Below are 115,092 nucleotides of genomic sequence, written 5' to 3'. Positions count from 1 at the left end.
CGGCGACCAGGACACTCGTGCCGGCCGTGAACAGGCCCGGCGGCGCCCAGACCGCGTCGGCCCCGGTGCGCCCGGCGAAGGCCGGACCGTCCGGACCGTCGGCACGCCAGGCGACCTTGCCGGTCCGCGCGTCGAGGGCGACCAGGGCGCCGTCGGTCCACCGGCTCACCACCGTCGTGCCGACCGCCACCAGGCCGCTCACCCGCGCCGGCCAGCGCCGGTACGACCACCGCGGCGTAGTCATCATGTCGGCGTCCACCGGGCCGTCGGCCTTCACGAGGCGCGTGCCGGCGTACACCCGGATCCGGTCGTCGACGATCAGCGGCGCCATCGTCAGCTTGCCCAGGATGCCCGCGGGCCGCACCGCCGCGGCCGGGTACGGCTCGGTGGCCGGCTTGATCACCTCGGCGGGCCCGAGCACCCGCCAGCCGATCAGGCCGGCAACGGCCAGCGCGACGATCGCGGCGAGGGCGGAGAGCGGCTTCCGGGTCACCCCCGGCACAGTAATTCAGGCCGCGGCGGCGAGATCGTCCAGGTCGCGGCGGAGAGCTCCCTCGACCGTACGGGCGGCCAGCCCGCCGAAGACGAGCGCCAGGAACCGCCCGGCCGGCGCCGTCGGGGTGCCGTCCTGGACGACGGTCACCATCGTGCCGCCGCGGTGCCGGCCCTCGATGACGGGCACGAACGAGTAGGTCATCCGGTAGTCGGCGCCGATGCCCGGCGAGGCGACCACGAACCGTTCCGGGACGGCGCACTCCTGCACCCGGAACTCCTCGGTGACCTCGCCACCGTCCGCCATCGTCCGGGTTTCGCGCCACGCCGTGCCGGCGTCGAACGGGCCGGAGCTGAGCATCTCGACGCGGATGACGGTGGACAGCCACTCGCAGCGGCGCTGCAGGTCGGTGAAGACCCGCCACACCTCGACGACCGGCGCCTCGACCAGCCGTGTCACCGCGACCGTGGACATAACCCTCACCGTACGGCGAGTGGCGCTTCAAGGACAGACGGTTCGGGGTGTCACTCGAATCCGCCGCTGATCAGGCCGAGGCGGACCAGCTCCGTCAGCGGCTCGAGCACGTTGACCGCCCCGAATCCGACCCACAACGGCCGGTCGTCCTCGCGCCGGGCGCGCGCGGGCTCGATGAGCGGCATCGGGTGGGTCGCCGCGAGGACCTCCGCCACCTCGGCCACCTCGCCGCCCTCGACCGCAAGCGCACACGCGACCAGCACGTTGAGGAAGCCGTGGTGGGTGAAGCCGGTCTCCGGGTCGGTGTGTCGCAGCGCGTGGCGCAGGCCGGCGGCGAGCTTGAACGACAGCTCACGGTCCCGGCAGGCGCAGATGACGGCGGCGAACTCCACCGGGGTCGGGAAGAGCTCGGCCGCCAGCCCGCCGACCCGGAACTTCGGGCGGATGGCCAGCCCCCCGGCCCGCGCCTCGGCGACCGTGTCCAGGGCGGCGAGCAGACCCCAGCTCAGCGGGATCTCGGCGTACACCTGGAGGTCCTGCTCCTCGGCGGCGAGGCGGCGCAGGGCGCCGAGGCCGGGCTGGGGATCCTCGCCGCGCCGGGACACCAGGGCCTCCACCTGGGTCACGATCGCGCCGGCAGCGCGCAGCTTCGCCACGGCGGCGGGCAGGGCCGAGATGGCGGCGTCGTTGACGACGCCGACGGTCAGCTCGCGGGGCGGCGAGTCGAGATGGACGAGCGACGAGGGTACGAGCAGAGCGCCGAGCAACGGGGCATACCAGGCGCTCCGGTGCTTGCGGTGGACGGCGACGGCCTCGCTGACACCGGCGACGCCGGGGGGCAGCACGGACGCATCGTCCACGAGCCCGGCGAAGAGCGGCGGCACCAGCGTTGACACGATTCTGAACCTAATGGACTCGGTGATGGCAGGAAAGAAGGCGGGGAGCCGATGGCTCCCCGCCTCCCCCGTTCGCGGAGCTCAGCTGATGTGGAAGGGCTCGCCGTACACGGCGAAGTCGAGCGGGGTGTTCAGGTCGAAGTTGCCGTTGCGGAGAAAGACGCGCTGGGCGGTGTCCACCCGGGAGGTGTCCGAGTGGGCCTCCTCCTTGTTCATCTCGATCACGCGCTCGTCGAGGAACGCGTTGAGCCAGGTCGTCTCGTTGCCGCCCTGCGCCGGCGGCTTCGCCTTGCGCAGAGCCCGGCTCCGGATGTCGCGCATGCCCTCGTAGCCGTGCATGACCGCCGCGTCGTAGTAGGCGAACTGGCCGAGGGCGCGTACGCCGTCGTTCTTGCCGTCGCGTACCGACGGGTTGAAGTAGACGCGGTCACGCTCCGCCTCCTGAGCGGCCCGGAACACCGAGTCGTTCGCGGCCGTACGCCAGTCGCGGGGGAAGTTGGGGTCGAGACCGGCGTGCGAGTCGGTGCCGTTGACGTTGCGCAGCGCCGGCAGGTACTTCGCCAGCACGTTGTTCGGCTTGGTGGCTGTGTACGCCTCGACCAGCTCGAGCATGTCGCCCGTACCGGAGCAGAAGCCGATGATGCCGGCGGTGTAGCCGCGGCCGTCGTCGATGTCCTCGATGTACGAGAACTGGGCCCGCCAGTCCAGCGACGAGTTCTCGGCGGCCGAGACGATCTGCATCGCCACGTCCTTCTTCGCCGGGTTGTCGAGGTTCACGCCGCTGCCGGGCGGCGCGGTGGTCGGCGTGGTCGGCGTGGGGGTGCCGCCGGGCAGGGTCCACTTCTGGTTGGCGCCCGTGTTGCAGGCCCAGATCTGCAGGCGGGTGCCGTTGGCCGTGCTCTGCCCGGGTACGTCCAGGCACTTGCTCGAGCCGGTGTTGACCAGGGTGCCGCCGGAGCCGGCGGTCCACTTCTGGGCGCCGGTGCCGTTGCATGAGTAGAGCTGGATCTTCGCGCCGCCGGCGGTCGATCCGTCCGTGACGTCCAGGCACTTGCCCAGCGCTCGGATCGACCCGTCGCTGTTGCCGACGGTCCAGGCCTGAGCATTGGTGCCGTTGCAGTCGTAGAGCTGGATCGCGGTGCCGTTGGCGGAGTTGGCGGCGGCGACGTCGACGCACTTGCCGCCGAGTCCCGTGATCGGCCCGGCGGTGGCTGCTTCCGCCGGCAGGAGCCCGTACACGACGGCGGTTGCGGGGACGAGCACGCCGCCGAGGGCATAGGCCAGCGTTCGTTTGCGGATCATGGCGCTCCTCGTGGGGGGATGGAGGGGTGGGCGCACAGGAGGGCCATCGACGACGGGCGCTGGGATACCCGTCATCGATGGCGATGACTGGTGACGCTAGGTCAGTAAAAGTGTTTTATCAATACCGAGTTTCCCGGCGTGCCGGTGATCGGGAAACCTCAGACCGATGGCACAGCGTGACAACCCTTGACTTCGGACCGGGGCGGTTCTACGGTCCAGCTAATTGTTAGCCAGATTGCCAATCACTTCGGAGGCCCGGTGACACGCCTGGCGGGTTCGTCCAAGCTGCTGCGCGCCATGAACGCGAGCGCGGCGCTCGCCCACCTGCTCGAGCGGGGCGGGCTCACCCGGGCCGACCTGCGCAAGCTCACCGAACTCTCGACGCCGACGATCTCCGAGGTGCTGCGCCGCCTCACCGATGCCGGACTCGTGACGATCGTCGGCTACGACAGCGGCCGTCCCGGACCCAACGCGGAGATCTACGCGGCCAACCCGGACGCAGCGTACGCCGCGGCGGTGTCGGTCCGCGACATAGGCGCCAGTCGAACTCCGTCGGTCGTCGCCGCCCTCTGCGACCTCACCGGCGCGGAACGGGCCCGCATCGAGCGGCAGATCGACTTCCTGCACGCCGACCCCAAAACCGCCTTGGTCGACGTGGTCGCCGACCTGCGGGAAGAGGCGGGCGTCGCGGCCGAGGCCGTGCACCACGTCCAGCTCGGCGTCGCGGGCTCGTACGACTCCCGAGCCGAGACCATCCGGCACGTCGACGTTCCCGGCTTCGCCCGCCCCGGCCTGGTGCCGGAGATCGCCGCGGCGCTCGGCACCCACGTCGGCGTCGACAACGACGTCAACCTCGCCGCGGTGGCCGAGCGCCGCCGCGGTGTGGGCCGCGCCGTCGACGGCTTCGCCCTGCTGTGGCTCGGCCAGGAGGGCCTCGGTCTCGCCATCGACATCGGCGGCACGCTGATGCGCGGCGCCCGCGGTGGCGCCGGCGAGATCGGCTACATGCCGCTGTACGCCCCCGACTCCACCCACCGCAAAGTGGACCTCCAGGACCTCGTCGGCGGCGCCGCGCTGCTGGCGCTCGGCCAGGACCACGGCGTGCCGGGGCGTACCCCGCTCGAGGTGGTCACCGCCGCCGCGAGCGATCCCGGCCGCTCCGGGGAGTTCTTCACCCAGCTCGCCGACCGGATCGCGGTCGGGCTCGCCGCGGTGATCGCCGTGCTCGACCCGTCGCTCGTCGTCCTCGCGGGCCCGGTCGCGCAGGCCGGCGGCGAGACCCTGCTCGCCGCGGTCACCGCCGCCTCCCGCCGGGCGGCCCCGCTGGAGAGCACCATCGCCGTCACCACGATCGACGACGACGCCGTGCTGCTCGGCGCCCTCGACGCCGGGCTCACCGCCGTCCGCGAGGCGCTGATCGCCGAGATCCGCGACAACCAGGCCTGATTTCCCGCACCTTTTTTTGCCGAGAGGACCCCTCGAGTGAACAAGCGGATACCCCCTGCCCAAAAATCCATCATCGCGGCCGCGGCCGCGCTGCTGCTGACCGCCGCCTGCACCCCCGCCCCCAAGGAACAGAAGATCGCCGACCCGGGTACGGAGGTGTCCGGCACGGTCGAGCTGTGGCACTTCTTCACCGAGCGGGAAGCCACCGCCATCGATACGGTGGTCAAGGAGTTCCAGGACAGCCACCCGAAGATCAAGGTGACCGTGAAGTCCGGTCAGGACGACGCGAAGATGACCCAGGCCATCGGCGCCGGCAACGGGCCGGACATCGGGCTGTCGTACTCCACGGACATCGTCGGCAAGTTCTGCTCGTCCGGTGCGTGGGTGGACCTGGCGCCATACGTCAAGCGCGACAACATCGACCTCGGCCAGCTGAACGCCACCACCCGGCAGTACACCGAGTTCGACGGCAAGCGCTGCGCGATGCCGTTCCTCGCGGACGCGTACGGGATGTTCTACAACAAGGACCTGTTCGCCAAGGCCGGCATCGCCGCGCCGCCGAAGACCCTGGACGAGCTGACCGAGGACGCCAAGAAGCTCACGGTCAAGAACGCCGACGGGTCGCTGAAGACCGTCGGGTTCCTCCCGCTCTTCGACTTCTACGAGAACGCGGCCGCCCACCTTGCCCCGGCCGTCGGCGCGAAGTGGCTGACCGACGACGGCAAGTCCGCCGTCGGCACCGACCCCGCCTGGAAGACCCTGATGACCTGGCAGAAGAACCTGGTCGACTGGTACGGCTACGAGAACCTGCAGAAGTTCCGGGCGGGCCTGGGCGACGAGTTCAGCGCGGACAACGCGTTCCAGAAGGGCCAGGTGGCGATCAACATCGACGCCGAGTACCGGCTCGCCTTCGTCAAGGACCAGGCACCCAAGCTGAAGTACGGCGTCGCACCCATCCCCGCCGGCGACCCGGCCCGGTACGGCGGCGGCTACGTCACCGGCAACATCGTCGGCATCTCCAAGAACGCCAAGAATCCCGAGGCGGCCTGGGAGCTCATCAAGTACCTGACCACGAACGACGCGACGATCGTCAAGCTGGCCAACTCGCTGAAGAACCTGCCGACGACCACCAAGGCGATCAGCGACCCGGGCCTGCAGGTGGAGCCCGAGTTCAAGACGTTCATGGACATCTTCGCCAGCCCGAACTCGTCCACCACGCCGCCGTCCGCGTCCGGGCCGGCGTACCAGGAGACGTTCGGGACGTTCGCGACGAACTGGCAGTCCGGCAAGGTCAAGGACCTCGATGCCGGCCTCGCCGACGCCGACAAGCAGATCAACAGCGTGATGACGCTGGGCGGCTGACCATGCGGCTGCGCCGGAACCTGACCACCCTGTCCTTCCTGGCCCCCGCGCTGGTCGGCATCCTGGTGTTCTTCGTCTACCCGCTGCTGTCCGCGATCTACTTCTCGTTCACCAAGTTCGACCTGCTGACCGTGCCGCAGTGGGTCGGGCTGGCGAACTACCGGCGGATGGCCGAGGACCCCTTCCTGCTCCAGTCGATCCGCAACACGCTGTGGATGGTCGTGGTCTTCGTCCCGGTACGCATCATCAGCGCGATCGGCCTGTCGATGCTGCTCACCCAGATCAAGCGGGGCGCCGGCTTCTTCCGGACGATCTTCTACCTGCCCGCGCTGGCGCCCCCGGTGGCCGCCACCATCGCCTTCGTCTACCTGCTCAAGCCCGGCACGGGCCCGGTCAACACGTTCCTGGGCCACCTGGGCATCGAGGGCCCGCTCTGGTTCAACTCGCCGGACTGGTCCAAGCCGTCGCTGGTGCTGCTCGGGCTCTGGGGCATCGGCGACCTGATGATCATCTTCCTGGCGGCGGTGCTGGGCGTCTCACCCAGCCTCTACGAGGCGGCGTCGCTCGACGGCGCCAACGCCTGGCACCGCTTCCGCTACATCACCGTGCCGACGATCCGCCCGGTGATCCTCTTCGCGGCGGTCACCGGCGTGATCTACACGCTGCAGTACTTCGACCAGGCCGCGGTCGCCGGCTCGATCGCCAGCGGGCAGGCGGCCACCGGCGCCGGCATCTCCTCGTCCTTCGGCTTCCCCGAGGGCTCCACCTTCACCTACCCGCTCTGGCTCTACACGGTCGGCTTCCGCTACAACGCGCTCGGCTACGCCAACGCCATGGCCGTCGCGCTGTTCGTGGTCGCGCTCGCGGTGACGGTGATCCTGCTCCGCCGCTCCAAGGCCTTCTCCGGGGAGGACCAATGACAACCCTGCTGGAACGGCCGCCGGTCACCGCCGCGGTCACCGATCGACAGGTACGCCGCCAGAACCGGCTCGCGTGGATCGCCCGGCACAGCATCGCGATCGTGCTGGCCATCATGTTCCTGACCCCGGTGGTCTACCTGCTCCTGATCTCCGTCATGACCAGCAACCAGGCGCTGACCAGCGACTACTGGCCCAACACCTGGCACTTCGAGAACTACGTACGCGTCTTCGAGGTCACCCCGCTGCCGCGCTACCTGCTCAACACGGTGATCTACGCCGTGCTGGCCACTCTGTTCATGCTGCTGTCCAGCGTGCCTGCCGCGTACGCCCTGGCCAAGCTGAGGTTCCGCGGCCGCAACGCGATGTTCCTCGGCGTGATCTGCGTGATGATGCTGCCCCCGCAGGTGGTGACCGTGCCGCTCTACCTCATGTGGGCCCGGTACGGCCTCACCGGCTCGCTCGCGCCGCTGGTCATCCCGATGCTCTTCGGCGACGCGTTCTGCATCTTCCTGTTGCGGCAGTTCCTGCTCACCATCCCGTCCGACTATCTGGACGCGGCCCGGGTCGACGGATGCGGCGAGTGGCGCACCCTCATCCGGGTCGTGCTCCCGATGGCCCGGCCGGGCATCGCGGCGGCCGGCCTGTTCCAGTTCTTCTATGCCTGGAACGACTACTACGGGCCGCTGCTCTACACGAGCGAGAACGAGAACTCCTGGACGCTGTCCCTGGGCCTCGCCTCGTTCCACGGTGTCCATCACGTCGACTGGAACCTGGTCACCGCCGCCACGGTGCTGGCCATGGCCCCGATCGTCGTCGTGTTCTTCTTCGCCCAGAAGGCATTCGTCCAGGGCGTCACACTCACGGGAGTCAAAGGGTGAAGATCGCTGTCGTCGGCGGCGGGTCCACGTACACGCCGGAGCTGGTGGACGGGTTCGCGCGGCTCGGGTCGATGGTGTCGGAGCTGGTCCTGATCGATCCCGCGGGGGACCGGCTCGACGTGGTCGGCGCCTTCTCCGCGCGGATCTTCCAGCACTACGGCCACCCCGGGAAGGTCACCTGGACCACCGACCTCGACGCCGGCGTCACCGACGCCGACGCCGCGGTGATCCAGCTCCGGGTCGGCGGGCAGGCCGCGCGGATCAGTGACGAGACCTTCCCGCTGGACTGCGGCTGTGTGGGCCAGGAGACCACCGGGGCGGGCGGGCTGGGCAAAGCTTTGCGTACGGTCCCGGTCGTGCTCGACGTCGCCGAGCGGATCCGGGCGCGCGCCAGACCCGGCGCGTGGATCGTCGACTTCACCAACCCGGTCGGCATCGTGACCCGGGCCCTGCTCGACGCGGGGCACCGGGCGGTGGGGCTCTGCAACGTGGCGATCGGCTTCCAGCGCCGCTTCGCCCGGATGCTCGGCGTCGACCCGGCGGCGGTGGTGCTGGACCACGTCGGCCTGAACCACCTCACCTGGGAGCGCGCGGCCTATGTGGACGGCGTCGACCGGCTGCCGTACCTGATCGAGAATCACCTCGCGGAGCTCGCCGAGGAGGTGGACCTCGATCCCGGGATCCTGACCACGCTCGGGAACGTGCCGTCCTACTACCTCAGCTACTTCTACGCGCACGACCGTCACGTCCGGGACGCCGCGGGCGCGCCCACGCGGGGACAGCGGGTGGCTGAGATCGAGGCGACCCTGCTGGAGATGTACCGCGATCCGGCGCTGGACGAAAAGCCCGCTCTGCTGGGCGAACGCGGCGGGGCGTACTACTCGGAGGCGGCGGTCGGCCTCATCGCGGCGCTCTACGGCCACGACCCGGACGGGGTCCACTCCGTCAACATCCGCAACGACGGCGTGCTGCCCTTCCTGCACGACCGGGCCGTCATCGAGGTGTCCGCCCACGCCGGCAAGGACGGCCCGGCACCGCTGCCGGTCACCCCCCTCGCGCCCGACCTGGCCGGACTGGTCGCGCACGTCTCCGGGTACGAGGAACTGGCGCTCGATGCCGCACTGCACGGCGGCCGGCAGCGGGTGTACCGGGCGTTGTTGGCCCACCCGCTGATCGGCCAGCACGACTACGCGGAGGCGCTCACCGACAAGCTGCTCGCCGCGGGTGCCCAGCACCTGGCCTGGGCCCGATGAGAGCGCTCTACCTGGCCGTGGACGGCGGCAACTCGAAGACCGACGTCCTCCTCGGCACGGCGGACGGCGAGGTGCTCGGCTTCGTCCGCGGGCCCACCACCTCCCCGCACACCATCGGGCTTCCCGGCACCCTCAAGGTCCTGGTTTCCCTGATCACCGCCGTACGCGAGGAAGCCGGCCTGGCCGCCGCCACCCCGATCGACCTGGCCGCGGTGTATCTCGCCGGGGCGGACCTGCCGATCGAGGTGGAACGGTTGCAGGCGGCGATCACGGCGCGCGGATGGAGCCGCGCCACCCTGGTGGACAACGACTGCTTCGCGCTGATGCGCGCGGGCACGTCGCTGCCGGACGCCGTCGCCGTGGTGTGCGGCGCGGGCAACAACTGCGTGGGCCGGGCGGCGGACGGCCGGACGGCCCGGTTCGTCGCCCTCGGCCCGATCTCCGGCGACTGGGGCGGCGGCCACGACCTCGCCGAGCACACCCTGCGCCTCGCCGCCAGGGGCGAGGACGGCCGCGGCGACGCCACCGTGCTGTCCGCGGCGGTCGCCGGCTACTTCGGCCGGGCCACAGTGGAGGACGTCAGCATCGGCCTGCACCTCGGCGAGATCGACCTGCTGAGGATCCGGGAGCTGACACCGCTGCTCTTCGCCGCGGCGACCGAGGGCGATGCCGTCGCGGCCGGGCTGGTCCGCCGGCAGGCCGAGGAGATTCTCGCCCAGCACCGGGTCGCGGCGGGGCGCCTCGGGCTGCTCGACGCCCGCCACGCGCTGGTGCTGGGCGGCGGCGTCCTCTACGCCCGGCACGCCGTCCTGCACGACCAGGTGGTGGCCGGCGCCCGGGCACAGGCACCCCTGGTGGAGATCAGCGTGCTCGATGCTCCGCCGGCGGTGGGGGCTGCCCTGCTGGCACTGGACGCGCTCGGGCACTCCCCGGCCGCGGAGCAACGCCTGCGCGCCGCGATGCGAAGCGCCTCGCCCACGACGGCGGTCCCGGCCGTGGCCATCGAGAACGCCGGGTGAGCCCGTTCAGGGGCGGTGGGTGAGGACGATCAGTTCCGCGGTGGCGGCCAGCACCATGGCCGCCACCAGGGGGACCAGGCCGCCGAGCACCGCGTACAGGACGAGGAGCAGGGGAGCCGGCGCGGTCGCGTACACCGCCGAGGTCAGCCTCGGCCCGAGCCGGCGAAGCACCGTGCCCAGCGACTCGGGGCGGACCTGACGGGCCAGCCATCCGGCGACCCCGGCCAGGATCGCCACGCCGATCACCGCCGCCCACATCCGGGCCACGCCCGGGCTGGCGAGGGTCATCACGGCGCTGAGCACCGCCGTGACGATCACGCCGTTGGCGCCCAGTAGGACGGCATGCCGGACGGCGTCCGCCATTGCCGCGGAACGATCGAGCACCGGTCCCGCCGGCCGGCTCACCTCGACTACCGGGGACGGGGGCGGCGGCGTCTCGACGGGGTCGGCCACCGGCGGCAACGTCGCCTCGTCCGCGAGGGCCTCCAGCGCGACGGCCCACCGGCGTCGCTCCAGCCGGACGACGCCGACGTCACGCTGGGCATCGCCGACTGCCGAGTCCAGGTCCAAGGCTTCGCCGTACCCGCGCTGCGCCAGGTCGAACAGGCGCAGCCGGGCAGCGACCACGGCCAGCACCAGGTGCGCCTCGGCCTCGCGCGGGGCCAGCCGTACGCCGTTCCAGGCGGCGTTCAGCGCCTCCTGCCCGTTGCGCGACTCGCTGAGCAGGCCGGCGCCCGTACGCTGCGCGAACGCGTCCTCCGGCCAGCGGGTCAGGATGTCGGTCGCGACCTGGGCCGCCTCGGTGAACCTGCGGTCGTCGATGAGGGCCATGGCCCGCACCACGAGGGGCTCGATCGTGCCGGGCGCGGACGCCACCGCCCGCTCGGCCGCCTCCAGCGCCGCCTCCGCCTGCCCGGCCGCCACGTGCAGCCGGGCGAGCGTGACCAGCAGTCCGGGATCGGCCGGCGCGGACGTCAGGCCCGCCGCGATCTCCCCGGCGGCCTCGTCGTAGCGGCCCAGATCGGCGAGCAGCATCGCGCGTCTGCGGTATTCCTCGGGAGTCGTCTCGGGCTCGGACTGGGAGGTGGGCTCGCTCGACACCCACCGAGCGTAGGTCGTCTACTGCGAGATCACCTTGTTCGGGGTGAGCCGGCAGACCACCCGGACCGTCCCGGGCAGATCGAACGTGTACGGCCGGTCGTCGTACTTGAGGCTCAGCTCGTTGATGAGCTCCGGGCCGCCCTCCTCGACGAGGGTCACGGTGCCGTCCACGGTGAAGTACGAGTACGGCTGCGCCGGGTCGTACGCGCAGATCGACACGCGCGGGTCGCGCTCCATGTTGCGGGTCTTCCGGCGCCCCCGGACGGTGGAGAACAGCACGTCGTCGCCGTCCCGCTTGACCCAGATGACGGTGGACTGCGGGCTGCCGTCCGGATTGATCGTGGAGACGACGGCGAAGGTCGTGCCGTCCAGGAGCCGGCGGACGTCGTCGGGGAGCGAAGTAGTCACGAAGCGATCATGCCCCCGCCGCGTGGATGAGGGCGGTGGCGATCGCCGCCAGGCCCTCCCCGCGTCCGGTAAGGCCGAGGCCGTCGGTGGTGGTTCCGGACACCGTGACCGGGGCGCCCACCGCGTCGGAGAGGACCTTCTGCGCCTCCTCGCGGCGCATGCCGATCTTCGGTTTGTTGCCGATGACCTGGATGGCCACGTTGCCGACCTCGTAGCCGTGGGCACGCACCCGGCGCACGGTCTCGCTCAGCAGCTCGACGCCGGGAGCGCCGGCCCATTGCGGCTCTGCGGTGCCGAAGTTGCTGCCGAGGTCGCCGAGGCCGGCGGCGCTCAGCAGGGCGTCGCAGGCGGCGTGCGCGGCGACGTCGGCGTCGGAGTGGCCGGCGAGGCCGGATTCGCCCGGCCACATCAGGCCGGCGACCCAGCACACCCGCGACGGGTCGAAGGCGTGCACGTCCGTACCGATGCCGATGCGCTGATCCACGGCGTCAGGCTACGCGGAGCAGGGCCTCGGCGATCACGAGGTCCAGCGGACGAGTGATCTTCAAAGCGAGGTCGGACCCGGGTACGCACAGCACCGGCGTGCCAGCCTTCTCGACCATCCCGGCGTCGTCGGTGTGCGCGTCGAGCCCGGCCCGGTGGGCGGCGGCGAGGACGTCGTGCCGGAAGCCCTGCGGCGTCTGCACGCTGCGCAGGACCGAGCGGTCGACGGTGCCCACGACGGTCTCGTCCGGGCCGACCTCCTTGACGGTGTCGACGATCGGGAGCACCGGGATCACCGCCGGGTGGCCGTCCCGCACGGCGGTCGCCACCGACTCCACCAGCTCGGGCGGGGTCAGGGCGCGGGCCGCGTCGTGCACCAGCACGATCTCGACGTCCGCCGGCACGGCAGCCAGCATGGCGGCGACCGAGTCCTGCCGCTCGGCCCCGCCCGCGAGGACCACGACGGGCGCGACCGGCTCGAGCAGCGCGCGGACGGCGGCCACCTCGGCGGCGGGCGCGGCCACCACGATCATGCGGACCGACGGGGCGGCGGCGACCCGGCGTACCGCGTGGACGAGCAGGGGTTCGCCGGCGAGGAGGCGAAGGGCCTTGGGCGCACCCGGGCCGAGGCGTACGCCCGAACCCGCCGCCGGAACGAGGACCGCGACGTCACCGCGAGCATTGAGCTGCGCGGTCACGTCGCGGTCCTTGCGTTCGACAGGTGGTGCAGAGAGGTGGTGGAAACGTCAGGCCTCGGTGAGCACCTTGTCGAGGAGGACTTCCGCCTCGTCCTTGGTGCTCTTCTCGGCGAGGGCCACCTCGCCGACGAGGATGTCGCGGGCCTTGGCGAGCATGCGCTTCTCCCCGGCCGAGAGACCACGCTCGCGCTCGCGACGCCAGAGGTCACGAACAACCTCGGCAACCTTGAGCGGGTTGCCGGAGGCGAGCTTCTCGAGATTGGCCTTGTAACGCCGCGACCAGTTGGTCGGCTCCTCGGTGTGCGGAGCGCGGAGGACGTCGAAGACCTTGCCCAGGCCTTCCTCGCCGACCACTTCGCGCACGCCGACGATCTCGGCGTTCTCAGCGGGCACGCGGACTGTCAGGTCACCCTGGGCGACCCGAAGGACGAGGTACTTCTTCTCCACGCCCTTGATCGTTCTAGTCTCGATTGCCTCGATGAGTGCGGCCCCGTGGTGGGGGTAAACAACGGTCTCGCCGACACTGAAAACCATAGGTTCGAAACCCCTTTCGCTGTGTCTAGGGTAACACGCTCCGGCAGCGATGTCCCACCCTGGCCGTGACTGTTAGTGCAGCTCAGGAGGCCTGTGAGCCGTCTTTCTCCCGCTTGACATGCGGGCGTAGAACTGCCTCAGTGACCCAGAGTGATGACATCGTGACGACAAGACTCAGCGAGTCGGACATTCCCGACCTGGTGTGTTTGTGAGGTCAAGCTTATCGCTAGCGACCCGGCGGCCCGACTACTGGCGGTCCGGCCCCCGGGTGGGGGAGGCTGGGTGCAGGGCCCCTGCGGCACATGAGACCCTGCGGCAGAGGGGAGGGTGGACCATGGGCAGTTTGAGCGACAACGGAGGTGGCCGGCCGGGTGACGGCGGCTCCCCCGACGGCCTGCCCGGGCTCCCCGCCGAATGGGGCGTCATCGTCGTCCCGGACGATCTCTCCGAGCTGTCCGACGAGGTCACGGCCATCCAGACCGAGCTGCGCCGGTCCCAGCAGCAGACCCGCTGGCAGCGGTTCGCCGACCGCACGGGCATGCGCGTCCTGCGCCGCCTCGGCTCGGCCAGCCTGCGCGCGCCGGTGCTCATCATCTCGATGGCGATCCTCGTGACGATCGCCAGCCTCTTCGCCTCCGCGTGGCCGCAGCCGGCCCGCTCGCCGGCGACCCAGCGCACCGCGAACACCACCGACGAGGGCCCCGGAACCCTGCCCGCCCTCGAGCTGATCGGCACGGACGGGCAGACCGTCCCGCTTCGCGGGCAGTTACCCGCCGTCATCCTGCTCACCGACGGTTGCGACTGCCGTCAGCTCGTCGCGGACACGACCGCGGCGGTGCGGCCCGACATCACGGTCGTGACGGTGGTCGCCAAGGCCCCCTCGACCGCGGCGATCCAGGTGCCGCCGACGAACATGACCCCTCAGGCCCAGGGCAAGACGGTCCGCGCACTGCGCGACCCGACCGGTGAGCTGCGGTCCGGCCTCGGCCTCGGGGCCGAGGACGGCACGGCGGCGGTGCTCCTGGTCAACCACGAGGGGGACATCGTCCGGAAAGTGCCGCGGACGGCCAGTATCGGGGACTTCCAACCCGACCTGGCCCGACTGTGACGCACCGTAACGTCCGAAATCTGACTTTGCGTGGATCCGCCGGCCCGTAGGACCGCACGCGGGTCGGCCGCCAGTGGATCCGCCGGCCGTCAGTAGGACCGCACGCGGGTCAGCCGCCACCGGAAGACCGTCGTCCCCTTGGTCTCGGCCGACACCGCCATGAAGAAGGCGTCCGCGAGAGCGACCGACACCTCGACCTTCTCGGGCGCCTCCGCCGCGCACGGCACCGCCCGGCCGGAATCCTCCGTCGTCGTGCTCAGCCGCACCCGGATCCGGCCTTCGCCCAGACAAGCCACCGCGAGCTCGTAAGAACCGCCCCGGACAGCGGTGCTGCGCTCCGCCTGATCGCCGGCGGCGAGCACCATCGTCTCCGCCTGCGCCTGCAGCGGGACCTCCGGGAGCAGAAGCTCGACCGTACGGCGGCGGGAAGCGATCTGCGGATCCTCGCCCGGCTCCGGGGCAGCCCGCAGGAACCACACTGCACCGGCCGCCGTGAGCAGGGCGGCGAGCGCGTACAGCGTCACGCCCTGCGCCCGGTCCCGCGTCACGCGCCCAGACTAGAGCTTGTCGAGAAGGACTCCGTACAGAGTGAGGCCGGGACCGAAGGCCAGCATGACCACACGTTCCGGCGGGGTGGGCCGGCGGCGGAGCTCCTCCAGCACCAGCAGGACCGTCGGCGACGAACAGTTCCCGTACGCCGACAGCACCGCACGCGACGCCGCGAGATCGTCGTCGGTGAGCCCGAGCCGGTCCTGCACCACGTCGAGAATCCTGGGGCCGCCGGGGTGCACCGCCCAGCCGTCCACCTCCGCGACCGCCAGCCCGTTGCGGCCCAGCAGCTCGTCGACCAGCGCCCGTACGTGCACCGACAGCACGTCCGGGACCTGCGGCGAGAGCCCCATGCGGAAGCCGAGGTCGGTGACGTCCCAGGTCATGTGCCCGGCCGTGGTCGTGTCCGTGAGGGCGGCGACGTCGCTCACCGCGTACCCGTGGGAGGCGCCCGGGGTGAGCACGACGGCGGCCGCGGCGTCCGAGAAGAGCGCGTGCGAGACGATCTGCTGGATGTCGGCGCGGGCGTCGGGCGGCTGCAGGTGCAGGCTGGTCAGCTCGGCGCAAAGCAGCAGCGCCGGACGGCCCCGGGCAGCCACGAAGTCCGCCGCCGTGCCGAGGCCGGGCAGGGCCGCGTAACAGCCCATGTGGCCCACGAACAGGCGCTGCAGCCGCGGGGACATGCCCATGTCGCGGGCGAGCAGGATGTCGAGGCCCGGCGTCGCGTAGCCGGTGCAGGAGCACACCGCGAAGAGGCCGAGCTCGTCGGCCGCCACCCCGGCATCGGTCAGAGCGCGCCCGACCGCCTCCTTGCCCAGCGGCACCGCCTCGACCTGGTAGCGGCGCATCCGGCGCTCGGTCGACCAGTCGGACACGTCCTCCAGCAGCGGGTTCACCGCCGCCTGCCGGCTGCGGACCCCCGAGTTCGCGAAGATCCGCTTGGCCAGGCCGCGCCGCCCGCCCGCCGCGTAGTGCCGGTCGAAGTAGCCCTCCCACAGCTCGTCCTGCACCGCCGAGGGCGGCAACGCCACCCCGAGCCCCGCGATCGCCGCACGACCGATTCCCACTGTGCCTCCCCAGGCCGACCCCCTTGATACCCGCGCAGGCCGATCACCAACGTGGGGCCGTGCCCTCCGAATCCGGGTCGCCACCGAGGGCCTCGACGCCGAGCCAGTCGGCGCAGACGTCCGAGGTCGCCGGCTGCAGCGAGCCCGCGCGCGCGTCCCGGTAGAGCCGCTCCAACGGGTGTCCGCGGCGCATCGCCGAGGTGCCGGCGGCCTCCAGCATCGATGCGGCGACCTCGGCCGCGGTCGTACCGGCCAGCAGCTTGGCGCGCCACACCCAGCGGTTGGTCTCGGTGTCGCCCGGCGCCTCGTCGACCCGGCGGGCCGCCTCCATGACGGCCAGGTGGGCGGCCGCCACCGCGGCGTCGGCCCGGCCGATGCGCGCGCGTACGGCGGGCAGGTGCCCCAGCTTGCGCGCGTTGACGTGCTCCACGGCGGCGTCCACGGCCGCGCGCGCCACACCCACGTAGACGGCCGCGTAACTGGCAACCATCCAGTGCGGAGCGAGCTGGGCGACGACAAGCGCGAGCCCCTCCACCCCGCCGAGCAGCGCGCCCTCCGCCACGGTCACGTCGACGTGCACGTCGTGGGAGCCGGTCGCCCGCATACCCAGCGCGTCCCAGGTCGGCTCGACCGTCAGCCCGTCCCCGGCCGGCACGAGGAACTGCGAGACCTGCGCCGGGTCGGCGGCGCTGCGGGCGGCCACCAGGTAGGCGTCCGCGTGCCCCGCGCCCGAGCAGAACGTCTTGGCGCCCTTGATGTGGAAGCCGTCGGGCGTCCGCTCGTAGGTGGTGGTCATCTCCGACAGCCGCGAGCCGGCGCCCCGCTCGCTCATGGCCACGGCGTACCAGCTGCCGTCCGCGGCGGCGCGCAGATAGCTGTCCCGGGCCTCGAGGGCCTCCGGCGGCAGGCCCAGCGCGTCGGCGAGCTCGTTGGTGACACCGCTCAGGGCGCCCGTGACAGAGGCGTGCATGTTGAACACGAGCGCCGTGGCGCCGTTGCCCCGGGCCAGCTCGTACGCGACCGCCGCATAGTCGGCGAACCCCGCGCCCTTCCCGCCGAGCCGCGCCGGGACCATCAGCCCGAACAGGCCCGAGCGGCGCAGATCCGCGAAGTCCTCCACCGGGAAGGACCCCGTACGGTCGCACTCGGCGGCCCGGGCCGCGAACCGCGGCGCCAGCCGCCGTGCCTCGTCGGCCGTCATGGCCGCGCCCCCTCACCCTGCTTGAGTCCCATGCCCTGGTAGAGCACCTGCGTGGAGCGGGTCGGCACCATCCGGCCCAGGCTGTACATCCGCGGGCCGGTCGGCAGGAACAGCCAGCGGACCAGCCCCGGGATGCTCGGCCGGATCCCGCGGACCCGCAGCCGTACGCCGTGCTTGGCGCAGTGGGCCGTCAGGTCGCCCGGATCGACGAACAGCTCCGGATCATGGATGCCCACCGGCGCGGCGCCGAACCGCTCGCCGAGCGTGACGGACACGAAGCGGCCGAGCCGGGTGTCGTTGATGGTGTCCAGCACCAGCAGGCCGCCCGGCCGCAGCACGCGGCAGAGCTCCGCCACGGTGGCCGGCAGGTCGGGGACGTGCTCGAGGATCTCCCCCGCCACGACCACGTCCGCGCATTCGTCGGCGAGGGGCAGCGCGGTCACGTCACCGGTGATCGCCGACACACCCCGCGCGGCGGACTGCTCGAGGCCCGAGCGGCGCAGGTCGACACCGACGTGCCGGTAACCCAGGCGCTCGACGTGCGGGGCGAGCAGCCCGCCGCCGCACCCCGCGTCCACCAGGACCGCCCCGGGACGCGCCGCGGCCGGCACCAGCGCGCCGCGCGCCTTCGCCAGCCAGTGCAGCAACTCGAACTCCCCGCCGGGGCGCCACCATTCGCCGGCCAGGTCATCGTACTGACGGGGATCATTGCGCGGCAGCGGCATGTGATCGAGCGTGGCACGACCGGGGCTCAACCACCACACTGCACTCATGCACGATCCCGTCGCCCTGCTCAAAGCCTCGCACGCCGAACCCGGTGCGGCCGTGACGCTCGCCATGACGCTGCTCGCCGTCGGGGTCGGGCATCGCGGGTGGGCGGTGGCCGGGGTGGCCGCGGCGATCGGCGCCACGCAGCTCTCCGTGGGCTGGGTCAACGACTGGCTGGACGCCGACCGGGACCGCGCCACGGGACGGACCGACAAACCCGTGGCTTCGGGGGCGGTCTCCCGGCGTACCGTCGGCATCGCTGGTCTGATCGCCTCGCTGGCAATCCCGCTGCTGGGGCTGCCCTTCGGCGCGGCGGCGACCGTCTGCATCACCATCGTGGGCATCTTCGCCCTGCTCTACGACTGGCCGCTCAAGTCCACGCCGCTGTCCATCGTGCCGTACCTGGTGGCGTTCGGCCTGATGCCGGCCTTCGTGGTGCTCGCCCTGCCCGGCCATCCGTGGCCGCCGGTCTGGCTCGTCGCGGCCGGCGCGCTGCTCGGCGGGGGCGCGCACTTCGCCAACGTGCTCCCGGACCTCGCCGACGACGCCGCGACCGGTGTGGTCGGCCTGCCGCACCGCCTCGGCGCCGCCTGGTCGCAGGTCGCGGCCGCGGCATTGTTGCTGGCCGCGACGCTGACGCTGGTCTTCGGACCGCCCGGACCGCCGTCGTGGCAGGGCGTCGCGGCCGCCACGGCCGCCGTGGTGGTTCTTCCGGCCGGTTGGTACGCGGGAAAGAAAGCGCTGAAACGGGGTACGCGTCAGGTGGCCATGTTCCGTTCGGTGATCGTGGTGGCGCTGATCGACGTCGCTCTGCTGGTGTTCACCGGCCGGGTCGTGTGAAAGGCCGGGTCGGCGTACGCCGCGGATCTCGGCCCTCTAGGCTGATCGGCGGAGGATTATCGAGCTTCTTGGAGGACTGTGATGCGCTCACTGGGAACCCGCCGCGCCTTCCTGGCCACGGGTGTCGCCACGGTGGCCGCGATCGCGCTCGCCGGATGCAGCGCCGGCCAGGTCGCCGAGACCTCGCTCAAGCGGCCCTCCAATCCGGGCGCCAACGTGGGGAACTCCAAAGGCAGCGTGGTCATCCGCAACCTGTCGGTGCAGTATCCGGGCATCGAGGGCTATGCCGCGGGCGAGAACGCGCCCCTGGAGCTCGGCATCTACAACCAGACCCGGCAGGCGATCACCGTGCTGGTGAGCAGCCAGCCCCTCGCCGGCGCGGGTGACAAGCAGGGCGTCGTCTCCGGGAAGCAGGTCGGCCTGGTCGGCGGTGCCGCCGCCACGCCGTCGGCGCCCGCCACGGCGATCCCGGAGCCGTCCGGCAGCCGCCCCTCCGGCAACCAGGACGATCAGAACGGCGAGCAGATCCCGGACCCGAGCGGCAACCCGAGCCCCGGCGAGACGCCGTCCGCCGCCCCCTCGGCGGCCGGCGGGGCGGTCCGCCCGGCCCGCATCGAGATCGGCCCGCTGAACTCGGTGACGTTCCTCCCCGGCGACCGGGAGCAGCTCGAGGTGATCGGGCTCACGGGCAAGCTCATGCCGGGCAACTCGGTGAACTTGGTCTTCGAGTTCAGCGACGGCGCCGACCCGCTGGTCGTGCAAGCCCCGGTCAGCGTGCCGGCCTCGCCGGCCTCACGCGCCCCGGGCGACCCGGCGGAGAACACGCAGGAGTAGTCCTCCCTTTGTCACACCCTCGGGCTAGCGTGGCCGTGTGACGACTTCCCGCACCCGTTCGGAACCGCGCCCGGCCTACCAGTGCGACGCGTGCGGGCACCAGCCGCCGAAGTGGCTCGGGCGCTGCCCGGAGTGCAACGAGTGGGGCTCGATCATCGAGTCCACGGTGACCGGCCCGGTGATCTCCGGCCGGGTGATCAGCTCGCGGCTGCCGTCCGAGCCGGCGCGTCCGATCGCGACGATCAGCGCGGCTCCCGCCAAGGCGGTGCCCAGCGGCGTCACGGAGCTCGACCGGGTCCTCGGCGGTGGCCTGGTGCCGGGTGCGGTCGTGCTGCTGGCCGGCGAGCCGGGCGTGGGCAAGTCCACCCTCCTCCTCGACGTCGCGCAGCAATGGGCGGCGGGAGCGGGCACGCCGTCCCTCGTGGTCAGCGGCGAGGAGTCGGTAAGCCAGGTCCGGCTGCGCGCCGAGCGGCTGGGCGCCCTGCACGACCGGCTCTACCTGGCCTCCGAGAGCGATCTGGGCGCGGTGATCGGCCACCTCGACGCGGTCAAGCCGGGCCTGCTCATCATCGACTCGGTGCAGACCATCTCGGCTCCCGGCACCGAGGGCGTGCCCGGCGGCGTGACCCAGGTGCGCGCCGTCACGGCCGCCCTCGTCAGCGTCGCCAAGGAACGCGGCGTCGCGACCGTCCTGGTCGGCCACGTCACCAAGGACGGCTCGGTGGCCGGCCCCCGCGTGCTCGAGCACCTCGTCGACGTCGTCCTGCACTTCGAGGGCGACAAGCACTCCTCGCTGCGGCTGGTGCGCGGCGTCAAGAACCGCTACGGCGCGGCGGACGAGGTGGGCTGCTTCGAGATGCACGAGAGTGGCATCGTCAGCCTGGCCGATCCCTCGGGGCTCTTCCTGACCCGCTACAACGAGCCGGTGCCGGGCACGTGCGTCACGGTGGCGATGGAGGGCCGGCGGGCGATGGTGACCGAGGTGCAGGCCCTGATCGGGGCGCAGGTGCAGGGGTCGCCTCGGCGTACTGTCTCGGGCCTCGACAGCGCCCGGCTGGCGATGGTGCTGGCCGTGCTCCAACGCCGGATGGAGAAGATCAAGCTGCACGACCGCGAGGTCTTCGCCGCGACGGTCGGCGGCATCCGGATCACCGAGCCGTCGGCCGACCTGGCCATGGCCCTCGCGGTGGCGTCCGGCGCGCTCAATCTCGCGATGGCACCGCACCTGGTGGCGATCGGCGAGGTCGGCCTCACCGGCGAGGTCCGGCGGGTCGGCGCGGCGGAGCGGCGGCTGGCGGAGGCGGCTCGGCTGGGCTTCCGGTTCGCGCTGGTGCCCCCCGGATGCGGTCCCGAGTCACCGCCCAAGGGCATGCGCGTCGTCGAGGTCGGCGACCTCCAGACGGCGGTGCAGTGGGCCGCGCGGGCGTCGGCGGAGTGACGGCGCCTGTGCCCCTGTTTCGGTTACTCGTCGTGAGCAACGATCACGCTATGGAGCATCGGCCGAACCGCGGCTCGTTGACCTGGATGACAGTCCGTAGAATGTCCAGGTGCCGCTCGACCGCGATGCCTCCACCAACCGTCCTGCCAACGGGGCTGCCCCGGGCATCAACGGATCGGCAGCCCGTCCGATGACCCCGACGACGCCCGGCCTGACCGGCGGCGGGGTCAGTGGTGACCCGCTGCGCGCCAACCTCGCCCTGATGGCCCCCGGCACCGCGCTGCGCGACGGCCTCGAGCGCATTCTGCGCGGCCGCACCGGCGCGCTGATCGTCCTCGGCCACGACGAGGTCGTGGAGCGCATCTGCACCGGCGGCTTCCCCCTCGACGTGGAGTTCTCGGCCACCCGCCTGCGCGAGCTGTGCAAGATGGACGGTGCGGTGGTCCTCTCCAGCGACGGCACCCGCATCGTGCGCGCGGCCGTGCACCTCATGCCCGACCCGGACATCCCGTCGGAGGAGTCCGGCACCCGGCACCGCACCGCCGAACGGGTCGCCAAGCAGTCCGGCTTCCCGGTCATCTCGGTGAGCCAGTCGATGCGCATCATCGGCCTCTACGTGAACGGCCAGCGCCACGTCCTCGACGACTCGGCCGCCATCCTCTCCCGCGCCAACCAGGCCCTCGCCACCCTCGAGCGCTACAAGCTGCGCCTCGACGAGGTCTCCGGCACCCTCTCGGCCCTTGAGATAGAAGACCTGGTGACCGTCCGTGACGCGGTGGCGGTCGTCCAGCGCCTCGAGATGGTCCGCCGCATCGCCGACGAGATCTCCGGCTACGTGGTGGAGCTCGGCACCGACGGCCGGCTCCTCGCGCTCCAGCTCGACGAGCTGATGGCCGGCGTCGACGCCGACCGCACCCTGGTCATCCGCGACTACCTGCCGACCGGCCGCAAGGCCCGCACCCTCGACGAGGCCCTGGTCGAGCTCGACCTGCTGACGGCCACCGAGATGATCGACCTGGTCGCGGTCGCCAAGGCGATCGGCTACGCGGGCGCGTCCGACGCCCTGGACGCGGCTGTCAGCCCGCGCGGCTTCCGGCTGCTGGCCAAGGTGCCCCGGCTGCCGGCCCAGATCGTCGAGCGGCTGGTGGACCACTTCGGCAGCCTGCAACGCCTGCTCGGCGCGACGGTCGAGGACCTGCAAGCCGTCGAGGGCGTGGGCGATGCCCGGGCCCGAGGGGTGCGGGAAGGACTGTCCCGGCTGGCCGAGGCCTCGATCCTCGAGCGCTACGTCTAGCGGTCAGGCGGTCAGGCGGTCAGGGTGAGCGTCACCGGGGCGCTCAGCTTCCCGCCCAGGCGGGCGCGGATCTGATACTGCCCCGCCAGCGGCGCCGTACCCGCCGCGAGACCGGCCGAGCACTTGTTCGACTGGCGCCCGTTCCACGTCACGTTGTACTCCCGCTCCCCGTTGGGCGGGATCTGGCGGACATCCGAGCCCTTGGCGTTGCTGCACGCGTCCGAGGACCAGATCTTCTGGACGCCCGACTCGATGTACAGCTCCTGCAGGTCGGCGCCCACGTCCCGGGAGCACATCCGCGCCGAGACGTTCTTGATCTTCAGCCGGATCTCGACCGGGACGCCGCGGCGGGCAGTCGTGGCCGCCGGGATGGGCGTCACCGAGATCTCCGCGTCGGTGCACGAGCCGTCGGCGGGAACCGTCACGTTGGTGTTGGTCCCGGCGTCCGTGCCGGTGTCCGTCCCCGCGTCCGTGCCGTCGCCGGGTTCGGTGACCGGCTGGCCGTCCGTGCCCGCGGACCGGATGTCCTCCGGGTCCGGCAGCGACGGGTTGCCCGCGCCTGCGGGCGGGTCGACGAAGGAGGGCTCGTCCTCCGGGGTCCTGGACGCCGGGGCGGGAATCGGGGCCTGCGACGATGCCCCCGAGCCGCGCTTGCTGTCGTCGTCACCGCCGGAGCAGGAGACGAACAGCACGATGACGCCGAGCAGGAGTGCGCCCAGCACCACAGCTCGACGCCGCCAGTACACGGCGGCGGGAAGGGGACCAACCGTCGTACGCATGATGGGTGCACCGTATCGCCGTGATGCCATCGAAGCCGCCGCGACGCGCCGGGGTACGCGACACCGGCTCGTTTACTGATCGTCAGAGATACACCTTGCGCTGATACACGGCGTGCGCACCGGCGACCCGGTCGAGGAACAGCTTGCCCGCGCAGTGGTCGATCTCGTGCTGCAGGGCGCGCGCCTCGAAGGCGTCGGTGGTCAGGCGCACGGCTTCCCCCGTAACCGGAAGAACGGCCTCGACCACGACGCGGCCGGCGCGTTTCACGTCGCCGGTGAGATCCGGCACGGACATGCAGCCCTCGCGACCGGGCCGCCACCGGCTGGCCTCCACCACGCGGGCGTTGCACAGCACGAACGTGCCGTGCGACGTCGCGGTCTTCGGATGCTCGGTGACGTCCACGACGAAGACCTGCGCACCGACCGCGACCTGCGGCGCGGCGAGGCCGACGCAGCCGGGCGAGACCCGCATGGTGGCGACCAGGTCGGCCGCGAGCTGGACGATCTCCGGGTCGGTCGGGTCGACCTCGGCGCCCACGCGGCCCAGGACCTCGGCGGGAGCGGTCACGACCGGGAGGACCCGGCCCTCGACACCCAGCACGTCGGGCTTCCAGTCGGCCAGCGCGTCACTCACAGGACGTCCGATTCCGCACGCCGCAGCGTCACGTCGACACCCAGCTCGTCGGCCGCCACGGCGAGGCGTACGGCCAGGTCGTCGGCCGCCCCCGCGGGCAGGTCCACCTCGGCGACGAGCACGTACAGCGGCCCCGTGAGCCGCGTGGTCAGGTCGGTGATGTTGCCGCCGGCCGCCGCCACCACCCGGGTGACCGCGGCGACGATGCCCAGCCGGTCCGCGCCGTGCACGCTCACCAGGTACGGCTCGCCGCCGCTGCCCGACTCCGCCTCGGGTTCCACCGCCCGTACGGTGGCCAGCAGCCCGCTGAGCGGCTCCAGCGCCTTCTCGACGTCCGCGGCGGACGGGCCGGTGCAGATCAGCGTCATCGCGAAATGCCCGCGCAGCCGGGTCATCGTCGAGTCGGAGAGGTTGGCACCGACGCCGGCGAGCGCCTCGGAGACGTCCGCGATGATGCCGGTGCGGTCCGGGCCTATGACGGTGATGGCGAGCTCGTTCATCCGGGCATCTTAAGCTTGCCCGGTTATGACGCTCGCCGAATCAGCCATCCGTTGGTACGACCGGAACGCCCGCGACCTGCCCTGGCGGGTCCCCGGCACCAGCGCCTGGGCGGTACTGGTCAGCGAGGTGATGCTCCAGCAGACCCCCGTCGTACGCGTGGAGCCCGCCTGGCACGCCTGGATGAACCGCTGGCCCACCCCCGCCGACCTGGCCCAGGATCCCCCGTCCGAGGCGATCCGGATGTGGGGCCGGCTGGGCTACCCGCGCCGGGCGATGCGCCTGCACGCGTGCGCCGTGGCGCTGGTCGAGCGGCACGGCGGCCAGGTGCCGGACGACCTCGACCAGCTGCTCGCGCTGCCGGGTGTGGGGACGTACACCGCCCGGGCGGTGGCGACCTTCGCGTACGGGCAGCGTCACCCGGTCGTGGACACCAACGTGCGCCGCGTCGTCTCCCGGGCGGTGGCCGGCGACCCGGACGCCGGCCCGACCACCACGACCGCGGACCTGACCGCCATGGCGGAGCTGCTGCCCGAGGAGCCTTCCGTGGCCGCCCGCGCGAGCATCGCGTTCATGGAGCTCGGCGCCATCGTGTGCACCGCCCGCTCGCCGCGCTGCACCGAATGCCCCTTCGAGGCGGTGTGCGCCTGGCGGCTGAGCGGCGCCCCAGCCCCGGCGGGCCCGACGCGCCGGCCCCAGCGGTACGCGGGCACCGACCGCCAGGTCCGCGGCCTCCTCCTCGAGGTCCTGCGGCACGCCGCGGGACCGGTCCCCCGGCAACGCCTCGACGCGGTGTGGGCCGACGACGTGCAGCGCGCCCGCGCCCTGGCCGGCCTGGTCACCGACGGACTCGTGGAGCCGCTGGACTCGGACGCGGACCGCTTCGTCCTCGCCGGCGACCACCCTCCGCGCTACCCGGCGCTGCCGTAGGAGCCCGGGTACGGCCGCTCGTCCGGCAGCTTCGCCGGGTCTCGGTTCGCCGCGATCTCCCTGACCATCGGGGTCACGTCCATGATCGCCACCGTCCACTCTTCGACGTACCGTTCGACGGCCTCTCCGCTCAGGCCGAGCTGCAGCGACCGGTACGGCAGGGGCTTGAGCTGCAGGGACCGCTCCGGATCCCACTGCACCCGGACGGGGCTGGTCCGCAACCGCCGCGACCACTCCTCCCGGCTCTCCCCGCCGGCCGGATCGTGGTGGCTCAGGCAGGCCCGGGCGAGCGCCCAGTCGAACCCCTCACGGGTGATCTCGATGGCCAGTACGCGTTCCTGGCCGGGCTTGGTGGCCCAGCCGCAGCGGTACATCATCCAAAGGAACGACGGCTTGATCCAGGTCATCCGCTCGCGCTTGAACGGATCCACGAACCGTCCCGCGCGTACGGCCGGCCCTGCGATCGCCTCCGGGTACGCCTGGTAGACCGTGATCGTGCGTTCGGTGTAGACGGCGCGGATCTGCCGCTGCGGAACTTCCATCCGTCGATGATCAACCACGAGGGCGCTAGCGGGGAACCGCAATACGAGCGGTTATCGCGGCCCGTAGGGCGTCCGGTGCCGGCCCCGGTTCCTTCCACCGCGCCGGCGGATACAGCCACACCGGCATCCGCCTGAGCCCGGCCGGCTCCCATTCGTACCGCGGCCAGATGTGCGCGTGCAGATACGGGTCCGTGTTGCCGAGGATCTCGAGGTTGATCCGGAGGAAGGCCGGATCGTGCTCGGCGCAGGCCTGTTCGACCGCCGCACCGAGTCGTTCCATGCTTTCGAGGAACGCCAGCCGCCGCACCCGGGGCAGGTCACTGAGCCGCGTGACGCGGACGTCGTCGGTCAGCAGGACGCAATAGCCGGGCAGCCACTGCACGTCGCCGATGACGGCGAAGCTCTCCGGGAGCCGCGCCAGCACAGTGGGATTCTGCCCTCGATGCGCCGCGCCGATGCGATCCGTACGCCAGTCATCCACAGCCCATGCCTACCGCATACGCACAACGGCCCGGCGCTTGCGCACCGGGCCGCTGTCATTTCCGCCTATTCGTCGGCCGCGGCCGCACCCAGGTCGGCCGGGACCGCGTCGGGGACCACGGATCCCCGGTCGGCACCCTTGAAGGTCAGCTTGGACTTCTCGATGTTCTCGGGGTCGCCCTCGCAGTCCACCACCACGATCTGGCCGGGGCGCAGCTCGTTGAAGAGGATCTGCTCGCTGAGGGTGTCCTCGAGCTCCCGCTGGATCGTCCGGCGCAGCGGCCGGGCGCCCAGGACCGGGTCGAAGCCCTTCTTCGCCAAGAACTTCTTCGCGTTGTCGGTCAGCTCGAGGCCCATGTCCTTGTTCCTGAGCTGGGTCTCGATCCGGGCGGCGAAGATGTCGACGATCTCGAGGATCTCGTTCTGGCGCAGCTGGTGGAAGACGATCGTGTCGTCGATGCGGTTGAGGAACTCCGGGCGGAAGTGCTGCTTCAGCTCGTCGTTGACCTTGACCTTCATCCGCTCGTAGTTGGACTCCTCGGCCTCCGAGGCCTGGAAGCCCAGCGACACCGCCTTGGCCACGTCGCGCGTGCCCAGGTTGGTCGTCAGGATGATCACCGTGTTCTTGAAGTCCACGATGCGGCCCTGACCGTCGGTGAGGCGGCCGTCCTCCAGGATCTGCAGGAGGGTGTTGAAGACGTCCGGGTGGGCCTTCTCGATCTCATCGAAGAGGACCACGGAGAACGGCTTACGGCGGACCTTCTCGGTCAGCTGGCCACCCTCGTCGTAGCCGACGTATCCGGGGGGCGCACCGACGAGGCGGGACACCGTGTAGCGGTCGTGGAACTCGGACATGTCGAGCTGGATCAGCGCGTCCTCGGAGCCGAAGAGGAACTCCGCGAGCGCCTTGGAGAGCTCGGTCTTACCGACGCCCGAGGGGCCGGCGAAGATGAACGAGCCCGAGGGGCGCTTCGGGTCCTTCAGGCCGGCGCGGGTACGCCGGATGGCCTTCGAGACCGCCTTGACCGCGTCCTCCTGGCCGATGACGCGCTTGTGGAGCTCGTCCTCCATGCGCAGCAGCCGGGAGGTCTCCTCCTCGGTGAGCTTGTAGACCGGGATGCCGGTCCAGTTGCCCAGGACCTCGGCGATCTGCTCGTCGTCGACCTCGGACACGACGTCGAGGTCGCCGGCCTTCCACTCCTTCTCCCGCTGCGCCTTCTGGCCCAGCAGCTGCTTCTCCTTGTCGCGCAGCTGCGCGGCCCGCTCGAAGTCCTGCGCGTCGATCGCGGACTCCTTGTCGCGGCGGACCTGGGCGATGCGCTCGTCGAAGTCGCGGAGGTCCGGCGGCGCGGTCATCCGGCGGATGCGCATCCGCGCGCCGGCCTCGTCGATGAGGTCGATCGCCTTGTCCGGCAGGAAGCGGTCCGAGATGTACCGGTCGGCCAGCGTCGCCGCCGCCACCAGGGCGGCGTCGGTGATGCTGATCCGGTGGTGCGCCTCGTAGCGGTCGCGCAGGCCCTTGAGGATCTCGATGGTGTGCGCCAGCGACGGCTCACCGACCTGGATCGGCTGGAAGCGGCGCTCGAGCGCGGCGTCCTTCTCGAGGTGCTTGCGGTACTCGTCGAGGGTCGTCGCACCGATCGTCTGGAGCTCACCACGCGCGAGCATGGGCTTCAGGATGGAGGCGGCGTCGATCGCGCCCTCGGCGGCACCGGCGCCGACCAGGGTGTGGATCTCGTCGATGAACAGGATGATGTCGCCCCGGGTGCGAATCTCCTTGAGCACCTTCTTGAGGCGCTCCTCGAAGTCACCGCGGTAGCGGGAACCGGCGACCAGCGCGCCCAGGTCGAGCGTGTAGAGCTGCTTGTCCTTCAGCGTCTCGGGCACCTCGCCCTTGACGATGGACTGCGACAGCCCCTCGACGACCGCGGTCTTGCCGACGCCCGGCTCGCCGATCAGCACGGGGTTGTTCTTGGTACGGCGGGAGAGCACCTGCATGACCCGCTCGATTTCCTTCTCCCGGCCGATGACCGGGTCGAGCTTGCCCTCGCGGGCGGCCTGGGTCAGGTTGCGACCGAACTGGTCGAGCACCAGCGACGTCGAAGGCGCGGCCTCGCCCGCCGCGGCGCCGGCGGCGGCCGGCTCCTTGCCCTGGTAGCCCGAGAGCAGCTGGATGACCTGCTGGCGGACCCGGTTGAGGTCGGCACCGAGCTTGACCAGCACCTGGGCGGCGACGCCCTCGCCCTCACGGATCAGCCCGAGCAGGATGTGCTCCGTGCCGATGTAGTTGTGGCCGAGCTGCAGAGCCTCGCGCAGCGAGAGCTCCAGCACCTTCTTGGCCCGCGGCGTGAACGGGATGTGCCCGCTCGGCGCCTGCTGACCCTGGCCGATGATCTCTTCAACCTGCTGCCGGACCCCCTCGAGGGAGATGCCGAGGCTCTCCAGAGCCTTAGCGGCAACACCTTCGCCCTCGTGGATCAGGCCGAGCAGGATGTGCTCTGTCCCGATGTAGTTGTGGTTGAGCATCCGGGCCTCTTCTTGGGCCAGGACGACAACCCGTCGCGCTCGGTCGGTGAACCGCTCGAACATGCCCTCGTGCTCCTCACGTGCCGTGCGCCAATGGTCTGGCGGGGCCAGCGCACGGGCATCGGTGATACCCGTGCTGTAACTCTATCGCCGCCGGGTGACTCTGCTGGGCCCTCGAGCCCTCTCGGGACGTCCTGCGCCGATGATTTCCCCAACTTCGCACGCTCAACGGCTGTTCCCCACCCCTGCGGAGTACGCGGACAGCGAAATCCCCGGCGCAACCCCGGCCCGCCGCGGACCCGTCCACAGCCTGTGGACAACGCCGTCCACCCCTGTGGATAACTTACGCAAGCAGAGCGGCGAACGAGCCAAAAAGCAGCAGGGTCCGCAGCGCCTGAGCGCTGCGGACCCTGTGGAAAAGCTGTTCGGCTCGGCGGCCGGCCGCCCGAAGGAGGGAATCGGCCGGGCCGCCCCCGCCGGGAGACCTCAGCGGCCGGGCCCCTTGGCGTGGAACTCGTCCACGATCTCCTGCGGGATGCGACCCCGGTCGGAGATGTCCTTGCCGTTCTTCTTGGCCCACTCCCGGATGGCCTTGTTCTGCTCCCGGTCGGCGGTCGCACCGCCCCGGCCCCGAGCGGCCCGGCCTCCCACGACCACCCCGCCGCGGGCGACCTTCGATCCGGCGGCGACGTACTGCGCGAAGACGTCACGCAATTTCGCCGCGTTCTTGTCGGACAGGTCGATCTCATACTGAATGCCGTCGAGGGCGAACTTGACGGTCTCGTCGGCATCACCACCGTCGAGGTCGTCGACCAGCTTGTGAATGATCTGCTTGGCCACGCGCCGTTATCCTCCCGAACACAGGTTCTCTCAGACAATGCCCTGCGGAGAACAATAACGCTTTGCCCGCGGGATCCGTCAATGCGGGCCATGATATCGACTTCGGCACGCACCAACGCTTCCGCACGGACCAACGCTTCTGCACGCACCAACCCTTCTGCACGCCCTTGGCCGAACGGCGGCGTTTCGCCGAATGCCCGGTGCGCGCCGAGCCCATGACCGGCCGATTCCATTCAGGCCGGGGCGCACCGCACGGCGGCCGTTCGGAAACGTCGTGAGCTCGTGCGGGTCGCCCACCCGCACCGGCGTCGAAGCGTGTCGATCTGAAGAAGTCACCGTGCGTACACCGAAAAGGCGCAACCTTTCCCGGCCCGACAGCGGGCGGCGATCCGCTCGGCCAGGACGCATCCCCACCCCCGGGAGACCCGGCGAATCGCGTCCCGGATCGAGGCCGGAGACTGCGCGCAAGCCCCGGAATCCGAAGCCGCATTGTGATGATCGACCGGGCGGGTCGCGATGCCACGCCGACGCCCGGCACCGAAAAGTCGTCGATATAGATCTGTGCCGGACACGTTGCTGTCCGTCACAAACGGCACCGAGGAGGCCCCGGATTGCGGTTATCGCCGGTAATAATTGCGTCGGCCGGGGCAGCGGCCCCGCCGATCCGGACGTTGCACCTTATCGCAGGCCAACCGGCGGTCAGCCGACATTCCGCTCATAGACCATACGAAGCCCGATCAGGGTGATCATCGGCTCGTGCGCGGTGATGGTCCGGCACTCGTCCTTCACCAGCCAGGCCAGCCCGCCGGTGGCGATGACCGAACGCACCTCACCCAATTCGGCGGTCATCAACTCCACGATGCGGTCGACCTGCCCGGCGACGCCGTAATAAAGCCCGGACTGCAGGCACTCGACCGTGTTCTTGCCGATGACCGACCGCGGCCGGGCCGGTTCCACCTTCCGCAGCTGAGCCGCCCGCGCGGCCAGGGCGTCGAACGAGATCTCGATCCCGGGTGCGAAAGCCCCGCCGAGAAACTCCCCCTTGGCGCTGATCACGTCGAAATTGGTGGTGGTGCCGAAGTCCACGACGATCGACGGCCCCCCGTACAGGGCATGCGCGGCCAGGGTGTTGACCACCCGGTCGGCGCCGACCTCCTTGGGATTGTCGATGGCCAGCTGCACCCCGGTCTTCACCCCGGGTTCCACGATCACATTCGGCAGATCCCCGTAATACCGCGCCAGCATCGTCCGCAACGACCGCAAAGCGGCAGGCACGGTCGAACAGGCAGCCACCCCACTGATCTCCACGGCGTCGCCGGCGAGCAGCCCCCGGAACATGAGCCCCAGCTCATCGGCGGTCGACCGGGCGTCGGTCTTGATCCGCCAGCTGTGCACGAGCTTGTCGCCGTCGAACGTCGCGAGGACGGTGTTGGTGTTGCCGATGTCGATGCAGAGAAGCACGATCAAAACCTTAAACCGTCGGGGGTACGGGCGTTCACGCCCACAACCGCAACACCACCTCCGACCCGCACACCGGAACCCCCGCGCCGCGCGTCCCGGCCCCTGCCGGGCCCCAGCTCCGTGCCACCAAGCCCCACCCAGTCGGATCGGCTGCGACTGACGGCTACGACCGGCGGATGGCGGCTACGACCGGCCGCCTGGCGGTGGCGGGTGGCGGTTGGCGGTTGGCGGTTGGCGGTTGGCGGTTGGCGGCTACGACCGGCCGCCTGGCGGTGGCGGCTAGCGGCTAGCGGCCGCGCCCCTGGCGGCCAGCGGCTGCCCCGGCCGATGGCGGCTCGGCGAGGACTCGGCGGGCGGCCTCGCCTTCATCCCCGGAGCGACTTCGTCCCCGGAGCGACCAGCCGCACCGGCCGGCCGAGGGAAACCGGAGCGACCACCGGCGCGGACCAGCCGAGCGCAAACCGGAGCGACCAGACGGCATGGGCCGGCTGATGGCCCGGCGTGCCTGAGCCAGCCCAACCCGACGCTCGGCCCGCTGCCCACCGCCGCGGTCACCCTGATCCCCGACGCGGCCACGGGCTGTCACTCAGGCGGCACGCAGGTCCAGGGCGATGTCGAGGATCGGCGAGGAGTGGGTCAGACCACCCACCGACAGGTAGTCCACCCCCGTGGCGGCGTACGCGCTCGCCGTGTCGAGGGTCAAGTTGCCGGTCGCCTCCAGCTCGGCGCGGTCGCCGACGCGGTGCACGACCGAGCGGAGCAGCTCGGGTGACATGTTGTCGCACAGCAGGAAGTCGGCGCCCGCCTCGACCGCCTCCTCCGCCTCGGCCACCGTTGTCACCTCGACCTGCACCGGTACGTCCGGGAACCGCTCGCGGACCAGCCGGTAGGCCGCCGTGATGCTGCCGGCGGCGAGCTTGTGATTGTCCTTGATCATGGCGACGTCGTAGAGCCCCCTGCGCTTGTTGGTGCCACCGCCGACCCGCACCGCGTACTTCTCCAGCGCCCGCAGACCCGGGGTGGTCTTGCGGGTGTCGAGCACGGTCGCCTTGGTGCCGGCAAGCTCGTCGGCCCACTTGCGCGTATGAGTGGCCACGCCGGACATGCGGCACAGCAGATTCAGGGCTGTGCGTTCGGCGGTCAGCAACGCCCGCGTCGGCCCGGTGAGCACGGCCAGCACGTCACCGCGCACCACCCGGGCACCCTCCTCGACCCGCTGCTCGAACGTCGCGGTGCCGCCCGACGTCGCCGCGAAGACCTGAGCCGCCACCGGCAGCCCCGCCACGACCCCTGCGGCGCGGGCGACCAGTTCGGCGGTGTCTACCTGGTCGGCGCGAATGGTCGCCTCGCTCGTCACGTCCCGCGGCGGATCGCCGAGATCCTCTGCCAGCGCCGTGTAGACGACCCGCTCGACCTCGGCCAGGTCCAGTCCTTCGCTCATGCTGCGCCTTCCCTCGACATACGCATCCGGCGGCCACGGAAGCAGCCATCCGAACCCCGACGGTCTCCCCGGCGCCCGACCCGATCGCCCCGGGCACCGCCGTGGTCGGGGCGCCACCCAGCCGACCGGAGCCAACCCCGCCGACCGGAGCCAACCATGGACGACGGCCCCGGGGCGGCATCCGCGGGGATGGTCACGCCATTTCCTCGAACGTCTGAGTCAGTGTGCCGCGGCGGTCGATCGAGTTCAGCAGGTGGCCGCGCCATTCGTCGGCTGCGTTGGGGTGGTCCTCTCGCCAGTGGCAGCCTCGGGTCTCGCGGCGTTCGTAGGCCGATGCCACCAGGGCGGTCGCCACGGTCAGCAGGTTGGTGGCTTCCCAGGCCGAGTTGCGTGGGGTGTCGCGCTGCTCGCCGAGGCGGGTGAGTTCCTTGGCGGTGGCCGTCAGCGAGTCCGCCGAGCGCAAGACGCCCGCGCCGCGGGTCATGGCGCGCTGGAGCTCGCTGCGGATCGCGGGGGTCGTCACCCAGCCCGGGTCGCCGGTCGGCGGGGCCGGGTCGGCCTGGGGCGGCAGGTCGCGGGCGATGTCGTCGGCGATGCGGCGGGAGAAGACGAGGCCTTCGAGCAGCGAGTTGCTGGCCAGGCGGTTGGCGCCGTGGACGCCGGTGCAGGCCACCTCACCGCAGGCGTACAGGCCCGGGATGGAGGTGCGGCCGTGCAGGTCGGTGCGGACGCCGCCGGAGGCGTAGTGGGCGGCCGGGGCCACCGGGATCAGCTCGGTCGCCGGGTCGACGCCCGCCGCCCGGGTCGACGCGACGATGGTCGGGAAGCGCTGCTCGAGGAATTCCTTGCCGAGGTGGCGCGCGTCCAGGTAGACGTGGTCGGCGCCGGTGGCGCGCAGGACCCGGTGGATGCCCTTGGCGACGACGTCGCGGGGTGCCAGCTCGGCCAGCTCGTGCTGCCCCACCATGAAGCGCTTGCCGGCCTCGTCGACCAGGTGGGCGCCCTCGCCGCGCAGGGCTTCGGAGATCAGCGGGCGCTGCACCGAGGTCACGCTCGCGGTGACGAAGGAGGTGGGGTGGAACTGGACGAACTCCACGTCGGTGACGGTCGCGCCGGCGCGCAGGGCGAGGGCGACGCCGTCGCCGGTGGAGACGGCCGGGTTGGTGGTGGACGCGAAGATCTGGCCCATGCCGCCGGTGGCGAGCACCACGGCGCGGGCCAGGATCGCGCCGACGCCGTCCTCGGTGCCCTCGCCCAGGACGTGCAGGGTGATGCCGCAGGCCCGGCCGTCGGCCGCGCGCAGCAGGTCGAGGACGAGCGCGTGCTCGACGAGGCGGATCCAGGGGTCGCGGCGCACGGCCTCGTGCAGGGCACGCTGCACCTCGGCACCGGTGGCGTCGCCGCCCGCGTGCACGATGCGGTCGGCGCGGTGACCGCCCTCGCGGGTCAGCATCAGCGACCCGTCGGCGTTGCGGTCGAACTCGGCGCCGATCCGCATGAGCTCCTTGATCCGGGCCGGACCCTCCTCGACCAGCACGCGCACGGCGGCGGGATCGCAGAGGCCCACGCCGGCGATCTCGGTGTCGAAGGCGTGCGCCTCGGGGGTGTCGAGCGGATCCAGCACCGCCGCGATGCCGCCCTGGGCCCAGCGGGTCGACCCGTCGTCGATGTTGACCTTGGTGACCACGGTGACGTGCAGGCCCTGCTCGCGCAGGTGCAGCGCGGCGGTGAGGCCGGCAACGCCCGAGCCGACCACCAGCACGTCGGTGGACTCGGTCCAGCCCGGCTCCGAGGCGGCCAGGCGACGGGGAAGCGCCGGAAGGTCGGCGAGATGCGGCATGGGCTCAGTCAACCTCGCCGGTACGACGAAATCACGGCCGGGGCACCCAGAAGTGCCCGGCGTTACTGGTACTGGACGGGGAGGGCCTTGGCGCCCTTGCCCTTCAGCGAGGACTTCAGGCTGCTGGTGTCCACCCAGAGGTAGCAGCGGACAACCCGGTCGCCCATGGCCCACACGTCCTCACCACCGGGCAGCGAGATCACCCCGGCGCGGAACTGGAGGTCCTCGTCGTCGGGCACACCGACGTACGAGGCGATCAGACCGCGGCAGCCCGCATGGAACTCGTCCCACTGGTCGGACGTCTCGGGGTACGCCCGGTCCCCGGCGTCCCACAAGCCGACGAACTCGGCGTTGTGCGTGGCGGCGCAGGGCGCGGCGGGCATCGTGCCGATCTTGCCGTTCTTGTCGAGCTTGACGGAGTAGCAGGTGAGCAGCTGCTGCGGCGACGGCTGCTTGAGAGCGTCCCGGAGGCTCCCCAGGCGCTGCACAAGGCCGCCGTCGTCCTCCACGGAGCTGCTCTCCACCACCTCGCACCGATACCAGCGGGCGCCTCCGGTCCAGGCGGCCGCGGTCGGCTGGGTCACCCCGATCCACAGCCGGGCCGTACGCCACGGGCCGCCCACGTAAGCGGTGGTCTTGTCGTCGCAGACCTTGTACGCCGCACGCGCCCCCGCGGAGCCCGCTGCGGGCGGCTCGGACGCCTGGGCGGCGGGGCTGGCGAAGGTGCCGACGTACACGGTCTCGGTGCGGTGCTTGGTCTGGCAGTCGACCTCCTCGTACGCCGACCGCGAGCCGGACGTCGAGAAGTTGGCGAGGTGGCAGGTCTCCGCAACCGGGGTGAAGCCGGTCGGCGCCCCGATCGCGGCCCAGCCGTTCATCAGGTCCCCGTCGACCCCGCCCGGATTGCCGCACCCGGACAGCAGGGCGGCGCCCAGTACGCCCACGGCCGCGGCGACGCCCCACCGGCTCCGCCGCGGGGAGAAGTGACGCATGAACCGAGCCCTCCGACCGCCGCGTGGTGTCCGATTTGTCGATCATATGGCAGTCGGCGCGGTCACCAGGCGCCCTTCGGGAGACCCGGAACACCCGGACCATGCGAGAGGGAACGCAGCAGCCGCGGCTCTGCAGCGGAAACGGGACGGCGAGAAGGCGCAGGCAGACAGGATCAGGAGGCGGGTACGGCCCGGGAGGCGGACAAGGTCAGGAGGCGGAGAGCGTCAGGTCACCCCGTACCAGATCATCGGCCATGCCCTCGACGGCGGCCGCCGGGTCCGCGCCGAGCTCGATGATGCTGTTCTCGGCGTCCACGTGGACGATCCGCGGCTGATAGGAGCGTGCCTCCGCCGAGTCCATCTGTCCGTACGAGATCAGGATGACCAGGTCACCCGGGTGCACCAGGTGGGCCGCCGCGCCGTTGATGCCGATCACGCCGGTGCCGCGCTCGCCCGGGATCACGTACGTCTCGAGGCGGGCGCCGTTGGTGACGTCCACGATCGCGACCTGCTCGCCGGGCAGGAGGTCCGCCGCCTCCATCAGGTCGACGTCCACGGTCACCGATCCCACGTAGTGCAGGTCGGCCTGCGTCACCGTGGCGCGGTGGATCTTGGACTTGAGCATGGTGCGCAGCATCAGGCGGCCTCTCCGAGGAACAGCGGTACGTTGTCGATCAGGCGGGTGGTGCCGACCTTCGCCGCGACGAGCAGCCGGGCCGGGCCGCTCGCCGGCGCGGGGCCGAGCAGGGGGTCGGTCAAGGCCAGGTAGTCGACCTGCACGCCCGGCTCGTCGCCGAGGATCTTGCCCGCCGCCTCCAGGACGCGCGTGCCGTCGTTCTGCAGCGCGCCCTCGCGGAGGGCGTGGGACAGGGCGAGCGCCGCCTGCCGCTGCTCGGCCGAGAGGTAGCGGTTGCGGCTGGACAGGGCGAGACCGTCGCCCTCGCGGACCGTGGGCACCCCGACGATCCGGGAGCCGATCTCCAGGTCGGTGACCATGCGCTTGATCAGGGCGAGCTGCTGGTAGTCCTTCTCGCCGAAGAACGCCACGTCGGCGCGGGTGAGCTGGAGCAGCTTGGCGACGACCGTGAGCATGCCCGAGAAGTGGCCGGGGCGGCTCGCACCCTCGAGGATCTCGCCCATCGGGCCGGCCGCGAGCGTCACCGACGGCGTGCCGCCCGGGTACATCTCGTCGCGGTCCGGGGCGAACACCAGGTCGGCCCGCTCGGCCGTGCACGCCTCGACGTCGGCGGCCAGCGTGCGCGGGTACTTGTCGAAGTCCTCGTTCGGGCCGAACTGCAGCGGGTTCACGAACACCGTGACGATCACGTAGTCCGCCTGCTCGCGGGCCTCGCGCACGAGCTGCCGGTGCCCCTCGTGCAGCGCACCCATGGTCATCACGACGGCGACGCGGCCCGGTGCGGCCGCGCGGGCGGCGGCCAGCTCGGCGCGGGTGTGGACGAGAACGGTCATGACGGGCTCCCAACAGTCGCGTGAGCGGAGGCCAGAACATCCAGAAGCAGCGCCGCGTCCTGCGGGCGCAGGCGCCCCGCGGCGATCGCCCGGTCGGCGGTCCGCCGGGCAAGAGCGAGGTAGGCCGGCGCCGACTCCGGCGACAGGCGGTCGAGATGCTTGCGTACGGTGCCCGCATCGCCCCGCGACACCGGACCGGTCAGGGCCGCGTCCCCCAGCGCCAGCGCGTTGTCGAGGGCGGCGTGCAGCAGCGGGGAGAGCACCACGTCCGGGTGCTCGACGCCGGCGGCCCGCAGCAGGTCGGCGGCCTCGTTGACGAGCGTGACGAGGTGGTTGGCGCCGTGCGCGAGGGCCGCGTGGTAGAGCGGCCGGGAGTCCTCGGCGACCCACTCCGGGATACCGCCCAGGTCGGTGACCAGGCGAGCGGCGAACACGCGGTCGCGGGCGGTGATGCCCCAGGCGATGCCGGGCAGCCGGTCCAGGTCGCCCGCGGCGCCGGTGAAGGTCATCGCCGGGTGCAGCGCGATGCCGTCGACATCGCCCAGGATCGCGAGGCCGTGCGCTCCGGAGGTGTGGGCCACCACGGTACGGGCGGACAGCGAACCGGTCGCGGCGAGCCCGGCCACGACGGCGCCGAGCGCGTCATCCGGAACGGCGAGCAGAAGAAGATCGGTGGCGGCCCGGGCGACCTCGTCGGCCGGAAGGATCGCGGCCTGCGGCAGAAGACGCCGAGCGCGGTCGAGGGATGCGGCGGAGACCGCCGCGGCAGCTACGACGTCGTGCCCGGCAGCGGCGAGGGCGGCACCGAGGACGGCACCCACCCGGCCCGCGCCCACCACGCCGACAACCAGCGGGTACGCATGCGGCACTGCGCTCATTCGTAGATCCAGTCCTCGCGAAAGGGGTACCGGTCGAGGAAAAGTATGCGCCCGCGTAACAGGCTCGTGACAAGGGCGTGTGAACAACTGCACCGCCGCGCTGCGCCTAGATTGGCTTCTGTGACGAGGCTGGGCTGGCGGGTCGCCATGCAACACGCGCTGTACGGGCCGCAGGGGTTCTTCGCCGGCGCCACGAGCGGCCCTGCGGACCACTTCCGGACCAGCGTGCACGCCTCCCCGCTCTTCGCCGGCGCCATGCTGCGCCTGATCGAGGAGGTGGACGCCCGGCTCGGCCACCCGCGCGCGCTCCAGGTCGTCGACGTGGGGGCGGGACGCGGCGAACTCCTGGCCGCCCTGGCCGCTTCGGCCACGGGTACGCCGCTCGCGAGCCGGCTGCACCTCACCGGGGTCGAGGTCGCGCCCCGGCCCGCCGGGCTGCCCGCGACGATCGGCTGGCGGCGGGACGTTCCCGAGGGCGTGGTGGGCGTACTGGTGGCCACCGAATGGCTCGACAACGTGCCCCTGGACGTGGCCGAGATCGACCCCGCGGGCCGGGCCCGGCTGGTGCTGGTCGACCCGGCGACCGGCATGGAGTCACTGGGCGGGGACGTGGACGCCGCCGACCGGTTCTGGCTCGCCCGCTGGTGGCCGGACGCCGGGCTGGGCGACCGCGTCGAGATCGGCTGGCCGCGCGACGTGGCGTGGGCGGATGCGGTCGCCTCGGTACGCCGGGGCTGCGCGTTGACGGTCGACTACGGGCACCTGCGCGGCGAGCGTCCGGGCCTGGGCACGCTCACCGGCTATCGCGGCGGGCGCCAGGTGCTGCCCGTACCGGATGGAAGTTGTGATGTGACCGCGCACGTCGCCCTGGACGCGGTGGCGGCTGCCGGCGGTATTCCGTACCGAATAATCACGCAGCGGTCGGCCCTGCGAGCGCTCGGGGTCGACGGCGGCCGGCCACCCTTGGATCTTGCCCGCACGGACCCGGCGGCCTACCTCCGCGCGTTGGGTGCGGCGGGCGCGGCGGCGGAGCTGACCGACCCGGCCGGGCTCGGTGGCCACTGGTGGCTGCTGCACGAGGTGGGTATCGAGCTTCGTGGGACGATCTGAGCCATGAGCGATCTGCGGGAGATGACCGTCGGGACCGGCGCCGGGCTCGACACCGCCGACATGGTGCTCAACATCGGGCCGCAGCACCCGTCGACGCACGGCGTCCTCCGGCTCAAGCTGACCCTGGACGGCGAGCGGGTCGTCGCCTGCGAGCCGATCGTCGGCTACATGCACCGCGGCGCCGAGAAGCTCTTCGAGGTGCGCGATTACCGGCAGATCATCGTGCTCGCCAACCGGCACGACTGGCTCTCCGCGTTCTCCAACGAGCTCGGCGTCGTGCTGGCCGTCGAACGGCTCATGGGCATGGAGGTTCCGGAGCGGGCGACCTGGCTGCGGATGGCGCTCGCCGAGCTCAACCGGGTGCTCAACCACCTGATGTTCCTCGGCTCGTACCCGCTGGAGATCGGCGCGATCACGCCCATGTTCTACGCCTTCCGCGAGCGCGAAACCCTCCAGGCGGTCATGGAGGAGGTGTCCGGTGGCCGCATCCACTACATGTTCAACCGCGTCGGCGGCCTCAAGGAGGAGGTGCCGGCCGGCTGGACCCGCCGGGCCCGCGAGGCGATCGCGCTGGTCCGCAGCCGGATGCCGGACATCGACAAGCTGATCCACAAGAACGACATCTTTCTTGCCCGTACGGTCGGAGTCGGCGTCCTCACCCCCGAGCAGGCAGCGGCGTACGGCGCGTCCGGGCCGGTAGCCCGAGCCAGCGGCCTCGACATGGATTTGCGGCGCGACGAGCCCTACCTCGCGTACGACCAGCTCGACGTGCCTGTGGTGACACGTACGGCCGGGGACTGCCACGCGCGGTTCGAGGTGCTGCTGGAGCAGGCGTACGTGTCGCTGGATTTGGCCGAGGAGTGCCTGGACCGGGTGGACCGGATCGGCGGGCCGGTCAACGTGCGGCTGCCGAAGGTGGTCAAGGCGCCGGAGGGTCACACGTACGCGTGGACCGAGAACCCGCTCGGCATCAACGGGTACTACCTGGTGTCCCGGGGCGAGAAGACACCGTGGCGCCTCAAGCTGCGGACGGCGTCGTACGCGAACGTCCAGGCGCTGGCAACGCTGATCCCGGGGTGCCTGGTGCCGGACCTGATCGCGATTCTGGGCTCGATGTTCTTCGTGGTCGGCGACATCGACAAGTAGCCCGGCCGGCAGTCACCAGCGCCGGTGGCCGGCTCGGGTGCGGTCCGGCACTGCGAGCGGGTCGGGTCCGTATGACTCGCCGCCCCGGCGGTAGTGGTCATCGCCGAACTCGTGCTCGGGTGCGGTGATGGGGCCGGTGCTGAGGCCGTAGCCGCGGCTCGGCTCCGGCTCCGTCCAGCCGGGTTCGCGGTGGTACCAGCTCTGGTCCGGATCGGACCAATGCGCGCCGTTCCGCTCGGCGTGCGACCAGTTCAACGGCCGGCTCGGCTCTGCGTCCGACCAGGTCGGTGCTTGGTCGAAGCCGCCCGGTTCGGGGTCGGACCAGCCCGGTGCCAGGGGATCCGGCTCGGGACGCGACCAGGCGACGTCCGGATCCGGGTCCGACCAGTCGAGCTCCGCTTCGGGGGCCGGTGCCGGGCCGAGCCGGTCCGGGAAGGGGGAAGACCAGCTCACGTCGCCGCTCGCTTCGCTGCCGACGCCGGCGATGTCTGTGCTGGTGTCCGGTGCGGCGTGCCTGCGGGACGGACGGCCTTCGGCCATCGCGGGCTGCCGGTTGCCGCGATAGGACGTGGAAGGGACCGATGCGGCTCCGCGCTGGCGGGGAGCGGTGGGTGCGGGTGGCGGAACGGAAGCCGAGGCAGCCGCCGGCCGAACAGACGCCGAGGCCGCTACGGGCGGAACGGGGCTCGAGGCCGCCGACCGCGGAATGGGCCGAAACGAAGCCGGGGCCGGGGCCGAAGCCGGGGCCGAGGCCGGCGGAACTGAGGCCGAAGCCACCGCCGGGCGGACGGAAGCCGAAGCCGCCGAAGGCGGGACGGAGGCCGGCCGGACGGAAGCCGACGCGGTCGCCGGTCGAGCGGCGCCCACCGTTGCGCGGCCGCCCCCGGCTCGGCCGGGCGCAGGGGCGGGCGAGGCGGCCGTCTGCAGGTGGGTCATCTCGTCCTGCAGAACCTGGACCCGGTGACCGGTGGCGCGGGCCGCGGCGGCGATCTCCTCCCGCAGCTCGCCGCGCAGCGAGTCGACCTCGGCGGCGACGCGGTCCTCGACGTCCATCTTGAGCAGGACGGGGTCGTTCCGGATCAGCAGGGACGCGCCGAGCAGCACGACACAGACGGCGATCAGCAGCACCGCGAACCGGATCGAGCCGGTGCCGTCGCCCACCAGCACGGAGATCGCCGCGACCGGGGCCAGGCCCACGCCGCCCCAGATCAGCGCCCGGAGGAGGCGGGCGCTGTGCTGCTCGTCGGGGTGCCGCTCAGACATGGTCGCAGATGCTACCGAGAGTGGTGGCCGTCACGAAACGGGCAGATATCAGCGCTGCCCGGACCCTGTGCGGGGCCGGGCACGTATCCGCAGCTGAGGACCGTGACCCGCGCCGCGGCGCCAAGGAAAATCCGCTCGCGGCCCGGAAGCCGTCGGCCTCGCCGAAGGCCGACACCCACCCATCCGAGCGAGTGCCGGCCGGGCGGCGGACTTGACCGTGGATCAGCCGGCCGCCAGTGCGCCGTCCGAGCTGAACACCAGGCCGACGCTGATCGTGCCCTGCTTCAGGCCCGTCTTGGTCAGCGGACCTCCCGCGTCCAGCGAGCTGAACTTTCCGGCCTGGAACTTGTACGTCTCCACCAGACCCTGCTGGCACTTCGGCCGCTGCGGGCATTCCGGCGGACCACCGAGGACGGTCGCCGCGCCCGAGCACTTGGCGGCAAGGTCGGACAGGGACTTCACGCCGTACTTGGTGGCGAAGGCCTCGGTGGTGGCGAAGGCGTTCTGGTCCTGGGCCGTGGAAGGAGTGCCGAACACGAGGCCGAACTTCTCGCCGAGGGCCTTGAGGTTGGTCATCGTCGTGTCGAGCTGCGGGGAGGACGGGTCCTTCGCGTCCTTGCCCTCCACCTTGCCGGACAGGAACGTGGCGAGGGTCGCCGCGTACTCCGGGACGACGTCGATCTCGCCCTTCTCGAGGGCGGGCTCGTACAGCTCGCGGTTGCCGATCTGCTGGACCTTCACCTGGTAGCCGGCGGCGGTCAGCACGATGTTGTAGAGCTCGCCGAGGGTCGCGTTCTCGGCGAAGTTGGCGGCGCCGACGGTGATGGCGCCGCCCGGGCCCTTCTGGAGGCCCGCGGTGAGGTTGTTGGCCGTGGCGAAGTCCTGGGCCGCGGCCTTGGAGGACTTGCGGTCGATGTCGACGGCCTTGTTCAGCTCGATGAGCTTGGCGGTGTCGAGGGCCGCGGAGACCTTGTCGAGCGCCGCGATGAGCTGCGGCGACGAGGACTTCTTGGTGACCGCCGGCACGATGTTGTCGGTGTTCTGCAGGTTCTTGTCGTCGGTGAGCACGACGAGCGTGTCGCCCGCGACCGGGGCGCAGCCGGCGCCGGAGGCGGAGCTGGGCGGGGCCGCGGTGCCCGACGAGCCGGACTCGCCGCAGCCGGTGAGGATGACGGCGGCGGCCATGAGGGTGCCGGCCGTCAGGAGCAGGTTTCGACGCATACTGCCGCCTTCTGTGTCCCGGCACGGCCGGACGGCCGCGCCGCGTGTCCGACGGGCAGTCGAAGATTCCGATGCCCGCTTTGTTCGGTTGTCGGTGCTGCCAGGAAAAAGGCCGCACCCATGTTGATAACCGGGGGGTACGACAACCTATGCCGTCAGGGGTTCTACGTTGCCCATTCGTTATCAGCGTGTGGGAGATCAGCCCGCCGGAGCCGCGGCGGTGGGACGGCGTCGCCGCTGCCCGCGAAGCGCCGGCGGAGTCACCAACCGTTGCACGCCGGCCAGCAGAGCCTCCACCAGGAGCGCCAGCAGGGCGACCACGATGCCGCCGGCCACGATCTGGCCGCCGCCGCCGTTGCTCATCCCGATGCCGAACCCCGCCGAGATGATCTCGCCCAGCCCGCCGCCGTTGACGAACGCCGCCAGCGCCGCCGTCGCTACGACCTGCACCGCCGCCGTACGCAAGCCGGCCGCGAGGTAGGGCACCGACAGCGGCAACTCGACCTGCCGCAGCAGCTGGCCGCCGGACAGGCCCATCCCCTTGGCCGCGTCGCGCGTCTCGGGGTCGATCTGCCGCAGCCCCGTGTACGCGTTCGCCAACAGCGGCGGCACGGCGAACACCGCGAGCGCCACCACCACCGGCGCCTTGCCGAAGCCCAACGGGGTCAGCGGCAGGATCGTCAGCAGCGCCAGCGTCGGGATGGCCAGGGTCAGGTTGGCGAAGGTGATGACCGCTCCCCCGCCGCGGCCGCGGTGCCCGAGCCAGATGCCGAGCGGCCAGCCGATCGCGCAGCCCAGCAGCACCGCCCAGAAACTGATGAGCAGGTGTTCCTCCAGCCGGTCCAGCAGGCCGCCGGAATTGGTCCAGTTCAGCGGGTCGTTGAGCCAGACGAAGCCGTCACGGAAGTAGTTCACAGGCGTCGCTCCCGGGCCCAGGGCGTCAACAGTCGGCCCAGCCCGGCCAGCGCCAGGTCCAGGACCAGGGCCAGGCCGACGCAGAGGATCGTGCCGGTCATGATCTCGGCCTTGTAGAAGTTGTTGCGGAAGCCGCCGAGGATCATGTCGCCCAGTCCGCCCTTGCCGATCCACGAGCCGACTGTCACCAGCGCCACCGTCGACACCGTGGCAAGCCGTAGCCCGGTGAGGATCCCCGGCAGCGCCAGCGGCAGTTCGATGCGCAGCAGGCGCCCGGCGCGGCCGTACCCCATGCCCGCCGCCGCGTCGCGGACCTCGTCCGGCACCTGGGTGAGGCCGGCGAGTGCGTTGCGGACCAGGACGAGCAGCGCGTACAGGACCAAGGCGATCAAGACCGACGTGTCACTCGTGGTGCCCACCGCCGGGGCGACGAGGGCGAGAAGTGCCAGCGACGGAATCGTGTAGAGGACGCCGGAGAGTGCGAGAATCGGCCCGGTCAGCGGTCGCCACCAGTAGGCGACGACCGCGAGCGGCAGGGCGACGACCAACGCGATGCTCACCGCGCGGGCGGTGAGACCCGCGTGGAACTGCAGTGCCGAGAGGATCTCGTCCGCGTTGTCGTGGACATAGCGCCAGGAGAACCACGGATTTCCCGGCCCGTCAGCGGGGGCGGCCAGGGGCCACGCAGGCGCGGCGGCCCTCGACAGGAAGGACATACGTGGACGCTACCGCGATCGAGGACTCCGGCGCTGGCCGGACCGCGGCGTCTATCACGCTCGAGAACGTCGGCAAGGTCTATCCCGACGGCACCGTGGCCGTCGGCGACATCAGCCTCGAGGTCGGCGCCGGCGAGCTGGCCGTGCTCATCGGCCCGTCCGGATGCGGCAAATCGACCGTTCTGCGCATGCTCAACCGGCTCATCGAGCCGTCGAAGGGCCGGATCCTGATCGACGGTCAGGACGTCTCCCGGCAGGACCCGGTCGAGCTGCGCCGGCACATCGGATACGTGATCCAGAATGTGGGACTGTTCCCGCATCAGACGATCGGCACCAACGTCGGCACGGTGCCGCGGCTGCTCGGCTGGAACCGGAAGAAGACCCGCGCTCGCGCCGAGGAGCTGCTCGACCTCGTCGGCCTCGACCCGAAGCGCTATGCCGGCCGCTACCCGCACGAGCTCTCCGGCGGTCAGCGGCAGCGGGTGGGCGTGGCCCGCGCGCTGGCCGCGGATCCGCTGGTGCTGCTGATGGACGAGCCGTTCTCCGCGGTCGACCCGATCGTGCGGGGGCGGCTGCAGGAGGAGTTCCTCCGCCTCCAGGCCACGGTCCGCAAGACCATCGTGCTGGTCACCCATGACATCGATGAAGCGGTACGGCTGGGCGACCGGATCGCGGTGCTCGGCGAGGGCGGCCGGCTGCTGCAGTACGCCGCCCCGGCCGAGCTGCTCAGCGAGCCGGCGTCGGAGGAGGTCAGCCGGTTCGTCGGCAACGACCGGGGCATCCGGCGGCTGGCGGTCACCAAGGTGCGCGACGCGATGCGCCCGATCGGCCAGATCGAGGAGATCGAACGGCTCCCGACCGTCGACGCGGACGGCACTCTCTACGACGCCCTCTCGACAATGCTCACCAGCGATGCGCTGAACGTGGTGGCGGTCGAGGACGGAACTCCCGTGGGGACGGTGTCACGCTCCGTGCTTTTCGACGTACCGAACAAGGAAGCGCCGGCACGGGCGTGACACCGACCTCCTAGCGGGTTCCTCGGCGACCCCCGAGGGTGGCGAGGCCGATGATCCAGCCGACGAACAGGCCGTAGGTGGCGCCGTCGCCGGCCGAGCGGAACGCTCCGAGCAGCGACGGGTTCGCCAGGAACAGCGTGGTGAGCAGGGCGGCGAAACCACCGGCGAAGATGTACGACGCCCAGCCCGCGAAGAACTGGCTGATGGTGCCGCGCGCCCGGGCCAGCTGGGAGCCGGGCAGCAGGTAGAGGAAGAGCAGGGTCAGCACCACGACCAGGATCGCCTTGAGGTCGGTGATGATGATCGAGCGCAGGGAGTCGTCCGAGTCGAAGCGCCAGTGCGGCCACGCGAGCAGACGCAGCCACCAGCCACCGGCGGTGTTCGGATCGGTGTTGTCCGCGGCCCAGTCGGCATACCAGGGGCTGCCGAAGACCAGGACCAGGATGAGTGCGGCGAGCGTGCCCGCACCCGGCGCGGTCTTGTAGCGATTGGTGAGAGCCATGGCCCGCTAGTTCCCAGCGAGCGATCGTTTTCAAACGACGGGCATGGATGAGCTAGTGCTTCTGCAGGTAGTCGATGAAGGCGGCCCGAAGCAACGGCTCCTGCTCCCCGTACCCATGTCCGGTCAATTCACGCCACAACGCCACCGCTTCGTCGATGGTGGGGCCGACCGTGTTCGGGGCGCCGTCGAGGGAGGCGGCCTCGTCCGAGTCGGGCAGGTGCTTGAACACCGACCAGAAGAAGCCGAGGTCACGGTGTTCCCGGGCCCTGGCGAACGCGCGCTCGCGCAGCTGCTCGGTGGTCAGGGCGTCCAGCTCGGCGAAGGTCGCGTCGGTCATGACGCCAGCATAGGGCGACGGTCCGGGCCGTCGCCGGTCACCGCCGGTCCGCGGGTACGGCCTCAGCGGCCGCTGCCCCAGGGCCCGAGGTCCCACTGATCGGAGGAACGGCTCGCCGAACTGGCCGACGGGGTCCACGTCTCCGGCAGGTCGCCACCCTGCGAGGCGCCGGTCCACTCCTCGTCGAAGCCGGCGGGCGCCAGCGGGCGGCCGTACGTCTCCACCAGCCGGGTCACCAGCAGCCCGGCGCCGATCGTGGCGCCCGCGATCGCGAACAGGGCGATGTCGAAGGTGCGCCGGTCGGCGTAGTCCAGGAACAGCGTGATGCCGGCTACCGAGAGCAGGGTGCCGAAGATGCCGCCGCGGCGCCCGTACGCGCTGGTGCCCGCCAGCAGGACCGCGCCGAACGCGATGCCGGTCCACTCGAGCCCGGTGCCGGGCGCGATCGGAACGGTCGACTTGGCGGCCATCAGGATGCCGGCGCCGGCCGCGAAGACCGACGACAGCACCAGCGCGGCGAGCACCGGGAACACCGCGCCCGCTCCGGGCCGGGCAGCCGGGTCGCCCACCGGGCGCATCCGACCGACCGACCGGCGGATCGACGGGACCGTGCCCAGCGCGCCGCCGATGACGGCCAGCAGCGCGAACCCGCCGAAGAGGTAGAACGCCTGGTCGGCGGGGTCGTAGGTGCCCTGGATGGCGACCGGGGCGGTGCGCAGCTGGTCGTACACGATGACGCCCATCGCGGCGCCCAGCGAGGCGACCCAACCCGGCACGTGCAGCATCAGCACGAGGACCGCGGCCACCAGACCGCCCGCGGCGGCGATCGCGAGCGCCGGCACGGCGCCGCGGACCAGGCCCTGGTCGCCGTTCTCGGCGAAGTGCAGCGACGCGGCCAGGGCGATCGGGCCGACCGCGAGATTCGGTACGCCGGCCCGCAGGGTCAGCCCGGCCCCGAGCGCGAGCAGCCCGAGCGCGGCACCCGAGATGAGCAGCGTGTCCAGCGCGGGACGGCGCAGGGAGGCGGGGTCGAGGCGATAGAGCAGGTAGGCGATGGCCGCTACGGCCAGCAGCAGCACGATCTCCCAGCCGATGTGCACGCCGAGCCGGTCCCGCCCGTCGTCACCGCCGCGGCGGGACACCTCCGGCACCGGCTCGGTGATCCGTACGCCGGTGTCGTCCCGGTCCAGGTCACGCCGCCTGCTGCGGAAGTCGGTGGAAGCCGAGCCGGTCCGGTACGCCGCCGGGTCGGCCGGTGTCTGCTCGTCGCCGGCGTTGCGACGGTATGCGGTCTCGTCATAGGCCATCTCGTCCACCTCCTCCGCCGCGGCACAGCATACGGAAGCGAGGGGGTCTCGGTTCAAGACCGAAACGGGTGCAGGATCAGGGACGACCGGCGCGTCTGCCCGAGTCGTCACCGTCCTTCTGGTCCGGCTGCTTCGGGACCCGGCACGCCCGCTCGAGCCACAGGGCCGCGCCGGCGAGCGCGAGCGACGCCACGACCCCGCCGATCGCCGCCGGCACGTCGTCGGTGGCCGCCTTGGTGGGCTCCAGCGCCAGCCAGGCCAGCAGGCCGGCCGAGAACCCGGCGAAGATCGCGCCGGCCAGCGAGGACGCCTTGGCGAGCACGGCGAAGCGGGCGACCGCGAGCGGGTCGACGCGGGGTGCACCAGGTTTGTGCTGGATCCGCGCGCTGGTGTTCTGCGCCAGGATCGCCTCGGTGACGGCCAGCGCAGCGAGCACGATGATCGGCAGCCAGGGCAGCCGCGGCATCTGCGCGTAGAAGGAACTGAGGAGGAGCCATCCGGCCGCGGCCGCCGCGAGCGCGGCGACCACCAGAGCCGAGAGGCTGGTAGGCCGCATCGACGGGTCGGGGGCGGCACCGCCGGGGTTGCTGCTCACCCGTCAGACTCTAACGTCAGGTCGGGCCGCGGCGTGATCGCCTGCGCGTCGGCGGCGAGCTGCGGCAGGTTGAGCAGATCGGTCACCCACCCGTGGCCGGGAAGCTGCGCGTACGGCTGGATGTCGAGCCACGGCTTGAGCACGAACGCCCGCTCGTGCGCCCGCGGGTGCGGCAGGATCAGCTCCGGATCGTCGCTGAGCACCGGCTCGCCGTCGTCCGCCCAGACCGCGATCACGTCGACGTCGAGCGTACGCGGGCCGAACCGGCGTTCCGGGTCACGCTTGCGCCCGGCGGCCGACTCGAGCGACCGGGCCCGTTCCAGCCAGGCCCGGGGATCCGCCCCCGGGTCGACCGCCAGCACGACCGCATTCAGGTACGGCGGCTGCTCGGTATCACCCCAGGGCGGAGTCTCGTACGCGCCGGAGACCAGCACGACTCTCTCGCCGAGCCCGTCGACGGCGCCTCGCAGGTTCGCGTACCTGTCGTCCAGGTTGCTGCCGATCGACAGGACGGCGCGGGTCATCGGGTGCGCCGAAGGGTGACCGCCACATCGGCGAACTCATGCGGGATGGGTGCCTGCGGCTTGTGGACGGTGACCGTGGCGGCGCCGACCCGGTCGTCCTCGAGGCACACCGCGACGAGCCGGTCGGCCAGGGTCTCGATGAGGTTGACGGGCTCGCCCGCGATCACCTCGGCGAGGCGGCCGGCCAGCTCGCCGTAGTGGACGGTGTCGTTGACGTGGTCGCTGGCCGCCGCCTTGGCGAGGTCGAGCTCGAGGTCCACGTCGACGACGAAGTCCTGGCCGTCGCGGCGCTCGAAGTCGAAGACGCCGTGGTTGCCGCGTACCCGAAGGCCGTGCAGCGATATCCGGTCACTCATGGGTGTGCCTTTCGAGACGGGGACTTCCGGTGGCCCGCCAGACCGCGAGGGCGTCGGCGGTGGCCCGGACGTCGTGGACCCGGACGCCCCAGGCGCCGGCGGCCACGGCCAGGACGGACGTCGCGATCGTGGCGGCCTCGCGGTCGTCGACGGGGCGGGGTTCGCCCTTCGCGTCAACGAGCAACCGGCCCAGATAGCTCTTCCGCGACGCGGCGAACAGCACCGGGCGGCCCAGGGCGATCAGCTCGCCGAGGCGGGCGCTGAGGGCCCAGTTGTGCTCCCCGCGCTTGGCGAATCCCAGACCCGGGTCGAGGACGATCCGTGCGGGATCGACCCCGGCGGCCACCGCGTCGTCCACCCGCTGCCGCAGCTCGTCGCAAACCTCGGCGACGACGTCCCGGTAGTCGGCGAGCTCCTGCATCCGGCGCGAGTGGCCGCGCCAGTGCATGAGGATCCAGGGGCAGCCCGCGTCGGCCACCACCGCGGCCATGCCGGGATCGGCCAGCCCGCCGGACACGTCATTGACCACGGCGGCGCCGGCCTCGATCGCGGCGGCGGCCACCGCGGCGCGGGTGGTGTCGATGCTGAGCGGCACGCCGGCGGCGGCCAGCTCGCGGATGACCGGGACGACCCGGGAGATCTCGGTCGGGGCGTCGACGCGGTCGGCGCCCGGACGGGTGGATTCCCCGCCGATATCGACGACGTCGGCACCATCGCGATGCAGGGCGACGCCGTGGGCGACGGCCGCCTCGAGCCCGGCGTACCTACCGCCGTCGGAAAAGGAGTCGGGCGTGACGTTCAGCACCCCCATCACGACCGGGTGATCTTGATGAAGCAGCAGGTCGCCCGCGCCCTGCCGGGTCGTTGCGCTACCGGTCGACTCACTCACGGGACGACCGTACCGGGCCCGGGTCGTTCGTACACGTGTACGATCGGGAATGACTCATGTTCAGTCACGCCTTTACCTTGGGTAACGAATCAGGCAGCTTGTAGGTAAGAAGTACGGCCCGTACGCTTCGGAGCTAGGCATCATTAATGAACCGAAGAGAGCAGACGGGCGTGGGTAGGACAGCAGAGCCCTTCAGGATCGTGACCGCGCACTCGACGCGGTGAGCGGGAAGTAGCACCATATGGGCGTTGCCGTCAGGCTTCACAACTGCAGCGTGTCCGGCGCCCCTACGCCGGGCACCCGGGAGGTTTACCAATGATCGCCACAGAGCTCGCCGCGCAGGTCGCGACGGCAATGCAGCATGGCGCCACCCTTGCCGCCCCCGCGCCCAAGGGAATCAACACCGAAGGCGTCGTCACCTTCTTCGCCAGCAACATCGCCCCGATCCTGCTGGCCGTGCTCGGCATCATCTTCATCGGCCGCGCCAGCCGCGGCGAGATCTCCAAGGTGCTGACCAGCAGCGCGATCGCCATCGTCGGCCTCGCGTTCATCGCCGGAGCCGCGACGCTGTTCTTCGTCGGCGACTACCTCATCGACCTCATCTTCAGCTAGGCCCGAACTCCCATGCGGCTGCGCACCGACGACGACATCTACCGGGCCCGCCTGGTCTATCTGGGCCCGCCCGGATACACCCTGCCCATGCACCTTCCGTACGCGCAGTACGGGATGTTCGTCGTCCTCGTCCCGGTCTTCGTCTTCCTGCACTACCTCATCACCTGGGACTTCGACGCGTTCCCCGCGTGGGAGATCGCCCTGGCCATGGTGACGACGTCCTACGTCTTCCGGCACGTCGACCCAGACCGGCCGGCCCGCATGGTCATCCGCACCGCCCTCACGGACTGGAAGCGCACCCGCGAACCGGCCGTCGAGCAGCGGGACCCGCGACTTGTCGCCACTCGCATCCGGGTCCGGGAGGAGTTGGTATGACCAGTTTCGCCGCTCTCGCTGCATGCCCGAACGGGGCCGTCGCATGACCGCTTCCCCACCGCCCGGGCAGTCCCGCGCGGAGTCGACCCCTCCGGGCAGGCAGAGTAACGGTGCGCGACCGACTGACTACTCTCCGGAGGACTTCCCGGAGCAGGTCGCGGGCCCGGGACACGGCGCGGTAGCCGTGTTCCAGGCCCCCCAACCGGTACGCCCCCGCACCAACGGCACCCCGCCGCCGGTCGACCCGATGGACATCGACTCGCCGTTCCTGGACCTGTTCAGCGGCACCGCGCCGCGACAGACGCCGGCCTCCGAGCCGCCGCCGGACGACCCGGACGCGGACTTCGACTTCGGGTTCGACTTCGACGGTGAGGACGCCCGCCGGGCCGCCCCTCCGACTTCCCCGGCTGCCGCCTCAGCCCCCGCGGCTCCCGCGCCGGCGGGCCCGGTCGCCGCACCGGCGGGCCCGGTCGCCGCAGGACCCGCCGGGCCTGAGGCGCCGCCGGCGGTCACCCCGCCGCCGGTCGCCCCGCCCCCGACGGCGATCCCGCTTCCTGCCTCACCGCAGGGCACGCCCTCGGCCGCCGCGTCACCGGCCGATGCCCCGTCGGCTTTCGCACCGCCTGCCTCCTCGCCCGAGCCGGGTCCGGCCGCTTCCTCGCCGAACCCCTTGCCGCCGCGGGACCCTTCGCCCGACGACTCGGGTGCCGCAGCGCCGGCTTCGGCCATCCCGCTTCCGGGCCCTTCGGCCCCGGCCGCCTCGGGTCCGGTCATCGACGCGGAGATCCTTCCGCCCGCGGCCGACGACTCCCCGGCCGGTGCGGCTCACACACCGCCGGGGCAGCGTCCGGAGTCTGCGGATTCCTCGGCTCTCACCAGCCTGGAACCGACCCACACCCGGTCGCTCGTCACGCCGCCGCCCGCGGTGCCGCCCACCGCGGTCCTGCTCCCGGGCGATCCCGCCCACCGGCCCGGCGCCCGCCCGGCCGACGCGCCGGTGTCGCCGTTCACGCGGGCTCCCGTCGGACCCGAGGCCGACTTCTACGACGAGGCTCTCAGCCTCGACGACTGGCCTGACGACGTGCGGCCGAGCGGATTCGGTGCGTCCCACTCCACACCGCCCCTGTGGCAGCGGTCTGCCACGACATCGCCGGCTCCCGGAGTGCACGAAGTCCCGCCGGCTGACGTGCTGCCCGGCGTCACCCATGGCGGCAGTCCGCTTCCGATCCCTGCACCCGGCCTCCCGCAAACCGGCGATCCGATTCCGGTCCCTGCACCCGGCCTCTCGCAAACCGGCGGTCCACTTTCCGCTGGTGCGCCCGGCGTCACCCGGGCCGGCGGTCAATCTCCGGCCACTATGCACAGCGCCCTGCAGGCCGGCGGTCCGCTCCCGGCCACCGCGCCGGGCGTTGTTGAGGCCGGCGGGGCGCATCCGGCCACTGCTCCTGGGGTGTTCCCGGTCGGGGCGCTCTCGGCGTACCCATCGGAATCGGAGCCGGACCACCATGCCGAGCTGGCGCCGATGCCGGAGAAGGCGCCCGCCAGGAAGTGGGGCCGGAAGAAGAAGGACGAGCCGGCCAACCTGCCGGCCGTCCGGGAGAAGAAGGACCTCAAGCCGGCTCAGCTGCGTCCGCACAAGCTGAAGTTCAGCGACCGCGACCCGGCCATCGAGCTGGAGATCAGCGAGATCGCGGGACATCTCACCTTCACCCAGAGCACCGTCACGGCCTGGTACTCCCTGCCCGAGGTGCGCTGGGCGTTCCGGCCCGACGCCGAGCGGGAGGCGCTGCTCTCGGCGATCTCCGAGCAGTACGCCGGCCTCGCGGGCTTCCGCCTGCACCTGCGGCGCACCAACCGGCCGTTCCCCGCGGACGAGTGGGCCCGTACGGTCGACTCCCTCACCGCCAAGCCGCTGCCCGATGTCTCCGGCAGTACGTCCTGGTCGGACCATCTTGTCGCCGCCCAGCGGCACCTGCTCTCGGTCAACCACGCCGAGGGGCAGACCTACCTGGGCGTGACGTTCGCGCGGCGCTCGCTCGGTGACACGTTCTCCGAGCGCATCCTGCGGATCTTCGGCAAGGGCACCTCGGACAGCGAGCGGCGCAAGCTCGGTCGTACCGTCGAGCAGTTCGACGAGGTGCTCAACGCGTTCGGCATGCGAGGGCGGCGGGTCACCCCGCAGGAGCTCGAGTGGCTGCTGTTCCGCTCGGTCGCGCTCTGCATGGCCCCGCCCGGCCCGCTTTCGCCGGTCTCCAACGGGCATTGGGAACGCGGCGACCTGCTGGCGTTGACCGAGCAGGTGGAGCGCTACCGCACGCCGTACGGGTCCACGGTCAAGCTGGTCAACCGCATGACCGGCGAGGAGCGGCACGTCGCGGTCCTCTCGGTCGGGCGCATGGAGCCGCTCGAGATTCCCGAGAAGCACGAGCCATGGATGCACTTCCACGAGCGGCTGCCGTGGCCGATGGAGCTGTCCTCGCGGATCGACATCCTCGGCCCCAACAGCTCGTTCAAGAACCTCGAGCACCGGCTCCGGATGATCCGCTCGCAGCAGCTGGACTACGCCGAGCACGGCATCGACGCCCCGCCCGAGCTGGAGCGCCTCGCCAAGCGCGCCCTGGTCATCGGCGACGAGATGACCACCGGGCTGCCCGTCGAGTCGGCCCGCGCGCACGGCTGGCACCGGATCGCCGTCGGCGGCCGCACCCGCGAGGAGTGCCTGGAACGGGCCCGCCGGCTCATCCAGCTCTACTCCCGCGAGCTGCGGATCTCGCTGCAGCATCCCAAGAACCAGGACCAGCTCGCCCGCGAATTCATCCCGGGCGAACCGATCGCCAACACCGGCTACGTGCGGCGCATGCCGGTCAAACTGCTGGCAGCTGCCCTGCCGCAGGCCGCGTCGACGGTCGGTGACCGCCGGGGAGACCTCATCGGGCGTACGGCGGGAACCTGCCGCCGGCCGGTCTTCCTCGACCTGCACTTCCCCATGGAGGTCCGCGAACGCTCGGGTCTCGGCGTGTTCGTGGCGGAACCCGGCGGCGGCAAGTCGACCCTGATGGGTGCGCTCGGCTACCTCAACGCTCGCCGTGGCGTGCAGGTCACCCTGCTCGACCCGTCCGGCCCCCTCGCCCGGCTCTGCCAGATGCCGGAGCTGCGGCCGTACAGCAGGGTCCTGAACTTGACCGGCTCCGAGCAGGGGACGCTGGCGCCGTACGCGCTGATCCCGACCCCCGTCCGCACCGAGTTCGCGACCGGCCCGAGCGGCGACCGCGAGTACGAGATCGCCGTCTCCAACGCCCGCGCCGAACGCCGCATGCTGGTCCAGGACATCTGCTCCATGCTGGTCCCGCCGCAGGTGGCCAAGGAGGCCTCGACCGCGACGCTGCTGCGCCACGCGGTGCGCCAGGTCCCCGCCGAGGAGACGTCCACCCTCGACGACGTGGTGGCGACCCTCCAGGGCCTGGACGACGAGGGCAAGGAGCTGGCCAACCTCCTGCTGGACACGGCGGAGATGCCGCTCGCCCTGCTCTTCTTCGGCCGGCCGCCGGCCCACCTGCTCGGCGCCGACTCGGCCCTGACGGTCATCACGATGGCGGGCCTGCGCCTGCCCGACCTGAAGATCGAACGCGAGTACTGGTCGGCGGAGGAATCCCTCGCCCTCCCGATGCTGCACACGGCCCACCGCCTGGCGGTCCGCCGCTGCTACGGCGGCTCGATGTCATCGAGAAAAATGGTCGGCCTGGACGAGGCCCACTTCATGGAAGGCTGGCGCTCCGGCCGCTCCTTCCTGGTCCGCCTCGCCCGAGACTCCCGCAAATGGAACCTCGCCGCGCTGGTCGCCTCCCAGAACCCCCGCGACATCTTGGGCCTCGACGTCCAGAACCTGGTGTCGACGGTCTTCGTGGGCCGCATCGCGGAGGACCAGGAGATCGCGTCGGAAGCCCTGCGCCTGCTGAGAGTCCCGGTCCACGACGGCTACGAGGCGACCCTGGCGTCGCTCTCCCAGGCGGACATCTCGTCCTCCGCCCGCCTCGGCTTCCGCGAGTTCGTGATGCGGGACGTGGACGGGCGGGTGCAGAAGGTCAGGGTCGACGTCTCGTACGTCGAAGGCCTCCTCGACCACCTGGACACGACCCCGGCCGCGGCGAAGGCAGCACCGACGGCCATCCCGTCCCTGTCCGACCTGGAGGTCTGATCATGCTCCGCCGGGTCTGCGCACTGGTCATGACAATGGCGGTGGCCATCGTGGCGAGCATCGCGTGGGCAGTGGCGGCGCCGTCACCGGCGGCCGCGGGACCGCTGCGGGCACCGGGCGGAGCATGCAGCACCGAAGAGTGGCAGCAGGACTTCAAAGCCTGCGTCTCCCGCCTGGCAGACGTGACGGGCGACCGCGTCGAGTGTCTGAACCCCCCGACTCCGAGCACCCCGGACTCGGGCCTGGCCGGGTGGTTCGCCGAGCGCCCGGAGTCGTCGAAACTGAACGGCCCGCAGGGCATCTACAGCCAGTACGGCTACGCCGGGTACGCGTACACGACGTATGACCTGGAAGGCGGCTGCGCCTCCACACTGACCGCGCCGGATTCCAAGTTCGAGACGACGGTCGCGAACGGCGAATTCATGATCGCAACGGCGGTCATCGGCGCTTCGAACGCGTTGCGTGAGCGCGCCTGGGACCCGCAGTCGCTGTGGGGCTGGGCCGATCCGCTCGTCGAGCAGGCCACCAAGGCGGTCTACGAGAAGGTCTTCAGCGTCTTCGGCGTCATCACCCTCGCGGTCGTGGGCCTCTATCTGATCTGGCGGTCGCGACAGGCCGACATGGGCGCGGCGACCACGACCGCCGGGTGGGCCATCCTCATCATGGTCGCCGTGACGGCCATCGCGGCGTGGCCGGTGAAGTCCGCCAACATCGCCGACCAGAGCCTCATCACCACACTCGGCGTAGTCCATGACGCCGTGGGACCCCGGGCGCAGGACACCCCTGCTGGGAAGTGCGACGACCCCACTCCCGGCGCTTGTGAGGACAATCGGCCGCCCGCGGTCCGGGCCAGCGACACCGCGACCGACACGATGCTCTATCGGAACTGGCTGCGGGGTCTACTCGGATCGGCCGACAGCGTCACCGCCCAGATGTACGGCCGGGCGCTGTACGACGCGCGCTCCTTCACCTGGGACGAAGCGCAGAAGATGCGGGACAACCCGGACACGCGTCAGGCGACCATCGAGGGCAAGAACGAGCAGTGGAAGAAGGTTGCCGAGCAGATCCGGAAAGACGACCCGGAGGCGTACGAGTACCTGCAGGGCGTCAACGGGATGGATCGGATCGGTGCCGGTTTCATCGCGGTGCTCGCCGCCCTGATGTTCGCGATGTTCGACCTGACCGCTTCGCTTCTGGTGCTGCTCGGGTTCCTGGTCTTCCGATGGGCTGTCATCGCGGCCCCGATTCTGGGAACCGTCGGTATGCTCAGGCCCGCCAGTTCCGGGATTCGGCGGCTGGGCAACGCCGTGGTGGCGGCGGTCTTCAACATCGCGATCTTCGGTACGGGCGCAGCGATCTATCTGTTCGCAGTTGACCTGATCATGAATACAGCGAGCCTGCCCGGTTGGCTGCAGGTCGTACTGGTGTGGCTCTGCGGTGTTGTCGGGTGGCTGCTGCTGCGGCCGTACCGGCGGATCACTCAGCTCGGAGGCAAGGACGGCACGGCGGCGATCACGTCGGCCGGCTCCTGGCATCGGCGGTTCTTCCGGGACATGCGAGAGGCCGCGAAGCTGGACGTCGCCGATGCGGGCGGCACGAACGAGCCGCGGATGGGCAAGGGGCGGACCGTCTACGTCGACCAGGGCAACCTGCGCCCCGAGGCGCGGCTCGAAGACCCGGCGCACGCCGCCACGGCTCGTGCCGAGCTGACCTCGGCACCCGCTCAGGCCGGCGGCGGCACGGCACCGGCCGTGCGACCCGACGGCAAGGAGTCGACGCGGGACGACCAGCCGGCCACCGACCGGCGGCCCGTGCCGCTTCCGACCGGCTCGGCGGTGTCGGCCGCGCGGCAGCGACGGACCTCGACGTGGACCGAGCCCGACGTCGCTGAGTCGCCCTCCTCGTACGCGATCTATCGCCCCGAGACCGGGAGCACCACCCGCGAGCCGGCCTCGCCCCGGACCCGTACCGAGGCCCGGTGATCGACCATGCCGAGAATCCTCGAACGCGGCCTCACCGGGCTCTTCCGGTCGCGGTGGGGCGTCGCCCTGGTGATTGCGGTACTGGTGCTGGCGGTGGTCGGCATCGGCAGGCTGTTCGCCGACGGCTCGGGCGACGGGAAGCAACTGCTTGACCCGGTGTCGCCCGCTCCCACCGTGAGCGTGGACCCGAGCCACGACGACGACGGCGTCATCGTAGACGACGAGCCGCCGCCGTCCCCTACCGCGAAGCCCGGGACCGCGACGCCCGAGGCTGTCGCGTACGCGTTCTCCTCGGCGTGGGTCGACCACAAGAACGTGTCCTCGAAGGCCTGGCACGACGGGATCCTGCCCAACTCGACGAAGAACCTCTCCGAGGAACTGAACGGCGTGGACCCCGCCGACGTGCCCGCGGATCAGGTCGTCGGGCGGCCGACGATCGTGCCCGTCGGCGACGGGCTGGTCAATGCGGTGGTGACGGTGAACTCCGGCAAGCTGACGTTGCAGATGGTGGCCCCGGACGGCAAATGGCTGGTCGACGGCGTCGACTGGGAGGCGGCGTGACGGCGCTGCGGCGGCCCCGGCGGGCCGCCCTCCTGGTGGCCCTCGTGGCGACCCTGGCCCTGCTCTGCTGCGGCGGCAGCGTGACCGCGATCCTCTTCAACAGCCTGAACGACGACGGCGACGACCTCAGCCTGCTCAGCTCGGGCTGCGGAACCGGCGGCCCCGTCGACCCGAACGGGAAGCTGCCGCGCGTACGGCCGTACGGTCCGGCGCAGATCAGGAACGCGGCGATCATCATCAGCGTCGGCGCCGAGCTCAAGATGCCGCCGCGGGCGTGGGTGATCGCGGTAGCGACCTCGATGCAGGAGTCCCGGCTGACCAACCTCGGAAACCTGGGCGCGCGCAACGACCACGATTCGCTCGGCCTGTTCCAGCAGCGGCCCAGCAGCGGCTGGGGCACACCGGCTGAGGTCACCGACCCCAAGTACGCGGCGACGAAGTTCTACGAGAAGCTCAAGACGGTGGACGGCTGGGAGTCGATGTCGCTGACCCAGGCCGCGCAGCGGGTGCAGATCAGCGCCTATCCGGACGCCTACGCCAAGCACGAGCCGATCGCCACGCAGATCGTCAACCTCCTCGCCGACGGCGCGGCCAACGCGATCGGCAACTCCCTGTCGATGGTCTGCGCGTCGGCGGCCGACATCACCGCCTCCGGATGGACCAACCCGCTGGCCGTCAAGGCGCCGCGGGGACAGCAGTGGAACGTCGGTTCGGGCTTCCGCACGGCGAGCCGCCCGAGCCACCAAGGCGTCGATCTCATCGTGGACCTCAGGACGCCGGTGCGCTCCGTTGCCAGCGGGGTCGTCTCGCGGATCAAGTGCGACGAGACCTTCAGCGGCAAGAAGGACTGCGACCGGCCGGGCTACCCGGGCAAGGGCGGCTGCGGCTGGATGCTCGAGCTCCGGCACGCCGGCAACATCATGACCCGCTACTGTCACCTGGTGCAACGGCCCAGTCTCAAGGTCGGCCAGCGGGTCGCCGCCGGCCAGGTGGTCGCTCTCAGCGGTACGAGCGGAAACTCGTCCGGCCCCCACCTGCACTTCGAGGTGCACCTGAACAACGACCGCTCGAGCTCGAGCGCGGTCGACCCGGTGCAGTTCATGGCTCAGCGCGGCTCCCCGCTCGGCGGTTCGCAGTGATGGGCGGAGGCATGCCGGACCCGTTCGCGGGCCGGTCCGACTGGGCACCCGAGCCGCCCCGCCCGATCGTCCCCACCCCGGCCGTCATGGGCGGCCAACTCCGCGGAAGACGTGTCGTGATCGGCCTGCCGGGCCACGGCTGGCGCGCCGACCTGCGCGCGGACGAGAAGGTGGTCCAGGGCAGCCGCACCTACGTGCCGGTCATCCCGGAGGCCGAGTGGTACCGCGCCGAGGCCGAACAGACCGAAGTCTTCGCGCCGCTGGTGCCGGTCGAGCGGGTATGGGTCGAGGAACTGGGCATGGCCGGCACGGCCGCCAGACCAGCCGATGTGATGTCCCGCCTGGTGTCCATGGATGAACCACCACGCCGCAACCCGGTCGCGGCGCTCGATGCCGATGCACTCGCCGGCCGCCGCGTCGTCCACCTGCTCGAAGACGGCGGCGAACGAAGAGACCTACGCGCCGTGACCGAACTCCACACCAGCGAAGAGGGCGACATCTGCGCACGGGTCACCACGGAGCTCGACTGGTACCGCTGGGCTTGGAGCGGCAAGGCCCCCAAGACCCTAGCGATTCCAGTGCATCTGCTTTGGATCGAATAAGGCCACTAGGAGACTTTGCCAGCCGAACAAACTCGCCAACCGTCTTCGTTCTTCAGGGCGAAGCGCCAGGTTTCCGACCGGCGGCTGATCGAGTTGCCATTCGAAGAACCGGCAATCACCAGATCCGTGGTGACTGACCGGCTGTCCTCCCCTGCGCCTGACACTGCGAGAGTGCTCCAGCTCACATTCACATTGACGTCGAAGCTCTTCTCCCGGCTCACCGCTTCGTCACGAAGGGCGGCCACCGCGGCCAGATCAGCACCCGACTTGCAGATGAACAAGGCCGCTTGCTGATCGTTGCGGTTGACCAGGTAGGCACGCAGGAAACCGTCCACCACCGCGTCCGGGGCTGTTCGCTTGATTTCGGTGGCTTCGTCGTAGAGGGAGATGAAGACGCCGATTCCGCCCAGGCACAGCAGCGCCATGATGCCCGCCGCCATCGCCACTATCAGCCGTACCCGACGGTTCCGGAACTTCCCCGGCGCGGCGGGTACGGCCGGAGGCGGGACCGCCGGCACGGCGGGTGGGTTCGTCGGCTGCACCCTTATCAGGTTAGAGGGTTCCGCTGTGGACCGGTCGATACAGTGCGCAAAGGCCCGGCCGCCCGGAGCGGCGGGCCCGCCCATCACCCCGTTCACGCCCGGCTGGGAAGATTGACCATCGGCTGCGCAGAGCGGATGGCCGGCCGTTCGCAGGGTACGGTTTGAGCGCACACACGGAGGTGAGGCGGTGGATTCCACGGGGCGGACCGCTCAGGCCGCTGCCCTGCACCGCCAGGCGGAGGCCACCGTGGCGGCGGCCGCTGCCGCGCTGGAGGGGCAGGCTCCGCCCGCTGCGGATTCGTTGGAGCAGCATCGGCTGGCCGAGGAGTTGCGGGCCGCGGCCGGGGAGTTGGCTCCCGGGTGGCTCGGGTCGCCGTTGGATGCGCTCTCCGTCACTGCTCCGCTCGGGGGTGCGTACCCTCCGCAGTTTGTTCGGTTGGGTGTCGCGCAGCCGCTGGACGACGCGCGGTTTCCTGCCATCGTTCCGCTGCTCGGCAGCGGGCATCTGACCGTTGATGCCGACGCCCGGGATCCGCGGGTGGCCGGGTTGCTGCGCTGCCTTCTGCTGCGCCTGCTGGCTGCCGCGCCGGCGGGTTCTCTCTTGGTCCGAGCGGTTGACGGTACGGGTGGAGGCACCGTTTTCGCCCCCTTCGCCGCCCTGGCTGATGCGGGGCTCCTGTCGCCGCCCGCCACCGATCGGGCCGGCTTGCGGGATGTGCTCTCCGAGGCGGAGAAGTGGCTACGGCCCGTGCGGGCGCAACCCCATCGCCGCAGTCGGCGGGATCGGATGATGCTGGTGGTCATCGCGAGCCTGCCCGAGCTGACCGAGGGCGGGGATCTGGTGCGGATCGCCGCGCTGGCTCAGCAGGGGCCCGAGTCGGGGCTGCACCTGGTCGTGGCCGGGTGGCCGCCGCCGCCGCTGACCGCGGAGACCACTCAGCCGCCGTTGCCGCGCACGACCCAGGTGTCGCTGCGGAATCCGTACGCGGTGGTCGGTAATCCGCCCGGAGCAACGTTCGGGTCCGCGCCCGAGGCGGTCTGGTTGAACGCCCCGGTCTTTCTCGACGAGGATCCGCCGCCGCATCTCGTCGATGCAGTGTGCCGGGAGCTGGCCGCGCATTCGGCGGCCGCGTCGCAGTTGACCCTCGCCGATCTGCTGCCGGAGCCGTCGGCCCAGCAGGCGGGCGATGCGGCCGACGGGCTCGGCACCACGGTGGGGCACGACGGGGACACCCCGGTGGTGCTGCAGTTCAACGACCTGACTCCACACTGGATGGTGGGCGGCCGGTCCGGCGCCGGCAAGACCGCGTTCCTCATCAACGTTCTGTACGGTCTCGGCGCCCGGTACAGCCCCGACGAGCTGAGCCTCTACCTCCTCGATTTCAAGGAGGGTGTCTCGTTCGCCGAGTTCGTGCCGACCGCGCGCGACCGGACGTGGTTGCCGCATGCGCGGGCCGTCGGCGTCGAGTCCGACCGGGAGTACGGGCTGGCGGTGCTGCGGGAGCTCGACGCGGAGATGTCGCGGCGGTCGGTGGCGTACAAACGGGCCGGCGTGACCCGGTTCGCCGATCTGCGGGCGGTGGCGGCCGAGGAGGGTCGCGGCAAGCCGATGCCGCGCGTGTTGTGTGTCATCGACGAGTTCCAGGTGCTGCTGGCCGGCAACGATCCGACGGCCACCGAGGCCGTGCAGCTGCTGGAGTCGCTGGCGCGCAAGGGCCGCTCGTACGGGATCCACTTGGTCCTGGCGAGCCAGACCGTCCTTGGCGTCGAGGCGCTGTACGCGAAGCGTGATTCGATCTTCGGCCAGTTCCCGGTCCGGATCGCGTTGCCGGGCGGCGGGGACGTGTTGGAGCCCACCAACGACTCCGCGGCCGGGCTGCCCCTTGGCACCGCCGTGGTCAACACCGCCGGCGGCCTGGGCGGCCCGCGAGGGGCGACTCGCGGCCACGAGCGCATCGTGCGGTTCCCGGACCCGCACGCGGACCGCGGCGTCCTCAGCGACCTGCGGCACAAGCTGTGGGGCGCCCGCGACCCCGAGGCGTTGCCGCCGCGGATCTTCGCCGGGTACGCCCGCCAGCACCTCGCCGACGACCCCACCTACCGGGCGGCGCTGGCCGGGCGTGCCGGACGCCCGTCCGCGCTGGTCGGCCGGGTGATCGACGTGAACCTGTCGACCGCCGCGTTCCCGCTCGACGCCTCTCCCGGCCGGCATCTGGCGATCTTCGGCTCGCAGCCGGCCGGGGCCGAGGTGCTGGAGGCGGCGGCCCGTGGCGTCGCCGCGTTCCACGCACCGCGCACGGCCCGGTTCGTGATCTGCTCGCTGGTCGCCGAAGGCGACGAGCTGGCGAAGGATCTCGCCGCCGAGATCGCCCACCGGCAGGAGGTGGTCGTGGTCGACGCCGCCGGCCTCGCCGCGGAGCTCGACCTGGAGCGGCCCGGCTATCGGGTCGTGTTCGGCATGGACGCGGCGAGCCCCGGGACGCTGCCGACGCTGCGCCAGGTGTTGCGCGAGGGGCCTGGTCACGGCGTACACCTGCTGTCGTGGTGGCGGGGCCTGCGCCGGTTCGGCGAGGAGACCGGCGGCAGCACGGGCCGGGAGGACGTGGCGGGCCTGGTCTTCCTCAACATTCCGCAGCAGGAGGTCTGTCTGATGCTGGGGAAGAACCTGGACTGGCAGCCCCGGGAGAACCGCGCGCTGCTGCACGACCGGCACGCCGACCGTACGGTGACGATCGTGCCCTTCGCCCGGCCCGAGGCCGACCAGTGAGCGACGAACGCGGGCCCTGGGACGACTACCTGGCCGCCGCGCAGCAACTGGACGCCGTCCGCCGCGCCGCGAGCGCGGCGGCCGGCGAGCAGGCGGTGACGCTGCAGGCGGCACAGCAAGAGCTTGCGGCGGTACGGGCAAGGCTCGCGCCGCAGCGCTCCCGGCTGGTCTCGGACCTCGGTGTGCCGGAGACGCAGCTGATCCCGCAGCCGCCCGAACAGGCCCTCGCCGCGCAGGCGGTGGCCGGCGGTCCGGCGGCGGTGCTGGCGGCGCTGAGGCAGGCCAGGGCGACCGCCGATGCCGCCGACGCGGGGATGCTGGGTGCCGGCACGGCCCCGCTGCGGCCGTGGGCCCGCAACCTGCTGGTGTACGGCCCGTTCGCCGCGGCCGTGCTCATCGTCCAGATAGTGCTCTACCTGGTGGCACCCTCCGGCTCCCTGCCGACGTACGCGCTGCTGTGCGGCCTGAGCCTGCCGCTGCTGGCGTACGGGCTGGGCTGGCTGACCATCGGCTTCGTCTACGGCGGCGGCCCCGAGAAGGTGGACCGTACGCCGATCGTGGGGGCGGTCGCCTGCCTGACGCCGGTGCTGCTGACGTGCATGGGCGTCGGCCTGCTGGCGTTCATCCGATAGAGAGGGGCCGGGCATGGCCAGCGTCGAGGAAGTCAAGGCGAACGTGGCGGCGTCGGTGGACGGCACGCAGCGCGCGGTAACCGGCATCCGGCAGGTCAACGATCAGCTCGACGACGCGCTGGCGCGGCTGCGGATCACGGCGATCGGCTCGCTGCACCCGTCGATCGCGGCGGCCATCGCGCAGCTCGAGCAGGCGCGGACCCGCCTGGACGAGGCGGCCACCCTGGCCCGCGCCGCAATGGACAGCGCAGACACCTACCGCATGATCGTCTAGTGGCGCGCTACCGCCGGCGGACGAGGATGCGCCGTGTGCTGCCATGGTTCCTGGTGAACCGTGGGGTGCTGGGCAAGGGCAGGGCCGACTGCGGCGACCACGAGTGGTACAACGCGGACGACATGATCGAGCGGTGCTACCACTGCACGGTGGGACAGCGGCGCCGGCTGAGCGGGCCGCACGCCGGGTGAGCGCCAGGCGGCAGGCCGCACGCCGGCTAAGTGCCGGCACCGGGCCGTGCGAGCGGACGGGCCGCGGCTGAGCGGACCCGCTCAGTCCGGCAGGGCTGCGGTGAGGTCGACCTCGATGAGCTGCCCGCGGTAGCCCAGCGACGCCACCCCCAGCAGCGTGCTCGCGGTCGTGAACGCCGGCGCCAGGTCCGAGGCGTTCAGCCGCTGCCAGACCTCCGCCAGCACGGCGCTGTCCGGGCTCACCACGTACACGATCGAGCGGACCACCTCTGACGGGCGGGCGCCGGCGGCCTTGAGGACGGCGAGGCAGTTGGTGATGACCTGGTCGGTTTGGGCGGCGTAGTCGCCGGGCGGGCCGACAACCGTGCCGTCGAGGTCGAGGGGGCATTGGCCGGCGAGGTGGGCGAGGCGTCCCGCGGCGGAGATGGTGACGTGGCTGTAGCCGGCGGGCTCGTGCACTGTCGGGGGGTTGAACTTCTCGATCGGCCGGGGACGCTCAGCGGGCATTGATCAGTGCCATGGCCTCGGCGCGGACCTTGCCGTCGCGCTGGAAGGCGCCGCGGACCGCCGAGGTCACTGTGCGGGCACCCACCTTGCGGATGCCGCGCATCTCCATGCAGAGGTGCTCGCACTCCAGCACGACGATGACGCCGCGCGGCTGGAGCTTGTCCATCAGCAGGTCGGCGATCTGGGAGGTGAGGCGTTCCTGGACCTGGGGACGGCGGGCGTACACCTCGACGAGGCGGGCGAGCTTGGACAGGCCGGTGATGCGGCCGTCGTGGCCCGGGATGTAGCCGATGTGGGCGACGCCCTTGAACGGCAGGAGGTGGTGCTCGCAGAGGCTCATCACCTCGATGTCGCGCACGAGGACGAGTTCCTCGTGGTTGGCCTCGAACGTCGTGGTGAGCACCTTGGCGGGGTCGACGCGCAGGCCGGCGAAGAGCTCCGCATAGGCCCGGGCCACCCGGGCCGGGGTGCGCTGGAGACCGTCACGGTCCGGGTCCTCACCGACGGCGATGAGGATCTCCCGGACCGCTTTCTCGATGCGGGCCAGGTCGACGGCCTGCTCGACCGGTGCCCCGGTGAGCTTGCCGTCGATCAGGCGCGCGGCGAGGTAGTCGAGCTCGTCGGCGTCGTCCGGCTCCGTCGAGCTGGTGTCGTTGGCGCTCAGTGCGGACCCTCCGAGGTGCTGCCGTTCGGGTTGAGGTCCGATGAGGTGGTGTTCCCACCACCCACGGCCACCTGACCGTCGGCCTCGGCCTGGGCCTTCAGCTTGTCGCGCTCGGCGGGGGTCAGGACCGGCGGGGCCTCGGAGGGCAGCCGCTTGCCGAAGCCGTTGAACGGCGACATCGGCGCGCGCTTCTGCACCCGGGCGCAGATGCGGTCCATGTCTTGCTGGGTGATGGTCTCCTTCTCCATCAGCTCCAGCACCATGGCGTCGAGGACGTCGCGGTACTCGACCAGGATCTCCCAGGCCTCGTCGTGCGCCAGCTCGATGAGCGCGCGCACCTCCGCGTCGATCTCGGCGGCGACGGAGTCGGAGTAGTCGCGCTCGTGGCCCATGTTCCGGCCCAGGAACGGCTCGTCGTTGTTCGTGCCGTACTTGACCGCACCCAGCTTGGAGCTCATGCCGTACTGGGTGACCATGGCCCGGGCCAGGCCGGACGCCTTCTCGATGTCGTTGCCGGCGCCGGTGGTCGGCTCGTGGAAGACGAGCTCCTCCGCGGCGCGGCCGCCCAGCGCGTACGCCAAAGTGTCGATCATCTCGGCGCGGGTCTGGGTGTACTTGTCCTCGGTCGGAAGCACCAGCGTGTGGCCCAGCGAGCGGCCACGCGGCAGGATCGTCACCTTGTGCACCGGCGCCGAGTGCGGCAACGCGTACGCGACCAGCGCGTGCCCACCCTCGTGGTACGCGGTGATCTTCTTCTCGTTGTCGCTCATGGCCCGAGAGCGCCGCTCCGGGCCGGCGATGACCCGGTCGATCGCTTCCTCGAGGTAGAAGTTCGAGATCGCGCGCTTCTCGTTACGGGCGGTGAGCAGCGCCGCCTCGTTGATGACGTTGGCCAGGTCGGCACCCGAGAAGCCGGGGGTACGCCGGGCGACCGAGTCGAGATCGACGTCGGGCGTGAACGGCTTGCCCTTGGCGTGGACGCGGAGGATCGCCTTGCGGCCCTCCATGTCGGGGTTGTCGACGGGGATCTGCCGGTCGAAGCGGCCCGGGCGCAGCAGCGCCGGGTCGAGGATGTCCGGCCGGTTGGTGGCGGCGATGAGGATGACGCCGCCCTTGGTGTCGAAGCCGTCCATCTCGACGAGCAGCTGGTTGAGCGTCTGCTCGCGCTCGTCGTGACCGCCGCCCATGCCGGCGCCGCGGTGGCGGCCGACGGCGTCGATCTCGTCGACGAAGACGATGGCCGGCGCGTTCGCCTTGGCCTGCTCGAAGAGGTCGCGGACCCGGCTCGCGCCGACACCCACGAACATCTCGACGAAGTCGGAACCCGAGATCGAGTAGAACGGCACCCCGGCCTCACCCGCGACGGCACGCGCCAGCAGGGTCTTGCCCGTGCCGGGCTGGCCGAAGAGCAGCACGCCCTTGGGGATCTTGGCACCGAGCGCCTGGTACTTCGCCGGGTTCTGCAGGAAGTCCTTGATCTCCTGGAGCTCCTCGACCGCCTCGTCGGCGCCCGCCACGTCGGCGAACGTCGTCTTCGGCATGTCCTTGGTCAGCATCTTGGCCTTGGACTTGCCGAAGTTGAGGACCCGGGAGCCGCCGCCCTGCATCTGCGACATGAACAGCAGCAGCAGGATGACGAGGATCGCGATCGGCAGCAGATTGACCAGCAGGCTCAGCAGGATGCTGTCGCCGGAGACCGTGGCGTTGATCGTGCCGGTGATCCGGCCCGCCGTCTTCGCCTCCTGGACGTCGTTCCAGACCTCGTCCGTCAGCTCGTACGGATACTGGGTCTCGATCTTGTCCGTGGTCTTGCCGTCGAATCGCTCAGGGGTCGCCAGTTCGAGCTGGAGCGTCTGCTCCTTGTCCTCCTGGATGACCTTCTTGATCCCGGGCTGGTTGAGTCGCTCGAGAACGACCGAAGTATCAACTCGCTGGTAGCTCGGACCACTGGTGAAGAATGAGCTCAGCGCAATCGCACCGAGGATCACCAGAATGATCCAGACCACCGGGCGGCGGAAGAAACGCGTACGTTCCATACTGTTGTCGAGCGCTGATGCGCCCGGACCCTCCTGATCGGCGTCCTGGTCACCTGGGTTGACGAGTCCCCGCCACCGGGCACCGAGGAGGCACCCGAGCCACGGAGACGCTGCCGTATCGATAACCTCCAGGCCGCGGGGCAAACCCCGGCGTCCCAGTCGCTACCGACCCGACCCGACCGGCGCTCGTGACACTGCGCCATCGGTCACTCGACCGTACACCGTGGGTGCCTCGTCCGACTGCGTCAGCCCGGCACGCCGAGGGGCCACCATCACCCCTGGATCATGCTCCCGGCGGCCATAAATGGCTACAAAGACGGACAATACCCCTCGCGACGGGACCGGTCATCCGATTTCTGAGAGTCGGCTGGGAGCCGGTTCAGCTACGGGCGTAGACCTCGGGCTTCAGCACCCCGACGTAAGGCACCTCGCGGTAACGCTCAGCGAAGTCCAGGCCGTAACCGACCACGAACTCACTCGGGATGTCGAAGCCGACGTACTTGGTCGGCACCGGCACCTTGATCGCGTCCGGCTTGCGGAACAGGGCCACCACCTCGACGCTCTCCGGGGAGCGGGACTGCAGGTACTTCATCAGCCAGGAGAGGGTGAGGCCGGAGTCGACGATGTCCTCGACGATGACCACGTGCCGGCCCGCGATGTCCCGGTCCAGGTCCTTCAGGATGCGCACGACCCCGGAGGACGTGGTGCCCGAGCCGTACGACGAGACGGCCATGAACTCCATCTCGGACGAGGGACCCTGCCGCCCCAGCGCGCGTGCGAAGTCCGCCATGAACATGACCGCGCCCTTGAGCACGCAGACCAGCAGCACGCCGTCCTCGGCGTCCGCGTAGTCGGCGGCGACCTGCTTCGCGAGCTCTTCGGTCTTCTCGCGGATCTGCTCCTCGGAGATGATCACGCGGTCGATGTCGGCGTCGTACCAGGAGCCGTCTGCCATGCGCCTAGCCTGCCGTATGCGACCGGTCCCGCGCTGGCGGGGGCGGCGGTCCGCCGCCGGACAAGCGCAGGTTATGGGGCGAATCCGGCCCCCGGGTCCGAACTCGCGCCGCCCTGAGTGACAACACTCACAGGTCGACGCGGACCAGGTCATCCGCACGGCGGGCCACGAGAATCCCGGCGGGCAACGCCGTCGGCCCCTGCCCGTGCCACCGGGTGACCAGCGCGTCGAGCGCGGCCACGTGCCGATGGGAGAGCGCGGCGCCGGGCGCGCCCAGCTCAGCGGCCCATGCGTGCAGCACCCGGCTGCGGATCGCCGCCGGTAGGGCCGCCAGCGCCAGGATCGAGATGCCGGCGGCCGAGCGCACGGCGGCCAGCGCCTCGGAGGCGACGGCGTCCAGGTACGCGACGTCCGCAGCGACGAGCGAGGCGGTCCGCGCGAGGTTCGCCACCACGCCGTCTCCCAGCGCCGCGACCACCGCCGGCAGCGCCTCTCCACGCACCCGGGAACGGGCGTACGCGGGGTCGCTGTTGTGCGGGTCCTCCCACGCGACGAGGCCGAGCGCGGCGCAGGCCTTGCGGGTGTCGGCGCGGGACACCTCCAGCAGCGGCCGGACGAAGATCCCCCGGCGCCGCGGCATCCCGGCCAGTCCCCGCGGCCCGGCGCCGCGCGCGAGGGCGAGCAGCACAGTCTCGGCTTGGTCGTCGCGGGTGTGTCCGAGCAGCACGGTGGCGCACCCGATTCGCTCGGCGAACGAGGAAATCGCCTCGTAGCGCGCCTCGCGAGCGGCCGCCTCGGGGCCCCCGGCCCGGCCCCCCACGTCGACCGTGGCCACCTCGACCGGATCGAAGCCGGCCGAGCGGCCCCACTCGGCCACGGCAGCGGCCCGCGCGGCCGAGCCCTCCTGCAGCTGGTGATCGACGGTCACCAGACCGGCGGACGCCCCGCGGCGCGGCGCCACGAAGGCGGTCGCGGCGGCGAGGGCCAGCGAGTCGGCGCCGCCGGAGCAGGCGACGAGAACGGGCCCGGCGGTCAGCTCCCGCCGGACCGCCGCGCGGACGGTCGCCACCGGCGGCGGGATGCGGGCCACGGGACCACGTTACGAGGCGAGGCCGACCGGACCGTGGACCCGGGCCACCCACGCGTCCGGGTCGCCCAGTTCCTCGAGCCGGGGCAGGGTCAGCGGCGAGCTGAAGATCTTGTTGAAGCCGGTCATGCCGACCCGCTCGACGACGCCGTGCACGAACTTGCGGCCCTCCGCGTACTGGCGCATCTTGACCTCGATGCCCAGCAGCCGGCGGATGGCCTTCTCCAGCGGGTTTCCGCCCTCGCGGCGCTGATTGAACTTGGCGCGGATCGACTCGACGGTGGGGATGACCTCCGGCCCGACGCCGTCCATCACGAACTCGGCGTGGCCCTCCAGCAGCGTCATCAGCGCCGTCAGCCGGTCGAGGACCGCCTTCTGCGCCGGGGTCTGCACGATGTCGAGCACCGAGGAGCGGCTGTCCGGGTCGCGCAGCGCGTCCGACAGCGTGGCGATCCCCCGGCGCAACCGCTCGAGGATGTGCTCGCCGTTCTGCGAGGCGTCCACGAAGGCCTGGACCTCGCCCAGGAAATAGCCGCGCATCCACGGCACCGCCTGGAACTGGGTCAGGTGGGTGACCTCGTGCAGGCACACCCAGAGCCGGAAGTCACGCGGGTCCGCGCCGAGCTTGCGCTCCACCTCGACGATGTTCGGCGCGTTGAGCAGCAGCTGGCCCGGCTCGGCGGAGAAGACCTCGTACTGCCCGAGCACGCGGCCGGAGAGGTAGGCCAGCACCGTGCCGGCCTGCACGCCGGTGACCCGGGAACCGATCGCGTCGGTCAGCGCGCCCGGCTGCCGGTCGCCCGAGAGGCGGCTGACCAGCGGGATGATGACCTCCTTGAGCCCGGCGATGTTCACCGCGGCCCAGTCCTTGCGGTCGACCACCCGCACCGGCGGCCCTTCGACCTGAGCGGTCAGCCCCGTGTACGCGGCCACGTGGCGGCGCGCCTCGTCGGTGAGCTCGCGCAGCTGGTTGACCACCTGCATGGCTTCCTCGTAGGACACCGCGGGGCCGGATTTCGACAGCGCGCCCGCGGTGGCGGCGGCCAGATCCCAGTCAACGAACTGCGCCATGCTGACCACCGTACCCGTGGCGGACCAGCCCACTCACCCTGAGAAATCCCCTACTGGCAGCCGCAGGTGACGAGCTTGGCCGCGATCTTGTCCAGGGCCTGCCGGGCGGCGCCGGAATCGCCGGTCGCGTCCGCCATGATCGCGAAGACCAGCAGACGACCGTCCTTCGTGATGAGCTCCCCGGAGATCGTGTTGACCCCGGTGAGCGAGCCGGTCTTGGCGCGGACCAGCCCCTGCCCGATCTGGTTGGGCGCGGGCGTGGCGAACCGGGTCCGCAGCGTTCCCGACCACCCGGCGACCGGCAGTCCGCCGAACATGCTGCTCAGCTCCGGGTGCTTGCCGCTCGCCGCGAGGGTCAGCAGGTCGGTGAGCAGCCTGGGGCTGATCTTGTTGCGCCGGGAGAGGCCGCTCGCGTCGGCCAGGGTCGCCGCGTCGGCGGGCAGGCCGAGCTCGCCCAGCTCGGCCGTCATCGCCTTCGTCGCGCCGTCGAAGGAGGCCGGCAGGCCGGCGGCGAGGGCGACCTGCCGGGCCAGCGCCTCGGCGAGGACGTTGTCGCTCTGCTGCAGCATCCAGTCGATCACCTGCACCAGCGGCGGGGACTGCACCTCGCCCAGCGGCGAACCGGGGGCGACACCTTCGGGGCGCGCGGACGACGGAGCCGCGGACGACGTCGGCGCGGCCGGCGCCTTGCCCTTGCGGACCGAGCCGGTCGACAGGCCGAGCTGCTTGGCGAACGCGCGGCCGGCCGCCAGCGCGGGATCGGCGAACCTCGGGTCCCCGCCGACCTCGTGGTGCACCGGCTCGACCCGCCCTGCGTTGGTCATCAGCGGCTGGATCCGGGCCGCCTGGCCGCTGCCGACGACGTCGCCGTCCCAGCCCGGGCCGGTCTCGCTGCCGGTGAAGAGCGACGTGTCGACCAGCACCCGGGTGGGCTCCTGATCGCCGAGCGCCTCCTTGACCTGGGCGGCGAGCTTGTCGAGGCGGGCCGCGCCGGGGAACTGGTCGTCGCCGTCCACCCCGAGGGTCGGGTCACCGCCGCCCACCAGCACGACCTCGCCCGGCTGGGCGCCCGCCACGGCCCGCGTGCTCAGCCGGTAGGCCGGCCCGCGCGCCGCCAGCACGGTAGCCGCGGTCAGCAGCTTGGTCGTCGACGCCGGCGTGGTCTTGGTGTCGGCGTTCTTCTCGTACAGCGGATCGCCGGTCGCCGCGTCCACCACCGAGATGTTGACCCGGGAACCGAGCGCGGGCGCGCCGACCAGCGGCCCGATGGCGGTCTCGACACCCTGCGCGGTCGGTGCGGTGCCGCCGATCCCGGCCGCGGCCAGCACCGGCGTCGGGGTGGGCTCGGGCGCCGGGCCGGCGGAGGGCGTCTTCGCCGGGTCCGCGGCCAGTCCGCCGTCGACCAGGCCGGGACGGACCTTCAGCACCAGGCCAGCCATGACGAGAAGAAGGACAAGGGCCACCAAAGAGCCCAATACGGTACGACGGGAGCGATCCGTCGCCCATTCGGGGGTAGCCGAAGGGTGCGCAGGCTCGTCGATCAGTTGGGAACTTTGCGCCGTCTGCGGAGATTGACCGATATTAGGCGCAACTACCGCTCGGCCGTAGGTGTTACCCCGCGGCCTGGGGGAAACCGGTGCAATAGGGGGCACGGAAGCACGCCCTACCGAAGAATTGGTGTTCTGCGGCCCAGCCACGCCGCCGTATTCGGGAGTGTTCTGTGAATCTTGCCTCCCCACGCGCCCCTCCCCCGTACTAAGCCTCAGACTTAGGGGAGACTACAAACATCCGGCACACCGGTGCGCACGGATCCCGCGGGGCTGACCGCCGCCCTGCTCCGTCGCCGGTTGCCAGCCGGGTCCGTTGCGGGGCGAACAAGGGAGCTGATGATGGATTTCGACGTATTGGTTGAGATCCCGAAAGGCCAGCGGAACAAGTACGAGGTTGACCACAAGACCGGGCGGATCCGTCTCGACCGGACCCTCTTCACCGCGACGCAGTACCCGGCCGACTACGGGTTCATCGAAGGCACCCTCGGTCAGGACGGCGACCCGCTCGACGCCCTGGTGCTGATTCAGGAGCCGACGTTCCCTGGCTGCCTCGTGCGCGCCCGGGCCATCGGCATGTACCGGATGAGCGACGAGAAGGGTCGCGACGACAAGGTCCTGTGCGTGCCCTACGAGGACCCGCGCCAGGAGCACCTGCGCGACATCCACCACCTGGGTGAGTTCGACCGTATGGAGATCCAGCACTTCTTCACGGTCTACAAGGACCTCGAGCCCGGCAAGTCCGTCGAGGGCGCGACCTGGGTGGGACGGGTGGAGGCCGAGGAGGAGGTCCGGGCCTCCTTCAAGCGCGCCGAGGCCGCCGAGCACCACGACGAGAGTCACTGACTCCGCGATACTTCGACGACGGCCGGGCTTGCGCCCGGCCGTCGTTGCTTTCTCCGTGCTATCCGATGCTGATGGAGCTGACCAGGCCGTAGAGGCCCACCACCGAGCAGGCCACCGGGATCACCGCGACCACGGCCAGGCCGTCCAGCAGGTCCGCTGCCCGGCCGAGGTACGGCGACGGCGCGCGGCGCGACCACGTGGCCCCGGCGGCCACGGTCGCCATCGCCAGCAGCACGCCCGCCACGCTCACCGCGAGCAGCATGGCGTCGCCGGAGCCCCACAGCAGGTCCACGCCGAGCGCGAAGGCGCCGAAGAGGCCGGCGGAGATCAGCGGCACCCGCTGGCGCAGGGTCACGAAGAGCCGCGAGCGCAGCAGCAGCGCCGCGACCGCCAGCCCCATCAGGATCCGGGCGGCCGTACCGCCCGACGAGGCCAGGACGACGAACGCGCCGGCCGCCAGCACCGCGTGGCCGATCAGCATGCCGGTGAGCAGCTCCTCCGTACGGCTCACCGCGGCGAAGACGCGCTTGCGGTCGGGCAGCTCCCGGGCGGCGTCCAGGCCGGCGGGCCGGGCGCCGGTGAAGCCCTGCTCGGCCTCCGCGCCGGAGGGCAGGGTGACCGGGGGCGTGGGCATCTTGCCGAACCGGATCGCCAGCAGCGGCAGGGCGCCGATGCCGCAGACCAGGATCGACATCAGGACCGCCGCGGCGCCGGCCGCCGAGGTGAGCAGGCCGACCAGGGCGGTCACCGCGCCGAGCAGGCCGGCCGTCACACCGGCCGTGAACACGCGCAGCGAGGCCGAGACGCCGACCCCGCCGAGCGCCGCGAGCAGCAGCAACGCCACCGAACCGGCGAGCAGCTCGGGGCCGCCGAGCCACGGCAGCAGCGGGAACACGCCGGCGCGGTCCGCCGTACCCTGGCTGACCAGCACGGCACCGCCGGCGAACGCGTACGGCAGGGCCAGGCCGCCGAGGGCAGCACCCGCGCGCGCGTCCCCGTACGCCCGGGAAGCGGTGACGCCCGCGAGCGAGAGCAGCACTCCCACGCCGAGGCCCACGAACGCCGCGCCGCCCCACTCCGGTCCGGCCATGAGCACGGCGAGCACGCCGAGGGAGAGCAGGACAGCGGCGGCGGCGAGGGTGGCGGTCCGGGTCGACGCCGCGCCCCAGACGGCGCCGCGGCGCCGGGCGCCCTCGGCGATCGCCTCGACGACGTCGTCGTACTCGAGCTCGGGCCATTCCTCGCGGGCCGGCACGAGGTGAAGTACCTCACCGTCGCGGACGCCCTGCGGGAACAGGCCCTGCGCTGTGGCGAGCGCGACACCATCCGTACGCCGGAGGACCCAGCCACCGTGCTTCTCGCCGTCGTCGGCCAGACCCTCGCCCGCGTGACGCAGCACCTCGGGCAGCAACTCGGCGAGCGGAACGTGCTCGGGCAGCGCCACATCGACGCGGCGCGAAGGCGCGCTGATAGTGACCCTGGCCAGGCCGACTGTCATGCCGTATTTCCCATCGGTGGTGACGAGGCTGCGGAACTTGAGGGACTTTACCTATCCTGGGCCCTGCGCGGTGACCGGCGACGGGAGCCACGACGGGGCAGCCGCCATCGGCCTCAGTAGACGTAACAGTCAAAGGCCATTGGATGTAGGCGAAAGGGACAAGTTCGGTATGAGCACGGTGGTGATCAAGCGGGCTGCGCGACGCCCGGCACCCGAGATCCCGACCGGCGAGCTCGCCGTCGATCCGCCGCCCGAGATCCCCCAGGCGGTCGGTGGCCGCTGGCAGCAGGCGTTCATGGTGCTGCCCATGCTCGGCGGCTCCGTCGCCATGGCGATGATGATGGGGCGGGGCACCGGCGGCCCGATCTCGTACGTCATCGGCGGCCTCTTCGGCGTCTCGTCGCTCGCCATGCTGGCCACGTCCTTCGGCGGCAGCGGCTCCCCCAAGAAGGCCGAGATGATGGCCGCCCGCCGCGAGTACCTGCGCCACCTCGCCGGCCTGCGCCGCCGCGTCCGCGACACCGCCACCAAGCAGCGCGTCGGGCTCTTCTACCGCCACCCCGACCCGGCCCAGCTGTGGTCGACGGCGGGCAGCCACCGGGTCTGGGAACGCCGCTCCGCCGACCCGGACTTCGGCGTCGTCCGGCTCGCGGTCGGCCCGCAGACCCTCGCCACGCCGCTGATCCCGCCGGTGACCCGGCCGCTCGAGGACCTCGAGCCGATGACCGCGGGCGCGCTGCGGCGGTTCCTGGACGCGTATTCGGTGGTTCCCGACCTGCCGGTGGCCGTCTCGCTGCGCGGCTTCGCCCGGGTGTTCCTGCGTGGCAACGGGCCGAACGCCGAGGCCGACGCCCGCGCCCTCACGCGTGCGGTGCTCACCCAGCTGGCGACCTTCCACGCGCCGGACGACCTCATCATCGCGGTCTGCGCCGGTCCGGAACGCCGGGCGATGTGGGAGTGGGTCAAGTGGCTCCCGCACAACCTGCACCCGTCCCGGACCGACCGCCTCGGCCAGGTCCGCCTCGTCGCCAGCGCCGGCCCCGACCTGGAGAAGCTGCTCGAGGACGTGATCGGCAACCGGCCCCGGTTCAACCCCGCCGGGGTCAGCATGAGCGGGCCGCACGTGGTCATCGTCCTCGACGGCGCCGACCTCAAGGGCGCCACGCAGCTCGACGACGGCATCGACGGCGTCACCGTGCTCGACCTCGACGACGTACCGCCGCGCCTGCTCGACCGGTCGCTGCTCGTGCTCGAGGTGCGCGCCAACGCCGGGCGGCGGGAGCTGCACACGTACGCGATGGATCACGCCGCGGAGGTCGGCACCCCGGACCGGCTCAGCGAGGAGGAGGCCGAGGCGGTCGCGCGGCGTCTCGCGCCGCTGCGGCTGGCCGCCATGTCGAAGTCGTCGGACACGCCGCTGGCCACCGAGATGGGCCTCGCCGAGCTGCTCAACCTCGGCGATCCGGAGTCGTTCAGCGTCGCCCAGGCCTGGCTGCCCCGGCCCAACCGGGACAAGCTGCGGGTGCCGATCGGCCTCGGCGCCGACGGCTCGGCGATCGAGCTCGACCTCAAGGAGTCGGCTCAGGACGGCATGGGCCCGCACGGCCTGCTGATCGGCGCCACCGGCTCCGGCAAGTCGGAGTTGCTGCGGACGCTGGTGCTGGCGCTCGCGGCAACGCATTCCTCCGAGATGCTCAACTTCGTGCTGGTCGACTTCAAGGGCGGCGCGACGTTCTCGTCGCTGGACCGGCTGCCGCACACCGCCGCGGTCATCACCAACCTTGCCGACGAGCTGCCCCTGGTCGACCGCATGGTCGACGCCATCGACGGCGAGCTGATCCGGCGGCAGGAGCTGCTGCGCAAGGCCGGCAACTATGCGAGTCTGCGCGACTACGAGAAGGCCCGGGCCGGCGGTGCCGCGCTGCCGCCGCTGCCCTCACTGCTCGTGGTCTGCGACGAGTTCTCCGAGCTGCTGTCGGCGAAACCGGACTTCATTGACCTGTTCGTGCAGATCGGACGGTTGGGCCGGTCGCTCGGCGTCCACCTGCTGCTCGCCAGCCAGCGGCTCGAGGAGGGGCGGCTGCGCGGGCTCGACACGCACCTGTCGTACCGAATCGGTCTGCGGACCTTCTCCGCCCTGGAGTCGAGGGCCGTGCTGGGGGTGCCGGACGCGTACGAGCTGCCCCGCGCCCCGGGCCACGGGTACATGAAGTTCGGCACCGAGCCGCTGGTGCGGTTCAAGGCCGCGTACGTGTCAGGGGTCTTCCGTAAGGCCGGCAGCCGCGGTCCGGGCGCGGCCCGCGACGGCGCCGCGCCACAGGTCCTCTCCTACTCCACCCACTACGTGCCGGCGCCCAAGCCGGTGAAGCCCGCCCAGCCGAAGCCGGAGGAGGTGCCGGCCGGCGAGAGCCTGCTCGACGTGATGGTGGACCGGCTCAACGGCCAGGGACCGCCGGCGCACCAGGTCTGGCTACCGCCGCTGAACACGTCGGCGTCCCTCGACGAACTGCTCGGCCCGGTCACCACCGACCCCGCCCGCGGCCTCGCCTTCGCCAACCCCGAGCTGCACGGCGGCCTCCAGGTGCCGATCGCCCTCATCGACAAGCCGCGCGAGCAGCTGCGCGACGTGATGTGGCTGCAGCTCGGCGGCGGGGCCGGGCACGTGGCCGTGGTCGGCGGCGCGCAGTCCGGCAAGTCCACGGCGCTGCGCTCGCTGATCTGCGGCCTGGCGCTCACCCACACCCCCGCCGAGGTGCAGGTCTACTGCCTCGACTTCGGCGGCGGCTCGCTCGGCACGCTGCGCGACCTGCCGCACGTCGGCGGCGTCTACGGGCGCCTCGACGCGGTCGGCGTCCGGCGTACCGTCGGCGAGGTCTCCACATTGCTCACCGAACGGGAGCGGCGCTTCGGCGAGCTCGGCATCGACTCGATGGCCTCCTACCGGCGCCGCCGCGCGGCCCAGGCCGGCCTCGGTACCGGCGCGGACGCGGACCCCTTCGGTGACGTGTTCCTGGTCGTCGACGGCTGGACCACGCTGCGCAAGGACTACGACGAACTCGAGGGCGTGATCACCGACATCGCGACCCGCGGCCTCTCGTACGGCATCCACGTGGTGACCAGCGCACCCCGCTGGATGGACTACCGCCCGGCGATCCGCGACCTTTTCGGCTCGAAGGTGGAGCTGCGCCTCGGCGACCCCACGGACTCCTCGGTCAACCGGCGGCAGGCGATCAACGTGCCGGAGAAGCCCGGCCGTGGCCTCGTCGAGCACCCGACCGACAAGAACAAGGCCCTGCACTTCCTGACGGTACGGCCGGAGCTGAGCAACGCCGAGTCCAGCGAGCTGGTCAAGATGATCGCCACCGCGTGGACCGGACCCGTAGCGCCGCGCGTGCGGTTGCTGCCGCCGTCTCTGCCGTACACGGATATCGATCCGGACCGCTCGACCGGCCTGCGCCTGCCGATCGGGATCGCGGAGTCGGACCTGCAACCGGTCGAGATCGACTTCGCGAGCGACCCGCACTTCCTGCTCTTCGGCGACGCGGAATGCGGCAAGTCGTCGTTCCTGCGCGCCCTGGCCACCACCGTCATGCGGCGCTTCCAGCCGACCGAGGCTCGGCTCATCCTGGTCGACTACCGCCGCAGCCTGATGGATCTGCCGGAGAGCGAACACCGCATCGGGTACGGCATCCAGGCGCAGAAGACCCTGGAGTTGATGGAGTCGGTGGCGGGCTACATGGAGCGCCGCCTGCCCGGCCCCGACGTGACGGCCCAGCAGCTGCGCGAGCGGTCCTGGTGGAACGGGCCCGAACTGTTCGTCCTCGTCGACGACTACGACCTCATCGCGTCCGGCCCGACGAACCCGCTCCAGCCGATCCTGGAGTACCTCCCCCAGGCCCGCGACGTAGGCCTGCACCTGATCGTCACGCGCCGGGCCGGTGGCGCCAGCCGCGCCATGTACGACCCGGTGATCCAGCGCCTGCGGGAGTTGTCGTCGCCGGGTCTCGTGATGACCGGCCCGCCGGACGAGGGAGCACTCATCGGCCCGGTACGCCCGACCCTGATGCCACCGGGCCGTGGCCGCCTGGTCACCCGTCGTGAGGGTGTCCGGCTGGTGCAACTATCTCATCTGCCCCCGTACTGAGCCCCGACCTGCCCCGACGCACCAACGGTGCGATCCACATCGACAGACCCCAGCGACAACGCGCGGATTCGGAGTAATCTCCCACCATCGACCGCCCATCATCAGAATGGCCCGCCGTCCAGTGAGCGCTGTGAGCGAAGCACCGCACGCGTCCCGTCGACCCCGGCTTGGCGCTTCCGCGCCGTGTCCGGCACTCGGCGGTGCCCGTTGGTGAGACACCTGGCCGTACGTCTCGGGGCGGCCTGCCTGACCGCCGGGCTGACCTCGGTCCCGGCCCTCGCCCTGGTCTTGTCAGCTGCTGCCGCGCCGGCCGTCGCTCCTGCCGGGCCGCTTGCTCTCGCGCCCGCCGCGCCGGCCGGCTCCGCCGGTGGGTCCGCTTCCGGTGGCGGTGGCTCCGCTGCCTCGCCCGGTGCGGGTGCCCTTGCGGAATCCCTGACCGCGCCGGAGCCGTTCAAGGGCGATTCGGTGCGAGCCGAGCAGTGGCACCTCAAGACGCTGAACGTGGCCGGGGCCTGGACCTACTCGTCCGGCGAAGGCGTGACCGTCGCCGTGATCGACTCCGGCGTCGACGCCGGCCACGTCGACCTCCAGGGCCAGGTGCTCAAGGGCCTCGACCTGGTCGACCCCGTGGGCGACGGCGACACCGACCTCGTCGGGCACGGCACCACGGTGTCCGCGATCATCGCCGGCCGCGGGGACGACGACTCCGGCGTGGTCGGCATCGCCCCCAAAGCCAAGATCCTCCCGGTCCGCGTCCTGGACCGCGAGAACAGGTACGACGACGCGATGATCGTCGCCAAGGGCGTCCGCTGGGCGGTCGACAACGGCGCCCGCGTCATCAACCTCTCTCTCGGAGGCAACGGAAGCAGCCCCGCGCTGGCAGCGGCCCTCGACTACGCGTTCGCCAAGGACGTGGTCGTCGTCGCGTGCACCGGCAACGTCAGCGCCTCCTCCTCGTCCGGCGTCTGGTACCCGGCCCGTGAACCCGGCGTGATCGCCGTAGCGGGCATGGAAAAGGACGGCAACGCCCTCTGGAGCGGCTCGATCACCGGCAAGGAGACAGTGGTGACGGCCCCGGCGACCCAGCTCGTCGGCGCCCGCCCGGACAGCTCCCAGGCCGGCTACTGGCACGTCCAAGGCACCAGCTTCGCGGCACCCATGGTCTCGGGAACGGCGGCCCTGGTCCGCTCCCGCTGGCCCACCATGTCGGCGGCCGAGGTGGTCAACCGGATCATCAAGACGGCCCACGACCGGGGAGCACAGGGCCGTGACAGCCAGTACGGCTACGGCATGATCGACCCGGCGGGCGCCCTCACCGCGGAGATCCCCACGGTGATCCGCAACCCGCTGGACACGACGGCATCGCCGGGCATCGCCCGCTTCGGCAGCGCCCCGGCCTCGGGCCAGGCCCAGTCAGCCCCGGACAACGCCACCAAGAACACGACCGGCGCCCAGGTGCCAGGCTCCAACGCCGGCACGGCCATCGCCTCCGGCGACGCGGGAGCGGCCGAGGAGTCGCGCGGCTGGTGGGCGGCGGGACTGCTGTTCCTGGTCTCGGCAGCCGCGGCAGCCGTGACGATCCGCCGATTCGCCGGCGTCACCTGACGCTGCGTCGCGCCGCCGTTCGCCGCGGAGCCCGCCGTGGCACGGTGGGGCATGCGGTCAGGCGCAGTCGCCGGTCCGCACGCCGCGCGTACGTTCGATGCCGAGCCTCGCCGTGCTCGACGCCTCCGCCGCCGTCAGCGCGAACCCCACATTCCGGTCGTCCGCCGCCGCCGCGAAGATGACGCCCAGAACGTCGCCGTTGGGAGCGATCAGCGGCCCGCCCGAGTTCCCGCTCTGGACCAGCGCGCGGATCGTGTAGATCTCGCGGGTCACGTTGCCCGAGTCGTAGATGTCCGGGCCGGTGATGTTGCTGACGTCGCGCACCCGGGCGCCCTGGGCGTTGTACGGGCCGTCGAGCGGGAAGCCCAGCACGATGGCGTTGGCGCCGGTGCCCGCCGGCTTGCCGACGAAGTCCATCACCGGCGCGCGGAGGCCGGGGACGTAGAGCACGGCGAGGTCGCGTTCCGGGTCGTACACGACGACTTTGCCCTCGAGGCGGTCGTTCTGCGTCTCCACCTGCACGTTGCGGGTGCCCGCCACCACGTGGGCGTTGGTCATCACGCGCTCGTTCGCGTACACGAATCCGGAGCCCTCGATGCGGCGCGAGCAGCTCGGCGCCGTACCCAGGACTTTGATCACCGATTTGCGGGAATTGATCACGACCTGGCTCTTCGCCAGGGCCGGGTCCGGCGCCGCCACCTCGCGCGCGTTGGTGCGGGTCAGGCCGCCGAAGACGTCCGGGAAGCCGTTCGTGTTGAGCGACTCGCGCAGGCCCGCGGACAGCGCCTGCGCCTGGTCCGGCATGAGCTTGTTGATGCCGTTGAGAACCGCGCTGCTGCGGACCTGCCGGTTGATCTCGGGAAACGGCGTCGATCCCAACGGTACGGCGATGAGCCAGGCGACCAGCAGCACGGCGATCAGCGAGACCACGGCCCCACCGGCGTCGTCGAGGCGCTGCAGCGGCCGGCTGTCGATCGCGCGCCGCACCTTCGTGCCGAGCCAGCCCGCGAGGGTCTGCCCGAGCACCGCCAGCGCGAAGATCGCCACGAGCGACACCACCAGCCGCACCGTGCCGTCCGCGAACTGGTTGGCGATGAGCGGCCCCACCTGCAGGCCGATCAGCACGCCGCTGAAGAACCCGCCGAAGGACAGTGCTCCGATGACGAAACCCTGCCGGTAGCCGCTGATCGCGAAGACCAGCATGAGCAGGATCAGGATTCCATCGACCACAAGCACTCGCTCAAGGTAGAAGTGACGGTCACGAGACCACCTCGTCGGAGGCGGCGGGTGCCGAAGCCGTGGCCTCGGCCGCCGATGCGGAACCGTGGGGCAGTGGTGGGTCGGACTGCGCTGGATCGGGCAGGCGTGGATCGGGCAGGGGCGGGTCTGGCAACTCCATGATGCGACCCGGGCGCCAGGGGCGGCTCCACCCGGCCATGTCGAGCAACGCGGAGATCACCCCGGCGGTGAAGCCCCAGACCAGCATTCCGCCTACCTGGAAGGCCGGACCGATCCAGCCGCTCGGGTGGCGTACCCGCATCCGGTTGCCGGGATCGACCAGCTCGACGATCGGCAAGCGCGCGACGTGCGCGACCTCCTCGGGCTGCCGGGGATGCACCGGATGCGGGGCATGCCACCAGGCCAGCACCGGCGTGACCACGAACCGGCTGACCGGAATGTACAGCTCCGGCAGCGTGGTCAGCACGGTGGCGGTGGCCGGGTCGAGACCGACCTCCTCGCTCGCCTCCCGCACGGCGGTCGCGGCCGGGTCGCGATCCTCCGGGTCGGCGGCGCCGCCCGGAAACGCCGGCTGACCGGCATGGTTGCGCATGGTCGCGGCCCGCTGCAGGACCAGCAGGTCGGGCTCGCCGGGCCGCTCCTCCCCGAGAAGGACGAGTACGGCGCTGGGGCGCCCACCGGAGGCAGGTGGCCGCATGGTCGTGAAGTCTTCGGTACGCGCAGAGCCGGCGCGCGTCAGCAACGGCTCCCACCATCCCGGCAGCCCATCGGGCCGATGCACCCCGGTGCCGGGCCGGTGCACCTCGGCGCCGGAGGAGGACAGCGGCCCCTCGGGACCGGACCGTGTGAGCGGCTCAGCATCCACCTTCCGGTGCCCGACCAGCTGCTCGGATGGCTGCACGGCGGCTTGCGGCCTGGCCGCCAGCCCGTCACGCCGGGTGCCGTCGGAGCTCATCCGGTCACCGTCACGCCGGTGTGGGTGCGGACCAGCGCGCCCAGCGTGGGCTTGTCGAGCGCCTTGCCGACGTAGTCGAACCGCTTGCCACCGGCGTCGAGGAAAACGGTCACCGGGAGGTTGGCGCGGCCGAGTGCCGTGAGCAGCTTCTGGTCCCGGTCGAAGAGCGTGGGCATCCGGACGCCGTGCTCGGTCGCCAACGAGGCGCCCGCGTCCGGGTCGTCGTGGGTGTCGACGCCGAGCACCCGGAGCCGGCCGGTGGTCGCGTCGGCGAGCTCCTGCATCAGCGGCAGCTCTTCGCGGCACGGCGCGCACCACGATCCCCAGAGGTTGATGACGGCGGGACCGCGCAGGTCGGTCAACCGGACCGGCGCCCCACCGGTGAAGCAGGCCAGCGTGACATCCGGCAGACCGGTCGCCACGCCCGGAGCAGGGGACGCTTCGACGCCGGAGGACGAGGTCGCACCGGAGGCGGCCGGCAACGAGCCCGCGACCGGCGACCGGCGACCGGCAGCGGGCGACGAGCCGGCCGCCGGCGGGGTCAGGGTGGCGCAGTCCGCGAAGGGTGACGGGATCTTGCCGCCGCCCGGCGTGACCTCGGTGGCCGTGCACGCGGCCAGGAGCAGCACCAGCGGCGGCGTCAGCCACCGAGCCAGCACGGGTCCGGCCGGCGTACGGCCCGCGAGGTCAATGCTCACGGGACGTCCGGTGCCGCGACCGCCGCGGCCGGGACGAGGCCGGGGTCGATGCCCGCCTGGGCGGCGAGGTCGCGGGCCCGGGGGCCCTTCAGGAGCTTGGCCGCGGGCCCCGCCTCGGTCGGGCCCGTGCCGTACGACGGGCACATGGTGGCCAGGGTGCACGCGCCGCAGGCGGGTTTGCGCGCGTGGCAGACGCGGCGGCCGTGGAAGATGATGCGGTGCGACAGCATGGTCCAGTCGCGCTTCTCGATCTGGTCGGCGACCTGGAATTCGATCTTTACCGGGTCCTCCTCGGCGACCCAGCCGAAGCGGTTGACCAGGCGGCGGAAGTGCGTGTCGACCGTGATGCCAGGGACGTCGAAGGCGTTGCCGAGGATGACGTTGGCGGTCTTGCGGCCGATGCCGGGGAGCGCCACCAGCTGGTCGAGCTTGCCCGGCACTTCGCCGTCGTGGCGCTCGACCAGGGCGTGGCCCAGCTTGATGAGGGAGTCCGTCTTGGCGCGGAAGAAGCCGGTGGGCCGCAGGATCTCCTCGAGCTCCGCACGGTCGGCCGCCGCGTAGTCGGCCGCCGTCAGGTAGCGCTTGAAGACGGTCGGCGTGACCTCGTTGACCTTCTTGTCCGTGCACTGCGCGGAGAGGATGGTCGCCACGGCCAGCTGGAGCGGCGTCTCGAAGTCGAGCTCGCAGTGGGCGTCCGGGTGGGTCTCGGCCAGGACCTTCGCCATCTTGCGGGCCCGGCGCTTGCGCCCGATGGGGGTCTCCCCCGCGAACCGTTTGGCCGACCGGGCGATGACGGCCGCACCGGCGGGTGCGGCGACGAGGGGACGACTCACGCTGGCAAGAGTACGTCGCCCCACCGACATTCCCCGTCCGCGGAATGGTCGCAGAAACGCCACAAACCAGGGGGATACCGGCAGCTGGTCGGGTGAACGGGAGGAAAAAGGTCAGGCCGGGGCGGAGATCGAACCGTCCTCGCCGATCTTCGCCCCGGTGTCGCCGAAGTCGTCGGCGGTGAGCTCGCGGACCCGGGCGAGCCCGCGCTCGTTCTCGCTGTCCCGGGTCGGCCGGCCCACCGGGTTCAGGGCCGTCGACAGGAACTTGCCGGAGGTGAACTTGCCGTCGCGGGTGAGCGTGACGTGCAGGATGCCGCCGTACCCGAGGACGCCGGTGCGGCTCAGCGTCTTGCCGCCGCCGGCGAAGTTGCCCAGGCTGTACGCGATCAGCTTGCCCTTGTAGAACTCCATGCCGCGCAGCACGTGCGGCCCGTGCCCGACAACCACGTCGGCGCCCGCGTCGATGACCGCGTGGGAGAACTTCATCGGGTCGCCGCGGTTCTCGCCGAAGAACAGCTCGTTGCCCGGCTTGACGTGGCCCTTGTCGGAACCCTCGGCGCCCATGTGCACCTGGACCACCACGATGTCCGCCTGCCCGGCGGCCTCCTCGATGACGGACCGGGCCGCGTCGAGGTCGTTCAGGTTGTTGGCTCCCGCGTACGGGGAGAAGCCCACGACCGCGACCTTCACGCCCTTGACCTCGACCACCGTGATCTCGCCCTCGGCGCCGGTGTGCTCGAGGCCGGCGCCCTCCAGGGCCGCGACCGTGTTCTTGTAGCCCTGCGTACCGAAGTCCTTGGAGTGGTTGTTCGCAGTGTTCATCAGCTCGAAGCCGGCGCCCACCAGATGCTCCGCGTACGCCGGCGGTGAGCGGAACGCGAAGCAGTTGGGCCGCGGCGGGCTGCCGCACTTGGAGGTTCCGGTGTCGCCGGTGAGCGGCTGTTCGAGGTTGCCCATCACGAGGTCGGACTTGAGTCCCGCCTTGACGGAGTCGAAGAAGCCCTCGCCGTCGTTGGCGGGCAGCTTGTTCGGAGCGCTGCCCATGATGATGTCCCCGGTCGCCGACAGAGTGATTGTGTTATCACTCTCCGTAGGCGGGGCGGGAGAGGTGGGCGCCGCGGCGGCGGGCGGCGCCTGCCACTTCGCCCCGGTGCGCTCGGCGCCGCGATCGGCGAGGGCCATGCCACCGAGGCCCGCGCCTACGAGGGCGGCGACGACGATCGTGAGAGTCAGGACAGGGCGGCCGAAGAGTCCGGGGCGTGCCGGCGGGGGTTGGGCATTCATCGACGAGGACCATACCGTCGGCCGACCAGCCGCTACGACCGTCGAACGGCCGATCGCCGCTCACCGAGAGCGACGATTTTTCGCGGTTCGGCGGCAGGAGCGGTTACGCTGCGGGTTCTGGATCGAGGGGTGCCCGCCGGTTTACGGCCCGCGTGCGCCTAGACTGATCGTGCGCGGCGAAGCGCGTAGTCGGAGGTACAACGATGGATGAGGTACTGGCTCGCAGCGGGATCTTCCAGGGCGTTGACCCGGAGGCTGCCGAGGCGCTCGCCAAGGAGATGGAGACGATCGAGTTCCGCAAGGGCGACATCGTCTTCAATGAGGGCGAGGCGGGCGACAGCCTTTACATCGTTCTCTCCGGGAAGATCAAGCTCGGCCGCCGGGCCGCGGACGGCCGGCAGAACCTTGTCTCGATCATGGGTCCGTCGGACATGCTCGGCGAGCTGTCGCTGTTCGACCCGGGACCGCGTACGGCCACGGCCACGGCGGTGACCGACACCCGGCTTGCGAGGCTCAAGAAGTCGTCCCTGCGCCCGTGGCTCAACAACCGCCCGGAGATCGCCGAGCAGCTGCTGCGGGTGCTCGCCCGCAGGCTGCGCCGGACGAACGACGCGCTGGCCGACCTGATCTTCACGGACGTGCCGGGCCGGGTGGCGAAGAACCTGCTGCAGATGGCGGGCCGCTTCGGCACACGGGACGGCGGAGTGCTGCGGGTCACCCACGACCTGACGCAGGAAGAGCTCGCCCAGCTGGTCGGGGCGTCCCGGGAGACGGTCAACAAGGCCCTCGCGGACTTCGCGTCCCGGGCGTGGCTGCGGCTCGACGGCAAGAGCGTGATCATCCTCGACCCGGAGCGGCTGGCCCGGCGCGCCCGGGTCTGAGCAGCCGGGAACCGGCACCCACGCTGGACCAATGAAGGGGTCGTCCTGACGGACGGCCCCTTCAGCGTGCCTGGACAACGGGCATAACGCCCCTTTCCCACCGATTCCCCACCTGATCAGGGGACCAAGCCCGCCCCGCAAGATCCGTGTCGCACCCGGTCAGCCGCTCGTTACGGAGGTGGTCGAGAGGCACCACGACGGTCGAGAGGGCGCGGTTTTGAACGAGGAGGCGGACGTGCGGCGCAGCGGGGTGACGACGTGACCGTGCTGGACACCGCGATCGACCCGCGCTCCCCCGCCTATCTGGCCAGCCGCAGCGCGATGCTCGAGCGGCTCGCCGAGCTCGAGACGGCGCTGGAGGCGGCGCGGGCCGGGGGCGGCGAGAAGTGGGTCACGCGGCATCACGCGCGCGGCAAACTGCTGCCCCGGGAGCGGGTCGAGATGCTCCTCGACCAGGACAGCCCGTTTCTCGAGCTGTCGCCCGTCGCGGCGTGGGGCTCCGAGTACCCGGTCGGCGCCAGCGTCGTCACCGGCATCGGGGTCGTCGAGGGTGTCGAGTGCGTGGTCATCGCCAACGACCCGACGGTCGAGGGCGGTGCCGTGAACCCGTACACGGTGGAGAAGATCCGGCGGGCGGCGCGGATCGCCTCCGTGAACCGGCTGCCGCTGGTGAACCTCGTCGAGTCGACCGGGGCCGCCGCACCCACCGGGCCGCCGCCGGGCGGGGCGATCGCCCGGGACCTGAGCCAGCTCACCGCCGACCGGGTGCCGACGGTGTGCGTGGTCTTCGGAGCCACCAACGGCGACGCGGCGTACCTGCCGGCGCTCTCCGACTACACGATCATGGTGCGCGGGCACGCGAAGATGCTGACGATCCACCCGCAGCCGGTCCGCGCGTCGGTGGCGAACGGCCGGCCCGCGCCCGAGGTCCGCAGCGCCCCCACGGTCCCGGCCGGCGTCACCGGGCCCGCCGACCAGCTGGCCGAGGACGAGCGTGACGGGTTGCGCCTGGCCCGGCAGTGCGTACGCCGCTTCAACTGGCGCAAGCGCGGCCCGTCCCCGCGCTCCTTCCCGCCGGAACCGCCGAAGTACGACGCCGACGACCTGCTGACCATGGCCGGCAACGACCCGGCATCGGCGTTCGACCCGCGTGAGGTGCTGGCCCGGATCCTGGACGGCAGCGACTTCGACGAGTTCAAGCCGGCGCAGGGCACCGGGCTGGTCACCGGCTGGGGCGAGCTGCACGGCTATCCCCTCGGGGTCGTGGCCAACCTCGGCGGCGCGTTCTCGCCGGCCGAGACGCAGAAGGCGGTGCACTTCATCCAGCTGGCCAACGCCACCTCCACCTCCCTGCTGTTCGTGCAGTACACCGGCGTGCCCGCGGCCGAGCCGAACGAGGCCGCCGACGTCCGGCACGGCGCCCCGCTGGTGCACGCCGTCGCCAAGTCGACCGTGCCGCATCTCACGTTGATGATCGGCGCGACTCCGGCGGAGGAGGCCGGGGGCATCTACGGGCGCGCCTACGAACCACGATTTCTCTTCAGCTGGCCGGTCGAGCGGCCGGCTGAGGTGCCGGTCGGCAAGCTGCCCGACGACGGCGTGATCGACCCCCGGGACACCCGTACGGTGCTCGGCCTCTGCTTGTCCGCGGTGCACAGTGCGGTCGTGGAAGGCGCGGAACACATCGGCGTCTTCCGGCCCTGACGCGTTTTCTGAAAGGTAGAGCAGAGCAGTGATCCGACGTCTTCTGGTGGCCGACCGTGGGGAGATCGCCCGCCGGGTCTTCGCCACCTGCCGCCTGGTCGGCATCGAGACGGTCGCCGTCTACTCCGATGCCGACTCCGACGCGCCGCACGTCACGGAGGCGGATTACGCGGTGCGCCTCACCGGTGGCACGCCGGCCTCGACCTACCTCCGCGGCGACCTCATGATCGCCGCGGCGAAGCGGGCCGGGGCGAACGCCATCCACCCGGGCAACGGGGTGCTCGCCGAGGATCCGGAGTTCGCCGCGGAGGTCGCCGACGCGGACATGATCTGGGTCGGTGCGCCGGCGAAGACGCTCGGCACGCTGCACAGCAAGATCGAGGCCAAGAGCATCGTCGCCGAGGCCGGGGTGCCGGTGCTGCCGACGCACACCGACCCCGAGACGGTGAACCGGTTCCCGGTCCTGATCAAGCCCGCCGGCGGCAGCGGCGGCGCGGGCATGCGGGTGGTCCGCGACCCGGTCGCCCTCGCCGAGGCCGTCGCGTCGACCCGCCAGGAGACCGGCGACGACGTCTTCTGCGAGCCGTACCTGGAGAACGTGCGGCACATCGAGGTGCCGATCATCGCCGACGCGCACGGGGCCGTGGTGCCGTTCGGCGAGCGGGAGTGCTCGGTGCAGCGCCGCTACCAGAAGATCATCGAGGAGACGCCGTCACCGGCGGTCGACCCGGGGCTGCGCGAGGACCTCTGCCGGGCGGCCATCCTGGCGGTCCGCTCCATCGGGTACGTGGGCGCCGGCGCCGTCGAGTTCCTGCTCGAGGAGGACGGCAGCTTCTGGTTCCTCGAGCTCACCCCGAGCCTCCAGGTGGAGCACGCCGTCACCGAGTGCGTCTCCGGTTACGACCTGGTGCGCCTCCAACTGCTCGTCGCCGAGGGCGGCAGGCTGCCGATGCCCGGGCCGCCGCCGATCCGCGGGCACGCCATCGAGGTGCGGATCTGCGCCGAGGACCCCGCGTACGCGTGGCTGCCCGCCGCCGGCACCCTGCACCGCTTCAAGGTGCCCGACGTGGCCGGCTCGTTCCGCCCGCTGCCCCAGCCCGGCCTGCGCCTGGACGCCGGCGTCGTGGACGGGTCCGTGATCGGCGGCCAGCACGACTCCATGCTCGCCAAGCTCATCGCCTGGGCGCCGACCCGGCAGGAAGCCGCGCGGATGCTGGCGTCGGCTCTCACCCGTACCGAATTGCACGGTGTCGTCGCCAACCGCGACCTGCTCGTCCGGGTCCTGCGGCACGGGGCCTTCCGGGCCGGCGACGTGGACACCGGCTTCCTCGACCGGCATCCGGAGGTGTTCGCCCCGCTGCTGTCGTCGGTGGACGCGGTCCGCATCTCCTGCCTCGCCGCCGCCCTGGCCGGAGCCGCCGCCCGGCGTACGTGCGCCCCGGTCCTGCGCTCGCTGCCCTCGGGCTGGCGCAACGTGCCGTCCGGGTCGCAGACGGCCGTGTACGACGGCCCGGCGGGCCCGGTGGAGGTCGGCTACCGGATGAACCGGCACGGCGAGCTGGCCGGCTGGTGGGTCCGCGCGGTCGACCCGGAGGAGCTGGACCTGGCGGGCCTGGGCCAGGCTCCCACCCTCGACGACCACCCGCCGACGGTGGTCGTGCACGCCGACGGCTCCCGCGTCGACCTGGACGTCAACGGGATCCGGCTGAGCCTCAAGGTGCACCGGGTGGGCGAGGTGTCGTACGTGGACAGCCCCGAAGGCTCGGTCGCTTTGCGAGAGCTGTCCCGGTTCCCGTTGCCGGCCCCGGAGGCCACCGAAGGCTCGCTCATCGCCCCGTTGCCCGGTGCGGTACGGCGCGTCCTCGTCGTACCGGGCCAGCGGGTCCGCGCGGGGGAGCTGCTGCTCACCCTGGAGGCGATGAAGCTGGAGCACCCGGTCCACGCGCCGTCCGCGGGAGTGGTCGCGTCCCTGCCGGTCCACCCGGGCGCGGAGGTCGACACCGGCGAGCTCCTCGCCGTGCTCGACCCGGAGTAGGCCGCGCGCGACCCGATTGAACGGTGCTGGCCCGGAGTAGGTCAGCTCCGGGCCAGCACCGGCCCGTGCAGCTGGTCGGTGCCCTGCCCGGCCAGGCAGCGGAAGGTACGGCCACCCGCCGTCGGCGGCAGCACCGACAGCGCCCACTCGGTGCTGTCGGTGCGGGTGGTGGTGCGCTGGAACATCCGCCGGCTGCAGACCCGCAGGACGCCCGGGTCGGTGGTGACCGCGTCCCGGTCGCGGGGATTCACCTGCGAGGGCAGCGAGCCCACCGCGAAGACCTCCCAGCTGTGCCGCCTGGCGCACGACACCTCGCGCGCGAGCGGGCTGCCGGGCTTCAGCTTGAAACACTCCACCTCACCGGGGCAGTGACCCCCGCCCGCGAGGCAGCCGGGAAGCCGGGACATCGCCTCCGGCAACGTCGAGGTGGCCGGGACGCTGAGCCGGGACGCCAAGGAGCGCACCGACGGCGCCCGCGAGGAGGCGAGCCAGGCACCGCCGACGGCGGTGGCGAGCATCAGGAACACGCCGAAGCCGCCGAAGAGCCACCGCCGCTTGCCGCGCTTCGGGTTCCCGGTGTGCACGGTCGGCGTCTCGTCCGGCCCGGACGCGTCCCGGGTGGGCGTCACCGGCGGCACCGGATGCGGCTGCGGGGAGGCGTGGAACGGCCTCGGCGCCGGCGGCACGAAGGTCGAGGACTGGTAGATCGTGGGGGCGTGCCCGCCGGCCGGGTTCAGGTGCACGCCGGCGAGCATCTCGCGCAGCTGCTCGGCGGTGGGCCGGGCCCGGGGATCGTTGGCCATGCCGTAGCGGAGCACCTCGATCAGCGCCCGCGGCACGCCCGGCATGTCGGGGATGGGCTGGTTGAACAGGTCCATCAGGGTGATGAGGCTGGGGCTGCGGTCGCTGTCCCAGCGCGGCGGCCGGCCCCGCATGACGGCGTAGAGCGTGGCGCAGAGCGCGTACACGTCGACGGCGCCGGACGGGTCGGCGTGGGAGAACATCTCGGGCGGCGCGTACGCCGGGGTCAGCACCTCGAGCGTCACGGACGAGTCGCGCATCTCGCCGAGCACGGCCAGCCCGAAGTCGGCGAGCACGGCCGGGTTGAAATGCGAGTACAGGATGTTGGCCGGCTTCACGTCGCGGTGCAGGACACCGTTGGCGTGCGAGTGCACCAGCGCGTCGGCGATCTTCACCCCGAGATCGCGGGCCTCGATCGCGCCGAGCGGCGAGACGCGCATGCGGTCGAGGTACGACCCGTCGCACAGCTCCATGATCAGGTACGGGTGCTGGTCGACCGTCACACCGACGTCGAAGAGGTCGACGACGTGCGGGTGCGACGACATCCGCCCGGCCGCTTTCGCCTCGCGCAGGAACCGCGCCTGGTCCCGCGCATTGTCAAGTGTCCGATTCTCGACCTTGATCGCGACCTCACGCCCGACCGAGTCCTGCGTCGCTCGGTACACGGTTGCGTACCCTCCGCGAGCCATGACGGTCAGGCCGGACATACCTGGCACGTAAGGCGCGGGCAGGCGACCAGGCGGGGTATCCGTCACGGCTTAGAAAATACGCGACGGTCGAGCCGGATCATCCCGGCACGTCAGACGCGTACGCGACAGATTCCGGCGGGTCCACGATGGAATGCGCCAGAGCGTCCCGGAGTTCCTCCGCCGCAACGCGTTCGCTGGCCTGTTCCGTCGCGTACGCGAGCAGCACGGCTTCCTCCGCGGCGTCCCGTGCGCCCGGTATGTCCCCGGCGGCCGCGTTGACCCGGGCGTGCACCAGAGCCGCCACGACACCGCTGCGGACATCCTCGGCGGGAATCTCCCGCGCGCGGCGGATCCACGTGGCGGCGGCGTCCACCCGGTCGTCGGCGAGCAGGGCGGAGGCGTACGACGCCAGCGCCTGCCGGCGGGAGAACAGCAGGGAGCCGCCCGTGTCGCTGGCGATGGGCGCGAGCAGGCCGATCGCCGTACCCGCGTCGCCGGCCCGCAACCGCGCCTCGGCGAGCAGCACCCGCGGCCCCACCTGGGCGGGCGCAAGCGGATTGTGCGGCTCGACGGCGGTCATCACCCGGCGTGCGTCGGCCTCAGCGGCCTCACCGTCGCCGCGTTGCAGCGCCACGAACCCACGCAGCGTGCCGGCCATGCCCAGCAGCAGCGGGTGCCCGGTGCGACCGGCGAACTCCAGCGCGTCCGTGAGCAGGTCATTGGCGTGATCGAACTCGCCCAGGCCACGGGCGATGACGCCGCGGACGACCAGCGCGAGCCCGCGCCCCCAGTCGTCCGAGACCTTGTCGAAGTCCCTGTACGCCCGGCGCGCCTCGCCGTCCGCCTCCGCCAGGTCGCCCAGCTCGGCGGACGCGTACGCCTCGACCGCCCGCAGCGTGCCGACCGCCCAGCCCTCGCCGACCCGGTCGCCGAAGGGCAGGAAGATCCGGGCCAGCCGCCGCGACTCCACCAGGCGCCCGGCGAGCAGCCGTGCGAACGCCGTGGTGCCGCGCAGCCAGGAGCGCCCGACCGGATCGCCGAGCTCGGCGAACAGCCGGGCCGCCCGGCCCAGGACCGCGTCCGTACCGGCGAAGTCGCCGCGGGTCGTGGTCACCCAGGCCAGGTTCTGCAACGCCCAGGCCTGCCCGTGCCGGTCGCCGGCGGCCAGGGTCACCTGGTAGGCGGCCGCGAACCGGCTGCTGGCCTGGCTCAGCTTGCCGGCCAGGAAGTCGGCCATGCCCAGCCGGCGCATCGCGTTGGCGCGTTCCGGGGCCAGCTCGGCGTCGGTCGCCACCTCCAGCGCCTCGTGCCAGGCGCACACGGCCTTGGACCCGTCGCCCAGCGCCTCGTGCGCCCGGCCCACGACCAGCAGCGCCTCGGCCTTGCAGACCGGCTCGTCCTCGGCGGTCCCGGCGATCTTCTCGCCGAAGGCCAGCGCCTCGTCGGCCCGGCCCAGGCGCAGCAGGGCGCGGGCGTGCACGAGCTGGTCGGACAGGGGCAGGCCGTCCTTGGCGAGGGCGGTGGCGCGCTCCGCGTACACGATCGAGGCGGCCGGTTCGATGTTCGCGAGCGCGCGGCGGGCCAGCCGGCCGAGCGCGGCCACCCCGAGCGACGCGACGTCACGGACGGCGGCCTCGGGGCGCAGCCGGACCGCGTCGGCCAGCTCCAGCGCGCACTCGGCGTGGGTGGCCACGAAAGCGTCGCGCTCGTTCTCCGTCAGGCTCAGTCGCGACGCGCCGTCGTAGCCGAGCTCGGTGATCGTCTCCGGCGCGGCCCACCGCGCCAGGTATGCGTGCCGGTCGGCCAGGTCCGCCTTGCCGATGCCCGCGTACGCCGCCTCGCGCATCAGCGGCGTCGTGAACGCGTACCCGCCGCGCACGCGGTGCAGCATGCGGCGCTGGAGCAGCTCGTCGACCGCGCGCTCGAGCTCGACCGCGGCGACCGCTCCCGGCCGGGCGTCGCCGGGCGACCGGCGCTCCCGGAGGGCCTCGATGACCCCGGTGGGCACGGTGTCGCCGACCACCGCCGCGTCCCGCAGCACCGACCGCGGCTCGGTCGGCAGCGCGTCGATGCGGGCGGCGAGGACGGCCGCCAGGTCGCGGGAGAGCAGCTGACTGCCCATCGAGCCGTCGGCCAGCTGCCATCGGCCGGCCGCGTTCGCGCCGACCGCCGGCATCAGCGACCCGCGCTCCAGCAGCAGCGTGACCAGCTCGGCGAGATAGAACGGATTGCCCTGCGCGGTGGCCAGCAAGCGGTCCGCGTCCGGCTGGGGGAGTTTTCCGCCGTTCAGGTACGACGTCAGCAGCCGAGACGCATCGGCCCCTCGAAGCGGCGGCAGGGTGTGGATCTCAGCGTCGGCGAGCCGGGTGAGGGCGCCGGCGGTGCGGACGAGCTCCGGGCGGCCGAGCAGCAGCATGACCACCGGCCCCTCGATGCGCGACAGCACGCCGCCGAGCGCGTCGATCGTCTCGGCCGTGGCGTCGTGCAGGTCGTCGACGATGACGACCAGCGGCGCCTCCTTCGCCAGGGCGCTGAGCAGGCCGGCGACCGCCACCGGGATGGTCTCCGAGTCGGGACGCGCGCCACCGGTCGGCTGCCACTCCGCCACGGCGGCCGGCCCGACCGGGTTGGCCGGCGCCTCGCCGTACCCGAGCAGGGCGAGCAGCCGGTCGATCTCGATGTCGGGCTGCTCGCCGTCGCGGCTCAGCCGGGCGACCAGCTTGCGCAGCCGCTCCTCGACCACCGGGCGGCTGACCGAGGCCGCCACGTCCTTGGGCAGGCCGACGGACTTGCGGACCAGGTCGGCCAGGGGCGCGAACCGGCGCCGCTCGCCGAAGGCCCGGCAGCGGGCCCGCAGCACCCGGGCGCCGGTGTGCGCGGCGAACCGGCCGGCGCCGACGTCGTAGCCGGCCGCCAGGCGCTTGACCTCGCCCGCGAACCGGGTCTTGCCGATGCCGGCCTCGGCGGTCATCACCATGACGCGCGGGGTGCCCGAGTCGATGACCTCGGCCATCCGGCCGGCGACCCGGCCCAGCTCGGTCTCGCGCCCCACGAACGGCGCCTCGTCACCCAGGCCGGAGCGGGTGCCGGGGGCGTCGTGCAGACCGAGCAGCTCGTACGCCGGCACCGGCTCACGCTTGCCCTTGAGCCGCAGGGCCCGCAGCTGCCGCCAGGAGGCGACGTGCCGGGTGCCCCCGGCGGTGCGGGAACCGGCGTAGACGGCACCGACCGCGGCGGCGTCGGCAAGTCGGGCGGCGGTGTTCACGGTGTCGCCGATGACCGTGTACTCGATCGCGGCCTGGATGCCGGCGACGACCTCGCCGGTGTTCAGTCCGACGCGCAGCCCGAGCGGGGCCCCGCCGCCGCGCTCGTCGTCCAGCACGCGGCGGACCGCCCGTTGCATGCTGAGCGCGGCCCGGACCGCCCGCTCGGCGTCGTCCTCGTGGGTGACCGGCGCCCCGAAGACCGCCATGATCCCGTCGCCGGTGAGCTTGTCGACGTGCCCGCCGAAGGTCTTGACCGCGCCCGCGAGCGCGGCGAGCACCCGGTCGGTGACCGCGCCGACCCGCTCCGGATCGAGGTCCTCCGACCAGGACGTGAAGTCGGAGAGGTCACCGAAGAGCACGGTCACGATGCGCCGCTCTGCGGCCGGCAGGGTGGCGGCCGCGGGCAGGGCGGCACCGCAGTTGTGGCAGAAACGGGCACCGGGGACGGCCACGGTTCCGCACACGGGACAGGTCACAGGGGGTCCAACTGTTGCGGGGTCCGTAGTGATTCCCGCCTCAGAAAGTCGAGTTGCGCCCGCGCGGACATCTCGGCGGCGAACCGGATCCTCGGGTCGATGTCGGGATACACCAGATCCACGACGGCCTCGGGCGAGTCGGCGCCGGCCGCGAGCGCGGCCCGCACCTGGGCGAGTCGCTCCCGGCGATGATCGAGATAGGCCCCGGCGACCTCGGCACAATCGTCCCGCACCGGGCCGTGCCCGGGCAGCATCAGGCTCGGGTACGCCCGCAGCGTCTCGAGACTGCCGAGGTACGCACCCAGGTCCCCGTCGGGCCACGCCACCACGGTCGTGCCCCGGCCCAGGATGGTGTCGCCGGTGAAAACGGCGTCCGCCACCACGAAGCACACGGAGTCACCCGTGTGCCCGGGCGTGGCGACGACCTCGATGTCCAGGCCGGCAAGGCGCATCCGCGGCGGCAGCGGATCGCCGTGCTTGGGGTCCGCGGCCAGGACCGGCACGCCGCCGAGCATCCGCGAGAGCGTCTCGGCGCCCTCGACGTGATCGTGGTGGCCGTGGGTGATCAGGATGGCGCTCAGCGGCCGGTGCTCGGCGATGGAGGCGAGGTGTCCGGCGTCGTCCGGCCCCGGGTCGATCACGACCGCATCCTCGGCATCCGGCGCGCGCAGCACCCACGTGTTGGTGCCGTCCAGCGTCATCGGCCCCGCGTTGGGCGCCCGCAGCAGCGTGACCCAGTCCGGCAACCGTTCGACCTGCGACGACACAGACGCCACCCCCCAGCGCATGGTACGTCGCCGGTGCCGCCGGGACCGAACCCGCGAAGTGCGATCCGGTCACGGCGGCCCGGCGCCCGTACAGCGGTGTCAGGCGATCTCGGCGATGACTTCCACCTCGACCGGCGCGCCGAGGGGCAGCTCCGCCACGCCGACGGCGCTGCGGGCGTGCCGGCCCTGCTCGCCGAGGACGTCGCCGAAGAGCTCCGAGGCGCCGTTGACCACGGCAGGCAGGGCGGTGAAGCCCTCGGCCGCCGCCACGAAGCCGGTCACCTTGACGATCTTGACAACGCGGCCCAGCCCGACGAGCGCGTCGATCGCCGCGAGGGCGTTCAGCGCGCAGTTACGGGCCATCTCCGTACCCTGCTCCGGGGTGACGTCCGCGCCGACCTTGCCCGTGTACGGCAGCTTGCCGTCCACCATCGGGAGCTGCCCGGACACGTACACGTAGTTGCCCGACTGCACGGCCGGCACGTACGACGCCAGCGGCGGAACCACCTGCGGCAGCGTCAGCCCCAGCTCGGCCAGCTTCGCGTACGCGTCCGCGCCGCCCTCGCCACTCACCGGAGTCGGCGCCGTCACGACTTCGCCCGCTTCATGTACGCCACCAGCTGCTCGGCGTTCGGGCCCGGCACGACCTGCACCAGCTCCCAGCCGTCCTCGCCCCAGTTGTCGAGGATCTGCTTGGTCGCATGGACCAGCAGCGGCACGGTCACGTACTCCCACTTCTGCATGTGCTCGCCCAGCTTCCTGAGATAGTCCGCACGGACCCCCGGCCCGCGCTCCGGCGACAGCCTAGCCAGGGCGCCGGAGCTGCCTCGCGGCCGACCGGATTCCATTACCCTGACGTGGGGGCGGTGCGACCCCCGGAAGGGCAGATCAGGGGGCACGATGACGCAAGCGTCGCAGGGTGGACCCGGGCGGCCCTCATCGATCGCCGCGGCCGAGGCGCCGGAATCGGAGTTCATCGACGCTTCCCCGCCCCCCACGCCGGCGGGGTGGCCACCGCCGGGCGCCTATCCCGGCGAGCCGGGTCATCCCCCGGTCGCCGACCCCACGCCGACCGAGCAGATTCCCGCGGTCACCGACGAGACGGTCGTCATGGGCGTCGTGGAGGGCGAAACCGTCGAGGGCGAGGTCGTGTGGCACCAGCCACCGCCCGACGAGCCGTTCCACGCCAAGCACGAGAAGCCCGGCGAGTGGCACACCCACCCGCCCGACCACCTCGCCTTCGAGCACTCCCCGCCGGCCGAGGTCCAGCCCGGCGTCCAGCACGACGAGCCCGTGGAGACGGAAGCCATCCCGCTGCGCATGCTGCCGCAGCCGTGGGAGGTGCCGTTCGACCCGCAACACACCGAGAGGGCCGCCGGCGACGACACGCCGCGCCGGCGGCGTACCGGGCTCTGGGTGACGCTCGCGCTGGTCGTGACGCTGCTGCTCTTCGCCGGGGGTACGGCGTCCGCGCTCCTGCTGCTGCACAACGCGGACAGCGGCAAGGGCTCGCCCGACCCGGCCACCGCCGTCGACCGGTTCATGACGGCGGTCTACACCCAGCAGGACCCGAAGGCGGCCGGCGATTCCGTCTGCCGCGAGGCCCGCGACGAGGACAAGCTCAAGAGCCGGGTGGACCAGATCAAGGGGTACGCGAACGAGTACGAGGCGCCGACCTACCGCTGGACCGAGCCGGCCGTGTCGGGGCAGAGCGACGGGAAGGCCACGGTCGCCGTCCAGCTCACGATGATCACCGACGACGAGAAGAGCGCCGAGCAGCAACTGTCGTTCACGGTGGTCCACAAGACGGGCTGGCTCGTCTGCGACGTCAGAGGCTGAGCGGAAACCGTACGCTCGAAAGCGTGGCGAGAGATGAGTGGCCGGCCCGCCTGCACGTGGTGACGGGCAAAGGCGGTACGGGCAAGACAACCGTGGCGGCGGCGCTGGCGCTGGGGCTGGCGGCCGGCGGGCACCGCACCCTGCTGGTGGAGGTCGAGGGCCGGCAGGGCATCGCCCAGCTGTTCGGCACCGACCCGCTGCCGTACGAGGAGCTGCGCGTCGCCACCCCGGCCCGGGCCGACGGCGAGGTCCGCGCCCTGGCTGTGGACCCCGAGGAGGCCCTGCTCGAGTACCTCGACATGTTCTACAAGCTGGGCGCGGCCGGGCGGGTGCTGCGCAAGATCGGTGCGATCGACTTCGCCACGACCATCGCCCCCGGCCTGCGGGACGTGCTGCTGACCGGCAAGGTCAAGGAGGCCACGACGCGCTCCTCCGACGGGCGGCGCGCGTACGACGCCGTGGTGCTGGACGCCCCGCCCACCGGACGGATCGGACGGTTCCTCAACGTCACCGCCGAGACCGCCAAGCTGGCGAAGATGGGCCCGATCAAGACCCAGAGCGACGGGGTCGCCTCGCTGCTGCGCTCGCCTATCACCTCCGTACACGTGGTGACGCTGCTGGAGGAGATGCCGGTGCAGGAGAGTCTCGACGCGATCGAGGAGCTCACCGCGCTGCACATCCCGGTCGGCCGTCTCATCGTCAACGGCGCCCGCCCGCCGCTGCTGGCCGGCGCGAAGGTCACCAAGTCCGAGCTCCGGCGCGGGCTCGCCGCCGCCGGCCTGCCCGCGGATCCGGCCACGGTGAGCGGCCTGCAGGCCGAGGCCAAGGCCCACCTCACCCGCCGGGAGCTGGAGGAGTCGCTGCGCGCCGACCTCGCCGAGACCGGCTACCCCATGGTGGAGCTGCCCCTGCTGGCGGGCGGCGTCGACCGGGAGGGCCTGAACCGGCTGGCCGACCTGCTGATGGGTGTCTGACCCACCCCCGTCCAACCGCCCCACCCGCCACCCACGAACGGACTGAAGGCTCTCCGCGGCAGCGCTCCGGCCCGCGACCCGGGCCCCGAGTCAGTACGCTCGAGACGTGGCCGCTGATCAGACCGCCCCGCGCCTGGATGTCGACGCTCTGCTCGCGGATCCGGCGACCCGCATAGTCGTGTGCTGCGGCGCGGGCGGCGTCGGCAAGACCACCACCGCGGCCGCCCTGGGCCTGCGGGCCGCCGAGCACCACGGCCGGCGCACGGTGGTGCTGACCATCGACCCGGCACGCCGGCTGGCCCAGTCCATGGGCCTGACCGCGCTGGACAACACGCCGCGGCAGGTCAAGGGCATCGACATGGAGGCCACCGGCGGCGAGCTGCACGCCATGATGCTCGACATGAAGCGCACGTTCGACGAGGTCGTGCAGGCGCACACCTCGCCGCAGCGGGCCACCGAGATCTTCGCGAACCCCTTCTACCAGGCCATGAGCTCCACGTTCTCCGGCACGCAGGAGTACATGGCGATGGAGAAGCTGGGTCAGCTGCGCTCCCGCGACGAGTGGGACCTGATCGTGGTCGACACGCCGCCGTCCCGCTCCGCGCTCGACTTCCTGGACGCCCCGGCGCGGCTCTCCCGGTTTCTGGACGGCCGCATGCTGCGGATGCTGCTGGCCCCCGCGCGCGGCGGTCGCAGCATGTTCAGCCTGGTCACGGCCTCGTTCGGGATCTTCTCGCGGGCGGTGCAGAAGATCCTCGGCGCCCAGCTGCTGACCGACCTGTCGGGCTTCGTCGCCGCCCTGGATTCCATGTTCGGCGGTTTCCGGCAGCGCGCCGACGAGACGTACCGGATTCTCCAGGACCCGCAGACCGCCTTCCTGCTGGTCGCGGCCCCGGAGCGGGACGCGGTCCGGGAGGCGGCCTACTTCGCGGAGCGACTGGTCGCCGAGCGGATGCCGCTGGCCGGCCTGGTGCTCAACCGCACCCACCGCACGGCCATGGACTCGGTCCCGCTGGCCGCGGCCGAGGCCGCGTCCGCCGCGCTGGACGCCGAGGGCGATCAGCGGATCACCGCGGACGCGCTGCGGGTCCATGCCGCGTTGCTCCGGCAGGTCGATCGAGAGGTACGGGTGGCAGCCCAGTTCACGGACGCGTTCCCCGCCGTGCCCTGGGTGTCGGTGACAGCGCAGCCCGCCGACGTCCATGACGTCGACGGGCTGCGAACAATCGGCGATGCGTTGACCGCCAGTGCTTGATCAATCAGCGGGTCGAGACGAGCACCTTGTCGGCGCCCTTCTCGCGCAGCGCGGCTTCGAACATCTTGCGCCAGCTCGCCACGTGCGGGTGCCGGCGCAGCAGAGCGCGCCGCTCCCGCTCGGTCATGCCTCCCCAGACACCGAACTCGATCCGGTTGTCCAGTGCGTCGGCAAGACATTCGTAGCGAACCGGGCAGCTTCGGCAGATTCTCTTCGCCACGTTCTGCTCGGCGCCCTGCACGAACAGCGCGTCAGGGTCGCCACTCTGACACGCCGCCATGCTGGGCCAGTCGCTGATCATCCCCATCTGTTCACGTCCCCCCTTGCAATTACCCCCTGACGCCTGCGCGCTCATGTCCCCCAAGCAGTGCAGACGTCGTGCGAAAGCTCGCCGGACCATCATGCTCCGTAGTCGGGCGATTACGCAACGTTGTCCCTCAAATACGTATACCTCGGTAGTTCCGGGCATCTCACTCTGACCGGACGGAGAAAAGTTCGCGGGAAAACTCAGAAAAGGCCACGCTCAGCCGATCTGACCGGCAGAATCATTCTGGGCGAACCGTGACCAACTCGCCGCGTGGTCAGGGCGGTGTTTCGCGTACCCTGCTCACGTGACCTCCTGGATGCGCAGACGCGATCACAACATCTTCGCCAATGCGACTTCATTGCTGATCTGTGGCCTGCTGGCGGGCGTAGTGGTCGCCGCCGCGGCATTCCCCGCCGTCGCCATGTCCGGCCTGGCCGCGAAGGCCGGCGGAGAGACCTTCGCAAGTCTGCCCAGCGAGCTCAAGCAGGCGAGTGCGCCCCAGATCAGCCGGATCTTCGCATCGGACAACAAGACCCAGATCTCGGTGTTCTACGACGAGTTCCGCAGTGACGTCCCACTGAAGGACATCTCGGTCAACATGCAGCACGCGATCATCGCGGCGGAGGATCACGAGTTCTACAACCACAACGGCGTCGACCTCAAAGGCGTCGCCCGCGCGGTGGTGAGCAACAAGAGCGGCAAGTCCCAGCAAGGCGCCTCGACGCTGACGATGCAATACGTGCGCATGTCCCTGGCCTATTCGGCGACGAACCCCCAGGAGGTCGTCGACGCCACCAAGGACACGCCCAAGCGCAAGATCACCGAAATGAAGTACGCCATGCAGGTCGAGAAGGAGCTCACCAAGGAGCAGATCCTCGAGCGCTATCTCAACCAGGCGCCCTTCGGCAACGGCTCGTACGGCGTCTATGCGGCCAGCCAGGTCTACTTCAAGAAGAAGCCCAACGCGCTCACGGTCGCCGAGTCCGCCCTGCTGGCCAGCATGGTGAAGGCGCCGACCGCGTTCAACCCGACCACCGCCAGCGGTTACCCGCAGGCGCTGGCCCGGCGCAACTATGTCCTCAATGACATGCTCGAGCTGAAGTTCATCACGCCGGAAGAGGCGAAGAAGGCCACCGACACCAAGATCAGCAAGTCGGTCCAGCGGGTCGGCAACGGCTGCGTCTCCGTGGCGAAGAACCACTGGGGCTTCTTCTGCGACTACTTCTACCGCTGGTGGCTGAGCCGCAACGAATTCGGCGCCACCACGTACGACCGGGAGCGGCGGCTCAAGAGCGGCGGCTACCGCATCCAGACCTCGATGGACGTCAAGGCGCAGAACGCGGCGCGGCAGAACATCCTCGACCACATCAAGGACAAGAACAAGAACGCCCTCCTGCTGGCCGGCGTCCAGCCCGGCACCGGCAAGGTCCGCACGCTCGCCGCCAACCGCCGCTTCAAGCTCGACGACCCCGAGCACCCGCAGAACAAGATCTCCTCCGACCCGCGCAAGGCGAGGAAGAAGATACGGGGCACGTACCCGAACACCACCAACCCGCTGCTCAGCGGCGGCGGCGACATCACCGGCTACCAGGCCGGCTCGGTCTTCAAGATGTTCACCATGGTGGCGGCGCTCGAGAACGGCTACCCGCTGGCCTACTCGATCAACGCGCCGGCGAGGTACGTCTCGAAGTACATCATCGCCCCGGGGCCGTCGACGTGTAACGGCAAGTACTACTGCCCCTCGAACGCCTCGAAGAGCGAGAAGGGCATCTTCAACATGTGGACCGGCTTCGGCGCGTCGGTCAACACGTTCTTCGTACCGTTGCAGGAGCGGGTCGGCGCCGAGAAGGTGGTCGACGTCGCCAAGCGCTTCGGCGTGCAGTTCCGCGCGCAGCAGGACGCCGACTTCGCCGGCACGGAAGAGTCCGCCCACCAGTGGGGTGCCTTCACCCTCGGCGTGTCCTCCTCGACCCCGCTGGACATGGCCAACGCGTACGCGACCCTCGCCGGCGACGGCATGTACTGCACGCCCACGCCCGTCGAGCAGATCACCTCGCAGAACGGCGAGAAGATCGACGTAGGCCAGCCGCACTGCACCCGGGCGACCTCCGCCGACGTGGCGCGGGCCGCCCTGGACGCCGCCCGCTGCCCGGTGGGCGACTCGGCCCAGCTCGGCAACTGCAAGGGCCGCACGGCACCGCAGGCCCACTCGGAGATCGGCCACCCGATCTACGGCAAGACGGGCACCACCGACCACGACAAGACCGCCGCGCTGATCATCGGGACCACCTCCCTCACGGTCGCCGGCTACCTGGTGAACCCCGACTACCAGGACCACTCGGACCGGATGTCGCACCAGATCGTGAACCCCGCCGTGTGGGGAACCATGGCGGACTACATGGACGGCAAGCCCAAGGTCGAGTTCAAGAAGCCGGGCAGCCGCAAGATCTCGATCGGCGACCAGCGCTCGATCCCGGACGTGACCTGCGCGACCATCGACGGCGCACGGGCCCGGCTGGAAGACGCGGGCTTCAGCGCCTCGGTCGGCGCCGAGGTCGACTCCAACTGCCCGAAGGGGACGGCGGCCGGCACCAACCCGGGCGGCCGGACCATCAAGGGCGGCTACGTCAGCATCGAGGTCAGCAAGGGCAAGCCCGACGACAAGCCCAAGGATCCGAAGCCCGGCGACGGCGGCATCATCTTCCCGCCGCCGCGGCGGCGCTGACGGTCGAGCGAAGACGGGCGGGTCACCCTCGGTGGTGGCCCGCCCGTTTGCTTTCCCCGTACCGAATCAGCTCAGTTGTTTGCGGACCTCGGCCGCGACCCGGCCGCCCTCAGCCCGACCCGCCACCGCGGCCTGGGCCGCCTTCATGGCCGGACCCATCTGACCCTTGCCGCTGAAGCCACCCGCCCGCAGCGCCTCCGCGACGAGCCCGGCGATCTCCTCGTCGGTGAGCTGAGCCGGCAGATACCGGTCGAGGATCTCCCCCTCGGCGTTCTCCTTGGCCGCCTGGTCGGCGCGCCCGGCACCCTGGAATGCGGAAGCGGCCTCCCGGCGCTTCTTCGCCTCCTTGGTGAGCACCGCGAGCACCTCGTCGTCGGAGAGCTCCCGCGCGGCGTCACCGGACACCTCGGCGTTGCGCACGGCGGCCAACGTCATCCGCAGCGTCGACGTGGTGAGCTCGTCGCGGCCCTTCATCGCAGCGCGAAGGTCATCGTTCAGGCGGTCTTTCAGCGTTCCCATGGTCGCTCAAACTACTCTGGCCCTCATGCGCAAGCGTCCCCTTTACGCCCTGGCCGCCACGATGACCGCTGTCGGCGGTGCCACCTTCGCCTACGCCTCCCTGGTCGAGCGCAACATGTTCACGCTGCGCCGCCTCAGCGTCCCGGTGCTGGAACCGGACGCGGAACCGCTGCGCATCCTGCACCTGTCGGACCTGCACATGATGCCGAACCAGCACCGCAAGCAGGCCTGGGTGGCCGCCCTCGCGGGCACCGACCCCGACCTCGTCGTGGTCACCGGCGACAACATGGCCTCCCCGGACGCGGTGCCGGGGGTCCTGCGCGCCCTCGAACCGCTGCTGCCGCTGCCCGGAGCCTTCGTCTTCGGCTCCAACGACTACCGCGGCCCGGTCTGGAAGAACCCGCTGAGATACGTACTGCCGCTCTCGAACGAGTACGTCCAGGGCGTCGAACTCCCCACGGAAACCCTGCGCCAGGCGTTCACCGACGCGGGCTGGGCCGACCTCAACAACGCCCGTACGGTGCTCAAGGCAGGCGGCCGCTCCATCGAACTCGCCGGCGTCGACGACCCCCACGTGGACCGCGACGACTACCCATCGGTGGCCGACCCGGTCTCCGCGGGCGCGGACCTGCACATCGGCGTGACCCACACCCCCGCCTCCCGAGTCCTCGACGCAATGGCAGCAGACGGCTTCGCCGTCCTCCTGGCCGGCCACACCCACGGCGGCCAGGTCTGCATCCCGGGCTACGGCGCGCTGACCACCAACTGTGACCTGCCGCACTCGATGGCCAAGGGACTGCACCGATGGCCGGGCTCGGAGGCGTGGCTGCACGTGTCAGCAGGCCTGGGCACGCACCCGACGGCCCCGATCCGCTTCGCCTGCCGCCCGGAGGCGTCCATCCTCACGCTGATCCCCCGCTGAGCTGGGATCTTTCGGCAGGGGGATACCGATTTCGCGTGACGAAGCGCGTCGGATACTATTGCTCAGCACACCGCGGGGTGTGGCGCAGCTTGGTAGCGCGCTTCGTTCGGGACGAAGAGGCCGTCGGTTCAAATCCGGCCACCCCGACCACGTGAAAGTGCAGGTCAGGGCCGGTATCCCGGGAACGGGGAACCGGCCCTGATTCCTTTCCGGGGCCGTCTTGGGGCAGGTTTTGGGGCAGAGGCGTCCTGAACGCGCCTCAGACCGCCCGCAACAGTCCGTCGAGGACCGGAACCGGGGAGCCCGGCAGCGTGCCGCTTCGTAGCGTGGAGAGCCGCATTCCAGCGCTCCGTCAGACCGTCGCACAGGGCTATCGCCGGGGGCCCGAACGGTCAAGGCGGCACGTCGGTCACGACCGTAGGTGCTGCACCCCCAGTTCGATCATCAGCCACCGACGCTTCGCGCAGTACCATCGGAACAATCAGTCTTGGAAGTTCTCTGTCCCGAGGAAGGCGGCGACAGGACAACGAGACGCCCGGCGGGACCCCGGGCGTGTCAGCAAAATTCCGACCCCTTCTAGGGGCGAGTTTCTGCTGCGCGCCTTGGGGTCTGATCTTTAGGTCGCGGAGTAGGGACTCCTGGAAAGTCAGGACGGTCCCCATGATCCTTCTTCAGAGCTTGGTTACCTCCGCAGCGCCATGGGTGCTCGGAGCGGTCACTGTCATCCTTGGCCTCTTCGCCATCTACGTCGGTGTGGCGGTCGCCGTCGCCCTCTTTCACCCGAAGGCCGCTGCCCGACGGCACGCACTGGACACCTTGCGCGTACTGCTTCGGGTGTTCGGTGGGAGGTCCTAATCGGTCGACAAGTACGTCGACGCATCAGCAGAAAATCAGCGGACAGCGCGACGAGGTATGACAGCGGACGACACCTGATCCCATGTCACCTATGTCCACGTCCACTGGACGACCACAAATATGCACCCAGGAACCTGGTGTCCGCGTTCGGGGACGAGGACGCGTCCGTTCAAATCCGTTCGAATCCGACCACCCCGACCACATGAAGGTGCAGGTCAGGGCCGGTACCCCAAAGCGGCGACGACCAGGGCGGCCGCGCGACTGACGAGCCTCATCTTCAAGATCTCCCGCTCACTCGTGAGGTGGCGGTGACACTCAGAGTATCCGCGGGAACACGCTGGGTGGTGCTACGACTCGCCGCAGCAGAGCGCCTCCGCCGTGATCGGCAGGTCGCGCAGGCGCACTCCGGTGGCGTGGTGCACCGCGTTGGCGATGGCCGCGCCCACCCCGACCGCGCCGAGCACCCCGATGCCGCGCGCGCCGATCGCGCTCGCGTGCGGGTCGTGCTCCTCGACGAACCCGACGTTCAGCTCGGGCACGTCCGCGCTGACCGGGAGCAGGTAGCCGGAGAGGTTCTTGGACACGTACCGGCCGAGCCGGGCGTCGTGGACCGAGCGCTCCATGAGCGTCTGGCCGAGGCCCCAGATCAGGCCGCCGGTCAGCTGGGCGCGCGCGGTCAGGGGGTTGACGATCCGCCCGGCGCTGTAGACGCCGACGAGCCGGCGCACCCGTACGGATCCGAGCAGCTCGTCGACGGCCACGTCGGCGAAGACCGCGCCGAAGGCGTGGATCGAGTGCCGCTGGGGCCCGGGCGCCCAGCGCGCCTCGGCGGCGACGCCGTCCACGCCGTGCGACGCCAGCAGGTCGGCGAGGCGCACGGTGGTCGGCGGGCCGTTCTTCACGGTCAGCTCCGCGCCGGCAAGGCGCAGGGTGGCCGGGTCGGCGCGCCCGTCGACCATCGCGGCCAGCTTCGCCGCCAGCTCCAGGGCGGCCGAACGCACCGCCGAACCGACACTCATGGTGGTCGACGACCCCGCCGTCACCCCGGTCTCCGGCAGCGCCGTGTCGCCCAGCCGCAGCGTCACCTGCTCCGGCGGGCAGCCCAGGGCCTCCGCCGCGAGCTGCGGCAGCACCGTGTACGTGCCAGCGCCGATCTCCTGGCACCCCGCCTCGACCACGACCCCGCCGTCGACGCCGACCCGGACCCGCGCGCCTGCGGGGAAGCGGAACGTCGACCCGATCGCGCTCGCCACGCCCCACCCGACCAGTTCGTCGCCCGCGCGCAGCGACCGCACCGGCATCGGGCGCCCGGACCAGCCGAACCGGCGGGCGCCCTCGGCGTAGCAGGCGAGCAGCTCCTTGGAGGAGAACGGCTGCCCGGTCGTCGGGTCGGTCTCGGCGTGGTTGCGCAGCCGCAGCTCCAGCGGGTCCAGGCCCAGCTCGTAGGCCAGCTCGTCCATCGCGGACTCCAGCGCGAACATCCCCGCGCCCTCGTGCGGGGCGCGCATCGGCGTCGGCAGGATCGTGGCCACGGGGGCGACCCGGTTGCGGGTCTCGATCGCGGGGCTGGCGTAGACCACCCGGCTGCAGTTCGCCGCCATCTCCGGGTACTCGCCGTAGGTCGCGGTGGCGCTCACCGACTCGTGGCGGACGGCCAGGAGCCGGCCGTCGGCGTCGGCCCCGAGCGTGACGGCCTGCCGGGTCGGCGGCTGGTAGCCGTTGCCGGTGAAGGTCTGCGCCCGGGTGAGCACGAGGCGCACCGCGCCGCCCAGCGTCGTCGCGGTCATCGCGGCGATGAGCTGGTGCGGCCACACGTAGCCCTTGCCGCCGAACGCGCCGCCGGTGTACTCGCAGCGCACCCGAACCCGGTCGGGCGCCAGCCCCAGCGCGGCCGCGATGACCGTCCGCACGTTGAACACGCCCTGGGTGGCGTCGTGCAGGGTCAGCCGGCCGTCCCGCCACTCGGCCAGCGTCGCCGACGGCTCGATCGCGCAGTGGTGCCGCGCCTCGGTCGTGTAGCGCCGCCGGACGACCACGGCCGCCCGGTCGAGTCCGGCGTCGACGTCGCCGACGCTCGTGTCGGCGGGCCCCCACCGGGGGGTCGGCGTCGGCGCGTAGGCCGCGTCGAGCACGGCGTCGAGGTCGGTGGCCGCGGGCTCGACCACGTATTCGGCCCGGACCAGGCGGGCCGCCGCCCGCGCCCGCTCCAACCGGTCGGCGACCACCACCGCGATCGGCTCGCCCTCGTAGCACACCCGATCGTCCTGCAGCGGCAGCCGGCCCGCGTACCCGTCGCCGGCGAGCGCAAGCCGGGGCGCGTTCGCGGCGGTGAGCACGGCGACCACGCCGGGCGCGCCTTCGGCGGCCGCAGTTTCCAGCCGAGCGACCCGGCCGGCAGGCACCGTGGCGGTGACGAGGACGGCGTGCCGCAGGCCGTCGACCGGCACGTCCGCGGCGAACCGCGCGGCGCCGGTCACCTTCGCCACGCCGTCAGCCCGGTTCCTCGCGTCGGGCACGTTCATGCGCCGGCCACCATGAGCGCCCGCACCACCGCCCGCCTGGCCAGCTCCACCTTGAAGCCGTTGCGGCGCACCGGCCGCGCCCGCGCGAAGGCCGGACCGAGCGCGGCCAGCAGCCGGTCGGCGGACAGGGCCACGCCCGGCAGCGCCCGCTCGGCCGCCGTGAGACGCCAGGGCCCGGCCGCGACGCCGCCGAGGGCGACGCGCGCGGTGGCGATCCGGCCGTCGCGCGCCTCGACGGCGACCGCGCAGGAGACCAGCGCGAAATCGTGCGCCGCGCGGTCGGTCAGTTTCAGGTACGCCGCACGGACGTCGGCGGGCACGGGCGGGACCTCGATCGCCGTGATCAGCTCTGCCCCTTGGAGCGCGGTGTCCCGCTCGGGCTCCCCGTCGGGCGGGCGGTACAGGTCGGTCACCGCCAGGGTGCGCTCGCCGTGGGCGGACCGCAGCCGCACCCGGGCGTCCAGGGCCGCCAGCGCCACCGCGAGGTCGGAGGGGTGGGTCGCGACGCAGCGCCGGCTCCACCCGAAGATCGCCGAGGAGCGGTCGTCGCCGTCGGCGGCCGCGCAGCCGCTGCCGGGCCACCGCTTGTTGCACGGCGCTGGGGCCTCGGCCCGGAAGTACGGGCAGCGGGTGCGCTGCAGCAGGTTCCCGCCGACGGTCGCGGCGTTGCGCACCTGCGGCGAGGCGGACCGCTGCAGCGCCGCGACGATCACGGGATAGCCGGCGCGCACCCCGGCGTCGGCGGCGACGTCGCTCATCCGGGCCAGGGCGCCGATGCTCAGGCCGGCCGGTCCGGCGTGGACGCCGGCCAGGTCGAGGCGGTTGATGTCGACCAGCAGGCCGGGGGTCTCCACGCCGTCCTTGAGCAGGTTGAGCAGGTCGGTGCCGCCGGCGACCAGCCGCGCGTCCGGCCGCCCCGCGAGCGCCGCCAGGGCCGAGTCGGCGTCGGCGACCCGCAGGTACCCGAAGTCATGCACGGGCCGTCCCCGCCGCCGCCCGGACCGCGTCGACGATCTGCGGGTACGCCGCGCACCGGCACAGGTTCCCGCTCATCCACTCCCGGATCTCGTCGTCGGAGCCGGCGTGCCCTTCGGCGATGCAGGCCACCGCGGACATGATCTGGCCCGGCGTGCAGAAGCCGCACTGGAGGCCGTCGTGGGCCACGAAGGCCCGCTGGACCGGGTGCGACCCGTCGGCGCCGCCGAGCCCCTCGATCGTGGTGATCTCCCGCCCGTCCTGCATGACGGCCAGCGTGGCGCAGGCGTTGATCCGGCGACCGTCCACATGCACCGTGCACGCGCCGCACTCGCCGCGGTCGCAGCCCTTCTTCGTGCCGGTGAGGCCGAGCGTGTCGCGGATCGCGTCGAGCAGCGTCACCCTCGGCTCGACCTGGATGTCGTGCCGCCGCCCGTTGACCCGCAGCACCACCGGCACGGCGTCCTGCGCCCCCGCCACGTCGCCCCCCGATGCAGTCGCGGCGCGCCGCCCCGCGGGCGGCGCTCGGGCGATTCTAAGCCTTCCGGGGGCGCCGCCGCCCACCCGCGTGGCCGGCTCGAAGTCAGAACATGATGACCTGCCGGATGACGTCGCCCCGGCCGAGCGCGCCGAGCGCGTCGCCCACCTCGTCGAGGGTCCGCCGTTGGGTGATCATGCCGGCCAGGTCGAGCCGACCGGCCCGCCAGAAGTCCAGGATCCGCGCGTAGTCGCGACGCGGGTCGGCGGACCCGAAGAGGGCCGGCACGATCCGCTTGCCCTCGAAGAGCAGCTCGAACGGGGTGAACTCCACCCGCTGGTCGGCACGGCCCGCGCCCACTACCACGACTGTTCCGCCCCGGCGGGCGACGGCCCAGGCGGCGCGCGCGGGCTTGGGGCAACTCTTCGGGCGGCGAGGCCGATACGCGCCCCGACACACCTCGGCGCACCAACGCAGACCGACGGCTTGACCAGCGGAATCGGGTAGTTGCGCAGGTCGGGAGAGCTGCTAGAACCTCATTCGGGACGAAGAGGCCGTCGGTTCAAATCCGGCCACCCCGACCACATGTAACACCAGCTCAGGGCTGGTTCTCCTCACGGAGAACCAGCCCTGAATTGCTTCCCGGCCCACCTCTGGGAGTGATCTGGGAGTGGATCTTGAATCTCACTCCCCGACCTCCTTCCGGCGAGCTTCGAGAAGCCGGTCCAGAACGACGACCGGGGAGTGCGACGCCATCGCGAGCCGCGCGTCCAAGGCGGCTTCCCACAGCGTTGTCAGTTGGGCGAGGAACTGACGGCGCATGGCCGGCGTGATGTGTGAGTAGCGCGCCTGGACCGAGCCGTCGAAGTGCCCCATCCGGCCGTCTTGAAGTACGGCCGGCACTCCGAGTTCCTGCATCTGCGTCTTGTGGCTGTGTCGCAGGCCGTGGGGCGTCAGCCCCGAGGCGATCGGCACCCAGCAGGCGTCAGCTCTTTGCGCAGCACCGCGACCGCGAGCAGGCACCCCCGGCCAGGGCTCGCCGAGCACGGGAACCGGCCGAGCGTCGTGCGGTGCGACACGCGGATACATGCCCGAGGCAGCGGGATGGAACAGCCAGGTCGCGAAGCCCGTCCGTCGCCAGTGCGGCGCAAGCTCACCCAGCGGTTGCCCGCCTCGGACATAACCCAGCTCAGCGGTCGCCTTCAACACGCGGACACGGGTGGCCTCCGGCACTGACTCCGGGCGGTTCAGCACTGCCGAAACAGTTCCCGTCGACACACCAGCGCTACGGGCCACGTCCACCAGCTTCGGTCCGACTGCACGAGCCGCGCCGTTCGCGGGACGATGACCACGGAAGGCATACGTGCGTCCATGGCAGGAGCACGGCCGAGGCTTGGTGGACGCGAGATGCCCGGCGACCAAGCGGTCAAGCCAGTCCGGAGTATCGACCGTTCGGTGCGAGTCATCCTTGGGCGGGCACCACCCTGCGGAGGACAAAGGTGGCGCGTTTACGCCTGCCGAATTGATCTCTTCTGAATCAAGGCGCCGCGCAAGCGCGGCGCTGGCCGGCCGCGCTCGGCCTGCTGGCGGCCTCCGGCCGGCATCGGCCGGCGCACCGGCGAATGCCTCGGATAGCGCTGGATCCAGTTCACGCCTCCGGCGGGGGCACTTCAAGCTTCTGGGATGGGAGCGCCATCCCGCCCACCGTCGACCCAGGCGAAGCCGAGCAGACCTATCCCAGGGCGCCAAGGTCGTACGTCCGGTAGGGCGCTCCACCTTGGCGCCCTGGGCCAGGCCGGCTCCACGGTGTGTGGGTCGACGGCGGACGGGATGGCTGTGGCGTCTCACGTGCAAGCACACGATCAGCGGCGTTTGTCCAGGTTGGCCGGTCCGTACGCCGAAGCAGCGCACATCACAAGCCCTCGGAACAGCGCACGATGGCCCAGACATCCGCGGCAATGTTCTCTGCCTATGCCCCAACCACCACGTCCTGTTCGACGCTGGCGCCATCTACGTTGACGCCTACGGCATGGTTCGGGACGGCACAACCCACACCGAAGTCGCCGAGCTACGGCGGGTCAGTAAAGACAACATCGATGTCAGCCGGCTCACCTACCACCAGCGGCATCATGCCTTCTTAAGAACCCGCTTCCGTACGTCAGTACTCCGGTTCAGGGGCCGGGGTGGGAAGGACCCAGTCGCTCATGTCGTAGACGACCGAGCAGTAGTCGTCCACGGCGGTGATCTTTGTCTGGTGTTGCAGTTCATCGTCGCGGACCAGGGAGGGCAATACCACGGGGAAGGACCCGCCTTGTCCCGACCAGATCGTTCCGTCGGCCTGGGTCAGGGGGAGGTCGATGCCGGTGATCGTGCCGGTCTTGGAGTTGTTGATGTAGAGCCGGTGGCGGCCGGGTCCGGTCAGCAGGTAGCCGTGGAGCGTGAAGATGTCTTCGAACCACAGCGCGCCGCCGCCGTACAGCAGTTGCCGGAGCATCGAGAAGTAGTTGATGTCGTACTCGGTGGCTCGGTGGTTTGCGGAAAATCCCAGCGTGTCGGCCGCGACGATGATGTTGTCGTGGCTGTCGCGCTCACCAGCCGTGGCGGCCAGGTCGGCGTGCGTGAGAGTGCGTATCCAGTCCACTGCTGCGTCGACGTCGAGTTCGGTGCCGTCATCGCCGGTGAGACGGAACTCGACGGCGATCCTGGCCGGCGCTTGCGCGCCGGCCAGGAGGACAATCCGGGTCTGGTTGGTGCCAGCGCGGACGATCCCAGCGAGGCGTACTACTTGTGCAGGTTGGGCCCCGCAAGGACCCATCACCAGAGGTGCAACAATCCTTAAGAGTTGCTCGTGGAGATGGTTCTCACGATCCACAGCCGTCACGTCCTCGAGCTCGTGTCGTTCGTTCGGTCTTAGTTTCTGAGCCTATTGACGAACTCCGGGCACTTCGTCTTGCCCTTGCAGTACGCGGTGATCACGCCGACGTACCCCCCGTCCGGGGTCTTCCACCGGCCGTCCTCGGTCCTCGTCGCCTGCTGCGAGGCGATGAAGATCCTCTCGGAGATGTTCCCGTTGGAGGGGTCCGCGACATAGATCATGTACTCGAGCCTGGCCCCGGACGCATCCGTGGGCTTGGTGGCCATGAGGTGCTCAAAAACGACTCTGTTACGCAGGTTGTGCTTGGAAGCGAAGTGATGGTAGCCGAGCTCCGAGTTGCCGTACCGGACGAAAACCTTGTTGCGCTTCAAGTCCGAGTACGAGTACAGGACTGCCCACCAGGGCGTGGCGCCGCCAGTGCCGCCGCCGGGATCCACATTCCGCTGGGCGACCTTCCCGCCGGGTGCCATGGCGCCATCCTGGTCGACGCTGGATGTCTGCGTTGTGTCGATCAGCTCGCCCGTGCTGCTCTGGATGATTTCCGGCACTGGAGAAGTGGGCACCTCAGACAAGTCCGCGGGGGCTTCCGTCCCGTGCGCCTTGAAGTAGGTGGCCCTGTATTCCTCCTCCGTCATGAACGTCATGACCGGAGGTTCCTCGGCTGCCGCGGCAGCCGACCCCGCGGTGTCCTCGACCGCCATCGCAGCTGAGGCCGGTGACAGAGTCGCCAGAAGCACCGCGGCCGCTGAGGCCGCGGAAACCCGACGCAGCATGGCGCCGGACCTGCGTGTAGTTGTTCGCAAGAGTTGTACCTCCCCGTTAGCGCCCATCCAGGCCTCAAGATCATCAATTAGTTTGGGCGACGGGGTCAAGACCCTGTGACTTGGTCGTGCTTCCGCGCAACGTCCGCATTCGGCCAGACCAGATTGACCGCAGGCGCATCGACACAGCCACTAAGAGCCGGACGACATGACCAACGAGGCGCCTCCCACGCACGTCCGCCGCAAGCCGCAGCAGGAGCCGTCGTCACCATCTTGGGAGTGATCTGGGAGTGGATCTTGAAAGGCCAGCCTTCGCAGGCTGGGTCATCCCGACGCGTGCCAACGCTGCGACCTCGCCTTTCGGGCGGAGCGCCGAATGCCGACGGATCATGATCCTAATTCGGGACGAAGAGGCCGTCGGTTCAGATCCGGCCACCCCGACAGAAGTAAAGGCCTGACCAGCGGAAACGTCGGTCAGGCCTTTACGTGTATCTATGAGGTTTTGAATCACCCGCCGGAAACGCCGCGACACGATCAGATTCGCCGGATGGCTGGCGGTGCGTCCGCTGTGGGGACGCGGCACGGCGTCGGCGCCGTCATCACCGCGTTCCGGAGGTCGACAACGCTCACGGGCATCTGCCGCCTGTTCCCGCAAGTCGGCAAGCCGCTCCGCTCGCCGTCCGCTTCATTTGTGGCTGCAGCAAGTGGCTGGAGCTGGCATCCGAGGCGCGCTGCGTGCAGTGGCGTAGAGTAGCTGGTGGATCAGTTCGTCAACGTCGTTGGCGTGCCAGCGCCTACCGGGCGTGCTGCCGAGGGTCGCGGCAGTGCCACAGGACAATCCTCAGGGTTGAGAGGCTGAGCGCTGGCAAACCCGTCCGACCGTCATCGACACTTCCGTTCGCAACAGCCAACGTCGCGTCCGCGCCGGGCGACGTCTTTAAGCGAACGGGATGACCTCGGCTGATCGGCCCACACCTCCGATCTCGACCACGTCGTCGGCGCTCCTTCGCCGGCAGCGGAATCTCTCCACGTGGCGACGACGTGGCGGTCGCTACACGGCTGCGGCATGCAGGCGCCGATCTGACGGTTCCTGACCCAAGCAACATCGACACCATAGGAGACGATATGACCCTCGTGTCAGCCCTGCCTACGCAGACTCCTGCGTTGCGCGAGCCCGCGAAGACTGCTCGTGAGAGAGGGGCAGACAGTTTTCACGCCGCGCTCGCCACGGTCTTGGCCGCCGGGCTCGAGGACGCGCTGGAAGCAGGTGACCACTCGAGGGCGGTCAGCTTCGTCAACCGTGGCTTCGCGGAAGGCAGTCCGCAGCTGGGCTGCGACCTGCTCTGCAGGGCCATTGCGGTCGTCGGGACAGCGCGGACTTGGACCGTGCAGCTTGCACCCCTGACACGCGTGCGCCCACGGTCCGCATCAGACGACAGCCCGAGCTTCCAAGATTGACGCGGCCCCTAGCGTTTCGAGCGCTGCTGCGGGAGTACTACCGGCCCTCCTCCCTTCCCTTCACTCACCGCACTAGCTTTCGGCTCAGCGCGGCCCGCCCGCCTGCGGGTGGCGCTGCCGGTCCGCTCGCCGGCGGCTGACGTTGAGGCCGCCTGCGCACGCTGTCCCACCCCGCATCCGGCCAGCCCAGCACTCTCGGCAGGCCTTCCACCACCCCTACAGCAAGGACCAAGACATGACTGCCCCCGAGTACGTGGAAAAGGCCAGAATCACGGCGGATCTGCGCTTGCGGCAACTGCACGCCAGAGCGGATTGGGTCGACCGGGAATTCCCCGGACTCATCGACACTGACAAGAACGCCTCGCTGCTCCGAATGCTCGGTATCGATCTAGCCGCGAAGGCACCTGGCGACGTCGTCGCGTCACGATCCTGAGCGATCTCATGATTCTCCGGAGCGGCCGCGACCTCTGGCATGGTCAGGCGCTGGTCCTCCGGCCGATTCAGGCCGGTCTCCGGCCGGTCGCCGGATCCTGCTCGTCGGGCACGGTCCGCACTCGCGTCACCGGAGTCACCCAGCCGTAGGCACCTCCCTCGCCCGGGCGCCACGCCCAGCGGGTCAGGCCGAAAACACCGTTAGATCCCAGTGTCACCCTTGATCGGTCCGACGGGTTCGCTCCACCTGTTTGCTGCCTTCGTGGCTGTTGTGAATTCTGCGGCTCGGCGGACGCGAAGGACCGGCCGGTATGGCTCAAGAGGAGCGTGTCAGCGCCCGACTGGGATGTGCCTACCGACCGGCCCGCGCCCCTCGGTCAAGGAGACGCACTTCCATGGTGGTTATCGGAATCGACGCGCACGAGCGCACCCACACAGCCGTCGTGATCGACGGCAACGGCCGCCAGCTGGCGGCCAAGACCTGCGGGTCAACCAGCAAAGATCACCTCTCACTCCTACACTGGGCCGCCAAACACAGCCCGGACCGGATCTGGGCGATCGAAGACTGCCGCAACATGACTCGGCGCCTGGAACGCGACCTGCTCGCCACCGGCGAACGCATCATCCGCGTCCCACCAAAGTTGATGGCTCACGCACGCGACGCCGCCCGCACCTACGGCAAATCCGATCCGATCGACGCTCTGGCCGTCGCACGCGCCGCGCTCCGTGAGCACGAATTGCCCGTCGCGCACCTCGACGGCCCCGAACGCGAGGTGCGACTGCTCGTCGACCACCGCGAAGACCTCCTCGCCGAACGCACCCGCACCGTCAACCGGCTCCGCTGGCATCTGCACGAACTCGACCCCGCATGGGATCCACCAGCTCGTTCCCTCGACCGGGCAAGCAACCTCGACCGCATCCACAACCGCCTCGCAGAGCTGCCCGGAACCGTGGCCCGGCTTGCCGCCGCGCTGACCGAGCGATGCCGTCAACTCACCACGGAGATCAACGCTCTCGAGACGGAGATCAGCAAACTGGCCGAGGAGTTGGCGCCCACGTTGATCGCGCTGCCCGGCTGCGCGTCGCTGACCGCGGCGAAGATTCCAGGAGAGACAGCCGGCACCCTCCGGTTCCGATCAGCCTCCGCCTACGCCCGCCACA

103 protein-coding genes, 1 tRNA gene and 3 pseudogenes (1 of these 107 only partly in view) are annotated in these 115,092 nt (G+C 71.3%); 41 read left to right on the top strand and 66 right to left on the bottom strand.

Annotated features, from left to right (window positions below; all coding sequences use genetic code 11):
• The 4 genes from AB0368_RS32805 to AB0368_RS32790 form a co-directional block, all read right to left on the bottom strand.
• A protein-coding gene (locus tag AB0368_RS32805) for a PQQ-binding-like beta-propeller repeat protein (protein WP_366157895.1) crosses the window boundary here: on the bottom strand, nt 1-493 show its start. It extends 653 nt beyond the left edge of the window; 493 of the gene's 1,146 nt are visible here — the first part of the coding sequence; it begins with the start codon at nt 491-493; its stop codon lies beyond the left edge, outside the window.
• Between the two features lie 15 nt (nt 494-508).
• Nucleotides 509-967 (bottom strand): SRPBCC family protein, encoded by a 459-nt coding sequence (locus tag AB0368_RS32800; RefSeq protein ID WP_366157894.1) that lies wholly within the window; start codon nt 965-967, stop codon nt 509-511.
• Nucleotides 968-1,017: 50 nt separating this feature from the next.
• Nucleotides 1,018-1,863 (bottom strand): hypothetical protein, encoded by an 846-nt coding sequence (locus tag AB0368_RS32795; RefSeq protein ID WP_366157893.1) that lies wholly within the window; start codon nt 1,861-1,863, stop codon nt 1,018-1,020.
• A gap of 81 nt (nt 1,864-1,944) precedes the next feature.
• Entirely contained in the window at nt 1,945-3,165 is a 1,221-nt protein-coding gene (locus AB0368_RS32790; RefSeq protein ID WP_366157892.1) for a chitosanase, read from the bottom strand.
• Between the two features lie 258 nt (nt 3,166-3,423).
• On the opposite strand from AB0368_RS32790, the gene AB0368_RS32785 reads away from it, so the two are divergent.
• From AB0368_RS32785 to AB0368_RS32760, 6 genes are read left to right on the top strand one after another with little or no spacing between them, the layout of a single operon-like run.
• Complete coding sequence (locus AB0368_RS32785; RefSeq protein WP_366157891.1) at nt 3,424-4,611, top strand: ROK family transcriptional regulator; 1,188 nt, start codon at nt 3,424-3,426, stop codon at nt 4,609-4,611.
• 36 nt (nt 4,612-4,647) lie between these two features.
• The gene (locus tag AB0368_RS32780; protein WP_366157890.1) at nt 4,648-5,973 is read left to right on the top strand and encodes an ABC transporter substrate-binding protein; all 1,326 of its coding nucleotides are present in this window, start codon (nt 4,648-4,650) and stop codon (nt 5,971-5,973) included.
• A 2-nt stretch (nt 5,974-5,975) separates the two neighbouring features.
• Nucleotides 5,976-6,893 (top strand): sugar ABC transporter permease, encoded by a 918-nt coding sequence (locus tag AB0368_RS32775; RefSeq protein WP_366157889.1) that lies wholly within the window; start codon nt 5,976-5,978, stop codon nt 6,891-6,893.
• Nucleotides 6,890-7,771 (top strand): carbohydrate ABC transporter permease, encoded by an 882-nt coding sequence (locus AB0368_RS32770; protein ID WP_366157888.1) that lies wholly within the window; start codon nt 6,890-6,892, stop codon nt 7,769-7,771. The genes AB0368_RS32775 and AB0368_RS32770 overlap by 4 nt, the downstream gene beginning before the upstream one ends.
• Nucleotides 7,768-9,024 carry a 6-phospho-beta-glucosidase gene (locus tag AB0368_RS32765; RefSeq protein WP_366157887.1) on the top strand — a complete coding sequence of 419 codons (1,257 nt, stop codon included), beginning with the start codon at nt 7,768-7,770 and terminating at the stop codon, nt 9,022-9,024. Before AB0368_RS32770 ends, AB0368_RS32765 begins: the two co-directional genes overlap by 4 nt.
• A complete protein-coding gene (locus AB0368_RS32760; protein WP_366157886.1) occupies nt 9,021-10,043 on the top strand; it encodes a BadF/BadG/BcrA/BcrD ATPase family protein in 1,023 nt (340 codons plus the stop codon). The genes AB0368_RS32765 and AB0368_RS32760 overlap by 4 nt, the downstream gene beginning before the upstream one ends.
• Nucleotides 10,044-10,049: 6 nt before the next feature.
• Here AB0368_RS32760 and AB0368_RS32755 read toward each other — a convergent pair whose 3' ends face one another.
• Genes AB0368_RS32755 through AB0368_RS32735 form a run of 5 tightly spaced genes read right to left on the bottom strand, consistent with a single transcriptional unit; the run spans nt 10,050 to nt 13,267 of the window.
• Nucleotides 10,050-11,144, bottom strand: coding sequence for a tetratricopeptide repeat protein (locus tag AB0368_RS32755; protein ID WP_366157885.1), 1,095 nt, complete (start codon nt 11,142-11,144; stop codon nt 10,050-10,052).
• An 18-nt stretch (nt 11,145-11,162) separates the two neighbouring features.
• Nucleotides 11,163-11,552, bottom strand: a complete 390-nt coding sequence (locus tag AB0368_RS32750) for a PPOX class F420-dependent oxidoreductase (protein WP_366157884.1) — start codon at nt 11,550-11,552, stop codon at nt 11,163-11,165.
• A gap of 7 nt (nt 11,553-11,559) precedes the next feature.
• Nucleotides 11,560-12,036, bottom strand: coding sequence for a 2-C-methyl-D-erythritol 2,4-cyclodiphosphate synthase (gene ispF, locus AB0368_RS32745; protein ID WP_366157883.1), 477 nt, complete (start codon nt 12,034-12,036; stop codon nt 11,560-11,562).
• 4 nt (nt 12,037-12,040) lie between these two features.
• A complete protein-coding gene (gene ispD, locus AB0368_RS32740) occupies nt 12,041-12,733 on the bottom strand; it encodes a 2-C-methyl-D-erythritol 4-phosphate cytidylyltransferase (protein WP_366157882.1) in 693 nt (230 codons plus the stop codon).
• Nucleotides 12,734-12,781: 48 nt separating this feature from the next.
• The gene (locus tag AB0368_RS32735) at nt 12,782-13,267 is read right to left on the bottom strand and encodes a CarD family transcriptional regulator (RefSeq protein WP_023562842.1); all 486 of its coding nucleotides are present in this window, start codon (nt 13,265-13,267) and stop codon (nt 12,782-12,784) included.
• Between the two features lie 334 nt (nt 13,268-13,601).
• Here AB0368_RS32735 and AB0368_RS32730 point away from each other — a divergent pair, with 334 nt between their 5' ends.
• The gene (locus AB0368_RS32730; protein ID WP_366157881.1) at nt 13,602-14,375 is read left to right on the top strand and encodes a hypothetical protein; all 774 of its coding nucleotides are present in this window, start codon (nt 13,602-13,604) and stop codon (nt 14,373-14,375) included.
• Nucleotides 14,376-14,464: 89 nt separating this feature from the next.
• Here AB0368_RS32730 and AB0368_RS32725 read toward each other — a convergent pair whose 3' ends face one another.
• Genes AB0368_RS32725 through AB0368_RS32710 form a run of 4 tightly spaced genes read right to left on the bottom strand, consistent with a single transcriptional unit; the run spans nt 14,465 to nt 17,965 of the window.
• Entirely contained in the window at nt 14,465-14,923 is a 459-nt protein-coding gene (locus AB0368_RS32725) for a DUF6023 family protein (protein WP_366157880.1), read from the bottom strand.
• Nucleotides 14,924-14,932: 9 nt separating this feature from the next.
• Nucleotides 14,933-15,985 (bottom strand): type III polyketide synthase, encoded by a 1,053-nt coding sequence (locus AB0368_RS32720; RefSeq protein ID WP_366157917.1) that lies wholly within the window; start codon nt 15,983-15,985, stop codon nt 14,933-14,935.
• Between the two features lie 49 nt (nt 15,986-16,034).
• Nucleotides 16,035-17,192 (bottom strand): acyl-CoA dehydrogenase family protein, encoded by a 1,158-nt coding sequence (locus tag AB0368_RS32715; protein ID WP_366157879.1) that lies wholly within the window; start codon nt 17,190-17,192, stop codon nt 16,035-16,037.
• Nucleotides 17,189-17,965 carry a methyltransferase domain-containing protein gene (locus AB0368_RS32710; protein ID WP_366157878.1) on the bottom strand — a complete coding sequence of 259 codons (777 nt, stop codon included), beginning with the start codon at nt 17,963-17,965 and terminating at the stop codon, nt 17,189-17,191. The genes AB0368_RS32715 and AB0368_RS32710 overlap by 4 nt, the downstream gene beginning before the upstream one ends.
• Here AB0368_RS32710 and AB0368_RS32705 point away from each other — a divergent pair.
• The 4 genes from AB0368_RS32705 to disA all read left to right on the top strand — a co-directional run bounded on the left by AB0368_RS32705 (nt 17,964) and on the right by disA (nt 22,366).
• Nucleotides 17,964-18,800, top strand: a complete 837-nt coding sequence (locus AB0368_RS32705; protein ID WP_366157877.1) for a UbiA family prenyltransferase — start codon at nt 17,964-17,966, stop codon at nt 18,798-18,800. The genes AB0368_RS32710 and AB0368_RS32705 overlap by 2 nt on opposite strands.
• Before the next feature lie 81 nt (nt 18,801-18,881).
• Nucleotides 18,882-19,634 carry a hypothetical protein gene (locus AB0368_RS32700; RefSeq protein ID WP_366157876.1) on the top strand — a complete coding sequence of 251 codons (753 nt, stop codon included), beginning with the start codon at nt 18,882-18,884 and terminating at the stop codon, nt 19,632-19,634.
• A gap of 37 nt (nt 19,635-19,671) precedes the next feature.
• On the top strand, nt 19,672-21,072 hold the full coding sequence (gene radA, locus AB0368_RS32695; RefSeq protein ID WP_366157875.1) for a DNA repair protein RadA: 1,401 nt from the start codon (nt 19,672-19,674) through the stop codon (nt 21,070-21,072).
• Nucleotides 21,073-21,262: 190 nt separating this feature from the next.
• Nucleotides 21,263-22,366 carry a DNA integrity scanning diadenylate cyclase DisA gene (disA, locus tag AB0368_RS32690; protein WP_366157916.1) on the top strand — a complete coding sequence of 368 codons (1,104 nt, stop codon included), beginning with the start codon at nt 21,263-21,265 and terminating at the stop codon, nt 22,364-22,366.
• Between the two features lie 11 nt (nt 22,367-22,377).
• Here the strand turns inward: disA and AB0368_RS32685 are convergent, their stop codons facing one another.
• From AB0368_RS32685 to AB0368_RS32675, 3 genes are all read right to left on the bottom strand, one after another.
• A complete protein-coding gene (locus tag AB0368_RS32685; protein WP_366157874.1) occupies nt 22,378-23,145 on the bottom strand; it encodes an adhesin in 768 nt (255 codons plus the stop codon).
• Between the two features lie 82 nt (nt 23,146-23,227).
• The gene (locus AB0368_RS32680; protein WP_366157873.1) at nt 23,228-23,779 is read right to left on the bottom strand and encodes a peptide deformylase; all 552 of its coding nucleotides are present in this window, start codon (nt 23,777-23,779) and stop codon (nt 23,228-23,230) included.
• Nucleotides 23,776-24,279, bottom strand: a complete 504-nt coding sequence (locus tag AB0368_RS32675; protein ID WP_366157872.1) for an ACT domain-containing protein — start codon at nt 24,277-24,279, stop codon at nt 23,776-23,778. The genes AB0368_RS32680 and AB0368_RS32675 overlap by 4 nt, the downstream gene beginning before the upstream one ends.
• 25 nt (nt 24,280-24,304) lie before the next feature.
• Between AB0368_RS32675 and AB0368_RS32670 the strand changes: the two genes are divergently transcribed.
• Nucleotides 24,305-25,207: an A/G-specific adenine glycosylase gene (locus tag AB0368_RS32670; protein WP_366157871.1), complete on the top strand. Its 903-nt coding sequence runs from the start codon at nt 24,305-24,307 to the stop codon at nt 25,205-25,207.
• On the opposite strand, the gene AB0368_RS32665 is transcribed toward AB0368_RS32670, so the two are convergent.
• From AB0368_RS32665 to AB0368_RS32615, 11 genes are all read right to left on the bottom strand, one after another.
• Nucleotides 25,189-25,749, bottom strand: a complete 561-nt coding sequence (locus tag AB0368_RS32665; RefSeq protein WP_366157870.1) for a DUF4291 domain-containing protein — start codon at nt 25,747-25,749, stop codon at nt 25,189-25,191. The genes AB0368_RS32670 and AB0368_RS32665 overlap by 19 nt on opposite strands.
• A gap of 25 nt (nt 25,750-25,774) precedes the next feature.
• Nucleotides 25,775-26,173: a diadenosine tetraphosphate hydrolase gene (locus AB0368_RS32660; RefSeq protein WP_366157869.1), complete on the bottom strand. Its 399-nt coding sequence runs from the start codon at nt 26,171-26,173 to the stop codon at nt 25,775-25,777.
• Between the two features lie 122 nt (nt 26,174-26,295).
• Complete coding sequence (locus AB0368_RS32655) at nt 26,296-28,818, bottom strand: ATP-dependent Clp protease ATP-binding subunit (protein WP_366157868.1); 2,523 nt, start codon at nt 28,816-28,818, stop codon at nt 26,296-26,298.
• Nucleotides 28,819-29,241: 423 nt separating this feature from the next.
• The gene (locus AB0368_RS32650) at nt 29,242-29,595 is read right to left on the bottom strand and encodes an Lsr2 family protein (RefSeq protein ID WP_366157867.1); all 354 of its coding nucleotides are present in this window, start codon (nt 29,593-29,595) and stop codon (nt 29,242-29,244) included.
• A gap of 699 nt (nt 29,596-30,294) precedes the next feature.
• Nucleotides 30,295-31,056 carry a type III pantothenate kinase gene (locus tag AB0368_RS32645; RefSeq protein WP_366157866.1) on the bottom strand — a complete coding sequence of 254 codons (762 nt, stop codon included), beginning with the start codon at nt 31,054-31,056 and terminating at the stop codon, nt 30,295-30,297.
• 586 nt (nt 31,057-31,642) lie between these two features.
• The gene (gene nadC / locus AB0368_RS32640; RefSeq protein ID WP_366157865.1) at nt 31,643-32,497 is read right to left on the bottom strand and encodes a carboxylating nicotinate-nucleotide diphosphorylase; all 855 of its coding nucleotides are present in this window, start codon (nt 32,495-32,497) and stop codon (nt 31,643-31,645) included.
• Nucleotides 32,498-32,690: 193 nt separating this feature from the next.
• Entirely contained in the window at nt 32,691-34,337 is a 1,647-nt protein-coding gene (locus AB0368_RS32635; protein ID WP_366157864.1) for an L-aspartate oxidase, read from the bottom strand.
• 62 nt (nt 34,338-34,399) lie between these two features.
• On the bottom strand, nt 34,400-35,329 hold the full coding sequence (locus tag AB0368_RS32630) for a septum formation family protein (RefSeq protein ID WP_366157863.1): 930 nt from the start codon (nt 35,327-35,329) through the stop codon (nt 34,400-34,402).
• Between the two features lie 208 nt (nt 35,330-35,537).
• Nucleotides 35,538-35,966 carry an aspartate 1-decarboxylase gene (panD, locus tag AB0368_RS32625; RefSeq protein ID WP_366157862.1) on the bottom strand — a complete coding sequence of 143 codons (429 nt, stop codon included), beginning with the start codon at nt 35,964-35,966 and terminating at the stop codon, nt 35,538-35,540.
• Entirely contained in the window at nt 35,966-36,799 is an 834-nt protein-coding gene (gene panC, locus AB0368_RS32620; protein WP_366157861.1) for a pantoate--beta-alanine ligase, read from the bottom strand. The genes panD and panC overlap by 1 nt, the downstream gene beginning before the upstream one ends.
• Nucleotides 36,796-37,677 (bottom strand): Rossmann-like and DUF2520 domain-containing protein, encoded by an 882-nt coding sequence (locus tag AB0368_RS32615; RefSeq protein WP_366157860.1) that lies wholly within the window; start codon nt 37,675-37,677, stop codon nt 36,796-36,798. Before AB0368_RS32615 ends, panC begins: the two co-directional genes overlap by 4 nt.
• Nucleotides 37,678-37,824: 147 nt before the next feature.
• Between AB0368_RS32615 and AB0368_RS32610 the strand changes: the two genes are divergently transcribed.
• Together AB0368_RS32610 and AB0368_RS32605 are read left to right on the top strand one after the other, a co-directional pair.
• The gene (locus AB0368_RS32610) at nt 37,825-38,787 is read left to right on the top strand and encodes an SAM-dependent methyltransferase (RefSeq protein WP_366157915.1); all 963 of its coding nucleotides are present in this window, start codon (nt 37,825-37,827) and stop codon (nt 38,785-38,787) included.
• A 3-nt stretch (nt 38,788-38,790) separates the two neighbouring features.
• Nucleotides 38,791-39,933 (top strand): NADH-quinone oxidoreductase subunit D, encoded by a 1,143-nt coding sequence (locus AB0368_RS32605; protein ID WP_366157859.1) that lies wholly within the window; start codon nt 38,791-38,793, stop codon nt 39,931-39,933.
• Between the two features lie 12 nt (nt 39,934-39,945).
• Here AB0368_RS32605 and AB0368_RS32600 read toward each other — a convergent pair whose 3' ends face one another.
• From AB0368_RS32600 to AB0368_RS32585, 4 genes are all read right to left on the bottom strand, one after another.
• Nucleotides 39,946-41,196 carry a hypothetical protein gene (locus AB0368_RS32600; protein WP_366157858.1) on the bottom strand — a complete coding sequence of 417 codons (1,251 nt, stop codon included), beginning with the start codon at nt 41,194-41,196 and terminating at the stop codon, nt 39,946-39,948.
• Nucleotides 41,197-41,418: 222 nt separating this feature from the next.
• On the bottom strand, nt 41,419-42,417 hold the full coding sequence (locus tag AB0368_RS32595) for a glycine betaine ABC transporter substrate-binding protein (protein WP_366157857.1): 999 nt from the start codon (nt 42,415-42,417) through the stop codon (nt 41,419-41,421).
• Between the two features lie 198 nt (nt 42,418-42,615).
• Complete coding sequence (locus tag AB0368_RS32590; RefSeq protein ID WP_366157856.1) at nt 42,616-43,332, bottom strand: ABC transporter permease subunit; 717 nt, start codon at nt 43,330-43,332, stop codon at nt 42,616-42,618.
• Nucleotides 43,329-44,048, bottom strand: coding sequence for an ABC transporter permease subunit (locus tag AB0368_RS32585; protein ID WP_366157855.1), 720 nt, complete (start codon nt 44,046-44,048; stop codon nt 43,329-43,331). Before AB0368_RS32585 ends, AB0368_RS32590 begins: the two co-directional genes overlap by 4 nt.
• A 2-nt stretch (nt 44,049-44,050) precedes the next feature.
• Here AB0368_RS32585 and AB0368_RS32580 point away from each other — a divergent pair, with 2 nt between their 5' ends.
• Complete coding sequence (locus AB0368_RS32580; RefSeq protein ID WP_366157854.1) at nt 44,051-45,064, top strand: ABC transporter ATP-binding protein; 1,014 nt, start codon at nt 44,051-44,053, stop codon at nt 45,062-45,064.
• A gap of 10 nt (nt 45,065-45,074) precedes the next feature.
• Here AB0368_RS32580 and AB0368_RS32575 read toward each other — a convergent pair whose 3' ends face one another.
• The 7 genes from AB0368_RS32575 to folP form a co-directional block, all read right to left on the bottom strand.
• Nucleotides 45,075-45,566: a hypothetical protein gene (locus AB0368_RS32575; RefSeq protein ID WP_366157853.1), complete on the bottom strand. Its 492-nt coding sequence runs from the start codon at nt 45,564-45,566 to the stop codon at nt 45,075-45,077.
• Between the two features lie 52 nt (nt 45,567-45,618).
• Nucleotides 45,619-45,903, bottom strand: a complete 285-nt coding sequence (locus AB0368_RS32570; RefSeq protein WP_366157852.1) for a hypothetical protein — start codon at nt 45,901-45,903, stop codon at nt 45,619-45,621.
• Between the two features lie 62 nt (nt 45,904-45,965).
• Nucleotides 45,966-47,210, bottom strand: a complete 1,245-nt coding sequence (locus tag AB0368_RS32565; RefSeq protein WP_366157851.1) for an ABC transporter permease — start codon at nt 47,208-47,210, stop codon at nt 45,966-45,968.
• Between the two features lie 76 nt (nt 47,211-47,286).
• On the bottom strand, nt 47,287-47,766 hold the full coding sequence (locus tag AB0368_RS32560) for a DUF3180 domain-containing protein (protein ID WP_366157914.1): 480 nt from the start codon (nt 47,764-47,766) through the stop codon (nt 47,287-47,289).
• Nucleotides 47,767-47,801: 35 nt separating this feature from the next.
• Nucleotides 47,802-48,329 (bottom strand): 2-amino-4-hydroxy-6-hydroxymethyldihydropteridine diphosphokinase, encoded by a 528-nt coding sequence (folK, locus tag AB0368_RS32555; protein ID WP_366157850.1) that lies wholly within the window; start codon nt 48,327-48,329, stop codon nt 47,802-47,804.
• On the bottom strand, nt 48,326-48,685 hold the full coding sequence (folB, locus tag AB0368_RS32550; protein WP_366157849.1) for a dihydroneopterin aldolase: 360 nt from the start codon (nt 48,683-48,685) through the stop codon (nt 48,326-48,328). The genes folK and folB overlap by 4 nt, the downstream gene beginning before the upstream one ends.
• The gene (gene folP / locus AB0368_RS32545) at nt 48,678-49,496 is read right to left on the bottom strand and encodes a dihydropteroate synthase (RefSeq protein ID WP_366157913.1); all 819 of its coding nucleotides are present in this window, start codon (nt 49,494-49,496) and stop codon (nt 48,678-48,680) included. Before folP ends, folB begins: the two co-directional genes overlap by 8 nt.
• A 393-nt stretch (nt 49,497-49,889) precedes the next feature.
• Here folP and AB0368_RS32540 point away from each other — a divergent pair, with 393 nt between their 5' ends.
• The 7 genes from AB0368_RS32540 to AB0368_RS32510 all read left to right on the top strand — a co-directional run bounded on the left by AB0368_RS32540 (nt 49,890) and on the right by AB0368_RS32510 (nt 59,040).
• Nucleotides 49,890-50,186 (top strand): hypothetical protein, encoded by a 297-nt coding sequence (locus AB0368_RS32540; RefSeq protein ID WP_366157848.1) that lies wholly within the window; start codon nt 49,890-49,892, stop codon nt 50,184-50,186.
• 12 nt (nt 50,187-50,198) lie between these two features.
• Nucleotides 50,199-50,561 (top strand): hypothetical protein, encoded by a 363-nt coding sequence (locus AB0368_RS32535; protein ID WP_366157847.1) that lies wholly within the window; start codon nt 50,199-50,201, stop codon nt 50,559-50,561.
• A 184-nt stretch (nt 50,562-50,745) separates the two neighbouring features.
• Nucleotides 50,746-54,756, top strand: a complete 4,011-nt coding sequence (locus AB0368_RS32530; RefSeq protein ID WP_366157846.1) for an ATP-binding protein — start codon at nt 50,746-50,748, stop codon at nt 54,754-54,756.
• A 2-nt stretch (nt 54,757-54,758) separates the two neighbouring features.
• Entirely contained in the window at nt 54,759-56,738 is a 1,980-nt protein-coding gene (locus tag AB0368_RS32525) for an MFS transporter (RefSeq protein WP_366157845.1), read from the top strand.
• A 6-nt stretch (nt 56,739-56,744) separates the two neighbouring features.
• A complete protein-coding gene (locus tag AB0368_RS32520) occupies nt 56,745-57,299 on the top strand; it encodes a hypothetical protein (RefSeq protein ID WP_366157843.1) in 555 nt (184 codons plus the stop codon).
• Nucleotides 57,263-58,438, top strand: coding sequence for a M23 family metallopeptidase (locus AB0368_RS32515; RefSeq protein WP_366157842.1), 1,176 nt, complete (start codon nt 57,263-57,265; stop codon nt 58,436-58,438). The genes AB0368_RS32520 and AB0368_RS32515 overlap by 37 nt, the downstream gene beginning before the upstream one ends.
• On the top strand, nt 58,438-59,040 hold the full coding sequence (locus AB0368_RS32510; RefSeq protein ID WP_366157841.1) for a hypothetical protein: 603 nt from the start codon (nt 58,438-58,440) through the stop codon (nt 59,038-59,040). The genes AB0368_RS32515 and AB0368_RS32510 overlap by 1 nt, the downstream gene beginning before the upstream one ends.
• 5 nt (nt 59,041-59,045) lie before the next feature.
• On the opposite strand, the gene AB0368_RS32505 is transcribed toward AB0368_RS32510, so the two are convergent.
• Nucleotides 59,046-59,480 (bottom strand): hypothetical protein, encoded by a 435-nt coding sequence (locus AB0368_RS32505; protein WP_366157840.1) that lies wholly within the window; start codon nt 59,478-59,480, stop codon nt 59,046-59,048.
• Between the two features lie 289 nt (nt 59,481-59,769).
• Between AB0368_RS32505 and AB0368_RS32500 the strand changes: the two genes are divergently transcribed.
• Genes AB0368_RS32500 through AB0368_RS32485 form a run of 4 tightly spaced genes read left to right on the top strand, consistent with a single transcriptional unit; the run spans nt 59,770 to nt 63,446 of the window.
• On the top strand, nt 59,770-62,349 hold the full coding sequence (locus tag AB0368_RS32500) for an FtsK/SpoIIIE domain-containing protein (RefSeq protein ID WP_366157839.1): 2,580 nt from the start codon (nt 59,770-59,772) through the stop codon (nt 62,347-62,349).
• Nucleotides 62,346-62,981, top strand: a complete 636-nt coding sequence (locus tag AB0368_RS32495) for a hypothetical protein (RefSeq protein ID WP_366157838.1) — start codon at nt 62,346-62,348, stop codon at nt 62,979-62,981. Before AB0368_RS32500 ends, AB0368_RS32495 begins: the two co-directional genes overlap by 4 nt.
• Before the next feature lie 13 nt (nt 62,982-62,994).
• A complete protein-coding gene (locus AB0368_RS32490) occupies nt 62,995-63,255 on the top strand; it encodes a hypothetical protein (RefSeq protein WP_366157837.1) in 261 nt (86 codons plus the stop codon).
• A gap of 35 nt (nt 63,256-63,290) precedes the next feature.
• Nucleotides 63,291-63,446, top strand: coding sequence for a hypothetical protein (locus AB0368_RS32485; RefSeq protein WP_366157836.1), 156 nt, complete (start codon nt 63,291-63,293; stop codon nt 63,444-63,446).
• Between the two features lie 81 nt (nt 63,447-63,527).
• Here the strand turns inward: AB0368_RS32485 and AB0368_RS32480 are convergent, their stop codons facing one another.
• The 7 genes from AB0368_RS32480 to dacB all read right to left on the bottom strand — a co-directional run bounded on the left by AB0368_RS32480 (nt 63,528) and on the right by dacB (nt 71,205).
• Complete coding sequence (locus tag AB0368_RS32480; RefSeq protein WP_366157835.1) at nt 63,528-63,953, bottom strand: RidA family protein; 426 nt, start codon at nt 63,951-63,953, stop codon at nt 63,528-63,530.
• Complete coding sequence (gene folE / locus AB0368_RS32475; protein ID WP_366157912.1) at nt 63,943-64,617, bottom strand: GTP cyclohydrolase I FolE; 675 nt, start codon at nt 64,615-64,617, stop codon at nt 63,943-63,945. The genes AB0368_RS32480 and folE overlap by 11 nt, the downstream gene beginning before the upstream one ends.
• A complete protein-coding gene (gene ftsH / locus AB0368_RS32470) occupies nt 64,614-66,653 on the bottom strand; it encodes an ATP-dependent zinc metalloprotease FtsH (protein WP_366157834.1) in 2,040 nt (679 codons plus the stop codon). The genes folE and ftsH overlap by 4 nt, the downstream gene beginning before the upstream one ends.
• Nucleotides 66,654-67,032: 379 nt before the next feature.
• Complete coding sequence (gene hpt, locus AB0368_RS32465) at nt 67,033-67,608, bottom strand: hypoxanthine phosphoribosyltransferase (RefSeq protein WP_366157833.1); 576 nt, start codon at nt 67,606-67,608, stop codon at nt 67,033-67,035.
• A gap of 127 nt (nt 67,609-67,735) precedes the next feature.
• Nucleotides 67,736-68,698, bottom strand: a complete 963-nt coding sequence (gene tilS, locus AB0368_RS32460) for a tRNA lysidine(34) synthetase TilS (protein WP_366157832.1) — start codon at nt 68,696-68,698, stop codon at nt 67,736-67,738.
• A gap of 9 nt (nt 68,699-68,707) precedes the next feature.
• Nucleotides 68,708-69,766 carry a zinc-dependent metalloprotease gene (locus tag AB0368_RS32455; protein WP_366157831.1) on the bottom strand — a complete coding sequence of 353 codons (1,059 nt, stop codon included), beginning with the start codon at nt 69,764-69,766 and terminating at the stop codon, nt 68,708-68,710.
• Between the two features lie 50 nt (nt 69,767-69,816).
• Nucleotides 69,817-71,205 carry a D-alanyl-D-alanine carboxypeptidase/D-alanyl-D-alanine-endopeptidase gene (gene dacB, locus AB0368_RS32450; RefSeq protein WP_366157830.1) on the bottom strand — a complete coding sequence of 463 codons (1,389 nt, stop codon included), beginning with the start codon at nt 71,203-71,205 and terminating at the stop codon, nt 69,817-69,819.
• Between the two features lie 450 nt (nt 71,206-71,655).
• Between dacB and AB0368_RS32445 the strand changes: the two genes are divergently transcribed.
• Complete coding sequence (locus tag AB0368_RS32445) at nt 71,656-72,159, top strand: inorganic diphosphatase (protein WP_366157829.1); 504 nt, start codon at nt 71,656-71,658, stop codon at nt 72,157-72,159.
• A 58-nt stretch (nt 72,160-72,217) separates the two neighbouring features.
• On the opposite strand, the gene eccD is transcribed toward AB0368_RS32445, so the two are convergent.
• The gene (gene eccD / locus AB0368_RS32440) at nt 72,218-73,657 is read right to left on the bottom strand and encodes a type VII secretion integral membrane protein EccD (protein ID WP_366157828.1); all 1,440 of its coding nucleotides are present in this window, start codon (nt 73,655-73,657) and stop codon (nt 72,218-72,220) included.
• A gap of 169 nt (nt 73,658-73,826) precedes the next feature.
• Here eccD and eccCa point away from each other — a divergent pair, with 169 nt between their 5' ends.
• Nucleotides 73,827-77,801, top strand: coding sequence for a type VII secretion protein EccCa (gene eccCa / locus AB0368_RS32435; protein WP_366157826.1), 3,975 nt, complete (start codon nt 73,827-73,829; stop codon nt 77,799-77,801).
• A gap of 210 nt (nt 77,802-78,011) precedes the next feature.
• Nucleotides 78,012-79,406, top strand: a complete 1,395-nt coding sequence (mycP, locus tag AB0368_RS32430; RefSeq protein WP_366157825.1) for a type VII secretion-associated serine protease mycosin — start codon at nt 78,012-78,014, stop codon at nt 79,404-79,406.
• A gap of 57 nt (nt 79,407-79,463) precedes the next feature.
• On the opposite strand, the gene AB0368_RS32425 is transcribed toward mycP, so the two are convergent.
• The 5 genes from AB0368_RS32425 to AB0368_RS32405 form a co-directional block, all read right to left on the bottom strand.
• Complete coding sequence (locus AB0368_RS32425; RefSeq protein WP_366157824.1) at nt 79,464-80,642, bottom strand: MarP family serine protease; 1,179 nt, start codon at nt 80,640-80,642, stop codon at nt 79,464-79,466.
• 22 nt (nt 80,643-80,664) lie between these two features.
• The gene (locus tag AB0368_RS32420; RefSeq protein WP_366157911.1) at nt 80,665-81,426 is read right to left on the bottom strand and encodes a CoA pyrophosphatase; all 762 of its coding nucleotides are present in this window, start codon (nt 81,424-81,426) and stop codon (nt 80,665-80,667) included.
• A 170-nt stretch (nt 81,427-81,596) separates the two neighbouring features.
• The gene (locus AB0368_RS32415) at nt 81,597-82,298 is read right to left on the bottom strand and encodes a TlpA disulfide reductase family protein (protein WP_366157823.1); all 702 of its coding nucleotides are present in this window, start codon (nt 82,296-82,298) and stop codon (nt 81,597-81,599) included.
• A complete protein-coding gene (nth, locus tag AB0368_RS32410; RefSeq protein ID WP_366157822.1) occupies nt 82,295-83,131 on the bottom strand; it encodes an endonuclease III in 837 nt (278 codons plus the stop codon). Before nth ends, AB0368_RS32415 begins: the two co-directional genes overlap by 4 nt.
• 111 nt (nt 83,132-83,242) lie before the next feature.
• The gene (locus tag AB0368_RS32405) at nt 83,243-84,415 is read right to left on the bottom strand and encodes a CapA family protein (RefSeq protein ID WP_366157821.1); all 1,173 of its coding nucleotides are present in this window, start codon (nt 84,413-84,415) and stop codon (nt 83,243-83,245) included.
• Nucleotides 84,416-84,618: 203 nt separating this feature from the next.
• On the opposite strand from AB0368_RS32405, the gene AB0368_RS32400 reads away from it, so the two are divergent.
• The 3 genes from AB0368_RS32400 (at nt 84,619) to AB0368_RS32390 (ending at nt 89,035) form a co-directional block, all read left to right on the top strand.
• Nucleotides 84,619-85,296 carry a Crp/Fnr family transcriptional regulator gene (locus tag AB0368_RS32400; protein WP_023562908.1) on the top strand — a complete coding sequence of 226 codons (678 nt, stop codon included), beginning with the start codon at nt 84,619-84,621 and terminating at the stop codon, nt 85,294-85,296.
• A 258-nt stretch (nt 85,297-85,554) separates the two neighbouring features.
• Nucleotides 85,555-87,000, top strand: a complete 1,446-nt coding sequence (locus AB0368_RS32395; protein ID WP_366157820.1) for a carboxyl transferase domain-containing protein — start codon at nt 85,555-85,557, stop codon at nt 86,998-87,000.
• A 28-nt stretch (nt 87,001-87,028) separates the two neighbouring features.
• Nucleotides 87,029-89,035 (top strand): biotin carboxylase N-terminal domain-containing protein, encoded by a 2,007-nt coding sequence (locus AB0368_RS32390; protein WP_366157819.1) that lies wholly within the window; start codon nt 87,029-87,031, stop codon nt 89,033-89,035.
• Nucleotides 89,036-89,076: 41 nt separating this feature from the next.
• On the opposite strand, the gene AB0368_RS32385 is transcribed toward AB0368_RS32390, so the two are convergent.
• The 5 genes from AB0368_RS32385 to AB0368_RS32365 form a co-directional block, all read right to left on the bottom strand.
• The gene (locus tag AB0368_RS32385; protein ID WP_366157818.1) at nt 89,077-90,591 is read right to left on the bottom strand and encodes a serine/threonine-protein kinase; all 1,515 of its coding nucleotides are present in this window, start codon (nt 90,589-90,591) and stop codon (nt 89,077-89,079) included.
• A gap of 31 nt (nt 90,592-90,622) precedes the next feature.
• A complete protein-coding gene (locus tag AB0368_RS32380) occupies nt 90,623-94,267 on the bottom strand; it encodes an adenylate/guanylate cyclase domain-containing protein (protein ID WP_366157817.1) in 3,645 nt (1,214 codons plus the stop codon).
• The gene (locus tag AB0368_RS32375; RefSeq protein ID WP_366157816.1) at nt 94,264-95,055 is read right to left on the bottom strand and encodes an MBL fold metallo-hydrolase; all 792 of its coding nucleotides are present in this window, start codon (nt 95,053-95,055) and stop codon (nt 94,264-94,266) included. Before AB0368_RS32375 ends, AB0368_RS32380 begins: the two co-directional genes overlap by 4 nt.
• Before the next feature lie 78 nt (nt 95,056-95,133).
• Nucleotides 95,134-95,625, bottom strand: coding sequence for a RidA family protein (locus AB0368_RS32370; protein ID WP_366157815.1), 492 nt, complete (start codon nt 95,623-95,625; stop codon nt 95,134-95,136).
• On the bottom strand, nt 95,622-95,777 hold the full coding sequence (locus AB0368_RS32365; RefSeq protein WP_203768810.1) for a DUF4177 domain-containing protein: 156 nt from the start codon (nt 95,775-95,777) through the stop codon (nt 95,622-95,624). Before AB0368_RS32365 ends, AB0368_RS32370 begins: the two co-directional genes overlap by 4 nt.
• A 157-nt stretch (nt 95,778-95,934) precedes the next feature.
• Here AB0368_RS32365 and AB0368_RS32360 point away from each other — a divergent pair, with 157 nt between their 5' ends.
• The 3 genes from AB0368_RS32360 to AB0368_RS32350 all read left to right on the top strand — a co-directional run bounded on the left by AB0368_RS32360 (nt 95,935) and on the right by AB0368_RS32350 (nt 99,102).
• Entirely contained in the window at nt 95,935-96,873 is a 939-nt protein-coding gene (locus AB0368_RS32360) for a hypothetical protein (RefSeq protein ID WP_366157814.1), read from the top strand.
• 23 nt (nt 96,874-96,896) lie between these two features.
• Nucleotides 96,897-97,847, top strand: coding sequence for an ArsA-related P-loop ATPase (locus AB0368_RS32355; protein ID WP_366157813.1), 951 nt, complete (start codon nt 96,897-96,899; stop codon nt 97,845-97,847).
• Between the two features lie 106 nt (nt 97,848-97,953).
• Nucleotides 97,954-99,102 carry an ArsA family ATPase gene (locus tag AB0368_RS32350; protein ID WP_366157812.1) on the top strand — a complete coding sequence of 383 codons (1,149 nt, stop codon included), beginning with the start codon at nt 97,954-97,956 and terminating at the stop codon, nt 99,100-99,102.
• A gap of 4 nt (nt 99,103-99,106) precedes the next feature.
• Here AB0368_RS32350 and AB0368_RS32345 read toward each other — a convergent pair whose 3' ends face one another.
• A complete protein-coding gene (locus tag AB0368_RS32345) occupies nt 99,107-99,409 on the bottom strand; it encodes a WhiB family transcriptional regulator (protein WP_041832981.1) in 303 nt (100 codons plus the stop codon).
• Between the two features lie 304 nt (nt 99,410-99,713).
• On the opposite strand from AB0368_RS32345, the gene AB0368_RS32340 reads away from it, so the two are divergent.
• Nucleotides 99,714-102,134, top strand: coding sequence for a transglycosylase domain-containing protein (locus AB0368_RS32340; RefSeq protein WP_366157811.1), 2,421 nt, complete (start codon nt 99,714-99,716; stop codon nt 102,132-102,134).
• Nucleotides 102,135-102,200: 66 nt separating this feature from the next.
• Here AB0368_RS32340 and AB0368_RS32335 read toward each other — a convergent pair whose 3' ends face one another.
• Nucleotides 102,201-102,653 carry a GatB/YqeY domain-containing protein gene (locus AB0368_RS32335; protein ID WP_366157810.1) on the bottom strand — a complete coding sequence of 151 codons (453 nt, stop codon included), beginning with the start codon at nt 102,651-102,653 and terminating at the stop codon, nt 102,201-102,203.
• 25 nt (nt 102,654-102,678) lie between these two features.
• Here AB0368_RS32335 and AB0368_RS32330 point away from each other — a divergent pair, with 25 nt between their 5' ends.
• Together AB0368_RS32330 and AB0368_RS32325 are read left to right on the top strand one after the other, a co-directional pair.
• Entirely contained in the window at nt 102,679-103,575 is an 897-nt protein-coding gene (locus AB0368_RS32330; RefSeq protein WP_366157809.1) for a metallophosphoesterase, read from the top strand.
• Nucleotides 103,576-103,648: 73 nt separating this feature from the next.
• A tRNA-Pro gene (locus AB0368_RS32325) sits at nt 103,649-103,725 on the top strand.
• A gap of 1,052 nt (nt 103,726-104,777) precedes the next feature.
• On the opposite strand, the gene AB0368_RS32320 is transcribed toward AB0368_RS32325, so the two are convergent.
• From AB0368_RS32320 to AB0368_RS32300, 5 genes and pseudogenes are all read right to left on the bottom strand, one after another.
• A complete protein-coding gene (locus tag AB0368_RS32320; protein ID WP_366157808.1) occupies nt 104,778-106,952 on the bottom strand; it encodes a xanthine dehydrogenase family protein molybdopterin-binding subunit in 2,175 nt (724 codons plus the stop codon).
• The gene (locus AB0368_RS32315) at nt 106,949-107,929 is read right to left on the bottom strand and encodes an FAD binding domain-containing protein (RefSeq protein WP_366157807.1); all 981 of its coding nucleotides are present in this window, start codon (nt 107,927-107,929) and stop codon (nt 106,949-106,951) included. The genes AB0368_RS32320 and AB0368_RS32315 overlap by 4 nt, the downstream gene beginning before the upstream one ends.
• Nucleotides 107,922-108,407 (bottom strand): (2Fe-2S)-binding protein, encoded by a 486-nt coding sequence (locus tag AB0368_RS32310; protein ID WP_366157806.1) that lies wholly within the window; start codon nt 108,405-108,407, stop codon nt 107,922-107,924. Before AB0368_RS32310 ends, AB0368_RS32315 begins: the two co-directional genes overlap by 8 nt.
• A 103-nt stretch (nt 108,408-108,510) precedes the next feature.
• Nucleotides 108,511-108,822: pseudogene (locus AB0368_RS32305) on the bottom strand (Zn-dependent alcohol dehydrogenase); the annotation flags it as partial.
• A 267-nt stretch (nt 108,823-109,089) separates the two neighbouring features.
• A pseudogene (locus tag AB0368_RS32300) lies at nt 109,090-109,884 on the bottom strand (LacI family DNA-binding transcriptional regulator); the annotation flags it as partial.
• Here AB0368_RS32300 and AB0368_RS32295 point away from each other — a divergent pair.
• Nucleotides 109,769-110,413, top strand: a pseudogene (locus tag AB0368_RS32295) (HNH endonuclease); the annotation flags it as partial. The pseudogenes AB0368_RS32300 and AB0368_RS32295 sit on opposite strands and share 116 nt — an antisense overlap.
• Nucleotides 110,414-110,563: 150 nt before the next feature.
• On the opposite strand, the gene AB0368_RS32290 reads toward AB0368_RS32295, so the two are convergent.
• Complete coding sequence (locus AB0368_RS32290; RefSeq protein ID WP_366157805.1) at nt 110,564-111,277, bottom strand: hypothetical protein; 714 nt, start codon at nt 111,275-111,277, stop codon at nt 110,564-110,566.
• A 38-nt stretch (nt 111,278-111,315) separates the two neighbouring features.
• Nucleotides 111,316-111,981, bottom strand: a complete 666-nt coding sequence (locus tag AB0368_RS32285) for a hypothetical protein (RefSeq protein ID WP_366157804.1) — start codon at nt 111,979-111,981, stop codon at nt 111,316-111,318.
• Nucleotides 111,982-113,734: 1,753 nt separating this feature from the next.
• Between AB0368_RS32285 and AB0368_RS32280 the strand changes: the two genes are divergently transcribed.
• Both AB0368_RS32280 and AB0368_RS32275 read left to right on the top strand, forming a co-directional pair.
• Nucleotides 113,735-113,932 (top strand): hypothetical protein, encoded by a 198-nt coding sequence (locus AB0368_RS32280; RefSeq protein WP_366157803.1) that lies wholly within the window; start codon nt 113,735-113,737, stop codon nt 113,930-113,932.
• 394 nt (nt 113,933-114,326) lie between these two features.
• Nucleotides 114,327-115,092: transposase (locus tag AB0368_RS32275; RefSeq protein ID WP_366157802.1), on the top strand; the 766-nt coding region annotated here is incomplete at its 3' end.

Origin of the sequence: Actinoplanes sp. NPDC051475, from assembly GCF_040689425.1 — a bacterium.
Classification (GTDB): domain Bacteria; phylum Actinomycetota; class Actinomycetes; order Mycobacteriales; family Micromonosporaceae; genus Actinoplanes.
This window is presented reverse-complemented; position numbering and strand designations above follow the sequence as displayed.

Coding starts and splice junctions, on each gene's coding strand:
- AB0368_RS32800 (WP_366157894.1), bottom strand. CDS start 967: ATGTCCACGGTCGCGGTGACACGGCTGGTCGAGGCGCCGGTCGTCGAG.
- AB0368_RS32790 (WP_366157892.1), bottom strand. CDS start 3,165: ATGATCCGCAAACGAACGCTGGCCTATGCCCTCGGCGGCGTGCTCGTC.
- AB0368_RS32775 (WP_366157889.1), top strand. CDS start 5,976: ATGCGGCTGCGCCGGAACCTGACCACCCTGTCCTTCCTGGCCCCCGCG.
- AB0368_RS32770 (WP_366157888.1), top strand. CDS start 6,890: ATGACAACCCTGCTGGAACGGCCGCCGGTCACCGCCGCGGTCACCGAT.
- AB0368_RS32760 (WP_366157886.1), top strand. CDS start 9,021: ATGAGAGCGCTCTACCTGGCCGTGGACGGCGGCAACTCGAAGACCGAC.
- AB0368_RS32735 (WP_023562842.1), bottom strand. CDS start 13,267: ATGGTTTTCAGTGTCGGCGAGACCGTTGTTTACCCCCACCACGGGGCC.
- AB0368_RS32730 (WP_366157881.1), top strand. CDS start 13,602: ATGGGCAGTTTGAGCGACAACGGAGGTGGCCGGCCGGGTGACGGCGGC.
- AB0368_RS32715 (WP_366157879.1), bottom strand. CDS start 17,192: ATGACGGCCGACGAGGCACGGCGGCTGGCGCCGCGGTTCGCGGCCCGG.
- AB0368_RS32705 (WP_366157877.1), top strand. CDS start 17,964: ATGCACGATCCCGTCGCCCTGCTCAAAGCCTCGCACGCCGAACCCGGT.
- AB0368_RS32710 (WP_366157878.1), bottom strand. CDS start 17,965: ATGAGTGCAGTGTGGTGGTTGAGCCCCGGTCGTGCCACGCTCGATCAC.
- AB0368_RS32700 (WP_366157876.1), top strand. CDS start 18,882: ATGCGCTCACTGGGAACCCGCCGCGCCTTCCTGGCCACGGGTGTCGCC.
- disA (WP_366157916.1), top strand. CDS start 21,263: ATGACCCCGACGACGCCCGGCCTGACCGGCGGCGGGGTCAGTGGTGAC.
- AB0368_RS32685 (WP_366157874.1), bottom strand. CDS start 23,145: ATGCGTACGACGGTTGGTCCCCTTCCCGCCGCCGTGTACTGGCGGCGT.
- AB0368_RS32675 (WP_366157872.1), bottom strand. CDS start 24,279: ATGAACGAGCTCGCCATCACCGTCATAGGCCCGGACCGCACCGGCATC.
- AB0368_RS32670 (WP_366157871.1), top strand. CDS start 24,305: ATGACGCTCGCCGAATCAGCCATCCGTTGGTACGACCGGAACGCCCGC.
- AB0368_RS32665 (WP_366157870.1), bottom strand. CDS start 25,749: ATGGAAGTTCCGCAGCGGCAGATCCGCGCCGTCTACACCGAACGCACG.
- AB0368_RS32655 (WP_366157868.1), bottom strand. CDS start 28,818: ATGTTCGAGCGGTTCACCGACCGAGCGCGACGGGTTGTCGTCCTGGCC.
- nadC (WP_366157865.1), bottom strand. CDS start 32,497: ATGAGCGAAGGACTGGACCTGGCCGAGGTCGAGCGGGTCGTCTACACG.
- AB0368_RS32635 (WP_366157864.1), bottom strand. CDS start 34,337: ATGCCGCATCTCGCCGACCTTCCGGCGCTTCCCCGTCGCCTGGCCGCC.
- AB0368_RS32630 (WP_366157863.1), bottom strand. CDS start 35,329: ATGCGTCACTTCTCCCCGCGGCGGAGCCGGTGGGGCGTCGCCGCGGCC.
- panD (WP_366157862.1), bottom strand. CDS start 35,966: ATGCTGCGCACCATGCTCAAGTCCAAGATCCACCGCGCCACGGTGACG.
- panC (WP_366157861.1), bottom strand. CDS start 36,799: ATGACCGTTCTCGTCCACACCCGCGCCGAGCTGGCCGCCGCCCGCGCG.
- AB0368_RS32615 (WP_366157860.1), bottom strand. CDS start 37,677: ATGAGCGCAGTGCCGCATGCGTACCCGCTGGTTGTCGGCGTGGTGGGC.
- AB0368_RS32610 (WP_366157915.1), top strand. CDS start 37,825: ATGCAACACGCGCTGTACGGGCCGCAGGGGTTCTTCGCCGGCGCCACG.
- AB0368_RS32605 (WP_366157859.1), top strand. CDS start 38,791: ATGAGCGATCTGCGGGAGATGACCGTCGGGACCGGCGCCGGGCTCGAC.
- AB0368_RS32600 (WP_366157858.1), bottom strand. CDS start 41,196: ATGTCTGAGCGGCACCCCGACGAGCAGCACAGCGCCCGCCTCCTCCGG.
- AB0368_RS32595 (WP_366157857.1), bottom strand. CDS start 42,417: ATGCGTCGAAACCTGCTCCTGACGGCCGGCACCCTCATGGCCGCCGCC.
- AB0368_RS32585 (WP_366157855.1), bottom strand. CDS start 44,048: ATGTCCTTCCTGTCGAGGGCCGCCGCGCCTGCGTGGCCCCTGGCCGCC.
- AB0368_RS32575 (WP_366157853.1), bottom strand. CDS start 45,566: ATGGCTCTCACCAATCGCTACAAGACCGCGCCGGGTGCGGGCACGCTC.
- AB0368_RS32570 (WP_366157852.1), bottom strand. CDS start 45,903: ATGACCGACGCGACCTTCGCCGAGCTGGACGCCCTGACCACCGAGCAG.
- AB0368_RS32565 (WP_366157851.1), bottom strand. CDS start 47,210: ATGGCCTATGACGAGACCGCATACCGTCGCAACGCCGGCGACGAGCAG.
- AB0368_RS32560 (WP_366157914.1), bottom strand. CDS start 47,766: ATGCGGCCTACCAGCCTCTCGGCTCTGGTGGTCGCCGCGCTCGCGGCG.
- folK (WP_366157850.1), bottom strand. CDS start 48,329: ATGACCCGCGCCGTCCTGTCGATCGGCAGCAACCTGGACGACAGGTAC.
- folB (WP_366157849.1), bottom strand. CDS start 48,685: ATGAGTGACCGGATATCGCTGCACGGCCTTCGGGTACGCGGCAACCAC.
- folP (WP_366157913.1), bottom strand. CDS start 49,496: ATGGGGGTGCTGAACGTCACGCCCGACTCCTTTTCCGACGGCGGTAGG.
- AB0368_RS32540 (WP_366157848.1), top strand. CDS start 49,890: ATGATCGCCACAGAGCTCGCCGCGCAGGTCGCGACGGCAATGCAGCAT.
- AB0368_RS32535 (WP_366157847.1), top strand. CDS start 50,199: ATGCGGCTGCGCACCGACGACGACATCTACCGGGCCCGCCTGGTCTAT.
- AB0368_RS32525 (WP_366157845.1), top strand. CDS start 54,759: ATGCTCCGCCGGGTCTGCGCACTGGTCATGACAATGGCGGTGGCCATC.
- AB0368_RS32520 (WP_366157843.1), top strand. CDS start 56,745: ATGCCGAGAATCCTCGAACGCGGCCTCACCGGGCTCTTCCGGTCGCGG.
- AB0368_RS32515 (WP_366157842.1), top strand. CDS start 57,263: ATGGCTGGTCGACGGCGTCGACTGGGAGGCGGCGTGACGGCGCTGCGG.
- AB0368_RS32510 (WP_366157841.1), top strand. CDS start 58,438: ATGGGCGGAGGCATGCCGGACCCGTTCGCGGGCCGGTCCGACTGGGCA.
- AB0368_RS32505 (WP_366157840.1), bottom strand. CDS start 59,480: ATGGCGGCGGGCATCATGGCGCTGCTGTGCCTGGGCGGAATCGGCGTC.
- AB0368_RS32490 (WP_366157837.1), top strand. CDS start 62,995: ATGGCCAGCGTCGAGGAAGTCAAGGCGAACGTGGCGGCGTCGGTGGAC.
- AB0368_RS32480 (WP_366157835.1), bottom strand. CDS start 63,953: ATGCCCGCTGAGCGTCCCCGGCCGATCGAGAAGTTCAACCCCCCGACA.
- ftsH (WP_366157834.1), bottom strand. CDS start 66,653: ATGGAACGTACGCGTTTCTTCCGCCGCCCGGTGGTCTGGATCATTCTG.
- hpt (WP_366157833.1), bottom strand. CDS start 67,608: ATGGCAGACGGCTCCTGGTACGACGCCGACATCGACCGCGTGATCATC.
- AB0368_RS32455 (WP_366157831.1), bottom strand. CDS start 69,766: ATGGCGCAGTTCGTTGACTGGGATCTGGCCGCCGCCACCGCGGGCGCG.
- dacB (WP_366157830.1), bottom strand. CDS start 71,205: ATGGCTGGCCTGGTGCTGAAGGTCCGTCCCGGCCTGGTCGACGGCGGA.
- AB0368_RS32445 (WP_366157829.1), top strand. CDS start 71,656: ATGGATTTCGACGTATTGGTTGAGATCCCGAAAGGCCAGCGGAACAAG.
- eccD (WP_366157828.1), bottom strand. CDS start 73,657: ATGACAGTCGGCCTGGCCAGGGTCACTATCAGCGCGCCTTCGCGCCGC.
- eccCa (WP_366157826.1), top strand. CDS start 73,827: ATGAGCACGGTGGTGATCAAGCGGGCTGCGCGACGCCCGGCACCCGAG.
- AB0368_RS32405 (WP_366157821.1), bottom strand. CDS start 84,415: ATGAATGCCCAACCCCCGCCGGCACGCCCCGGACTCTTCGGCCGCCCT.
- AB0368_RS32400 (WP_023562908.1), top strand. CDS start 84,619: ATGGATGAGGTACTGGCTCGCAGCGGGATCTTCCAGGGCGTTGACCCG.
- AB0368_RS32375 (WP_366157816.1), bottom strand. CDS start 95,055: ATGCGCTGGGGGGTGGCGTCTGTGTCGTCGCAGGTCGAACGGTTGCCG.
- AB0368_RS32365 (WP_203768810.1), bottom strand. CDS start 95,777: ATGCAGAAGTGGGAGTACGTGACCGTGCCGCTGCTGGTCCATGCGACC.
- AB0368_RS32360 (WP_366157814.1), top strand. CDS start 95,935: ATGACGCAAGCGTCGCAGGGTGGACCCGGGCGGCCCTCATCGATCGCC.
- AB0368_RS32345 (WP_041832981.1), bottom strand. CDS start 99,409: ATGGGGATGATCAGCGACTGGCCCAGCATGGCGGCGTGTCAGAGTGGC.
- AB0368_RS32335 (WP_366157810.1), bottom strand. CDS start 102,653: ATGGGAACGCTGAAAGACCGCCTGAACGATGACCTTCGCGCTGCGATG.
- AB0368_RS32330 (WP_366157809.1), top strand. CDS start 102,679: ATGCGCAAGCGTCCCCTTTACGCCCTGGCCGCCACGATGACCGCTGTC.
- AB0368_RS32320 (WP_366157808.1), bottom strand. CDS start 106,952: ATGAACGTGCCCGACGCGAGGAACCGGGCTGACGGCGTGGCGAAGGTG.
- AB0368_RS32285 (WP_366157804.1), bottom strand. CDS start 111,981: ATGGCGGTCGAGGACACCGCGGGGTCGGCTGCCGCGGCAGCCGAGGAA.
- AB0368_RS32280 (WP_366157803.1), top strand. CDS start 113,735: ATGACTGCCCCCGAGTACGTGGAAAAGGCCAGAATCACGGCGGATCTG.